Annotated in this window: 109 protein-coding genes and 2 tRNA genes (1 of these 111 only partly in view); 29 read left to right on the top strand and 82 right to left on the bottom strand. The window is 69.1% G+C overall.

Annotated elements, in window-relative coordinates:
* Positions 1 to 304, bottom strand: the start of a protein-coding gene (locus tag BM009_RS16940) for an iron-containing redox enzyme family protein (protein WP_093298001.1). 593 nt of this gene lie to the left of the window's left edge; 304 of the gene's 897 nt are visible here — the first part of the coding sequence; its start codon is at positions 302 to 304; the stop codon falls past the left edge of the window.
* 237 nt (positions 305 to 541) lie between these two features.
* Between BM009_RS16940 and BM009_RS16935 the strand changes: the two genes are divergently transcribed.
* The 3 genes from BM009_RS16935 to BM009_RS16925 all read left to right on the top strand — a co-directional run bounded on the left by BM009_RS16935 (position 542) and on the right by BM009_RS16925 (position 5,785).
* Positions 542 to 2,047, top strand: a complete 1,506-nt coding sequence (locus BM009_RS16935) for an acetyl-CoA hydrolase/transferase family protein (protein WP_093297999.1) — start codon at positions 542 to 544, stop codon at positions 2,045 to 2,047.
* A gap of 100 nt (positions 2,048 to 2,147) precedes the next feature.
* Complete coding sequence (locus BM009_RS16930; protein ID WP_217644215.1) at positions 2,148 to 3,422, top strand: GGDEF domain-containing protein; 1,275 nt, start codon at positions 2,148 to 2,150, stop codon at positions 3,420 to 3,422.
* 47 nt (positions 3,423 to 3,469) lie between these two features.
* Positions 3,470 to 5,785 (top strand): GH92 family glycosyl hydrolase, encoded by a 2,316-nt coding sequence (locus BM009_RS16925; protein ID WP_093297998.1) that lies wholly within the window; start codon positions 3,470 to 3,472, stop codon positions 5,783 to 5,785.
* Between the two features lie 190 nt (positions 5,786 to 5,975).
* Here the strand turns inward: BM009_RS16925 and murA are convergent, their stop codons facing one another.
* Positions 5,976 to 7,259: a UDP-N-acetylglucosamine 1-carboxyvinyltransferase gene (murA, locus tag BM009_RS16920; protein WP_093297996.1), complete on the bottom strand. Its 1,284-nt coding sequence runs from the start codon at positions 7,257 to 7,259 to the stop codon at positions 5,976 to 5,978.
* A gap of 151 nt (positions 7,260 to 7,410) precedes the next feature.
* Here murA and BM009_RS16915 point away from each other — a divergent pair, with 151 nt between their 5' ends.
* A complete protein-coding gene (locus BM009_RS16915; protein ID WP_093297995.1) occupies positions 7,411 to 8,118 on the top strand; it encodes a Crp/Fnr family transcriptional regulator in 708 nt (235 codons plus the stop codon).
* A gap of 159 nt (positions 8,119 to 8,277) precedes the next feature.
* Here the strand turns inward: BM009_RS16915 and clpS are convergent, their stop codons facing one another.
* From clpS to phaC, 3 genes are all read right to left on the bottom strand, one after another.
* Positions 8,278 to 8,610, bottom strand: a complete 333-nt coding sequence (clpS, locus tag BM009_RS16910) for an ATP-dependent Clp protease adapter ClpS (protein ID WP_064310916.1) — start codon at positions 8,608 to 8,610, stop codon at positions 8,278 to 8,280.
* A 167-nt stretch (positions 8,611 to 8,777) separates the two neighbouring features.
* On the bottom strand, positions 8,778 to 9,458 hold the full coding sequence (gene phaP, locus BM009_RS16905; RefSeq protein WP_254772334.1) for a phasin family protein: 681 nt from the start codon (positions 9,456 to 9,458) through the stop codon (positions 8,778 to 8,780).
* Positions 9,459 to 9,652: 194 nt separating this feature from the next.
* The gene (phaC, locus tag BM009_RS16900) at positions 9,653 to 11,389 is read right to left on the bottom strand and encodes a PHA/PHB synthase family protein (protein ID WP_093297992.1); all 1,737 of its coding nucleotides are present in this window, start codon (positions 11,387 to 11,389) and stop codon (positions 9,653 to 9,655) included.
* 130 nt (positions 11,390 to 11,519) lie between these two features.
* On the opposite strand from phaC, the gene BM009_RS16895 reads away from it, so the two are divergent.
* The gene (locus BM009_RS16895) at positions 11,520 to 12,728 is read left to right on the top strand and encodes an LL-diaminopimelate aminotransferase (RefSeq protein ID WP_093298197.1); all 1,209 of its coding nucleotides are present in this window, start codon (positions 11,520 to 11,522) and stop codon (positions 12,726 to 12,728) included.
* A gap of 218 nt (positions 12,729 to 12,946) precedes the next feature.
* Positions 12,947 to 13,369, top strand: coding sequence for an acyl-CoA thioesterase (locus BM009_RS16890; RefSeq protein WP_093297991.1), 423 nt, complete (start codon positions 12,947 to 12,949; stop codon positions 13,367 to 13,369).
* Here BM009_RS16890 and BM009_RS16885 read toward each other — a convergent pair.
* Together BM009_RS16885 and BM009_RS16880 are read right to left on the bottom strand one after the other, a co-directional pair.
* Positions 13,366 to 13,668 carry a hypothetical protein gene (locus tag BM009_RS16885; RefSeq protein WP_093297989.1) on the bottom strand — a complete coding sequence of 101 codons (303 nt, stop codon included), beginning with the start codon at positions 13,666 to 13,668 and terminating at the stop codon, positions 13,366 to 13,368. The two genes, BM009_RS16890 and BM009_RS16885, sit on opposite strands and share 4 nt — an antisense overlap.
* 69 nt (positions 13,669 to 13,737) lie before the next feature.
* Positions 13,738 to 14,187, bottom strand: a complete 450-nt coding sequence (locus BM009_RS16880; protein ID WP_254772333.1) for a winged helix-turn-helix transcriptional regulator — start codon at positions 14,185 to 14,187, stop codon at positions 13,738 to 13,740.
* Positions 14,188 to 14,355: 168 nt separating this feature from the next.
* Between BM009_RS16880 and BM009_RS16875 the strand changes: the two genes are divergently transcribed.
* The 4 genes from BM009_RS16875 (at position 14,356) to BM009_RS16860 (ending at position 21,177) form a co-directional block, all read left to right on the top strand.
* Complete coding sequence (locus BM009_RS16875) at positions 14,356 to 16,443, top strand: RelA/SpoT family protein (RefSeq protein ID WP_093297986.1); 2,088 nt, start codon at positions 14,356 to 14,358, stop codon at positions 16,441 to 16,443.
* 221 nt (positions 16,444 to 16,664) lie between these two features.
* Positions 16,665 to 18,470, top strand: coding sequence for a DUF885 domain-containing protein (locus BM009_RS16870; RefSeq protein WP_093297985.1), 1,806 nt, complete (start codon positions 16,665 to 16,667; stop codon positions 18,468 to 18,470).
* A gap of 315 nt (positions 18,471 to 18,785) precedes the next feature.
* Positions 18,786 to 20,102: an Nramp family divalent metal transporter gene (locus tag BM009_RS16865; RefSeq protein WP_093297983.1), complete on the top strand. Its 1,317-nt coding sequence runs from the start codon at positions 18,786 to 18,788 to the stop codon at positions 20,100 to 20,102.
* A gap of 49 nt (positions 20,103 to 20,151) precedes the next feature.
* Positions 20,152 to 21,177, top strand: coding sequence for a glycosyltransferase family 2 protein (locus tag BM009_RS16860; RefSeq protein ID WP_093297982.1), 1,026 nt, complete (start codon positions 20,152 to 20,154; stop codon positions 21,175 to 21,177).
* Between the two features lie 152 nt (positions 21,178 to 21,329).
* Here BM009_RS16860 and BM009_RS16855 read toward each other — a convergent pair whose 3' ends face one another.
* Together BM009_RS16855 and BM009_RS16850 are read right to left on the bottom strand one after the other, a co-directional pair.
* Positions 21,330 to 22,061, bottom strand: coding sequence for a class I SAM-dependent methyltransferase (locus tag BM009_RS16855; RefSeq protein WP_093297980.1), 732 nt, complete (start codon positions 22,059 to 22,061; stop codon positions 21,330 to 21,332).
* Positions 22,062 to 22,451, bottom strand: a complete 390-nt coding sequence (locus BM009_RS16850; RefSeq protein WP_254772332.1) for a GtrA family protein — start codon at positions 22,449 to 22,451, stop codon at positions 22,062 to 22,064. It lies immediately after the preceding gene.
* Between the two features lie 90 nt (positions 22,452 to 22,541).
* Between BM009_RS16850 and BM009_RS16845 the strand changes: the two genes are divergently transcribed.
* The 3 genes from BM009_RS16845 to BM009_RS16835 are packed head-to-tail and all read left to right on the top strand — an operon-like array spanning position 22,542 to position 26,573.
* Positions 22,542 to 24,347: a hypothetical protein gene (locus tag BM009_RS16845; RefSeq protein ID WP_093297978.1), complete on the top strand. Its 1,806-nt coding sequence runs from the start codon at positions 22,542 to 22,544 to the stop codon at positions 24,345 to 24,347.
* A 50-nt stretch (positions 24,348 to 24,397) separates the two neighbouring features.
* Positions 24,398 to 25,138 (top strand): 16S rRNA (uracil(1498)-N(3))-methyltransferase, encoded by a 741-nt coding sequence (locus BM009_RS16840; RefSeq protein ID WP_093297976.1) that lies wholly within the window; start codon positions 24,398 to 24,400, stop codon positions 25,136 to 25,138.
* A gap of 58 nt (positions 25,139 to 25,196) precedes the next feature.
* A complete protein-coding gene (locus BM009_RS16835) occupies positions 25,197 to 26,573 on the top strand; it encodes a glutamate--cysteine ligase (protein ID WP_093297975.1) in 1,377 nt (458 codons plus the stop codon).
* 162 nt (positions 26,574 to 26,735) lie between these two features.
* Here the strand turns inward: BM009_RS16835 and BM009_RS16830 are convergent, their stop codons facing one another.
* The 14 genes from BM009_RS16830 to tssA form a co-directional block, all read right to left on the bottom strand.
* Complete coding sequence (locus BM009_RS16830) at positions 26,736 to 27,173, bottom strand: hypothetical protein (protein WP_093297973.1); 438 nt, start codon at positions 27,171 to 27,173, stop codon at positions 26,736 to 26,738.
* A gap of 221 nt (positions 27,174 to 27,394) precedes the next feature.
* Positions 27,395 to 28,963: an aldehyde dehydrogenase (NADP(+)) gene (locus tag BM009_RS16825; protein ID WP_093297972.1), complete on the bottom strand. Its 1,569-nt coding sequence runs from the start codon at positions 28,961 to 28,963 to the stop codon at positions 27,395 to 27,397.
* 157 nt (positions 28,964 to 29,120) lie between these two features.
* On the bottom strand, positions 29,121 to 30,797 hold the full coding sequence (locus BM009_RS16820) for a serine/threonine-protein kinase (protein ID WP_175488090.1): 1,677 nt from the start codon (positions 30,795 to 30,797) through the stop codon (positions 29,121 to 29,123).
* 11 nt (positions 30,798 to 30,808) lie between these two features.
* Positions 30,809 to 33,436, bottom strand: coding sequence for a type VI secretion system ATPase TssH (gene tssH / locus BM009_RS16815; protein WP_093297969.1), 2,628 nt, complete (start codon positions 33,434 to 33,436; stop codon positions 30,809 to 30,811).
* Entirely contained in the window at positions 33,433 to 34,476 is a 1,044-nt protein-coding gene (tssG, locus tag BM009_RS16810; protein WP_093297967.1) for a type VI secretion system baseplate subunit TssG, read from the bottom strand. Before tssG ends, tssH begins: the two co-directional genes overlap by 4 nt.
* Positions 34,440 to 36,305: a type VI secretion system baseplate subunit TssF gene (gene tssF, locus BM009_RS16805; protein ID WP_093297966.1), complete on the bottom strand. Its 1,866-nt coding sequence runs from the start codon at positions 36,303 to 36,305 to the stop codon at positions 34,440 to 34,442. Before tssF ends, tssG begins: the two co-directional genes overlap by 37 nt.
* Positions 36,305 to 36,835 (bottom strand): type VI secretion system baseplate subunit TssE, encoded by a 531-nt coding sequence (gene tssE, locus BM009_RS16800; protein WP_093297964.1) that lies wholly within the window; start codon positions 36,833 to 36,835, stop codon positions 36,305 to 36,307. The genes tssF and tssE overlap by 1 nt, the downstream gene beginning before the upstream one ends.
* Complete coding sequence (locus tag BM009_RS16795; RefSeq protein ID WP_254772331.1) at positions 36,832 to 37,635, bottom strand: type VI secretion system accessory protein TagJ; 804 nt, start codon at positions 37,633 to 37,635, stop codon at positions 36,832 to 36,834. The genes tssE and BM009_RS16795 overlap by 4 nt, the downstream gene beginning before the upstream one ends.
* A gap of 33 nt (positions 37,636 to 37,668) precedes the next feature.
* The gene (locus BM009_RS16790; RefSeq protein ID WP_175488089.1) at positions 37,669 to 38,127 is read right to left on the bottom strand and encodes a hypothetical protein; all 459 of its coding nucleotides are present in this window, start codon (positions 38,125 to 38,127) and stop codon (positions 37,669 to 37,671) included.
* A gap of 61 nt (positions 38,128 to 38,188) precedes the next feature.
* Positions 38,189 to 38,680, bottom strand: a complete 492-nt coding sequence (locus BM009_RS16785; protein WP_139216664.1) for a hypothetical protein — start codon at positions 38,678 to 38,680, stop codon at positions 38,189 to 38,191.
* 24 nt (positions 38,681 to 38,704) lie between these two features.
* Positions 38,705 to 39,190, bottom strand: coding sequence for an Hcp family type VI secretion system effector (locus BM009_RS16780; protein WP_093297961.1), 486 nt, complete (start codon positions 39,188 to 39,190; stop codon positions 38,705 to 38,707).
* A gap of 56 nt (positions 39,191 to 39,246) precedes the next feature.
* Complete coding sequence (gene tssC / locus BM009_RS16775; RefSeq protein WP_093297960.1) at positions 39,247 to 40,740, bottom strand: type VI secretion system contractile sheath large subunit; 1,494 nt, start codon at positions 40,738 to 40,740, stop codon at positions 39,247 to 39,249.
* A gap of 28 nt (positions 40,741 to 40,768) precedes the next feature.
* Positions 40,769 to 41,311, bottom strand: coding sequence for a type VI secretion system contractile sheath small subunit (tssB, locus tag BM009_RS16770; RefSeq protein ID WP_093297959.1), 543 nt, complete (start codon positions 41,309 to 41,311; stop codon positions 40,769 to 40,771).
* A 322-nt stretch (positions 41,312 to 41,633) separates the two neighbouring features.
* The gene (tssA, locus tag BM009_RS16765; RefSeq protein ID WP_093297958.1) at positions 41,634 to 42,641 is read right to left on the bottom strand and encodes a type VI secretion system protein TssA; all 1,008 of its coding nucleotides are present in this window, start codon (positions 42,639 to 42,641) and stop codon (positions 41,634 to 41,636) included.
* A gap of 124 nt (positions 42,642 to 42,765) precedes the next feature.
* Between tssA and BM009_RS16760 the strand changes: the two genes are divergently transcribed.
* The 3 genes from BM009_RS16760 to tagH are packed head-to-tail and all read left to right on the top strand — an operon-like array spanning position 42,766 to position 46,549.
* Positions 42,766 to 44,694, top strand: coding sequence for a type VI secretion system Vgr family protein (locus tag BM009_RS16760; protein WP_254772330.1), 1,929 nt, complete (start codon positions 42,766 to 42,768; stop codon positions 44,692 to 44,694).
* Positions 44,691 to 45,236, top strand: a complete 546-nt coding sequence (locus tag BM009_RS16755; RefSeq protein WP_093297956.1) for a DUF6931 family protein — start codon at positions 44,691 to 44,693, stop codon at positions 45,234 to 45,236. Before BM009_RS16760 ends, BM009_RS16755 begins: the two co-directional genes overlap by 4 nt.
* Positions 45,233 to 46,549 (top strand): type VI secretion system-associated FHA domain protein TagH, encoded by a 1,317-nt coding sequence (gene tagH / locus BM009_RS16750; RefSeq protein WP_093297955.1) that lies wholly within the window; start codon positions 45,233 to 45,235, stop codon positions 46,547 to 46,549. Before BM009_RS16755 ends, tagH begins: the two co-directional genes overlap by 4 nt.
* Here tagH and BM009_RS16745 read toward each other — a convergent pair.
* The 9 genes from BM009_RS16745 to BM009_RS16705 form a co-directional block, all read right to left on the bottom strand.
* A complete protein-coding gene (locus tag BM009_RS16745; protein ID WP_093297953.1) occupies positions 46,546 to 47,289 on the bottom strand; it encodes a PP2C family protein-serine/threonine phosphatase in 744 nt (247 codons plus the stop codon). The two genes, tagH and BM009_RS16745, sit on opposite strands and share 4 nt — an antisense overlap.
* Entirely contained in the window at positions 47,286 to 47,753 is a 468-nt protein-coding gene (gene tagF / locus BM009_RS16740) for a type VI secretion system-associated protein TagF (RefSeq protein WP_093297951.1), read from the bottom strand. The genes BM009_RS16745 and tagF overlap by 4 nt, the downstream gene beginning before the upstream one ends.
* Complete coding sequence (gene tssM, locus BM009_RS16735; protein WP_093297949.1) at positions 47,750 to 51,130, bottom strand: type VI secretion system membrane subunit TssM; 3,381 nt, start codon at positions 51,128 to 51,130, stop codon at positions 47,750 to 47,752. The genes tagF and tssM overlap by 4 nt, the downstream gene beginning before the upstream one ends.
* Before the next feature lie 4 nt (positions 51,131 to 51,134).
* Positions 51,135 to 52,448, bottom strand: a complete 1,314-nt coding sequence (icmH, locus tag BM009_RS16730; protein WP_093297947.1) for a type IVB secretion system protein IcmH/DotU — start codon at positions 52,446 to 52,448, stop codon at positions 51,135 to 51,137.
* Entirely contained in the window at positions 52,445 to 53,788 is a 1,344-nt protein-coding gene (tssK, locus tag BM009_RS16725) for a type VI secretion system baseplate subunit TssK (RefSeq protein ID WP_254772329.1), read from the bottom strand. The genes icmH and tssK overlap by 4 nt, the downstream gene beginning before the upstream one ends.
* A 132-nt stretch (positions 53,789 to 53,920) precedes the next feature.
* Positions 53,921 to 56,326 carry a DAHL domain-containing protein gene (locus tag BM009_RS16720; RefSeq protein ID WP_093297944.1) on the bottom strand — a complete coding sequence of 802 codons (2,406 nt, stop codon included), beginning with the start codon at positions 56,324 to 56,326 and terminating at the stop codon, positions 53,921 to 53,923.
* Positions 56,323 to 57,273 (bottom strand): cytochrome-c peroxidase, encoded by a 951-nt coding sequence (locus tag BM009_RS16715; RefSeq protein WP_254772328.1) that lies wholly within the window; start codon positions 57,271 to 57,273, stop codon positions 56,323 to 56,325. Before BM009_RS16715 ends, BM009_RS16720 begins: the two co-directional genes overlap by 4 nt.
* Positions 57,270 to 58,019, bottom strand: coding sequence for a response regulator (locus tag BM009_RS16710; protein ID WP_093297942.1), 750 nt, complete (start codon positions 58,017 to 58,019; stop codon positions 57,270 to 57,272). Before BM009_RS16710 ends, BM009_RS16715 begins: the two co-directional genes overlap by 4 nt.
* A 470-nt stretch (positions 58,020 to 58,489) precedes the next feature.
* Positions 58,490 to 58,582, bottom strand: a tRNA-Ser gene (locus BM009_RS16705).
* Positions 58,583 to 58,744: 162 nt separating this feature from the next.
* On the opposite strand from BM009_RS16705, the gene BM009_RS16700 reads away from it, so the two are divergent.
* Positions 58,745 to 59,536: a DUF1134 domain-containing protein gene (locus tag BM009_RS16700; protein WP_093297940.1), complete on the top strand. Its 792-nt coding sequence runs from the start codon at positions 58,745 to 58,747 to the stop codon at positions 59,534 to 59,536.
* A gap of 43 nt (positions 59,537 to 59,579) precedes the next feature.
* On the opposite strand, the gene BM009_RS16695 is transcribed toward BM009_RS16700, so the two are convergent.
* Entirely contained in the window at positions 59,580 to 60,905 is a 1,326-nt protein-coding gene (locus BM009_RS16695; protein ID WP_093297938.1) for a dihydroorotase, read from the bottom strand.
* Between the two features lie 45 nt (positions 60,906 to 60,950).
* On the opposite strand from BM009_RS16695, the gene BM009_RS16690 reads away from it, so the two are divergent.
* On the top strand, positions 60,951 to 61,685 hold the full coding sequence (locus tag BM009_RS16690) for a CAF17-like 4Fe-4S cluster assembly/insertion protein YgfZ (protein ID WP_093297936.1): 735 nt from the start codon (positions 60,951 to 60,953) through the stop codon (positions 61,683 to 61,685).
* A gap of 7 nt (positions 61,686 to 61,692) precedes the next feature.
* Here BM009_RS16690 and BM009_RS16685 read toward each other — a convergent pair whose 3' ends face one another.
* From BM009_RS16685 to BM009_RS16575, 24 genes are all read right to left on the bottom strand, one after another.
* Entirely contained in the window at positions 61,693 to 62,115 is a 423-nt protein-coding gene (locus BM009_RS16685) for a GNAT family N-acetyltransferase (RefSeq protein ID WP_093297934.1), read from the bottom strand.
* Between the two features lie 146 nt (positions 62,116 to 62,261).
* The gene (locus BM009_RS16680; protein WP_093298191.1) at positions 62,262 to 63,401 is read right to left on the bottom strand and encodes an OmpA family protein; all 1,140 of its coding nucleotides are present in this window, start codon (positions 63,399 to 63,401) and stop codon (positions 62,262 to 62,264) included.
* Between the two features lie 108 nt (positions 63,402 to 63,509).
* Positions 63,510 to 64,013, bottom strand: coding sequence for a DUF2793 domain-containing protein (locus tag BM009_RS16675; RefSeq protein WP_093297933.1), 504 nt, complete (start codon positions 64,011 to 64,013; stop codon positions 63,510 to 63,512).
* Complete coding sequence (locus tag BM009_RS16670; protein ID WP_093297931.1) at positions 64,010 to 66,172, bottom strand: phage tail protein; 2,163 nt, start codon at positions 66,170 to 66,172, stop codon at positions 64,010 to 64,012. The genes BM009_RS16675 and BM009_RS16670 overlap by 4 nt, the downstream gene beginning before the upstream one ends.
* Positions 66,172 to 66,558 carry an NlpC/P60 family protein gene (locus BM009_RS16665; RefSeq protein WP_093297930.1) on the bottom strand — a complete coding sequence of 129 codons (387 nt, stop codon included), beginning with the start codon at positions 66,556 to 66,558 and terminating at the stop codon, positions 66,172 to 66,174. Before BM009_RS16665 ends, BM009_RS16670 begins: the two co-directional genes overlap by 1 nt.
* On the bottom strand, positions 66,555 to 67,361 hold the full coding sequence (locus tag BM009_RS16660) for a DUF2163 domain-containing protein (protein ID WP_093297929.1): 807 nt from the start codon (positions 67,359 to 67,361) through the stop codon (positions 66,555 to 66,557). The genes BM009_RS16665 and BM009_RS16660 overlap by 4 nt, the downstream gene beginning before the upstream one ends.
* A complete protein-coding gene (locus BM009_RS16655; RefSeq protein ID WP_093297927.1) occupies positions 67,358 to 69,616 on the bottom strand; it encodes a DUF2460 domain-containing protein in 2,259 nt (752 codons plus the stop codon). Before BM009_RS16655 ends, BM009_RS16660 begins: the two co-directional genes overlap by 4 nt.
* Complete coding sequence (locus tag BM009_RS16650; protein WP_093297926.1) at positions 69,616 to 70,176, bottom strand: tail tape measure protein; 561 nt, start codon at positions 70,174 to 70,176, stop codon at positions 69,616 to 69,618. Before BM009_RS16650 ends, BM009_RS16655 begins: the two co-directional genes overlap by 1 nt.
* The gene (locus BM009_RS16645; RefSeq protein WP_093297924.1) at positions 70,169 to 70,363 is read right to left on the bottom strand and encodes a phage tail assembly chaperone; all 195 of its coding nucleotides are present in this window, start codon (positions 70,361 to 70,363) and stop codon (positions 70,169 to 70,171) included. The genes BM009_RS16650 and BM009_RS16645 overlap by 8 nt, the downstream gene beginning before the upstream one ends.
* On the bottom strand, positions 70,360 to 70,674 hold the full coding sequence (locus BM009_RS16640) for a gene transfer agent family protein (RefSeq protein ID WP_093297923.1): 315 nt from the start codon (positions 70,672 to 70,674) through the stop codon (positions 70,360 to 70,362). Before BM009_RS16640 ends, BM009_RS16645 begins: the two co-directional genes overlap by 4 nt.
* Positions 70,671 to 71,078 carry a phage tail tube protein gene (locus tag BM009_RS16635; protein ID WP_093297921.1) on the bottom strand — a complete coding sequence of 136 codons (408 nt, stop codon included), beginning with the start codon at positions 71,076 to 71,078 and terminating at the stop codon, positions 70,671 to 70,673. The genes BM009_RS16640 and BM009_RS16635 overlap by 4 nt, the downstream gene beginning before the upstream one ends.
* A gap of 226 nt (positions 71,079 to 71,304) precedes the next feature.
* Complete coding sequence (locus BM009_RS16630) at positions 71,305 to 71,703, bottom strand: tail completion protein gp17 (protein ID WP_093297920.1); 399 nt, start codon at positions 71,701 to 71,703, stop codon at positions 71,305 to 71,307.
* A complete protein-coding gene (locus tag BM009_RS16625; protein WP_093297919.1) occupies positions 71,700 to 71,909 on the bottom strand; it encodes a hypothetical protein in 210 nt (69 codons plus the stop codon). The genes BM009_RS16630 and BM009_RS16625 overlap by 4 nt, the downstream gene beginning before the upstream one ends.
* Complete coding sequence (locus BM009_RS16620) at positions 71,894 to 72,460, bottom strand: head-tail connector protein (RefSeq protein WP_093297917.1); 567 nt, start codon at positions 72,458 to 72,460, stop codon at positions 71,894 to 71,896. Before BM009_RS16620 ends, BM009_RS16625 begins: the two co-directional genes overlap by 16 nt.
* Before the next feature lie 49 nt (positions 72,461 to 72,509).
* Positions 72,510 to 72,632 carry a hypothetical protein gene (locus BM009_RS23180; protein WP_302847370.1) on the bottom strand — a complete coding sequence of 41 codons (123 nt, stop codon included), beginning with the start codon at positions 72,630 to 72,632 and terminating at the stop codon, positions 72,510 to 72,512.
* An 11-nt stretch (positions 72,633 to 72,643) separates the two neighbouring features.
* Positions 72,644 to 73,864, bottom strand: a complete 1,221-nt coding sequence (locus tag BM009_RS16615; RefSeq protein WP_093297916.1) for a glycine-rich domain-containing protein — start codon at positions 73,862 to 73,864, stop codon at positions 72,644 to 72,646.
* Positions 73,865 to 74,003: 139 nt separating this feature from the next.
* The gene (locus BM009_RS16610) at positions 74,004 to 74,270 is read right to left on the bottom strand and encodes a spike base protein, RCAP_Rcc01079 family (RefSeq protein ID WP_093297914.1); all 267 of its coding nucleotides are present in this window, start codon (positions 74,268 to 74,270) and stop codon (positions 74,004 to 74,006) included.
* A 17-nt stretch (positions 74,271 to 74,287) separates the two neighbouring features.
* Entirely contained in the window at positions 74,288 to 75,313 is a 1,026-nt protein-coding gene (locus BM009_RS16605; protein ID WP_093297913.1) for a phage major capsid protein, read from the bottom strand.
* A gap of 33 nt (positions 75,314 to 75,346) precedes the next feature.
* Entirely contained in the window at positions 75,347 to 75,715 is a 369-nt protein-coding gene (locus tag BM009_RS16600) for an HK97 family phage prohead protease (RefSeq protein WP_093297911.1), read from the bottom strand.
* Positions 75,712 to 76,020: a DUF6127 family protein gene (locus BM009_RS16595; RefSeq protein WP_093297910.1), complete on the bottom strand. Its 309-nt coding sequence runs from the start codon at positions 76,018 to 76,020 to the stop codon at positions 75,712 to 75,714. The genes BM009_RS16600 and BM009_RS16595 overlap by 4 nt, the downstream gene beginning before the upstream one ends.
* Entirely contained in the window at positions 76,017 to 77,117 is a 1,101-nt protein-coding gene (locus tag BM009_RS16590; protein WP_093297908.1) for a phage portal protein, read from the bottom strand. The genes BM009_RS16595 and BM009_RS16590 overlap by 4 nt, the downstream gene beginning before the upstream one ends.
* The gene (locus BM009_RS16585) at positions 77,114 to 77,392 is read right to left on the bottom strand and encodes a hypothetical protein (RefSeq protein WP_093297907.1); all 279 of its coding nucleotides are present in this window, start codon (positions 77,390 to 77,392) and stop codon (positions 77,114 to 77,116) included. Before BM009_RS16585 ends, BM009_RS16590 begins: the two co-directional genes overlap by 4 nt.
* 437 nt (positions 77,393 to 77,829) lie before the next feature.
* Complete coding sequence (locus BM009_RS16580) at positions 77,830 to 79,140, bottom strand: DNA-packaging protein (RefSeq protein ID WP_093297905.1); 1,311 nt, start codon at positions 79,138 to 79,140, stop codon at positions 77,830 to 77,832.
* Positions 79,137 to 79,628 (bottom strand): hypothetical protein, encoded by a 492-nt coding sequence (locus tag BM009_RS16575; protein WP_139216663.1) that lies wholly within the window; start codon positions 79,626 to 79,628, stop codon positions 79,137 to 79,139. Before BM009_RS16575 ends, BM009_RS16580 begins: the two co-directional genes overlap by 4 nt.
* A gap of 292 nt (positions 79,629 to 79,920) precedes the next feature.
* On the opposite strand from BM009_RS16575, the gene BM009_RS23025 reads away from it, so the two are divergent.
* Entirely contained in the window at positions 79,921 to 80,721 is an 801-nt protein-coding gene (locus BM009_RS23025; RefSeq protein ID WP_093297903.1) for a PEPxxWA-CTERM sorting domain-containing protein, read from the top strand.
* Between the two features lie 27 nt (positions 80,722 to 80,748).
* On the opposite strand, the gene dapF is transcribed toward BM009_RS23025, so the two are convergent.
* Together dapF and BM009_RS16560 are read right to left on the bottom strand one after the other, a co-directional pair.
* On the bottom strand, positions 80,749 to 81,696 hold the full coding sequence (gene dapF, locus BM009_RS16565) for a diaminopimelate epimerase (RefSeq protein WP_175488088.1): 948 nt from the start codon (positions 81,694 to 81,696) through the stop codon (positions 80,749 to 80,751).
* Positions 81,697 to 81,705: 9 nt separating this feature from the next.
* Positions 81,706 to 82,380, bottom strand: coding sequence for a glutathione S-transferase family protein (locus BM009_RS16560; protein WP_093297900.1), 675 nt, complete (start codon positions 82,378 to 82,380; stop codon positions 81,706 to 81,708).
* Positions 82,381 to 82,480: 100 nt separating this feature from the next.
* Here BM009_RS16560 and BM009_RS16555 point away from each other — a divergent pair, with 100 nt between their 5' ends.
* The gene (locus tag BM009_RS16555) at positions 82,481 to 84,994 is read left to right on the top strand and encodes a DUF2339 domain-containing protein (RefSeq protein ID WP_093297899.1); all 2,514 of its coding nucleotides are present in this window, start codon (positions 82,481 to 82,483) and stop codon (positions 84,992 to 84,994) included.
* Here the strand turns inward: BM009_RS16555 and BM009_RS16550 are convergent.
* Positions 84,987 to 85,430, bottom strand: a complete 444-nt coding sequence (locus BM009_RS16550; protein WP_093297897.1) for a DUF6456 domain-containing protein — start codon at positions 85,428 to 85,430, stop codon at positions 84,987 to 84,989. The genes BM009_RS16555 and BM009_RS16550 overlap by 8 nt on opposite strands.
* Before the next feature lie 90 nt (positions 85,431 to 85,520).
* Between BM009_RS16550 and BM009_RS16545 the strand changes: the two genes are divergently transcribed.
* The 4 genes from BM009_RS16545 to epsC all read left to right on the top strand — a co-directional run bounded on the left by BM009_RS16545 (position 85,521) and on the right by epsC (position 88,901).
* A complete protein-coding gene (locus BM009_RS16545; protein WP_093297896.1) occupies positions 85,521 to 86,084 on the top strand; it encodes a helix-turn-helix domain-containing protein in 564 nt (187 codons plus the stop codon).
* Positions 86,085 to 86,153: 69 nt separating this feature from the next.
* Positions 86,154 to 86,522, top strand: coding sequence for a hypothetical protein (locus BM009_RS16540; RefSeq protein WP_093297894.1), 369 nt, complete (start codon positions 86,154 to 86,156; stop codon positions 86,520 to 86,522).
* A 125-nt stretch (positions 86,523 to 86,647) separates the two neighbouring features.
* Positions 86,648 to 87,946 carry a dicarboxylate/amino acid:cation symporter gene (locus BM009_RS16535; protein WP_093297893.1) on the top strand — a complete coding sequence of 433 codons (1,299 nt, stop codon included), beginning with the start codon at positions 86,648 to 86,650 and terminating at the stop codon, positions 87,944 to 87,946.
* 4 nt (positions 87,947 to 87,950) lie between these two features.
* Positions 87,951 to 88,901: a serine O-acetyltransferase EpsC gene (epsC, locus tag BM009_RS16530; RefSeq protein ID WP_093297891.1), complete on the top strand. Its 951-nt coding sequence runs from the start codon at positions 87,951 to 87,953 to the stop codon at positions 88,899 to 88,901.
* A gap of 9 nt (positions 88,902 to 88,910) precedes the next feature.
* Here epsC and BM009_RS16525 read toward each other — a convergent pair.
* The 8 genes from BM009_RS16525 to BM009_RS16490 form a co-directional block, all read right to left on the bottom strand.
* Positions 88,911 to 88,986 (bottom strand) — tRNA-Val (locus tag BM009_RS16525).
* Between the two features lie 61 nt (positions 88,987 to 89,047).
* Positions 89,048 to 89,998, bottom strand: a complete 951-nt coding sequence (locus BM009_RS16520) for a helix-turn-helix domain-containing protein (RefSeq protein WP_093297890.1) — start codon at positions 89,996 to 89,998, stop codon at positions 89,048 to 89,050.
* Positions 89,999 to 90,137: 139 nt separating this feature from the next.
* Positions 90,138 to 91,013 (bottom strand): hypothetical protein, encoded by an 876-nt coding sequence (locus BM009_RS16515; protein ID WP_139216662.1) that lies wholly within the window; start codon positions 91,011 to 91,013, stop codon positions 90,138 to 90,140.
* 12 nt (positions 91,014 to 91,025) lie between these two features.
* Positions 91,026 to 92,501 carry an NAD(P)(+) transhydrogenase (Re/Si-specific) subunit beta gene (locus tag BM009_RS16510; protein WP_093297887.1) on the bottom strand — a complete coding sequence of 492 codons (1,476 nt, stop codon included), beginning with the start codon at positions 92,499 to 92,501 and terminating at the stop codon, positions 91,026 to 91,028.
* A gap of 2 nt (positions 92,502 to 92,503) precedes the next feature.
* The gene (locus tag BM009_RS16505) at positions 92,504 to 92,797 is read right to left on the bottom strand and encodes a proton-translocating transhydrogenase family protein (protein ID WP_093297885.1); all 294 of its coding nucleotides are present in this window, start codon (positions 92,795 to 92,797) and stop codon (positions 92,504 to 92,506) included.
* Positions 92,797 to 93,171, bottom strand: coding sequence for an endonuclease domain-containing protein (locus tag BM009_RS16500; RefSeq protein WP_093297884.1), 375 nt, complete (start codon positions 93,169 to 93,171; stop codon positions 92,797 to 92,799). The genes BM009_RS16505 and BM009_RS16500 overlap by 1 nt, the downstream gene beginning before the upstream one ends.
* A 531-nt stretch (positions 93,172 to 93,702) precedes the next feature.
* Positions 93,703 to 94,824 carry an NAD(P) transhydrogenase subunit alpha gene (locus BM009_RS16495; RefSeq protein WP_093297882.1) on the bottom strand — a complete coding sequence of 374 codons (1,122 nt, stop codon included), beginning with the start codon at positions 94,822 to 94,824 and terminating at the stop codon, positions 93,703 to 93,705.
* 1 nt (position 94,825) lies between these two features.
* Positions 94,826 to 94,963, bottom strand: coding sequence for an aa3-type cytochrome c oxidase subunit IV (locus BM009_RS16490; RefSeq protein ID WP_093297881.1), 138 nt, complete (start codon positions 94,961 to 94,963; stop codon positions 94,826 to 94,828).
* 160 nt (positions 94,964 to 95,123) lie between these two features.
* Between BM009_RS16490 and BM009_RS16485 the strand changes: the two genes are divergently transcribed.
* Positions 95,124 to 96,551, top strand: a complete 1,428-nt coding sequence (locus BM009_RS16485) for a sigma-54-dependent transcriptional regulator (protein ID WP_093297879.1) — start codon at positions 95,124 to 95,126, stop codon at positions 96,549 to 96,551.
* On the opposite strand, the gene folP is transcribed toward BM009_RS16485, so the two are convergent.
* From folP to glmM, 8 genes are all read right to left on the bottom strand, one after another.
* Positions 96,536 to 97,633 carry a dihydropteroate synthase gene (gene folP, locus BM009_RS16480; protein ID WP_093297877.1) on the bottom strand — a complete coding sequence of 366 codons (1,098 nt, stop codon included), beginning with the start codon at positions 97,631 to 97,633 and terminating at the stop codon, positions 96,536 to 96,538. The two genes, BM009_RS16485 and folP, sit on opposite strands and share 16 nt — an antisense overlap.
* A gap of 221 nt (positions 97,634 to 97,854) precedes the next feature.
* A complete protein-coding gene (locus BM009_RS16475) occupies positions 97,855 to 98,985 on the bottom strand; it encodes a site-specific DNA-methyltransferase (RefSeq protein WP_093297876.1) in 1,131 nt (376 codons plus the stop codon).
* Positions 98,986 to 99,236: 251 nt separating this feature from the next.
* Positions 99,237 to 99,806, bottom strand: a complete 570-nt coding sequence (locus BM009_RS16470) for a hypothetical protein (protein ID WP_093297874.1) — start codon at positions 99,804 to 99,806, stop codon at positions 99,237 to 99,239.
* A gap of 217 nt (positions 99,807 to 100,023) precedes the next feature.
* Positions 100,024 to 100,650 (bottom strand): ribonuclease HII, encoded by a 627-nt coding sequence (locus BM009_RS16465; RefSeq protein ID WP_093297873.1) that lies wholly within the window; start codon positions 100,648 to 100,650, stop codon positions 100,024 to 100,026.
* On the bottom strand, positions 100,643 to 101,803 hold the full coding sequence (gene thiD / locus BM009_RS16460; RefSeq protein ID WP_093297872.1) for a bifunctional hydroxymethylpyrimidine kinase/phosphomethylpyrimidine kinase: 1,161 nt from the start codon (positions 101,801 to 101,803) through the stop codon (positions 100,643 to 100,645). The genes BM009_RS16465 and thiD overlap by 8 nt, the downstream gene beginning before the upstream one ends.
* 4 nt (positions 101,804 to 101,807) lie before the next feature.
* Complete coding sequence (locus tag BM009_RS16455) at positions 101,808 to 102,032, bottom strand: DUF1272 domain-containing protein (RefSeq protein ID WP_093297871.1); 225 nt, start codon at positions 102,030 to 102,032, stop codon at positions 101,808 to 101,810.
* Positions 102,033 to 102,075: 43 nt separating this feature from the next.
* Entirely contained in the window at positions 102,076 to 102,360 is a 285-nt protein-coding gene (locus BM009_RS16450; protein WP_093297870.1) for a hypothetical protein, read from the bottom strand.
* Positions 102,361 to 102,436: 76 nt separating this feature from the next.
* Positions 102,437 to 103,777: a phosphoglucosamine mutase gene (glmM, locus tag BM009_RS16445; RefSeq protein ID WP_093297868.1), complete on the bottom strand. Its 1,341-nt coding sequence runs from the start codon at positions 103,775 to 103,777 to the stop codon at positions 102,437 to 102,439.
* A 71-nt stretch (positions 103,778 to 103,848) separates the two neighbouring features.
* Between glmM and BM009_RS16440 the strand changes: the two genes are divergently transcribed.
* Positions 103,849 to 105,114, top strand: coding sequence for a dicarboxylate/amino acid:cation symporter (locus BM009_RS16440; protein WP_093297866.1), 1,266 nt, complete (start codon positions 103,849 to 103,851; stop codon positions 105,112 to 105,114).
* Positions 105,115 to 105,150: 36 nt separating this feature from the next.
* Here BM009_RS16440 and gorA read toward each other — a convergent pair whose 3' ends face one another.
* The 3 genes from gorA to pgi all read right to left on the bottom strand — a co-directional run bounded on the left by gorA (position 105,151) and on the right by pgi (position 108,513).
* Positions 105,151 to 106,497: a glutathione-disulfide reductase gene (gene gorA, locus BM009_RS16435; RefSeq protein WP_093297865.1), complete on the bottom strand. Its 1,347-nt coding sequence runs from the start codon at positions 106,495 to 106,497 to the stop codon at positions 105,151 to 105,153.
* Positions 106,498 to 106,714: 217 nt separating this feature from the next.
* Positions 106,715 to 107,020: an alkylphosphonate utilization protein gene (locus BM009_RS16430; protein ID WP_093297863.1), complete on the bottom strand. Its 306-nt coding sequence runs from the start codon at positions 107,018 to 107,020 to the stop codon at positions 106,715 to 106,717.
* Positions 107,017 to 108,513, bottom strand: coding sequence for a glucose-6-phosphate isomerase (pgi, locus tag BM009_RS16425; protein ID WP_093298189.1), 1,497 nt, complete (start codon positions 108,511 to 108,513; stop codon positions 107,017 to 107,019). Before pgi ends, BM009_RS16430 begins: the two co-directional genes overlap by 4 nt.
* Before the next feature lie 104 nt (positions 108,514 to 108,617).
* Between pgi and lepB the strand changes: the two genes are divergently transcribed.
* From lepB to era, 3 genes are all read left to right on the top strand, one after another.
* Entirely contained in the window at positions 108,618 to 109,481 is an 864-nt protein-coding gene (lepB, locus tag BM009_RS16420; RefSeq protein WP_175488086.1) for a signal peptidase I, read from the top strand.
* Positions 109,482 to 109,492: 11 nt separating this feature from the next.
* On the top strand, positions 109,493 to 110,149 hold the full coding sequence (gene rnc, locus BM009_RS16415; protein WP_254772345.1) for a ribonuclease III: 657 nt from the start codon (positions 109,493 to 109,495) through the stop codon (positions 110,147 to 110,149).
* A gap of 171 nt (positions 110,150 to 110,320) precedes the next feature.
* Complete coding sequence (era, locus tag BM009_RS16410) at positions 110,321 to 111,229, top strand: GTPase Era (protein WP_093297860.1); 909 nt, start codon at positions 110,321 to 110,323, stop codon at positions 111,227 to 111,229.
* A 66-nt stretch (positions 111,230 to 111,295) separates the two neighbouring features.
* Here era and BM009_RS16405 read toward each other — a convergent pair whose 3' ends face one another.
* The 3 genes from BM009_RS16405 to BM009_RS16400 form a co-directional block, all read right to left on the bottom strand.
* Positions 111,296 to 111,586: a UvrB/UvrC motif-containing protein gene (locus tag BM009_RS16405; RefSeq protein WP_254772344.1), complete on the bottom strand. Its 291-nt coding sequence runs from the start codon at positions 111,584 to 111,586 to the stop codon at positions 111,296 to 111,298.
* 22 nt (positions 111,587 to 111,608) lie between these two features.
* Positions 111,609 to 111,740 carry a hypothetical protein gene (locus BM009_RS23175; protein WP_302847369.1) on the bottom strand — a complete coding sequence of 44 codons (132 nt, stop codon included), beginning with the start codon at positions 111,738 to 111,740 and terminating at the stop codon, positions 111,609 to 111,611.
* A gap of 50 nt (positions 111,741 to 111,790) precedes the next feature.
* The coding region (locus tag BM009_RS16400; RefSeq protein ID WP_175488085.1) for a M48 family metallopeptidase at positions 111,791 to 112,257 on the bottom strand (467 nt) is incomplete at its 5' end.

Here is a 112,257-nt window from a genome sequence, read left to right as displayed (position 1 = left end):
AGGGGAAAAGCGGGTCGCCCTGCCCAGGACCGGTCGCCTTCAGCCCCTCGAACCAGTCGATAAAGCCTTCCACGTCGGTCGGCGCCGCAGCCGCCTCTTCGATCACCTCGGCACGCAGTTCCTCGAGGAACGCGCCCTGCAGCCGCTCCATGCGGACGTCGCGCTCGAACAGGCGCTGCCAGTCGTCGGACGGGAAGCCGGGTTCCAGCCGCTCCCGGTTCCAATGGGCGAGGCCGCGCTGGAAGCTGTCGGTCAGAAACTGCGAACGGATGCGTGGCGCGAAATCGCGCGCTAGCGTTGCCATGGGAAAACTCTCTCCTGCTTGGCCGCCTAAACCCCCGGGCGAAGGGGGGAGTTCCGGGCGATTCAACCAGATCAACCACTTGGCAGTCGTTGATCTGTCATGTTCGGCCAGAAGAACGCGGCTCTAGGTTGCGCATGCGCAAGGTGCATCCACCCAACCCAAGTAGGTAATTGCAACAATTGCACGCGGCTCGATAGGGCTGCATCGCCGCCAATGATGCAGACCCCGAGAGGATCCATGAGCCGAATTGCGTACCCGGGACTGGCCGCCAAGGTCACCACCGCCGAACACGCCGCCTCCTTCATCGCCGATGGCATGACGGTGGGGATGAGCGGCTTCACGGGCTCCGGCTATCCCAAGGCGGTGCCGATCGCGCTCGCCGCGCAGATCGAGGCGGAGCATGCCGCCGGCAAGCCGATGCGGCTGAAGGTGTGGACCGGCGCCTCCACCGGGCCGGAGCTCGATGGCGCCCTCGCCTGGGTCGACGGCATCTCGGCGCGCCTGCCCTATAATTCCGATCCGATCGCCCGCGAGAAGATCAACGCGGGCGAGATGGACTATGTCGACCTCCACCTCAGCCAGGTCGCCCCGCTCGCCTGGGAAGGGTTTCTCGGGCCGCTCGACGTCGCGGTGATCGAAGTCGCCGGCATCCGCGAGGACGGATCGCTGATTCCCTCCTCCTCGGTCGGCAACAACAAGACCTGGCTCGATGTCGCCAAGCGGGTGATCCTCGAGGTCAACAGCTGGCAGAACCCGGCGCTGGAGGGGATGCACGACATCTATTACGGCACCGCGCTGCCGCCCAACCGCGTGCCGATCCCGCTCACCGCGCCCGACCAGCGCATCGGCCAGCCGACGCTGCGCTGCGATCCGCACAAGGTGATCGCGGTGGTCGAAACCAACGCGCCCGATCGCAACCTGCCCTTCGCCGCACCGGACGCGAGCGCACTCGCCATCGCCCAGCACCTGATCGAGTTCTTCCGCCACGAAGTCGGCAAGGGCCGCCTGCCGCCCTCGCTGCTGCCGCTTCAATCGGGGGTGGGCAATATCGCCAATGCGGTGCTCGCAGGGCTGCTGACCGCGCCGTTCGAGAACCTCACCGCCTATACCGAGGTGCTGCAGGACGGGATGCTGGACCTGCTGGCGGCAGGCAAGCTCCGCATGGCGAGCTGCACCGCCTTCTCGCTGAGCCCCGGCGCGGCCGAGCGGCTCAACCAGGATCTCGACCGGTTCCGCGACCGGATCCTGCTGCGCTCGCAGGAGATCAGCAACCACCCCGAAGTGGTGCGCCGCCTCGGCTGCCTGGCGATGAACGGGATGATCGAGGCCGATCTGTACGGCAACGTCAATTCCACCCACATCATGGGTTCGCGCATCCAGAACGGCATCGGCGGATCGGGCGATTTCGCGCGCAACGCCTATATCTCGATCTTCATGTCGCCCTCCACCGCCAAGGGCGGGGCGATTTCGTCGATCGTGCCGCATGTCAGCCATGTCGATCACATCGCGCAGGACGTGCAGATCGTGGTGACCGAGCAGGGCCTTGCCGATCTGCGCGGACTCGCGCCGCGCAAGCGCGCCGAGCAGGTGATCGAGCGCTGCGCCCATCCGAGCTACAAGCCGATGCTGCGCGACTATTACGAGCGGGCGCTGGCCGGCAGCTATGGCAAGCAGACACCGATGCTGCCGGGCGAGGCGCTCGCCTGGCACCAGCGCTTCATCGATACGGGATCGATGCGGTAAAATTCCGTAGCGGCAGTTCCACGAGCAGCGCCCTTCTCGCGACCGCGCTATCGCAGCGGAAAATCGCGGCGATCCGCGTCGCGTGAAGGGGATTTCGCGCGTGGCTGCAGGCAACGCACCGCCCATTGAAGTCGATCCGCTGGAGCAATCGATCCGGCGGCGAGTGGTGCTGGCCACCATCGCCATCCTGCTGATGATGGTCGCGCATATCGTCGGGCCGCTCGTTCGCAGCGAAGATTCGAAGGTGGTCGATCTGTTGACGGAGTTCGGCAGCGCCATCACCGCGCTGTTCCTCCTGCTGCTCGGCACGCCGAAAATCCTGCGGGCACTTCGCGAACGGCGCGAGGATGCCGCCATCGCCCATGCAGAGCGGATGCAGGTCAACCATCTGTTCCGCATGACCGAGCTGCTGCAGAGTGCCAATGGCTATGGTGATGCCAATGCGGTCCTGGGCGCGACAATCGATTCGCTGCTCGAGGGCTTTGGCGGCGCGCTCTATGTCTTCAACAACTCCCGCGATCGGCTGGAGCTTTCAGCCACCTGGAACTGGCCGGAAAGCGACACGCTGCGGCCGATGCTGATGCCGTCGCAATGCTGGGCGCTGAAACGCGGCAAGGCCCATCTCAACGCCGACACGCAGGGCGCGCTTTGCTGCGAACACCATGTCGGTGCGGCGACGGTGCTGGAACTGCCGATGAGCGCGCATGGCGAAATTCGCGGCATGCTGAAGATCGGCACCGCCCGGCCCGATGCCGCGGCGCAGCTGGCGCGCATACAGCCCATCGCCACGGCGATCGCCGATGCGATGTCGCTCGCCATCTCGAACATCGCCTTGCGCGAGACGCTGCGGACCCAGGCACTGCGCGACCCGCTGACCGGCCTGTATAATCGCCGCTACATGGAGGATGCGCTGACTCGGCTGGCCGCGCTGGCCGAACGCACCGGCACCCACCTTTCGGCCATCATGATCGATCTCGATCACTTCAAGAAGCTCAACGATCAATTCGGCCATGCCGTGGGCGACACGGTGCTGCGCGAGGCGGCAAGGCAGATCGTGGGCGCGCTCCGCGTCTCCGATGTCGCTTGCCGCTATGGCGGCGAAGAACTGCTGGTGATCCTGCCCGAATGCAGCTTGAACGAAGCCAGGGCCAAGGCGGAGGTGCTGCGCGAGCGTATCGAGGCGCTGTCGGCCGTGCATGGCGCGGCGATCTCCGCCTCGCTGGGCGTCGCCTCCCTGCCCGAAAGCACGCGCACCATCGCGGACCTGCTGCCGATCGCCGACGCTGCGATGTATCAGGCCAAGGCGGCGGGACGAAATCGCGTCGTCGCGGCACCTGCGCAGGAATCGCCGATGTTACCCCTCGCCGCGGAGTGATCCCGGGCGGGCTTCCGTACGCAGCTTTGCTCGGTTAAGCCTTAAGAATGCAGGGGACCTTTCAGCGCGCCGCGCTCGCACTCGCCGCCACGTCGCTTCTCGCGGCGCCGCTCGCCGCCCAGACCGGCTATGAGCATGCCGATCCGCTGGTCGGCACCGGTGGCGAGGGCCACACCTTCCCCGGCGCGGTAGCGCCCTTCGGCATGGTGCAGCTGAGCCCCGATACCGATACCGGCTGCGCGATCCGCGAATGCTACGGCCATGCCGCGGGCTATCGTCATGGCGACCTGACCATCCAGGGCTTCTCGCTGACCCATTTCTCGGGCGCCGGCCATTCGGACCTGGGCGATTTCCTGATCGCGCCGGTTGCGGGCGACACCGTATCGCTAGAGCCTGGCGATCCCAAGAAGCCAGGCTCGGGCTATCGATCGCGCTTCGCCCATGCCGACGAAGTCGCGCGGCCGGGCTACTACGCCGTCACCCTGCAGGATCAGGGCGTCCGCGCCGAGATGACCGCAGGCACCCGTGTCGCGGTCGAGCGCTACGCCTTCCCGGCCGGCAAGGCCGCGCACCTCGTGCTCGACCTGCGCAGCTCGCTGTACAACTATCCCGGCAAGATCCTCTGGTCCTCGGTGCGCGTCCGCCCCGATGGGACGATCACCGGCGCCCGCGAGACGCGCGGCTGGGCGCCGGCCCGCAAGCTGTTCTTCGCGATCCGCCCCTCGGTCCCGCTCAAGGACCACGCCTTCGTCGATACCGAGGGCAAGGTGCCGTACCGCGGCTTCCAGGGACCCGGGCGCGGTGACGATGGCGTCGCCCAGCTGCAGGGCCGCTCGATCGTCGCGCGTCTCGACTTCGGCGTGCTCGATCGGCCGCTCGAACTCCGTGTCGCGCTGTCGAGCGTCGACGAGGATGCCGCGCTTGCCAATCTTGCCACCGAGGCCGGCGATTTCGACGCCGTCCACGCCCGCACCACCACCGCGTGGAAACAGGCGCTCGGCGCGATCGACGCGCAGGGCAGCGACACCGCGCTCCGCAACTTCTACTCGGCCTTTTACCACACGCTGATGGCGCCCAGCGTCTTCTCCGACGCCGACGGCCGCTATCGCGGGCCCGACGACCAGGTCCACCAGGCCGAGGGCTTCACCTTCCACTCGACCTTCTCGCTCTGGGATACCTTCCGCGCCGAGCATCCGCTGCTGCTGCTCGTCCAGCCCGAGGCGCGAAACCGCGACATCATCAAGTCGCTGATCGCCAGCCAGCAGAGCAGCCCCTTCGGCATCCTGCCGGTCTGGCAGTTCCAGGGGCGCGAGACCTGGACGATGATCGGCTATCACGCCGTGCCGGTGATCGCCGACGCGTACCTCAAGGGCCTGCGCGGCTTTGACGGCAAGGCGGCGCTCGACGCGATGGTCGCCAGCGCCACCTACGGCCCCTATGGCGGGCTCGACTGGTACCAGAAGCTTAGCTACGTGCCGATCGACAAGGAGCCGGAAGCCGCCTCCAAGACCGTCGAATATGCCTATGACGACTGGACCATCGCCCGCATGGCGCGCGCCATCGGCAAGGACGATCTCGCCGCGACGTTCGAGAAGCGCGCGGGCAACTGGCGCAACAGCTTCGACGTGAAGACCGGGTTCCTGCGCGCCCGCAAGAGCGACGGCGCCTATCGCACGCCGTTCGACCCCACCGCGATCAACTATGGCTCGGACTATACCGAGGGCAACGCCTGGCAATATTCGTGGTTCGTGCCGCAGGACCAGGCCGGGCTGTTCCGCCTGATGGGCGGCGACGCCGCGGTGGTACGCAAGCTCGACGCGATGTTCGATTTCGACAATTCCAAGATCGACTACAGCCATGCCGAGGACATTGCCGGGCTGATCGGCCAATACATCCATGGCAACGAGCCCAGCCACCATGTCGCCTATCTGTACAGCTATGCCGGCCAGCCCTGGCGGACGCAGGAGCGGCTGAAGCAGATCGTCGACAGCCAGTACAAGCCGACGCCCGATGGCCTCGCCGGCAACGACGATCTCGGCCAGATGTCGGCCTGGCTCGTGTTCACGATGCTCGGTTTCTATCCGGTGGCGCCGGGGTCGAACCAATATGTGCTGGGGCGGCCGTTTCTGGAGCGCGCGGCGTTGACGCTGCCCAACGGCAAGCGCTTCACGGTGTCTGCGCCGGGGCTGTCGGAGGCGAACCGCTATGTCGGCAGCGTGACGCTCAACGGCCGCAAGCTCGACCGGCAATATGTGACGCACGAGGAACTGATGCGCGGCGGCGAACTGCGCTTCGCAATGCAGGCAGCACCGAACCGGGCGGCGGTGCCGGTGGCCGGCCGGCCCTATTCGATGTCCCGCTGATCCTCTTGCGCCGAGAGGGGCGGCGCTTTCGCACCTCCCTCGTCATCCCCGCGAAGGCGGGGATCCATTGGCGCTGAAGGTGCGGTTCTTTCCCCCAGCGCCTAGGGCAATGGATTCCCGCTTTCGCGGGAATGACGATGATATTTGAGGCGAGGCCTGCCCTCCCCCGCGCGGGGAGAGGGTTTCGTCCTCAGCCGTCGCCCACGCGCTCGATATCCGCGCCCACCGCCTGCAGCTTCTCTTCCAGCCGCTCATAGCCGCGGTCGAGATGATAGACGCGGTTGACCTGCGTCTCGCCCTCCGCCGCCAAGCCGGCTAGGATCAGGCTCATCGAGGCGCGCAGGTCGGTCGCCATCACAGGGGCGCCGGTGAGCTTCTTCACCCCGCGCACGATCGCGGTGCGGCCATGCACCTCGATGTCCGCGCCCATCCGCGCCAGCTCGGGCACGTGCATGTAGCGGTTTTCGAAGATCGTCTCGGTGAGCGTGCTCGCCCCGTCCGCCTTGCACAGCATCGCCATGAACTGCGCCTGCATGTCCGTCGCGAAGCCCGGGAAGGGTGCGGTGTTGAGCGTCAGCGGGCGGATGCCGTTGTTGGCGGCGATGCGCACGCCGTTGGCGGTTTCCTCCACCGTGATGCCGGCCTCGACCAGCGCATCCAGCGTCGCGCGCATGTCCTCGGCCGAGGCGCCGACCAGTTCGACGTCGCCGCCGGTGATCGCCGCGGCGCAGGCGTAGCTGCCCGCCTCGATGCGATCGGGCATCACCGCATAGGTGGCGCCGTGCAGCCGGTCGCGGCCGTCGATTTCCAGCGTCTCGGTGCCGATGCCGCGGATCACCGCGCCCATCGCGACGAGCAGGTTGCACAGGTCGACGATCTCGGGCTCGCGCGCCGCATTCTCCAGCACCGTGGTGCCGCGCGCGGTCGCCGCTCCCATCAGCGCATTCTCGGTCGCGCCGACCGAGACCACCGGGAAGCGGAAGCGCCCGCCCGAGATACGGCCGCCGGGCGCAGTCGCCTTCACATAGCCGGCGCTGATCTCGATCTCGGCGCCCATCGCCTCCAGCGCCTTGAGGTGGAGGTCGATCGGGCGATTGCCGATCGCGCAACCGCCGGGCAGCGATACCGTCGCCTCGCCTTCGCGGGCGAGCAGCGGGCCAAGCACCAGGATCGAGGCGCGCATCTTGCGCACGATGTCATAGGGCGCGACCGTCGAGGTCAGCCGGCTGGCGCGCACCGAGAGCACCCGGCCGAATTCGTTGGGGCGCGTGCCCTCTACCGAGGTCGATGCACCAAGCTCATTCAGTAGATGTCCGAAGCTGTCGACATCTGCCAGACGTGGCAGGTTGCGCAGCGTGAGCGGCTCGTCGGTGAGCAGCGCGCACGGCATCAGGGTAAGGGCGGCGTTCTTCGCCCCGGAAATCGCGATCTTGCCGGCAAGTCGGTTGCCGCCACGGATGAGGATACGGTCCATGGCGAGCTTCTAGCCGCTCTGCGCGCCCGCGCAAGCGGTGGGCTGCTGGAGGGGCTTGATCGATTTTAATGCGCTGTTTCCGTTGCGCTGCTTTGCAGGAGGAGCCCGGGGGAAAGTGCAGAGCGTGTCATCCAGTTGTTTTGCCGATGTTTTGAGCGAGTTCATCGCGCTCACGCCAAGGGAGCGCGAGGCGCTGGATGCGCTCGAGCTGCGCCAGCGCCATGTCCGGCGCGGGGCGATTTTGCAGCGTGAGAACGAACCTTGCGGGGAATTGTTCATACTCCGCAAGGGGCTGATGATGAGCTATGTGCTGCTCGACGACGGCAGCCGGCAGATTCTCCGCTTCCTGTTCCCGGGCGACATGCTCGGCATCTCCTCGGCGATTTATCACGAGGCACCCGAGACACTCTGCGCCCTTTCGGACACGGTGGTATGCCCTTTCGACCGCGCGACGCTGTCCGGAATCATGCAGGAACATCCCCGGCTTTCGGCGATGATCCTAGTCTACAGCCAGATCGAGCGGGTGGCGCTCACCGATCGGCTCGCGGCACTGGGGCGCACCAGCGCCAAGGCGCGCGTGGCCGCGCTGCTGCTCGACCTGCGCAACCGGCTGCGCGCGACCGACAAGTCGATCGACCGCGCCTTCCCGCTCGGGCTGACCCAGGAGGAGATCGGCGACGCGACCGGCCTCACCGCGGTGCACGTCAACCGCATGCTCCGCCAGCTCGAAGAGGAGGGCATGATTGCCCGCGAGGGCGGCCGGGTGACGCTGCTCGATCGCGGCGCGCTGGCGGGGGCGGCGAACTACGTCAATCGCTACGAAGGGCTCGACCTGCGCTGGCTGCCGCCGGCGCGGTGAGACCGGGAAATCGGCTCCCCGCCCTTTCCACCCTGGTCGCGTCATTCCCGCGAAGGCGGGAATCCATTTGCCAGGACGCTGGGGGAAACAACCGACGATTCAGCGCCAATGGATCCCCGCCTTCGCGGGGATGACGGCTGAGGACGTAGGCGAAAGCGCCTATGCCTTCTCCAGCGTGCACTGCAGCGGGTGCTGGTTCTGCCGGGCGAAATCGATCACCTGCGAGACCTTGGTCTCGGCGACTTCGTAGCTGAACACCCCGCACACGCCCACGCCGCGCTGGTGGACGTGGAGCATCACCTGGGTCGCTTCCTCGATATTCATCCGGAAGAAGCGCTGCAGCACCAGTACGACGAATTCCATCGGGGTATAATCGTCGTTGAGCATCAGCACCCGATAGGGTGTCGGCTTCTTGGTGCGGGTGCGGGTGCGCGTGGCGATACCGACCGCGTTGTCGTTGCCGCGATCATCCTGGTCGCCGTCCTCGGCCATCCGAATCTGTGTTGTACGAAGCTCGACCATAGGCGTGGCAAAATATGTCGCACTGCCCCCAAGGGCAAGGCATGCCGAGGTACCTTTGGCATTTTGTCGCAATGAAAAAGGGGCGATCGCCGCAGCGACCGCCCCCAAATTCATTTATTCCGGATCGGCAGCGCCGATCAGGCGGTGGTCTTCACCTTCTCGACCGCAACCGCGAAGCGGTTCGAGATCGGCTGCGCGGCGTCGCCGGCGAGCTTGATCATCGCTTCGGTATGCTTCGAGGCTTCGGCGACATAGGCGTCGAAGGCGCCGCGCATGTAATCGCTCTGCAGCTTGAAGAAGTCGGTCGGCGACTTGACCGAAGCGAGGTTCTTCATCGCGGCAGTCGCGCTCTCGAACGAACGGCGGCTATAGTCGGCAGCTTCCTGGCCGAGATGCTCGAAGCCCTTGGCGGCGATGCGGCCCGACTCGACGAGCGCTTCGATATTGCCCTTGGCGAACTCGTTGGCTTCTTCGACCAGCTTGGTCGACTTCTCGACGGCGGCCTTGGCGCGCTCGTTCATGTCGGCGAAAGCGGTGTGGGCCTGGGTGGTCGCGTTTTCGTAGGTGGTAGCCATGATGGTCGTTTCCTTCGCGGTGCTGGTGGTGACCGCCGGCACGACGGTCTCTGCGGCTTCGATCACCGGTTCGGCCACGGCCTCGGCCGTTTCCGCGGGGGCGGCGATCGCTTCTTCAACGTCAGTCTTCACTTCCTGCGGTGCAGCGGTTTCGGCCGGCGCCGGTACCAGGGCCGCGGCCGGGACGATCGTCTCGGCGAGCGGAGGTACGGGCGGCGGCGTCACCGCGGCAGCTTCGGCCATAATCGCGGGCTTTGGAGCACCGCGGGCCGCCATTTTGGCGGCGGGTTTGGCCGTCGTCTTGGGTCCCTTGGACATGTGACTAGCTTCCCTGCCTATTGCTGCACCGCAGCATATAACGGGATGGCGTCAGATTTGCAAGACGTCATTGTGCACTGCACAAAAAGTTACAAATCGCTCAATTTGAGAACAATTTCTCAGCGCATCTTAACATAATCGCCTGGGGCTTCCGCAACCGCACAAAGGTTTCCGCTCCCTGGAATCCGCGCGCCGTTCACCGCAACTTTGGCACCGCTTACCGCGCGCAACCAGTCGAGCCAGTCGGGCCACCAGCTTCCGGCATGTTCCGTCGCATTTTCCAGGAACGAATCGAGCGACTCGGCAGGATCCTGATTGGTCCAGTATTGGTATTTTTTAGCAGACGGGGGGTTTATTACACCTGCGATATGGCCGGATCCCGCTAGCACGAACTTGTGCGGCCCGCGGAAATGTTCGGTCAACTTCCACACGCTTTTGGCCGGCGCGATGTGATCTTCGCGGCCGGCCTGGATGTAACTGGGCGTCGTCACCTTGGAAAGATCGACCGGGGTGCCGCCGATGCGCAGCGCGCCGGGCGCGATCAGCTTGTTGTCACGATAGAGGTCGGTCAGATAGCTAAGGTGCCAGGCCGCCGGCAGGTTGGTGACGTCCGAGTTCCAGTGAAGCAGGTCGAAGGGCGCATATTCCTGCCCCATCAGATAGTTGTTGGCGACATAGTTCCAGATCAGGTCGCGCCCGCGCAGCAGGTTGAAGGTCGCCGCCATGTAGCGCCCGTCGAGGAACCCCTCGGCACTGAGGCTGCGGATCATCGCCAGTTGGTCGTCATCGACGAACACGCGGAGATCGCCCGCCTCGGTGAAGTCGACCTGCGCGGTGAAGAAGGTCGCGCTCGCCACCTTCTCCGCCTGCTGGCGCGCGGCGAGCACCGCCAGCGTCGCCGCCAGGGTGGTGCCGGCGACGCAATAGCCGATGGTGTGGACGCTCTCGACGCCGAGCAGGTCGCGCACGGTGTCGATCGCGTCGATCTGGCCGCGCTCGACATAATCGTCCCACACCACATCCTTCATGCTCGCATCGGCCGAGCGCCAGGACACGACGAACACGGTGATCCCCTGCTCCACCGCCCAGCGGATGAAGCTCTTCTCCGGCGTCAGGTCGAGGATGTAGAAGCGGTTGATCCAGGGCGGGAAGATGATCAGCGGGGTCTCGAGCACCTCCTCGGTCGCCGGCGAATACTGGATCAATTCGTACAGCGGCGTACGCTTGACCACCTTGCCCGGCGTCATCGCCAGGTTGCGGCCCAGCTCGAACGCGCCCGCGGCGGTCTGCGTCATCTGTCCCTTGGCGATATCCTGCAGCATGTTCTGCAGTCCCTTGAGCAGGCTCTCGCCCTTGGTCTCGACGATCTTCTCGATCACCTGCGGGTTCGTCGCGGGGAAGTTGGTCGGGCTGATCGCATCGATGAAGCCCTGGGTCGCGAAGCGGATCTGGTCCTTCTGCCGACCATCGACATGCTCCAGCGCCTCGACATTCTTGAGCAGGTGATCGGCGATGACGAAATAGCTCTGCCGAAGGAAGTCGAACACCGGCTCCTCGCGCCATTGCGGCGCCTTGAAGCGCTTGTCGCGCGCCTGCTCGGGCGTTTCGACGAAGGGCTCGGCATGGGCGGGGTCGAGGAAACGCTGCCACAGCTGCATCGTGTCGGCCCAGAAATCGGCGCTGGCGCGCATCGCCGGCGTGGGATCGAGCAGCATCCCGAAGGGCGGCGCGGCCGGCACATGCTCCATCAGGTCCAGCCCGTGCTCCAGCATCATCTGCTGCGCCCGACCCAGCACCCAGGTCCAGTGCTGCAGGTCCTCTAGGCGCGGCAGGGTGGGCGTGAGCGTGTCGGGCATTTGGTCCTCTCCTTCGCCCCGCCTTAGCGCAGGCAATGCAATGCGTCATTCCCGACTTGGTTATTATGGCGTAGAACGACGGCACGACACAATTTTGTGTCGCATGCCAGAACCCTTGAAAGTCGAGGAAATGTCCGAAGAATTCTACCGCATCAAGCGCTTGCCCCCCTATGTCATCGCCGAAGTGAACGCGATGCGGGCGGCCGCGCGTGCGGGTGGAGAGGACATTATCGATCTCGGCATGGGCAACCCGGACCTGCCGCCGCCCGACCATGTGATCGAGAAATTGTGCGAAGTCGCCCGCAAGCCCGACGCGCATGGCTATTCGCAGTCCAAGGGCATTCCGGGCCTGCGCCGCGCCCAGGCCAATTATTATGGCCGCCGCTTCGGCGTGGAGCTCGATCCCGAGACCGAAGTGGTGGTGACGATGGGCTCGAAGGAGGGCCTCGCCAGCCTCGCCACCGCGATCACCGCGCCGGGCGACGTGGTGCTGGCGCCGAACCCGAGCTACCCGATCCATACCTTCGGCTTCATCATCGCCGGCGCGACGATCCGCGCGGTGCCGACCACGCCCGACGACGCCTATTTCGAGAGCCTCGAGCGCGCGATGAACTTCACCGTGCCGCGCCCGTCGATCCTCGTCGTCAACTATCCGTCGAACCCGACGGCGGAGACGGTCGATCTCGCCTTCTACGAGCGGCTGGTCGCCTGGGCGCGCGAGAACCAGGTGTGGATCCTCTCCGACCTCGCCTATTCGGAACTCTATTTCGACGGCAAGCCGACGCCGTCGATCCTGCAGGTCAAGGGCGCCAAGGACGTCGCGGTCGAGTTCACCTCGCTGAGCAAGACCTACTCCATGGCCGGCTGGCGGATCGGCTTCGCGGTGGGCAACAAGCAGCTGATCGCGGCGATGTCGCGGGTGAAGTCCTATCTCGACTATGGCGCCTTCACGCCGATCCAGGCGGCGGCCTGCGCCGCGCTGAGCGGGCCGCAGGACATCGTCGAGAAGAACCGCCTGCTGTACCACAAGCGCCGCGACGTGATGGTGGAGGCCTTTGCCCGCGCCGGCTGGGAGATCCCCTCCCCGCGCGCCTCGATGTTCGCCTGGGCGCCGCTGCCGCCAGCGCTGGCACATCTCGGCAGCCTGGAGTTCTCGAAGCAGCTGCTCACCCATGCCAAGGTCGCGGTGGCGCCGGGCGTCGGCTATGGCGAGAATGGCGAGGGCTTTGTCCGCATCGCGATGGTGGAAAACGAACAGCGCCTCCGCCAGGCCGCGCGCAATGTGAAGAAGTATCTGCAGTCGATGGGGGTCAACACGCCGGCCGCGAACGCGGGGTGATGCGCGCGGCGGAGGTTCTTCGCCCCCGCCTCGCCACCCCATCGTCATTCCCGCGAAGGCGGGAATCCATTGGGCTGACGCTTCGGCTCCATCTGTGAACGCACAGGCGAATGGATCCCCGCCTTCGCGGGGATGACGCTTAGTGTTCGGAGACGACACGCCCGCATGCGCACGCCGCACTTGCGAACCGCGCCCTGCCCGGGGCAAAGCCCGCCTCCATGTCCCGCCCCGGCTTCCCCTTCTCCACCCGCTTCCGCGTCCGCTATTCCGAGATCGACGGGCAGAAGATCGTCTTCAACTCGCGCTATCTCGAATATGCCGATGTCGGGCTCACCGAATTCTGGCGCTGGGCGGATCTCGCGGCGCTGGGCCCCGAATGGATGGAGGCGGAGTTCAACGTCGTCCGCGCGCAGGTCGAATACAAGCGCCCGTTCCGCTTCGACGATCTGGTCGAGGTGTTCGTCCGCGTCGAGCGGCTGGGCAACAGCAGCATGACGATGCGCGCCGACCTCTGCCATGCGGAGACCGGCGAACTCCATGCCGAGGTGGAACTGGTCAGCGTCCATCTCGACCTCGACACACGTCGCCCCAAGCCGATCCCGGATACGGTCCGCGCCGCGCTGCTCGCAATCGGCGGCTAGACGACGACGTCGGCAAAGGCGCCGCCCTGGGCCCTGCCCAGCTTGCGGCGCATCTCGTCTTCGATCTCCTTGCGGATCGCGGCCTGCTTTTCGGGGGCGAGCTGGTCGAACTGTTCCTGCGTCAGGTTATAGCGCTTGAGCACGGCTTCCTTGGTGCGCTCGGCCGGGCTCTTGCGGGCTTCACGGAGAAAGGCTTCGGCGGTCTCGTCGACAGGGCCGCTCGCGCTGCCATGGGTCGCGGCGGTCCCCGCCACGCCGCGCACGCCGTTGATCCCCACCGTCGAAATGCCGAACGTCATGCGCAAATTTCCCTGATGCACACGCCATTATAGAAGCATTTACGCTTCAGCGGCGGAGCGGCCCCAAGGTTACTCGGCCGCATGCGCCTCTTCGGCATCCTCCGGCAGCGCCCAGAGCAGGTCGCCCTTGCCCAGCACCCGCCCGTCCTGGGCCTGCACCGTCACCGGCGCGATCGGCTTGCCGTCCCGCGCGTCGACCAGGATCGGCGACGCGGGCACGCCGGTCTCCCAGCGCTCGCCCCATTGGCGCAGCGCCACCATCGTCGGCAGCAGCGCATGCCCCTTGTCGGTCAGGCGATACTCCACCTTGCGGCGATCGTCGGCGCAAGGGACCCGGGCGAGGATGCCATGCTCGACCAGCCGCGCCAGCCGGTTGGCGAGGATGTTGCGGGCGATGCCCAGTTCGCTCTGGAATTCCTCGAAGTGGCGCAGCCCGTTGAACGCCCCGCGCAGGATCAGGAACGACCAGCGCTCGCCCATCGCCTCCAGCGCGGCCGGCAGGCTGCATTCCCGCGCCATGGCCCGCAGCGTTTCTCGAACGGCTCCACCCATGCAGGCACCCTATCGCAAAAATGAGGGGTGGGAAACCGGCGCGGCGCAGCCCTTCGGCCACAGCGTTGCAGCTAAGCCGCGATTGCAGCTTCAAATCGGTTGCAAAAAGCGGGCCAGTGACGCCATCTAGCAGACGTGCTGCGTCAGTATGAACTTGTAGACCGGGTCCTTTCCTACGACCCCGAAGCCGATGAGGCATTGCTCAACCGGGCCTATGTCTTCTCGGTCAACGCCCATGGCACCCAGAAACGGGCCTCGGGCGACCCTTATTTCAGCCATCCGATCGAGGTGGCCGGCATCCTCACAGACCTGCATCTCGACGACGAGACGATCGCCACCGCGATCCTCCACGACACGATCGAGGACACGGTGGCGACGCCGGAGGAGATCCAGCGGCTGTTCGGGCCGAACGTCGCCCGCATGGTGGACGGCGTCACCAAGCTCTCCAAGATCGAGGCGCAGACCGAAAGCGAGCGCGCCGCCGAGAATCTCCGCAAGTTCCTGCTCGCGATGTCCGACGACATCCGCGTGCTGCTGGTGAAGCTCGCCGACCGGCTGCACAACATGCGCACGCTCCACTTCATCAAGAAGGAGGAGAAGCGCCGCCGCATCGCCCGCGAGACGATGGACATCTATGCCCCGCTCGCCGAGCGGATCGGGATGTACGAGTTCATGAAGGAGATGCAGACGCTCGCCTTCCGCCAGCTCGAACCCGAAGCCTATGAATCGATCACCAAGCGGCTGGAGAGCTTTCGCGTCGAAGGCGAGGACCGGGTGCTCAAGATCGCCTCGGGCCTGAAGCTGCTGCTGGGGCGCGGCGGCATCGAAGCGGACGTGACGGGGCGCGAGAAGCACCCCTATTCGATCTGGAAGAAGATGTCCGAGCGCCATGTGAGCCTCGAACAGCTGTCCGACATCATGGCGTTTCGCGCGATCGTCGATAGCGAGGAGGAGTGCTACCGCGCGCTCGGCGCGATCCACCGCCGCTGGCCGATGGTGCCGGGGCGGTTCAAGGATTACATCTCGACGCCGAAGCGCAACGGCTATCGCTCGCTCCACACCACGATTATGCATGCGGGCGACACCCGCATCGAAATCCAGATCCGCACGCGGGACATGCACGCCCAGGCCGAATTCGGCCTCGCCGCGCACTGGGCGTACAAGCAGAGCTCGGTCCGGCCGGACACGCAGGTCAGCTGGATCCGCGACCTGATCGAGATCCTGGAACATGCCGAGAGCCCGGAAGAGCTGCTCGAGCATACCCGCATGGCGATGTACCAGGATCGCATCTTCGCCTTCACTCCGAAGGGCGAGCTGATCCAGCTGCCCAAGGGCGCGACGCCGATCGACTTTGCCTATGCGGTGCACACCGATCTCGGCGACCAGTCCGTCGGCGCCAAGATCAACGGCAAGGTGGTGCCGCTACGCACCGAGATCGAGCAGGGCGACCAGGTGCAGATCCTTCGCTCCAAGGCGCAGGAACCGCAGCCCAACTGGCTCAACTTCGCGATCACCGGGAAGGCGCGCGCGGCGATCCGCCGCCACCTGCGCCACAAGGAGCGCGACGAGACGATCCGGCTGGGGCGCAAGCTCTACGAGGACATCGTCGCCCGCCTGCCCGTCGCACCCGGCGAAGGCGCGCTGGGCGAGGCGCTCAAGCGGCTGAAGCTGGCCGATGCGGAATCGCTGATGGAGGCGATCGCCCGCCGCAGCCTGACCGACCGGCAGGTGATGGAAGCGGTGATGCCCGGCTCGGCGAGCGGCGAGGACGACCAGCTGCCGCCGCAGCATCATGCGATCGACATCAAGGGCCTCACGCCGGGCGTGGCGTTCACCTATGCCGAGGATTGCTGCCCGGTGCCGGGCGACCGCATCCTGGGCGTGCGCAAGCCGGACCAGCCGATCATCGTCCACCGCATCGATTGCCCGAGCCTCGCCGATGTCGAAGAGGCCGACTGGGTGGACCTTACCTGGGGCGACAAGGCCGATGGCGGCGTCGCCGAGATCGCGGTGACGCTGAAGAACGAGCCCGGCGCGCTGGGCACGGTCGCGACGCTGATCGGTCAGCACAAGGCCAACATCCTCGGGCTGCGGCTGGATAACCGCGACACCACCTTCCACACCAACACGATCGACCTCGAAGTGCGCAACGCCGCACACCTGATGAAGCTGCTCGCGGCCCTGCGCGCCGCGGATGCAGTGAGCTCGGCCGAACGGGTTTGACCTGATCCGTATCCTCCCCCGCCAGGGGGAGGTGGCGCCGAAGGCGACGGAGGGGGAGGATGCACGCAGGCCGGAGAGGTTCTGGCATCCTCCCCCTCCGTCGCGCTTCGCGCGCCACCTCCCCCCGCCAGGGGGAGGATACACTCTGACCCGCACCGCAACGCTCTGGACCTCCCGGGAATCTCCGCTACCCTCCCCCACACCATAAAGGGGGAAAAGCCTTGGATCGTCGTACCTTCCTCGCGTCATCGAGCACGGCCGCCCTGGCCGTACTGCTCCCCGCCGCGGCCCGCGCCGCCATGGCCGGCACGCGCGATGCCGAGATCAATGCCGTCTACAACCAGATCGTCGCCGAACGCATCCAGCGTTCGCCGGAGTTCGCCACCTCGCTCGGCTTCGACAAGGGCCCCAACGCCGCGCTCAAGCACAAGCTGAGCGACGACAGCCCCGCCGCCAAGGCCCGCAACCTCGCCGATACCAAGGCAGCGATCGCCAAGATCGAGGCGTTCGAGCCCGCCAGCCTGTCCGAAGCCGCGCGGCTCGACCGCGAAGTGGTGCTCTACTCGCTGCGCAGCGCCACCGTCTCGCAGGACAAGTTCCAGATCGATTCGGTCGGCCGCCCCTTCCCGATCACCCAGCAGGGCGGCGCCTATTTCTCGACGCCGGACTTCCTCAACTCCAGCCACACCATCGTCACCCAGGACGATGCCGAGGCCTATCTGGATCGCCTCGATGCCTTCGCCCGCGTGCTCGACCAGGATACGGCGGACCAGAAGGAAGCCGCCGGCCGCGGGCTGGTCGCGCCGGTCTTCTGCCTCGAACTGACGCTCGCCCAGATGGCCAAGCTGCGCCAGCCCGATCCGGCTGCGAACACGCTCACCCAATCGCTGGTCCGTCGCGCCGCCGCCAAGCAGCTCCAGGGCGACTGGCAGGGCCGCGCCGCCAAGATCGTCGGCGACAAGGTCTATCCCGCACTTGACCGGCAATATGCGCTGATCAAGGAGCTTCACGCCAAGGGCCGCCCCTCGGCCGGACTATGGGACGTGCCGCGCGGCCAGGAAATCTATGCCGCCGCGCTGGAGCAATGGACCACGACCAGCTTCACCCCCGATCAGGTCCACAAGATGGGTCTGGAGCAGGTGGCGGAGATCAGCGCCAAGCTCGATGCGCTGCTGAAGGCGCAGGGCATGACCCAGGGCAGCGTCGGCGCGCGGCTGACCGCGCTCAACGAGCGTCCGGACCAGCTTTATCCCGATAGTGCGGAGGGCCGCGCTGCGCTGATCGCCGGGCTCAATGCCGGCATCCAGAACGTCGCCGCGCTGCTGCCCAAGGCGTTCCTCAACCCCAACAAGGCGCCGCTGGAGATCCGCGCGGTGCCGGTGGAGATCCAGGACGGCGCCTCGAACGGCTATTACACCCGTGCCGCGCTCGACGGCTCGCGCCCGGCGATCTACTGGATCAACCTCAAGAGCGTCGCCGACTGGCCGAAATATTCGCTGCCGGCGCTCACCTTCCATGAGGGCCTGCCGGGCCACCATCTCCAGATCAGCACCGCGCAGGCGGCCGAAGGCCCGCTGATCCGCAAGTTCGGCTTCTTCAGCGCCTATACCGAAGGCTGGGCGCTCTATGCCGAGCAGCTGGCCGACGAGCTCGGCGCCTATCACGGGCCCCTCGAGCGCGCCGGCTACCTCCAGTCCTTCCTGTTCCGCGCGGTGCGGCTGGTGGTCGATACCGGCATCCACACCCAGAAATGGACCCGCGACCAGGCGACCGATTACATCGTCCAGAACACCGGCTTCGCCCGGCCGCGCTCGCAGCGCGAAGTGGAGCGCTATTGCACGATGCCGGGCCAGGCCTGCGCCTATAAGCTCGGCCATATCGCCTGGACCCGGGCGCGCGCCAATGCCCAGAAGATCGCCGGGCAGAAGTTTGATCTCCAGCAATTCCATGAGGTTATCCGGCTGGGCGCGATGCCGCTCACCATGTTCGAACGGCTGGTGGAGGAACGCGCCAAGGCGATGGCCTAAGCTTTGCAAGGTCCTCCCCCGCAGGGGGAGGGCTGTCGCATTTGGCCCTCGTCCCCCTCACCCTTCCCACCGCCTGCGGCGGCGGGCCCCTTCCCTCTCCAACAGGGGGAGAGGGAGTTTCGATCCCCGCTCCCTCTCCCCCTGTGGGAGAGGGAGGGAGCGCCGAAGGCGCGGAAGGGTGAGGGGCACGAGCGGCGAAATGCGATAGCCCTACCTTCCAGGGCAGGATCTTCCCGCCTGCGCCCCAGTATGGTTGCGGCGACCGGAACCGGTCGCCACAAGGGCGGTTGCCTTTCCCGTGTCCGTGAGCCCCCCATGTTCAACCTGCCCCGCACCGCCACCGCGCCCTTCTGTCCCTCCGAGGTCCGCGGCAGCGTGAGCGTGCCCGCCGGCCTGTCGCCGCTGGCCAAGCTGCTGCGCTATATGGGGCCGGGGCTGCTGGTCTCGGTCGGCTATATCGATCCCGGCAACTGGGCGACCGATATCGAGGCGGGCTCGCGCTACGGCTATGGCCTGTTGTTCGTCATCCTCGCGTCGAGCGCGGCGGCGATGGTGCTGCAATCGCTCTGCGCGCGGCTCGGAATCGCGACGGGGCGCGACCTCGCCCGGCTGGTGCGCGACCGCTATTCGCCGGGGGTCGCCAAATTCCTCTGGGTGTTCGCCGAACTGGCGATCATCGCCACCGACGTCGCCGAAGTGCTGGGCAGCGCGCTGGCCTTCCAGCTGCTGCTCGGCATTCCCTTGTGGATCGGCGTGCTGATCACCGCGTTGGACGTGGTGATCGTGCTCAGCCTCAAGGGCCAGGGCTTCCGGCAGATGGAAGCGATCATGCTCGGGCTGGTCGGCACCGTTGCCGCCTGCTTCGTCGTCCAGCTGTTCCTGTCCCCGCCGGACGGCGCAGCGGTGCTGGCGGGCATGGTGCCCGATCCCGCCCGGCTCGCCGACCCGCATGCGCTGTACCTCGCCATCGGCATCCTCGGTGCGACGGTGATGCCGCACAATCTCTATCTGCACAGCTCGGTGGTGCAGACCCGCGTTTCGGGCACCGACGAACCCGCCAAGCGCGAGGCGGTGCGCTATGCGCAGTTCGACATCATCGCCGCGCTGCTCGCCGCCACCTTCGTCAACGCTGCGATCCTGATCGTCGCGGCCTCGGCCTTCAACGCGAATGGCAACACCGGCGTGCGCGAGATCGAGGATGCCTATCGCCTGCTCACCCCCGCCACCGGCGCCGCGATCGCCGCGCCGCTGTTCGGCATCGCGCTGCTCGCTTCGGGGCAGAGCGCGACCTTTACCGGCACCATTGCGGGGCAGGTGATCCTGGAAGGCTTTCTCGACCTCAAGATCCCCTGCTGGGTCCGCCGGCTGATCACCCGAGGCCTCGCGCTGATCCCGGCGCTGGCGGGCGTGCTTCTGCTGGGCGACGGCGCGGTCGGACGGCTGCTGGTGCTGACCCAGGTGGTGCTCTCCGCCGGGTTGCCCTTCGCGATGGCGCCGCTGCTGCTGCTCACCGCCGATCGCACGTTGATGGGCCGGTTCGCCAGCCCGGTCTGGCTGCAGGCGATCGGCTGGCTGCTGTTCGCAGGGATCACCGGCGCCAATGTGTGGCTCGTTACGAGCCTGTTCGCCTGATGCGCGCCCGCTCGACGGGCCGTTCCGGCAGCGCTACAGAGCGCGCGTCATGAAACGTCCCCAGCTTTCCGTCGTCGTCCCCTGCTACAACGAAGAAGCATGTCTCGACATGCTCCACGGCCGCGTCAGCGCCGCCGCGCGTGCGGCAGTCGGCGAGTCCTACGAGATCGTCTTCGTCAACGACGGGTCGCGCGACCGCAGCTGGGAGGTGATGCAGCGCCTGTCCGCCGCGGACCCGCACCTCGTCGCGATCAACCTGTCGCGCAACCATGGCCACCAGCTCGCGCTCACCGCGGGACTCGACCTGTGCGCCGGCGAGCAGATCCTGATCATCGACGCCGATCTGCAGGACCCGCCCGAGCTGCTGACCGAGATGCGCGCCACCATGGCCGCGCAGGGCGCCGACGTGGTCTATGCCGTCCGCCGCAAGCGCGAGGGCGAGAGCCTGTTCAAGAAGGCGACCGCGGCGATCTTCTACCGCATGCTGGATCGGATCACCGACACGCCGATCCCGCTCGATACCGGCGACTTCCGCCTGATGAGCCGCCGTGCGCTCGATGCGCTGCTGTCGCTGCCCGAGCAGGCGCGCTTCATCCGCGGCATGGTCGCGTGGATCGGCTTCCGCCAGGTGCCCTTCGTCTATGACCGGCACGAGCGGCACGCGGGCGAGACCAAATATCCGCTGGGCAAGATGATCCGCTTCGCGCTCGACGCGATCACCGGCTTCTCGACCGCGCCCTTGCGCTTCGCCAGCCATGTCGGCCTGCTGCTCACCGGCGCGTCGGTGCTGCTGATCCTCTACATCCTGATCGCCTGGGCGATGGGCCATGCGATCCAGGGCTGGACCTCGACCATGCTGGTTGTCGTCGTGATCGGCGCGGTGCAGATGTTCGTGCTGGGAATGATCGGCGAGTATCTCGGCCGGCTGTATGTCGAATCGAAGCGGCGGCCGCTGTACCTGATCGCCGATGTCGCCGGGCCGGTGCAGGCGCATGCCTCGCTGGGCTACCGCCAGCAGGATTCGGGGACGATCAGCGTGTCACCCCAGGCGCGGCACAACGACGCGGCGGAGTGAAGCCTTCTAGATCCTCCCCCGGAGGGGGAGGGGGACCACCGCCAAAGGCGGTGGTGGAGGGGTGTTCCCGCTGAAACAGTGTCCTATCGCACCAGCGTCGACACCCCTCCGTCGCGCTGCGCGCGCCACCTCCCCTTTCAGGGGAGGATTGATTATTGCTTCGGTTCGGCGATCACGATGATCGACAGCCCCGGCGGCATCGGCAGCCGGCCGAGCAGGTGTCGCTCCAGCCCGAAGATCGTCTCGAACGCCTTGTTGAGCACGGCCGGCGGCGGCGAATCGTCGCTGTCGTCCTTGCCCATCAGCTTGCCCGCAAAGCGCGCCGCCACCGCTACCGGAAACAGCAGCGAGTTGAACCAGCGCAGCTTGCGCCACTTCAGCCCCGCCTTCTCCAGCGACGCGAGCAGCGTGGCCTTGGAATAGCGGCGCTTGTGGTGGTTCACCACATCGTGCGCGCTCCACATCCACTGGTGGGCGGGCACCGTGATCAGGATCTTGCCGCCGGGCTTGAGCACGCTGGCCATCGCCTTGAGCGCCGCCACATCGTCCTCGATATGCTCGACCACGTCGAGCACCGCGATCAGGTCGTAGCTGGCGGGTTCGACCCCCGTCAGTTCGGGCAGCGGCGAGGCGCCGACCGGCTTGCCCAGCCGCGCGCTGGCGATGTCCCGCGCCGCCGGATCGATCTCGATCGCGTCGACCTCGCCGAACGCGCCGAGCATCGGCAGATTGTGCCCGGTGCCGCAGCCGATCTCGAGGATCTTGGCATCCTTCGGCACCGCCCCGTAGCGGGCGAGATAGTCGGCGAGGATGTCGCGGCGGGCGCGGTACCACCAATGGGTGGAGTCATGCGCCGCCATGCGGTCGTAAACGATACGGTCCATTCAGCCGAAAACCCACAAGCGATTGAGTGCGAAAGTCGCGAAAGGCGTGACGAGCACCGCCGGCACCAGCGGCCACCAGGTGGGCCCATGGACCCAGGGGCCGGTGAGCAGCCAGGTGAAGCCGGCATTGAGCACCATGCCCGTCGCCTGCACGACGAAGAATTTCAGCTTCAGCGCCGCATTTTCCTCGGCGCCGTGCCCTTGGAAGCTCCAGCGGCTGTGCATGAAATAGCCGAACACCACCGCGACCAGGAAGCCCGCCACGGAAGCGGCCACCGGATGGATGACATAGGTGGCGAGCGGCCAGTAGACGGCGGCATAGACCACCGTCGAGAGCCCGCCGACGATGACGAAGCGGATCAGCTGGCCCAGCACCCCGCTGGCCCGCAATGCTTCCACTCTTCGTAGTACCGCCGTCATCTCGCTTGCCCTCAGACCGGGGCTCGCCCTAATGCGCGGCAGCATCCGAGGAAAGCGATTTTGACGCCCAACATTCAGCGGCTTTTCCGCCTTCGAGACGAAATCGACCGCCACTGGCTGCTCTGGACGCTGGTCGCCTGGGCGTGCGTGACCGTCTGGTTCGTCACCCAGCGCCAGGGCAATATCTACTGGCTGACGCTGGGCGATACCGACGACAATATGCGGCTGATGCAGGTCCGCGCGCTGCTGGCGGGCCAGGGCTGGTACGATCTGCGCCAGTACCGGATGGACCCGGCGCTGGGCGGGTTCGACATCCACTGGTCGCGGATCGTCGACCTGCCGATCGCCGGGCTGATCCTGCTGCTCAAGCCGTTCGTCGGCATGGCGACGGCGGAGAAATGGGCGTGCGGCGTGGCACCGCTGCTGCCGCTGTCGATCACCATGGCCGGGCTCGCGCTGACCGTACGACGTCTGGTGTCTAATTTCGCCTGGCCGATCGCGCTGGTGCTGCTGGTGAGCGTCTGCACCACGACGCTGCCGATGTACGCGCCGCTGCGCATCGACCATCATGGCTGGCAGCTCGCCGCGCTGGCGATGACCGTCGCCGGCATCGCTGATCCCCGCGGCGCGCGCGGCGGCGCCACGGTCGGGCTGGCCAGCGCCTTCTCGCTCTCGATCGGGCTGGAGCTGCTGCCCTTCTGCGCCATGGCGGGGGCAATCCTCGCGCTACGCTGGGTATGGGACGCGGCCGAGCGGCCCCGGCTGATGGTCTATGGGCTCACTTTGGGCGGCGGCTCGGCGATCGGCTTCGCGGCCTTTGCGTCCACCGCCAACCAGGCGATGCGCTGCGACGCGCTGACCCCGGTATGGCTGAGCGTGCTGGTCGCGGCGGGCGCGCTGCTGGTGGCGCTGACGCTCGCCAACCCCGCGTCGCGCTGGGTGCGGCTGGCACTGGCGGTGATCGCCGGCGGGCTGATCGTGGCGGGCTTCGTCCACTTCTTCCCGCAATGCCTCGGACGGCCCGAGCAGGTCTCGGACGAGCTGTACAAGACCTGGCTCTCCAACGTGCGCGAGGCGCGGCCGATCTACCGCCACCCGGCCGATGTCGCCGTTCCGGTCGCGATCGTCGCGGGCCTTGGGCTGCTCGGCGCGCTGCTTGCGGTGTGGAACGCGCGGCGCAGCCCCAAGCTCGTCGGCTGGGTCGCGGTCGCATTGTTCACCGCCTTCGCCGCCGCGATGCTGCTCTGGCAGATGCGCGCGGCGCCGGGCGCCCAGCTGCTCGCCGTGCCCGGAATCACCGCGCTGATCTGGATCCTGGTGCCGCTGGCCGTCCAGCGCGGGCCGCTGTGGGTGCGGATCGGCGTGGCGGTGCTTGCCTTTGTCGGCGTCGGCGTGGTCGCCAGCGGGGTGAAGATGCCCTGGGCCAACAAGACCGCATCCAAACCGGGCAGCGACAAGGTGCGCCAGGCGAACATCGCCTGCACCCGCACCTCGCAGCTGCGCACGCTGAACGCTATCCCCGCCGCGACGATGTTCACCCAGGTCGATCTCGGGCCCCGGCTGATCGTGGTGACGCATCACAATGCCGTCGCCGGGCCCTATCACCGCAACGGCCAGGCGATCCTCGACGTCCACCATGCCTTTACCGGCCCGGCCGACGGCTTCCGCCCGATCGCGGCGCGGCACAAGGCGGCCTATCTGCTGCTCTGCCCGAACATGGCGGAGACGACCGTCTACCGTTCGCACAACCCGGTCGGCTTCTACGCCCAGCTCGCCAAGGGGCAGGTGCCGGACTGGCTGGAGCCGGTGCAGCTCCCCGATGGCTCGCCCTACAAGCTGTGGAAGATCCGCTACCAGGGGCAGTGACCCCGCGCCCGGATGGACGAATGGGGCATGGCGCGGCTACAGCAGCGACCATGCCCGCAACCCCCGCCTGGCCGCCGCAATCCGCCCCCCGCCTCTTTGTCGAAGGCCCGCTTGAACCCGGCCTGCGCCGGATCGATGGCCCGCAGGCGCATTACCTGGGTTCGGTGATGCGGATGAAGCCGGGCGAAGCGGTGAAGCTGTTCGACGGCACGAGCGGCGAATGGCTCGGCATCGCCCGCGACGTCGGCAAGCGCGACCTGACGCTGGAGATCACCGAGCAGCTCCGCTCGCACGAGGCGGTGCCGGACCTGTGGCTCTGCGCCGCGCCGATCAAGAAAGGGCGCATCGACTGGGTGGCGGAAAAGGCCTGCGAGCTCGGGGTGGCCCGCCTGATGCCCGTGCTCACGCGCCGCACCGTGGTCGACCGGCTCAACCTCGATCGCCTGCGCAGCCACATGATCGAGGCGGCCGAGCAATGCGGCCGCACCGCGCTGCCCGAGCTGGTCGAGCCGGTGAAGCTGCCCGCGCTGCTCTGCGACTGGCCGGCGGAGCGCGCGCTGTTCTTCGCCGACGAGACCGGCGGCGTACCGGCGCTGGAGGCGATGCGCGCGCGTCCCGGCCCGGCCGCGATCCTCGTCGGCCCCGAGGGCGGATTCGATGCCGAGGAACGCGAAGCGATTCGCGCCGTTCCACAGGCGGTCGGCATCGCGCTCGGCCCCCGCATCCTGCGCGCGGAGACGGCCGCCGCCGCCGCCGTCACGCTGTGGATGGGTGCGGCGGGCGACTGGTAAACCGAACGGTACAAAAATCCGCTGGCGTGGTTTCGTCGGCATCGCTAAGGGCGCGAAAATGAGCACCAAGACCGTTTCGACCAAGACCGCGGCGGTCATCGAGGATCGCGCCCAGCTGGTGGAATATTTCGCCAAGGGCGAGAAGCCGGCGGAGCGCTGGCGCATCGGCACCGAGCACGAAAAGTTCGTCTACTGGATGGACGGCAGCCACCGCGCGCCGAGCTATGAAGAGCGCGGCGGCATCCACGCGCTGCTGATCGGCCTCACCGAATTCGGCTGGAAGCCGATCTACGAGGGCGAGCATGTCATCGCGCTCTCCGGCCCCGACGGCGCGATCAGCCTGGAGCCCGCCGGCCAGTTCGAGCTTTCGGGCGCGCCGCTGGAAAACCTTCATGACACCTGCGCCGAAACCGGCCGCCACCTCAAGCAGGTGAAGGCGGTGGGCGACCGGCTGGGCATCGGCTTCCTCGGCATGGGCATGTGGCCGGACAAGACCCGCGCCGAGCTGCCGATCATGCCCAAGGGCCGCTACGAGATCATGCTGCGCCATATGCCGCGCGTCGGCACGATGGGCCTCGACATGATGCTGCGCACCTGCACGATCCAGGTGAACCTGGACTATGCCAGCGAAGCCGACATGGCGAAGAAGTTCCGCGTCGGCCTGGCGCTGCAGCCGCTCGCGACCGCCTTGTTCGCCAATTCGCCCTTCACCGAGGGCAAGCCCAACGGCTTCCTGTCCTATCGCAGCCATATCTGGTCGGACACCGATCCGGCGCGCACCGGTATGCTGCCCTTCGTGTTCGAGGACGGCTTCGGCTATGAGCGCTATGCCGATTATGCGCTCGATGTGCCGATGTACTTCGTCTACCGCGACGGCAAATATATCAACGCGGCGGGCCTCAGCTTCCGCGACTTCCTCAAGGGCGAGCTGTCGGTGGTGCCCGGCGAGCTGCCGACGATCGACGATTGGGCCGACCATCTCTCCACCGCCTTCCCCGAAGTGCGGATGAAGCAGTTCCTCGAAATGCGCGGCGCCGATGGCGGCCGCTGGGGCCGCATCTGCGCGCTGCCGGCCTTGTGGGTGGGCCTGCTCTACGACCAGGGGGCGCTGGATGCGGCGTGGGATCTGGTGAAGGGCTGGTCGATGGAAGGCCGCGAGGCGCTGCGCAGCGCGGTGCCCAAGCTGGCGCTGGATGCGCCCCTACCCGGCGGCGGCAAGCTGGCGGACATCGCTGGCGAGGTGCTGGAGATCGCCGGCGCGGGGCTCAAGGCGCGCGCCCGGCTGAACGGCTCGGGCGACAACGAATCCGGCTTCCTCGATCCGCTGCGCGAGATCGTGCGCACCGGCAAGGTGCCCGCGCAGGTGCTGCTCGATCGCTACCATGGCGACTGGCAGGGGGACATCACCCGGGTCTATGGCGAGGCGAAGTTCTAAGGGCCATTGATCTCCCCCGCCAGGGGGAGGTGTCAGGCGCAGCCTGACGGAGGAGGAGGAGCGCGACGGCGGATTGGTCGCCAACCTCCCCCTCCGTCGCCTTCGGCGCCACCTCCCCCTGGCGGGGAAGGATAACGCCTAGCGGCCCTCGACTGCCGAATTTTATCCGAGGAACTGCACCAGGTTCTTGATGTCCTTGCGCAGCACGAGCTTGCCGCCATAGGCCTTGATGATCGACGCAGCGCGCCCGGCAGGATCCTGGATATCCGGGTCGGGTAGCTGGTACTTCGTCTCCGACGCGACGATACCATTTTGGTAGATCTGTGCGACGACACGGCCGTCCACTTCGATGTTGCCCCATACCTTCGACACATCGTTGTCGGCGATGCCCGTGAACGCGCGCGCCTGTTCGTCCAGCTTGCCAAACGTGGCCATTGCGTCGACGATCGACTGCGGTGGCGTTGTCGCCTTCAGGGTAGAAAGCGGGATAACCTTTGCGTCTTCCGGGATGCGAAACCCCGGCGTTGCAGCCTGCTTCTCCCGCGTGGCTCCGACAGTAGCGATGAACGAACCGATATCGTTGCGCACCGAACCAACCATCCAAATCCCCCTCGCTCATCGCACAGCCGCCCCGCCGATCTGGCAAGATCGCCGACTATACTCATGAGGATTATAGAAGAATGGAGGGTGGTGAGCGGCGCCCGCGGCATCTTGGATGCAAAATACGGTAATATGCGGCCGCAGTAGGGTGACCCGCATTGCGCCGGTGACCACCCACTCCCCCTCCCGCTTGCGGGAGGGGGAGTTCAGAGGAACAGCCGTCAGACGGTCGGCTTGCCGTCCACGCGCGCCGGCACGCCGGCACCGTCGCGCACGTCGGCCGGGAGCAAGGCTTCCGGCAGGTCCTGGTACGACACCGGACGCAGATAGCGGTCGATCGCCAGCGTGCCCACCGAGGTGCTGCGACCGTCCGAAGTCGACGGGAACGGCCCCCCATGGACCATCGCGTCCGTCACTTCGACGCCGGTCGGCCAGCCATTGGCGAGGATGCGGCCGGCCAGGCGCTCCAGCGACGGCAGCAGCTCCTGCGCGATGGCGATATCGGCGTCGTCCATGTGCAGCGTGGTGGTCAGCTGGCCCTCGATCAGCGACACCACCTGCTTCAGCTCCTCGACGCTGGCGCAGCGCACCAGCAGCGAGGTCGCGCCGAAGATTTCCTCGGCATGGCTCGGATCGGCGATGAAGTCCGCACCCTTCATCGTGAACAGCGCACCGCGACCACAGGTCGGGCCCTGCGCTTCGACGCCCTGCGCGATCTGCTGGACGGTCGAAACGCCCGAGAGCTTGGCGACGCCGCTCTCATAGGCCTTGTGGATGTTCGGCGTCAGCATCACCTGCGCCGGCGCGCCCATCATCGCTTCGCTGGCGGCGCTAAGGAAACGCTCCAGCGCCGGGCCTTCCAGCGCCAGCACCAGGCCGGGGTTGGTGCAGAACTGGCCCGCGCCCATCGTCACCGAGGCGACATAGCCCTTGCCCAGCGCCTCGGCGCGGGCTTCCAGCGCCGCCGGCAGCAGGAAGACGGGGTTGATGCTGCTCATCTCGGCATAGACGGGGATCGGCACCGGGCGGCTCTGCGCGATGCGGACCAGCGCCAGGCCACCGCCGCGCGAGCCGGTGAAGCCCACCGCCTTGATCCGCGGATCGCTGACCAGCGCGCTGCCCAGCTCGTTCGCCGTGCCGGCGACCATCGAGAACACGCCTTCCGGCATGCCGGTCTTCTCCGCCGCGCGGGTGATCGCGCTGGCTACCAGCTCGGCCGTGCCCGGGTGCGCCGGATGGCCCTTCACCACCACCGGGCAGCCGGCGGCGAGCGCCGAGGCGGTGTCGCCGCCGGCGGTCGAGAAGGCGAGCGGGAAGTTCGATGCGCCGAACACCGCGACTGGGCCCAGCGGCACCATGCGCAGGCGCAGCTCCGGCTTGGGCAGCGGCGCGCGGTCGGGGATCGCATGGTCGATGCGGACGCGGAGATAATCGCCCAGGCGCAGTTCCTTGGCGAACAGGCGCAGCTGGCCGGCGGTGCGGCCGCGCTCGCCCTGGAGGCGGGCCTGGGGCAGGCCGCTTTCCTGCATCGCGCGCTCGATCAGTTCGTCGCCCAGCGCCTCGATTTCCTCGGCGATGGCTTCGAGGAACTTGGCGCGCTCCTCGCGCGACAGGCTCGAATAGGGCAGGAACGCGGCCTCGGCGGCGGCGCAGGCGGCGTCGACATCTTCCAGCGTCGCCGTGCTGAAGCTGGGTTCGATCTCGCTGCCGGTGGCGGCGGCAACGGCGCGGAAGCCGGCGTCGCGGGCGACGCGCTTCGATGCGATGAACAATTCTCCGGTCAGCGCCATGATGAGCTCTCTCTCCGATCGACGAGGATGATTCTGAAACTGGGCGTTAGCGGTAACAGGCCGCATGCGCGACTTAGGGGCCGCGCGGGCGCGGTTCAACCACGGAGTGGCGCACGCGTCAAATGTCGGAGTAAGCTTCTATGCCGATCGCGCGCGCTCAGCCGCAGCGGCGATCGGCATAGAGCGCTTGCCACTGCCGCCCGCGCAGTTCCTCGATCCGCGCGCCGTTGCGGCGCAGCGCGGTCTTGTCGAAAAGGCCGTTCTTCACCTGGCACTGGTTGAAGAACACCGTCAGCGCGCAGGCCGCCTTGCTGGTATAGCCGATCAGCTTCCAGTCGCCCGTATAGCGATAGCAGGCGCCCACCCCGCTGCTCTGCCAATGATGGCTGCGTTCGAGCTTCTGCAGGTCGACGAGCTTGCCCTCCGCATCCTCGGCGGGCTTGCGCGCGAGTGCCTCTGCCGGTGGCGCCTCGGGCGACGGCTTGGCGGCCGGGAGCGCGGCAGGGGTCGGCGCCGGGGTTGGCGTCGCTGTGGGCACCGGCAGCGGAGCGACCACGGTGGCAGGCGCCGCCGTTTTCACGCTGGGGCCTGGCGATCCCGCCGGCGCGGGACGCGGAACGGCAGGCGCCTGGGTGGCGATGCGCGCCACCGCCTTTGGTGGCGGCGGGGCAGCGGGCGGATGCGAGGCGGGCGCGGCGACCAGCCACCATGCGCCCCCGGCGATCGGCAGCGCCGCGAGTGCCCATGTCGCCTTGCCCCGCCCCCGCTTCGTCGCAGGTGCGGGTTTGGGAGCGGCGGCCGGTCGCTTCTGGGCGACCGCGACGGCGGGCGCGAACACGGTCTCCGGTGCAGGCGGCGCAGCGGGCGCCGGGGCGGGTACGGGCGAGGCTCCGGCCGCATCCTCCTCCGGCAGCACGAGCGTGTCGAGGAACGCCAGCACCTCCGCCATCGAGCGGATCCGCTCGGCGGGGTTCGGCGCGAGCATCTTGCGGAACAGCGGCACCAGGGTCGGCGGCACCCCGTCCCAGTCGGGCAGCTGGCGGCGGCGCTCGACGGCGTCGGCCAGGGTGTTGCCCATCGCCGGCGCCTTGCCGCGCGCGAAGGCGAGCAGCACCAGCGCGGTGCTGTACACGTCGGTCCAGGGGCCGACCTCGCGACCATAGTCGCCGAACTGCTCGGGCGCGACATAGCCGAGCTTGCCGGCAAAGCCGTCGCCGACGACGGTCTCGCCGCCGATGTCGAGGCTCTTGGCGATCCCGAAATCGATGATCTTCGCCCGCGCGATCGCGCCGCCGGGCAGCAGCACATTGTCCGGCGACATGTCGCGGTGGACGGCGCCGTGCTCGTGCGCGGCCTGCAGCCCCGCCGCGAGCCGCCGCGCCAGCGTCGCGATCGCGGCCGCCGCGGGGTGCACGCCGCCGAGATGCGTCGACAGCGGCTCGCCGTCGATGAAGTCGGTGACGATATAGTAGAGGTCGAGCGTCGGATCGCGGGCCAGCACGCGGTACTGCACGATCGCCGGATGCGCGATCTGGGTGAGCACACGCGCTTCCTTGCGGAACATCGCGATGATCTTGTCTTCCTGCGCCAAGTGGCTGCGGATCGCCTTGATCGCGACGCGCTCATCGCTCTCGACGTTGATGCCCTCGAACACCTCGCCCATGCCGCCGCGCGCGATGAAGCGATCGACCCGGTAGATGCCGTTGAGCACGTCCCCGGGCGCGAGGCTGGCACCGCGACGGGCGCCACCGCCGCCGCCCGGCAGCGAGCCGCCCGCGCTGGGCTCGATCGCGACGACGGTGCGGCCGTCGCCGGGCTGGTCTTTGTCGGGCATCGCCTCGCTACTCATTCGGCCGCCAGCGCGGGGGCTTCGGCCGCCGCGCCGTCGAAACGGTAGGTGAAGCCGTCGCCATCGACGCCGACATGGATCGCCGTCACCGCCGCCCCCGCGATCTGCCGCTCGATCAGCCCCAGCGAGAGATCGGGGAGCAGCGTGTTGGTGAGGATCGCGTCGATCATGCGACCGCCCGAGGCGACTTCCTCGCAGCGCGACACGATCAAGTCGATCGTCGCCGGCGCCACGACCAGCATCGCGCCGTGATGCTCCGCAACCCGGCGGACGATGCGATCGAGCTGGAGCCTGACGATCTGCCGCAGCATCGCTGGCGACAGCGGCAGATAGGGCAGCACGCTCAACCGGCCGAGCAAGGCCGGCGGGAACACCTGGAGCAGCGCCGGGCGCAGCGCCCCGGCGAGCGCCTCGGGCACCGGCGCGGTTTCCTCGTCCTCGCAGAGGCTGGCGATCAGATCGGTGCCGACATTCGAGGTGAGCAGGATCAGCGTGTTGCGGAAGTCGATGTACCGGCCCTCGGCATCTTCCATATAGCCCTTGTCGAACACTTGGAAGAACATCTCGTGGACGTCCGGATGCGCCTTCTCGATCTCGTCGAGCAGCACCACCGAATAGGGCCGCCGCCGCACCGCTTCGGTGAGCACCCCGCCCTGGCCATAGCCGACATAGCCCGCGGGCGCGCCCTTCAGCGTCGAGACGCTGTGCGACTCCTGGAACTCGCTCATGTTGATCGTGATCAGGCTGTCGTCGCCCGAATAGAGGAGTTCGGCGAGCGCATGCGCGGTCTCGGTCTTGCCGACGCCCGAGGGACCGCAGAGCAGGAAGACGCCGACGGGCTTGTCCGGATTGTCGAGCCGCGCGCGGCTGGTGCGCAGCCGCTGGGCGATCGCCGCCATCGCATGGTCCTGCCCGATCACGCGGCGCTGGAGCCGCGTCTCCATCTCCAGGACCGCGGTGAGCTCGTCCTGCACCATCCGCCCGACCGGGATGCCGGTCCAATCGGCGACCACCGCGGCGACCATCTCCTCGGTCACCTCGCCATGCACCATCGCCCGGTCGCCGCGCGCGGCATCGGCGGCGGCGAGCGCAGCATCGAGCGAGGCATCGTCCCCGCCCGCCAACGCAGCACGCGCCTCGGCAACGGCGGCGACCGCCCTGCGCTCGCCCGCCCATTGCTGCTCGAGCGCGGCGAAGGTCGCGCGGGCCTCTGTTAGCGCCTGTTCGAGCGGTGCGATCCGCCCGGCATCGGCATAGCGCCCGGCGGCCTCGCGCTCGGCGATGCCCAGCTCGACCTCGAGCAATTCGATGCGGCGGCGCGCATCCTCGACGGGCGCAGGCGTGGCATGCTGGGAGACCGCGACGCGGGCGCTGGCCGTGTCTAGCAGGCTCACCGCTTTGTCGGGCAGCTGCCGCGCCGGAATGTAGCGCTGCGACAGCCGCACCGCCGCCGCAACCGCTTCGTCGAGCACCACCACGCGGTGATGTTCCTCCATCAGCGGCTTGACCGAGCGCAGCATCGCGATCGCCGTCTCGGTATCGGGCTCGCCGACCGCGATCGGCTGGAAGCGCCGGGTGAGCGCCGGGTCCTTTTCGAAATACTGGCGATACTCGGCCCAGGTGGTCGCGGCGATCGTCCGCAGCTGCCCGCGGGCGAGCGCTGGCTTGAGCAGGTTGGCGGCGTCGCCGGTGCCGGCCTGGCCGCCCGCGCCGATCAGCGTGTGCGCCTCGTCGATGAACAGGATGATCGGCTTGGGCGAGGCCTCGACCTCGTCGATCACCGCGCGCAGCCTTTTCTCGAACTCGCCCTTCACCCCGGCACCGGCCTGGAGCAGCCCGATGTCGAGCGCGTGGAGGGTCACCTCGGCGAGCGCGGGCGGCACGTCGCCATCGGCGATGCGGCGCGCCAGCCCCTCAACGATCGCGGTCTTGCCCACGCCCGCCTCGCCGGTGAGGATCGGGTTGTTCTGGCGGCGGCGCAGCAGGATGTCGATCGCCTGCCGGATCTCGGCATCGCGCCCGACGATCCGGTCGATCGCGCCGGCACGGGCGCGCTCTGTGAGGTCGACCGCATAGCGGGCCAGTGCGCCTTCCCCCGTGGCCGGGGCCGGCGTCTCGGCAGCGACCACCGGTTCGGCACCCGCCGCCTCGGTCGAATGGCGGACGATGTCGGCGAAGTCGGCGCCCAGCCGCTCGGCGGAAAGCTTGCGCCATTCGGCCGAGGTGGCGTGAAGCAGCCCGCGCAACGTGGGCGTCTTGAGCATGGCGAGCAGCAGGTGCCCGCTGCGCACGCGCGGTGCGGCGAACATCAGCGAGGCGAACAGCCAGCCCTTCTCGATCGTTTCCTCGATCTGCGGCGCGAAGTCCGAGATCGCGCTGGCGCCGCGCGGCAGCCGGTCCAGCGCCTCGGCAAGGTCGCCCGCCAGCCTTGCATCGTCAATCGCGAAGGCGCTGCGGATCGCGGCGACATCGTTGCCGGCATCCTGCACCAGCACGTGCAGCCAGTGGACCAGCTCGACATAAGGATTGCCGCGCATCCGGCAGAAGCCGGTCGCGGTCTCGATCGCCTTGAGGGCGGTGGGGTTTAGGCGTCCGAACAGCGCCGACCGGCTGATCTCCGTCACGTGATGGTCTCCTTGGAAAGGGTGCGGGCAAGCCGCCGGGCGCTGGGGCCGAGCCGGGCATCGGCGCGGATGCCGCCGGGCGCGGCGTGTCCGGTCCAGCCGCTCCAGCCGAGCCGTGCGCCACCGCCCAGCCGCGCCGGGCGGATCGCCTCGGACGCGACCGCAAGTTCGACGTCCCATTCGAGATGCGGCGGCGCGAAGGCATCGAGTGCCGCGACCAGCAGCGCATAGCGCTGCCCGCCGGGCAGGAAGGCGGCATGCTCGCGGGGATCGCGAATGGTGAGTTCGACGCGGAAGGCATCCTGCCAGGTCCGCACCCGGCCGCCCGCCATCGCATCCTGCCCCAGCCCCGCGCACCGCCCGCCGAGCCGCGTGCCGTCTTCGGGCTCGACCTCGCGCCACCGCGGCACGAATTCCCGGATGCACACCGGCACGCGGAGCAGATCGGCAAGCGCGTCCTGCAGCCCCGCCGGGCTGCGCGGCGAGACGAACAGCGCGGCATGCCGCAGCCGCGCGGCCGGCGGGAAGGCGCTGTCCGCGCGCCCGCCGTCCTGCGCGCCGGTGAGCGCGGCAATGCGATCGGCGAAGCGGTCGTCGGCCGGGCGATCGGCACTCGCCGCCGGGCTGGTCGACGCCCAGGCGCGGTAGAAAAGCTGCAGCATCCGCCCGGAAAGGACGTCGAGAAAGCCGCCATAGGGCTGGGTGCGCGAATAGCGCTGCTCATAGGCGGCGAACTCGCTCAGGTGGAGCGGCAACGGACCCATCGGCCCGGTGAGCCCCAGCCATTGCCCGGCGACGGTCGCGCGGCCGTCTTCCATCCGGATGTCGTCGAGTGTCGCGGCAGGGAATGCCAGCGACGGGGTGTGCTTGAGCGTGGCGATGTCCTGCGCGGGCAGCTTGGCCTCGCCGATCCGCGGCAGGCCCGGCGCACGCGCCTCCGCCCCGCGCAGCAGCGCGAGCGGACCCAGCCGGCGCAGCTGCTGCGCGGCGCGGGCGAAATAGCTCAGATGGTCGGACGGCGGCCGATGCGCGCGGGCCATTGCGCCAACCTCCCTTGCTGGAGGGTCTCGAACACCGTTTCGGTGAAGCTGTTGACCGCGGCGAACTCGCTGAGGAAGCGCTCCAGCACCGCACCGAAGACGAACATGCGGCCATTCTCGAACGCCGCTTCGTTGAGCGTGATGCGCAGTTGCTGCCCGCGCACGAAGCCGGGCTGCGCCTCGCCGGGCACGCGGCGCGAGACAGGGCGCGCGGTGACCGAGCAGACGCCGTCGACCTGGCGCCGCAGCGCCGGATCGTCGACCCGGCCGTAGAGCGCGAGGTGGCTGCGCAGCACGTCGGGGCTGCCGTCGGGATCGCTGGCGAAGCCGGTGTAATTGGGGGTGAGATGGCTCACTACCCGCCACGCTGCATCGCCGATGCCGAGCGGCGGCCGCGGCGGGGTCGGCGCGCGCAGCATCGTGATCGCGCGCACCGGCAGACCGTCTGCCGATAGCGCTGCGCCGGTGCCGCGCACCAGCTCGGGCAGCTCGCGATTAGTGACGAGCGCCCGCACCGAAAGCTCGCCGATCTCCTCGATCCGATCGGGCCGCCCGGGCGCGGTGAGGCTGATCCAGGTCTCGGTGCCGGTATAGTCGTTGCGGCGCCGTGCACGCTGCTCGCGCGTCGAGAGCCGGCGGTAGCGCAGCCGCGGCACGTAGAAGATCGCGTCGCTCCAATCATAGAGCAGCCCGGAGAAATCGTGCAGCGGCAGCACCGGCTGGACATCGTCCGCCTCGCGGCCATGCGCCTTCACGTCGAGCAGCCGCCAGACCTCGTAGTTGAGCGGGCGGGTGCGATCGGCGATCACCTGATGCTCATGCTCGAACCCGCGCAGCGGCACGCGATCGAGCTGCTTCTCGAACAGGTTGATCGCCGGCGCCGCGAACAGCCGGAAATTGGCCGAGGACAGCGCGCCGGCGAGCACCGGCGCGGCACGACGCAACAGGATGACAACGTCGCACGTCTCGCCGTCGCAGGCCGCAAAGGCGGCGCGGAGCCCTTCCAGCCGCGCGAACAGGAAGCGCTCGGGGCAGGCGAAATATTCGCCGAGCAGCCGATAGCCGCGATGCGAGCGCCGGTCGTGCGGCAGCAGGGCGTGGTCCTCGTCGAAGCCGTGCTGCGCCGGCACCGGCAGGCGCACGCCACCGGCCGCGCCGGACTCCGGCGCGCGGGCGACGACGGCAACCGCATCGCCGATCAGCTGGCGGTACAGCTCGCCCGGGACGCTGCCGGTACCGTCGAGATAGAGCGGCAGATCGTCGACCGGCAGATCGGCCAGGCGCATGCCCTCGGTGGTGCCCAGCCGCAGGCGGATGCCGGCTTCGATCGTCTCCCCGGTCCCCGCCGCGGTGAGGAACGGCGCGACCGCCGCGCGCGAGCCCAGATATTCCGCCTCGACCACGCGCAGCGGCCAGAGCGTCACCGCATGGCCGGTGACGAACTGGACGGGGGAGTTGTCCCGATCGGCGGCGAGCGCCCGCAGCCGCGTGCCGCGCGGCACGGCGACGCCTTCGGCCAGCGCCCCGTCCCCGGCATGCGGCTCGAACCCGGCGATGCAGATCGACGGAGTCGGCGCGAGATAATGCGGCTGCACCACCTGCAGCAGATGCTGGGTAAAATCGGGGAACTGGTCCTGCAGCTTGAGCTGGACGCGCGCCGCGAGGAAGGCCACGCCTTCCAGCAGCCGCTCGACATGCGGATCGACTTCGCCCGAGGCGTCGAGCCCCAGCCGGCCGGCGACGGTCGGGTGCTCCTCGCCGAACGCGCGCGCGGTTTCGCGCAGATAGACGAGCTCGTCGTTATAGGCGTGGAGGAGGCGCGGATCCATCACTGCTCCCGGAAGGCGACCGCGCCGGTTTCGATCTCGACGTCCGAGCGGAACTCGACCGGCAGCGCGGCGACGGCACTCACCAGATCGCCGCGGATCACGAAGCCGACGCTGCTGGCGCGGGTGCGACCGGGATCGACCGCGACCTCGAGGCTGCCGCGCGCCACCCGCGGCTCGAAGCGGGCAACCGCCTCGCGCATCTCGCGCGCGCGGGACTGCACGCCCGGGCGGGTGAGCAGGCTGCCGGTCAGGTCGGCAAGGCCGTAGTTGAGGACCGAACTCGCCACTTCGGGCGCCGCCGAGAGATCCTCGGCCGAGGCGAGCGAGATGGTGTTGAGCAGCCAGTTTAGCTCGCGCAGCACCGTCGTGCGCAGCGCCGCCTCGTTGAACCGCTCGATGCGCGGCACCGTGTAGAAGCGCAGCGAGGTGCGATCCATCCCGCGCACCTCGACCGATTCGTCGCGCAAGCCATCGAGCTCGAGATCGGCGACCAGCTTGTCGAACAGCGTCGGGTTGATCCGCTGCGTCATGACCGGGGATCGAAGCGGATGCGGCGAAAGCCGAGGATGCCGATGTCGGTGCCGTCGCTGGTGGTCCAGAGATGCTGGCCGAGGCCGTGCACGGCGTCGCCCGTCTCGCGCCATTCGGTACGTCGGGCGAGCCGCAGGGCGCCTTCCTCCTGCGTTTCGGTGCCGGGATAGCGCACCGGCAGCAACGCGGCGATCCCCGCGCCGCCCTGCAGGCGGATCTCGACGGGGAGCCATACCAGATCGCGCAGGTCGACGGGCCCCTCGCTGGTGATCTCCGCGACCGCCGCGAACGGAATCAGCCCCCAACGGCCCGCCACCACCGCCTCGAACATCGGCCCGAAGCGGCTGTCCGCGTCGAACAGATAGTCGAAGCGGTGGCCGTCGACCTCGCCCGGCGTATCCGGGCTCCCGTCGAGGGCGTGCTGACGCAGCAACCCTGCGTCGGGGCCTACTGCGGCGAGCGCATCGACAAAGACCTCCGCCCAGCTATCGCTCTGGACGAGCAGCGGCGCGCGTTCCTCGCCCGCCATCGCCGCCGCGCGCAGCGGCTCTGCCTCAATCGCCTGACCATAGGCGACCGACAGCATCTGCGCCTCGGGCGACAGCTGCGCCAGGGCGCGAAGATGCGTTCGCGCGCGCTCCCACGCCCCCTCGATGCACAGGATCTGGCACAGGAACATCCTAACCCGTTGGTCCCCCGGCGCCTGGCGCACGGCTTCGATCAGCGCGCGGCACGCTCCCTGAAGGTCGCCAGCGGCAAGCTGCGCGTTGATGCTCTCTTCATATGTGGCGGCCATCATCGACTTTCCTTTCGACGTCGCATCGAACCAGGATCAATCCACGGGCCTGGGGCCCTGCGCATCGCGGTCGCGGGCATAGGCGGAGCGCAGCATTCGGCCTTGCTTGTTCCGGGTTCCGCCGTTGCATTCGGAGCATGAGATTTCGAGGTTCCAAGGTCCTTCGACCCGCCGGGAGAGGCGCGCGCCGGGGTGAATCGGCTGCAGATATCCGATGCCGTCACCCTGCTGCTCCGCTTCTTCGAACAGGCCCCGCAGCTCCGGGTCGCTACTTCTTCCCGCTGACTGCGTGACGATATGATCGCCTTCGATCGCAGCCGATACCAAGTTGCTATTCTTGCACCAGAAGCACGTGAACAAGATAACGTTCTTCTCTCGAACATATTCGAAGTCGCCGTTACGATACGCGCGATTGATCACGTGCGCCTTGTAACTATTGCCCGGCCAATCGGGTACATCACAACGATTTCCCTTCCGGTCCGTTCGAATAGGCATGACTGGTCTCCGTAAGTACCTACCGCGAAAGTCTAGACGACATGCCAGGTTTCCAGCGCCGCTATTCGTCGGGCAGGAAATAGGCCATGACCCATTCCAGCTCGCTCCTGATCCGCGGGTCCGCGATGCGCGTGGCGCGTGCGGCGTAGTTGGTGGCTGGCGGCGCATCGCGCGATCGGACGATATCCGGCGTCTGGTCGAGCCGCAGCGTCGAGGGCCCCGTATAGCCCGCAAGCACCAGGGGAGCAGGCGGCGGGCCGGCGCCTTCCGGACGCGGCCCCATTACCGGGGTACCGAGCCGCATATAGGTGGTTCCACCGCCACCCCGGCCCTGCCCGCCGTCGCTATAGGCAATCATCGTCACCGCCGCGCGGATATCGCCTTCGGGCCGATCGGGGCTCCCCCGCCGTACGGTCCGTTGCCCGTCGATCGAGATGTGGAGATGCGGGTGCGACGCCGTACCGTTCCCGTTGTAGTAGAGGCTGCCCGAGCTCCACACCCAGCCGCGCGCACGGAACCGCGCCTTGATGTCGTCGGAATACAAGAACGCCATCGGCTGCGTCGCGGCCGGCATCGATCAGGCGCTCGTGTTCTTCAGGATGTCCCACTTGAACTCGGGCGCGCCGCCGGCGGCGCCGTCCTTGGTCTGCTCCTTGTAGGTCATGTGCATCTTCTCGAAGTTGAGCGAGACCATCTCCGTGGTGCGCTCGTCGCCGCTGCTGCCGCCGTGCTGGATGTTGGAGACGAGCACTTCCTCCATCTCGATCGTCAGATATTCGAGCGGGCTCGTGCCGCCGGCCTTGCGCATGGTGAGCGTCGCCTTGGTGACGTGCTTGCCCTGCGCGCAGCTGAGCATCAGCGGCATCGAGGCGAGGTCGACGAACTTGGTGATGGTGATGTCCTGGAAATTGGCTTTGCCGGTGCCGGCGCCCCCGCCCATATGCGCGGTGCCGACATTGCTCATGCCCCAGTTCCAGCCGATCACGTCGATCTCGTCATTGTGGACGGCGTCCTTGGACTCGCCTTTGATGCCTTCGAGCTTCAGGAAAATATCGACAGCCATGATTCACCCTTGGTTGGTTTGAAGCGGTAGAGAGGGAGGTTGGGCGGACCCGCGGCTCAGTTGCCGGACCTGGGCAGCCGCGAGACCATGCTCAGCGACACGTCCATGCCCTCGAGCTGGTAATGCGGGATCATGCGGAACAGCCCGCGATAATAGCCGGGGTTCTCGGGGTCCGGGATCACTTCGACCGAGGCCTGCTTCAGCGGCTTGCGGGCCTTGGTGTCCTCGGTCGAGAAGTCGGGCTGGACGTCGACATATTGCATGATCCAGCTCTGCAGATCGCGCTCGAGCACCGGCGCCTCGCGGCTGCTGCCCACCCAGTCGCGCACCATGCACTTCAGGTAATGCGCGAAGCGGCAGCTGGCGAAGATGTAGGGCAGCCGTGCCGAGAGATTGGCGCTCGCCGTCGCGTCCGGATCCTCATAGGCCTTGGGCGCGTGGAGCGTCTGCGCGCCGATGAAGGTCGCGTGGTCGGTGTTCTTGCGGTGGACCAGCGCCATCAGCCCGGCCTTGGACAGCTCCGCCTCGCGCCGGTCCGAAATCGCGATCTCGGTCGGGCACTTCACGTCGAGCCCACCCTCGTCGGTGGGGAACAGCGCAGTCGGCAGATCCTCGACCGTGCCGCCCGATTCCACGCCGCGGATGCGGGTGCACCAGCCATAGGTCTTGAACGCCTCGGTGATCCGCACGCCCAGCGCATAGGCGGCGTTGAGCCACAGATAATTGTCGTGATCGCCCTCGACCTCTTCCTCGAAGGCGAACTCCTCGACGGGATCGGTATTCGCGCCGTAGAGCGGGCGGCCCAGGAAGCGCGGCAGCGTCAGCGCCATGTAGCGGCTGTCGTTCGAGGCACGGAACGAGCGCCAGGCCATGTAATCGGTGGCGTCGAACTGCTTGGCGATGTCGCGCGGATTGGCGAGCTCGCGCCAGCTGTCCATGCCGATCAGCGCCGGCCCCGCCGCGGCGAGGAACGGCGCGTGCGCCGCCGCGCCGATCTTGGCGAGGCCCTTCATCACTTCGATGTCGGGGCCGCTATGATCGAACTGATAGTCGCAGACGATCGCGCCATAAGGCTGGCCGCCCAGCTGGCCGAACTCGGCCTCGTAGATGCGCTTGAACAGCGGGCTCTGGTCCCAGGCTGCGTCGCGATACTGGCGCAGCTGCCGGCGCGTCTCCTCCTTGGAGACATTGAGCACGCGGATCTTGAGATCCTTGCCGGTCGAGGTGTTGCCGACGAGATACCACAGCCCGCGCCACGCCGATTCCAGCTGCTGGAACTCTGGATGGTGCAGGATCGCGTTGACCTGCTCGCTGAGCTTGCGATCGATCGCCGCCTTGAGCGCGTCGACCGTCATGTAGACGTCCTCGCCGATCACCGCGGCGTCGGCGAGCGCCTGCTCGGCGAGCGTCTTCACCGCTTCCTCGATGCGCGCGCGCTTGGTGTCCGAGCCGGGCTTGAACTCGCGCTGGAGCAGCATCGCGAACTCGTCCGCGGCGCCGTCTTCCGTCAGCTGGACGCGATCGTCCTGCTGCGTTGCTTGCTGGGCCATATCTGCCTCCTGGTTCCGGGATCTGCGCTTATGCGGCCGCGTCGCCGTCGGCCGCCGTCTCGGCCGGTTCGGCATGCGCCGCGCGGCTGGCGGCGAGCGAGCGCATCAGCTCGGGGTCCTTCAGGACCTTGTCGAGCAGCTCCTGCGCGCCGGCCTTGCCGTCCATGTAGAGCATCAGGTCGTTGAGCTGCTCGCGCGCCTCGAGCAGCTTCGCCAGCGCCGGCACGCCGCGGGCGATCTGGCCGGGGCTGAAATCCTCGAGCGTCTTGAACGTCAGATCGACACCCAGCCGACCCTCGCCGGTCAGCGTGTTCTCGACCGTGAAGGCGGCGCGGGGCGCGATGCGCTCCATGCGCTCCTCGAAATTGTCCATGTCGAATTCGACGAAGTCACGCTGGTCGTGCGGCTTCTTCTCGACCAGCGACTTGCCGGAAAGATCGGACATCACGCCCATCACGAACGGGATCTCGATCTTCTGGCGCGAGCCATAGGTCTCGACCTCATATTCGATATGGACGCGCGGCGCCCTGTTCTCCTTGATGAAGCGCTGACCGCCTCTTGCCGAAACCATAGCCACCTCGTGCGTTTGCGATTGCGCGGGGGGACCGGTTGGGCTCCCGCCGTGCGACGCCTGCCGAGTAGCGGGCGGACGGCTTCAGCCGGATTTCAGAAGCCGGCAGCGAAGCTACGATGGAAATAAGCGGCTCTGGACCCACGAGAAAAGCGGCACCCTCGGCCCCCGCAATATTTCAGGCGCAACGCAATCCTCCTACCGCCCGGCACCCGGCCGCGCCTATTTCGGCGGGGACAGCTTCACACAGCAACGGGAACCGCAGCACATGGCAGCGCCGCTCGCCGCCCGACATCGCCATGCCGCAAACGCGCGCGCCGCCTTACTGGCCGCGCATGCGCAGAATGGCCTGCGCATCGACGAGCGCAGTGGGTGCGATGTCCTCGAGCACCGTCATGAAATCGAGCCCGATCCAGCCCCGCGCCCGCTCGACCAGCATCGGCACCGGGCTCGACGGTTCGTGCCGGCGGTAATAATCGAGCACCAGATCGAGCACCCGGGCCACATCCTCCCGGTTCCGCACGGTGCCGCCCACCGGCTGCATGCCGCCCTGCTCCACGTCGGCACCGGCAACGCCCTCTTCGCTCGGCATGTCGATCTCCGCGTCGACCGGCGCAGGCACGAAGCTGCGCAGCGCGATCTTTTGCGTGGAAAGCGCCCCGTACAATGCGGAAAAGTCGGTCGCGTTGCGGGCGCCGGCATTGGCCATCAGTTGCTCGTCGATGCCGTGGACGGCCGCCTCGATCCGCTCGATCGCCGCCGCGCCCGCGGTCATCGCCTCGCGGATCTCGGGCTCGGCGAGCATCGCCCGGAACATGCCATAGCCTTGCTCGCCGTCGCCGCCGCGGTGGAAACGCGCGACATCCTCGCCGGTGATTCGACCCAGCCGCGCGTGATCGGCGTAGACGACGCGCCGCAGCGGGCCCGCGAACGCCGGCACCGAGGCGAGCGCATCGAGCGCGCTCTTGCGTGCCTCGACACCATAGTCGTCAAGCCGCGGGTGCATCACCTCCCAATAACGGTCGAGCAGGCCGGCGACGAACGCCACGCCCAGCTCGACCTGGTCGAGCCTGCCCGACTCCGCCGCGGCACGGCTGAAATACACCGCGAGCCAGAGATCCTTGGTGCGCGTGGAGAGCGTCGCGATGGTGTCGAGCAGCTGCCGCCAGTCGGTGTCGGCGCGCTGCTCGACGATGCCCGAGGCGTCGATCGAGACCGACGCGTCGAATGCCTGCTCGATCGCGTGACGCTGGGGATCATAAGCGAGATCGGGGCCGGCGGGATCCTCGTCGGAGACGGGCGCCAGCAGCGTGTCGAGGGCGATGGCCATGTCGGGAGCATCCTTGATCGGGGAACCGCCGGGGCCCGGCGGGCGGCGCCGGCCTAAGCGCGTGGCCGGAGCCGATCAATCAACGACATGATGACAACAGTAACAGAATGGAAAGCACCACAGCATGAAGCGCCAGGCCGAAATGACGCTCGACGTGGGCTCGCCGCTCAAGCTGGTGCGCTTCGCCTCGCACGAACGACTGAGCAGCTTGTTCACGATCACCGCCGAGATCGTCGTGCGCGACAAGGTGGATTTCCTGCCGCGGCTCGGCAATGCTGCCAAGATCGAGCTCTTCGAGCTGGATGCGCATGTGCGCTACTTCCACGCGCAGCTCGCCGAAGCGCATTTCCTGCACGAGGAGGACCAGGGCTATCACTACAGGCTGGCACTGCGGCCCTGGCTGCACCTGCTGGACCATAATGTCGCCTATCGCGTGTTCGAGGAGCGCAGCGTCGTCGATATCCTCAAGGCGGTGCTGGAGCCTTATAGCCGCCACGTCGATTTCGGCGGGCTGACCGGCAGCTATCGGCCCTGGAAATATTGCACCCAGTATCGCGAGAGCGACTTCGCCTTCGTCTCGCGGCTGATGGAGCGCGAGGGGATCTATTATTATTTCCGCCACGAGGCGGGCGAGCATGTGCTGGTGCTGTGCGACTCCCCCTCGGCGCACAAGCCGGCACCCGGCTATGCCACGGTCAAGCTGCGCCCCGACTGGTCGGGCGGCAGCGGCGGCCTCGCCGAAGCGCTGTGGGACTGGCACGAGCATGTCCGCAGCGGCGGCGAGCGGCGCTACCTGCTGCAGAGCTTCGATTACGAGGCAAGCACGGTGCGCGAGGGCGAGAAGCAGGGGCCCACGCGCAACAAGGCGGACAGCCAGGAGGTGCATCGCTACACCGGCGATTTCGTCGAACCCGCGCTGGCGCAGCATTGGGCGGAGGTGGCGCTGCAGGCGGCGCGGGCCGGACAGCGTGTCTATACCGGCACCGGCGATGCGATCGGGCTCGCCTGCGGCGGGCGGTTCACGCTCGATTCGCAGGACGCCTTCGATCGTGGGGCCGAGTTCGTCGTCACCGCGCTCGACATGGCGATCGAGGCCGAACCCTATCGCACCGGTGCCGACGCGACGCCGCGCCGCGTCTCGATCGAGGCAGTTCCCGGCGACACGCCCTGGCGCGCGTCCGCAGTCACGCCCGCACCGATTGCCGGGCCCGAAACCGCGATCGTGGTCGCCGGCGGCGCCGATGACAGCAATGTCGATCCGCAGGGTCGCGTGCGGGTGCGCTTCCTGTGGAAGCGGTCGTCGGAGGGGGAGGAGAAGGCGCGCTCCTGCTGGCTGCGCGTCTCCTATCCCTCCGCAGGTGCCGGGTTCGGCCATGTCGCGCTGCCGCGTACGGGCGAAGAGGTGATCGTCGACTTTCTCGACGGCAACCCCGATCGCCCGATCCTCACCGGCCGCGTCTACAATTCGGAACACGTGCCGGCCTATGCGCTGCCCGAGCACCGCACGCGGTCGCTCTACCGCTCGCAGACGATCGGCGCGAGCGGCAGCTATGCCGGTGCGGAAGGCGGCGCGCCGGGCGGGCGCGGCTATAACGAGCTGCATTTCGAGGACAAGGGCGGGGCCGAGCAGGTCTATCTCCGCGCCCAGCGCGACCGCCTCGCCGAGGTGATGCTCGACGACGAACTGCGCGTACGGCGCGACCGCAAGACGCGGGTGGGGCGGGACCGCACGACCGAGGTGCACGGCGACGACAGCGTGTCGGTCGAGACCGGCAATCACAGCCTCGACGTCGCGCGCGGCGGCGCCGACATCACGGCAGCCCGGGAGATCAAGCTTACGGTGGGGCTCAACACCATCGTCATGAACGAAGCGGCGATCACCCTGCGCGTCGGCATGAACAGCGTCATGATCACCCAGGGGGGGATCGTGCTCAACGGCCTGACCATCACCGGCAACACGACGGGGGCACTGACGCTCAACAGCCTCGGCACCGCCACCGTCACGGCTGCGGGACTGCTGACCCTGATCGGCGGATCGCTGGTGATCCTGTGAGCTGGCCGCGCACCATCTGGGCGCAGGCCCGCCAGATCAACGCGCTGCTGCGCTGGCCGGCGCTGCCGGGCGACGACGCGCCGCCCGAACATTTTTTCGAGCGGCTTCGCGCCGAGGGCAAGGCCGCCGAAGCGGCGCTGTTCCTCGGCCAAGCGCTGCCGCGGTTCGAGGCGGTGTTCTGGGCGGCACAGGTGGCCGCGCCGGTCGCGACCCCCGAAGACGCCGCGGCAATGGCGACGGTGCAGGCGTGGCTCGCCGATCCCGCAGAGCCCCAGCGCCGCGCCGCCGGGGCGGCGGCCCTGCACGGTCGGCCGGCGGCCGCCGCGACCCTGGCCGCCAGCGCGGTGTTCCATTCGGGCGGCTCGATCGCGCCGCCCGACCAGCCGCCCGCGCCACCACCGCGTGCGGTCGCCGGCACGCTGGCCGCCGTCGCCGTGCTCGCCGCGGTCGCCACCGCCTGCCGGGATCACCGCGCCGCGCTCGACCATGCCCTCGACCTCGGAACGGCCCTCGCGCGACGCGAGGCGGAGACCACCCCATGACGCTGACTCTTACCCTCCAGCCGGGCACGTCGCCCGTGCCCGACCAGCCCGCCCCGCTGCACCTGGACGGGCATGGCGCGCTGATCGGCCGCTCGCCCCATGCCGACTGGCACCTGCCCGACCCGCGCCACCACATCTCGTCGCGCCACTGCGAGATCGGCTATCGCGACGGCGCCTATCTGCTCATCGACCTGAGCACCAACGGCACCTTCGTCAACGATTCCGCCGAGCGGCTGACGGCGCCGCATGTGCTGCGCGACGGCGACCGGATCGCGATCGGCGACTATCGGATCGCGGTATCACTCCCCGCCGAGGCGAGCGCCGGCACGCAAATCGAGATGGCGGCCCCGGCACCGGCAGGGTCGCCCTGGGGCAGCTGGGACCCGCCCTCGCCGCCCGCCACACCCTCGGGCTGGGACGAGCTCCCTGCCGCGCCACCGCCCGACTCCGGCATCTGGGCAGTGCCCGAGCCGCAGCGCGCGCCGTCCGACTGGGCCAGCGCGCCGCGGGAAGGCACCCAGCCGTCCGCACCCGACCTTTGGGGGCAGCTCGCCGCCGAGAGTGCGATCGACTGGTCGCGCGGCGATTTCGCCGCCGCCGAGGCGTGGAGCGCCGCGCAGCAGCCGGCGCCCTTGGCGCTGCCGCTGCAGCCGGAGGACGCCGCGTCTGCCGCGCAGGCTGGCGCCGTCGAAGCCCGTCCCGCCCCCCTGCCTGCCGCCATCGACGACGACGGTTGGGCGGCGTTCCTCCGCGCCTCGGGGGTGCCTGCGGATCGGCTGCGCAGCCGCCCGGCCGAGGCGCTGGCCGCCGCCGGCGCGATGCTGCGGCAGATGGTCAGCGGCCTGATCCTGATGGTCGACGCCCGCGCCCGCGCCAAGGCGCAGCTCGGCACGCCGGCGACGAGCCTCGAGCTGGAAGGCAACAACCCGATCAAGTTCGTGCGCTCGCCCGAACGCGCCCTGCTCCAGCTGCTCGACGCGCCCGAGCCCGGCTTCATGGATGCCGCCCGCGCGGTGGAGGATGCCTATCAGGATCTCCAGGCGCACCAGATGGCGACGCTGTCGGCGATGCGCGGCGCGCTCAGCCAGACGCTGGCGCAGTTCGCTCCCGACGCGATCCGTGCCCGGCAGCCCGAGCCGGCAGGCCTTGCCCGCTGGTCCCGCCAGGCCCGCGAAGCTGCGCTGTGGCGCGCCTATGTCCGCGATTTCGAAGGCGTGGTGCGCGGTGCCGACGAGGCGTTCATGGACCGCTTCGCCAAGGAATTCCGCACCGCCTATGAGGAGCAGATCGCCGCGATGCGCGGGCGCCTCTAGCCGATCAAGGTGGTCGAATCGCAGCCGATCACGACCACGGTGACATTGTCCGGCGCGCCGCGGGCCAGGGCCAGTGCGACGAGCGCGTCGGCGGCGCGGCGCGGATGCTCGGTGGCGAGCGTCTGCGCGATTTCGGCATCGTTGACGATGCGCGTCAGCCCGTCGCTGCATAGCAGGAACACATCCCCCGCCAGCACCACCTCGTCACGCATGTCGACATTGAGCCGCGGCTCCACCCCGACGGCGCGCGCAAGGACATGCGCCATCGGATGCTGCTCCGCCTCGTCGCGGGTGAGGAGCCCGCGCGCGACCAGCTGCTCGACCTGAGAATGGTCGGTGGTGAGCTGATCGAGCACCCCCTCGCGCAGGCGATAGACGCGGCTGTCCCCCACCCACATCACCCGCGCCCGCCCCTCGCGGGCGAGCAGCAGCGCGACGGTGGAGCCGATCGTCGCCCCCTTCGCGCCGGTGGCGGCATAGATTCGCGCGTTGACGGCGAGCAGCGCGGCGCGCGCGGCGGCGGCGGCCTCCTCGAACGTCTCTGGCAGCGGCGCGGCTTCGAGCGCGGCGGCGATGGTCGAGGACGCCCATTGGCCATGCGCATGCCCGCCCATGCCATCGGCGACCAGCCACAGCCCGTCGCGCAACCGCGCCGCCCAGCTATCCTCGTTCACCCGGCGCACGCAGCCGACATCGCTGCGCGCGCCCTGTTCGAAGCGAAGCCGCGTCGCGATCGTCATCGGCCGATCCAGTCGTGCCGCCAGTCGGTCATCTGCGGCGCAGGCGCGGCGGGATCGGCGACGCGCGCCGCGCAGGCCGGGAGGAATGCGTCCAGGTCGAGCGCGGGCGCGAAGGCAGTGTCCATCACGTCCGCCATCGCCGCGGCCAAGCCCGCAAGGAACAGGGGTGCCGGGGTGCCGATGCCCTTGCGTCCCAGCACCAGCGGGAAGCGGCGGCCATGGCTGTCGCACGCGGGCGCGATGCAGCCTGCCTGCCAGCTTCCGTCCGCCAGCGACAGGCCGAAGCGCCACGGTGGAGTGGCGTCGAACGCCGTCTCGAAGCCATTGCCGAGCCGCGCGGCACCCTCTGCCATCACCGCGCAGCACCAGGCGTCCCAGTGCAGGCGTTCGGCCGACGGGAGGCCGCGACTGGTGAACTCGCCGCGCGACGGCAGCTTGCCGAACAGGAAGGCCGTGCCGCTCATAGCCGCTCGGGGCAACGGAAGGCGAAGGGACCGCCGCGGCCGAACGGGCTTTCGCTGCCCGGCAGCGCCATGGTCAGGCTCGTGGCCTGCGCACCCTCGCCGAAGCCGAGCCGGAGCGTCGACGGTCCCGCATTCGCCACCCGCGCGCGATCGACCAGGCGGAACAGCGCCCAGCTGCCGCGCGTCTCGATGGTCGAGAGGATGCGCGGATCGGCCGATAGCTGCAGGCTCGCGCTCGGCAGGGCGCTCGCCGACCACAGCACCGGCTTGGGATCGCGCGTGGCGGCATCGAAGCGATAGCTGGCGCCCCCGGCGGCGAATTGCACCGCACGCACCTCGGGCCCAAGCTGCGCCAGGCCGACATTGACCGCGATCCCGCCGGCGAGCAGCGCGCGGATCGCCGCCGCCTTCTGGAACTGGGCGGCGCTGCTCGCGGCGAAGCTCGCGGCGACCGGGTCCCCCGACTTCCAACGCCAGACCGGCCCGGACAGGTCGAGCAAGGCCAGCAATCGCTGCTGCACGAATCGGTCGAGCGTGCCGCCCATGGCGAAGACCTGCTGCACCTCGGCCAGCGGAGCATCCTGGGTGGCACCGGCCGCGAAGGGATAGCGGCCCCGCGTTGCCGCCAGGCAGGCGGGCAGCACGTCGCGCGCATATTCCGCGCCCAGCGCCGTCTGCGCCGACCGCGCCGCGGCGCTGGCACCGCTGCGGGTCGCCTGTCGCGCGAAGTCCTGGAGCTGCGGGGGTGCCGAGGCGCCGCTGGTCGTCAGGTCGCCGAGCGCTACCGCCAGCTGCCCCTGCGCCGCGTCGCTGCCGAGCGAGGCACCCGCCACGCTCGTCGCCGACCGTGCCGAGGCCGCCTTGCGCACCCCGTCCACCAGCGCATCCACCGGCGCGGGTCCCGAGCCCTCGCCGGCGTAGCGGGCGAGATCGGCGAAATGCGCGGTGATCGTGCCGCCGGCATCACCCGCCTGTCCGCCCTCGCTGCCCAGCCGGGTGTTGCGGGCGACATCCTGGAGCAGCACCTTGAGCGGCGACGGGGTGCGGGTGAACGCGCCCAACGCGGCCGGGCTGCCGAAATAATCGGCCGGCTGGACCTGGGCGAGCAGCCCGTCCCAGGCGGCGATCGCGTCGCGGGCATAGGCAGCGGCGACCGCCGCCCGCAGCGCCGGCACCTGCGCGCGGATCGACTGCCGCGCCGCATCGGGCCCCAGCACCCACAGGCTGTTGCCGAGCTCGGCCTGCACGTCGGCGAGCCCCGGGCGATAGGCCTTGGCATAGCCCTCGCGCGTGAAGAACCACGGCACCTGCGCCTCGAGCAGCGCACCGCCACCCCGGAACGCCTGCGCGTCGCCGCTGGCGAGCACGCCGCCAGGCTGCCAGTCTGGCCGGCCGCTGGCCGCCGCGCGCGTCCGCAGCTCGGCATAGGCGCGATCGGCGAGCGACAGCGTCTGCACCGCGGCGCGGGTCGAGGCGACCAGCGCGCCGTCGAGCGGCGCACGCCGGTTCGGCCAGACGCGGCCGAGATCGGGATCGGCGAGCAGCGCATCGAGGTGCCGGGCGAGATCGGCGCGGAGATCGGCACGGTCGTCGCCGGCGAGCGGGCCGGTACGCCAGTCGGCGATCGCCCAGGCGCGCACCGCCCGCGAGTCGAGCGGACCCTGGCCGCCGAGCATCAGATAGACCTTGAGCGGCTCGTAGAGCGCCGCCGGCGTCGCCGCATCGGCGCGCAGCACCTGCTGGAGCCGGAGCAGCAGCCGGGGCAGCAGGATGCGCTGCAGCCCTTCGAGATAGGCGCCCCGCGCGGTCATGGCATGGCCCGACTGGAACAGCCCCAGCCGCATTCGCCACGACGGATCGCCCTGCGCCTGGTCGGCGAAGCCGCGCGGCAGCGCACGCAGCCGGTCGAGCACCGGCAGCACCTGTTCGAGATCGGGATCGCTGGCGCGAACCTCGACCAGGTCGATTCCCGATGTGCCGATCTGGCCGGAAATCGACTGCGCCTGCGTGGCGAGATCGGCCTGCAGCGCCTTGTTGCGCGCGAAGCTGCCTGCCCAGAGCGCGCTCATCGCCACGACCAGCAGCACCATGCCCCCGAATACGCCCGCCAGCACCGCGCGCCGCCGCCGCTGCACGGCGGGGGCCGACCGGACCAGGCCGGCTTCGGGGATCACTACCTCAGTGAGCAGCCGGTTGAGGAAATAGGCGCGGCCCTGCCCTTCGCGCGCGGGCGACTGCGGCGCATCATACACCGCCGCCATCGCGCTCAGCACGCGATCGAGCGTCGCGCCTTCCTGCACGCCGCTGGCGAAATAGAAGCCGCGGAAGTCGCCCGCGCCGTCGCCATCGGCGAGAAACGCGCCCTCGACCAGATAGACCAGCCGCTGGCGCAGCGAGGCCATCTGCGCTGGGAAAGCGAGGATGCGGGCGCGACGCGCGGCGTCTGGCTCTTGATGCAAGCGGCGCGGCAGCCGCTGCCACAGCGCCTGCACCACGCGGTCGAACTCCGCCGCGACCTCGGGCCCATCGGGCAGGCTGCCGGACTCCAGCGTGGCGCCGAGCACGGCGCGTCGGCCCTCGGCGCTGAGGTCTCCGAAAAAGTCGGTGAAGCCCGCCAGCAGATCCGCCTTGGGCAGCAGCAGATAGACCGGCACGTCCACCTGCAGCGTGCGGCGCAGCTCCGCCAGCCGCTGGCGGATTGCCGCCGCGTGCGCGTCCAGCGTGGCGCGGTCCGCACTGCCCAGCATGTCGGTGGCCAGCGCGACGAGGATGCCGTTGATCGGCTGGAGCGGCCGGTGGCGGCGCAGCAGGTCGAGGAAACCCCGCCAGCCCGCCGCATCGGTGCCAGCCTCGGCATCCTGCGTGGTGTAGCGCCCGGCGGTATCCACCAGCACGGCCTCGTCCGCAAACCAGAAGTCGAGGTTGCGCGTGCCGCCCACGCCCTTCAGCGCGCGCTTTGCCCAGGGGAAGCGCAGCCCGGACTGGACCAGTGCCGTCGTCTTGCCCGCACCCGGCGGGCCGATGATGACGTACCAGGGCCGGTCGTAGAGATAGGCGCGCCGCGATCCCGACAGCGACTTCAGCTCGGCCAGCGCCTCGCGCATCCGCGCGGCGAGCGTGCGCGTTTCCTCGGCCCCCTCTTCCGCGTCGGTCGCCGCCAGCCCCTCGGCCAGGCCATCGGCCGCGCGCTTGCCGCGCCACCAGCGCCGCAGCACCGCAAGCCCGAAGCAGAGCGCGACCAGACCGACCAGCGCGAGCCGGATCCAGGTCGCGCGGAACAGCGGGAACAGCGTCGGCAGGCCGAACAGCACGATCAGCGCGAGGACCGCCGCCGCGGACGCGCTCACCGCCATCCAATTGCGCATCAGCTTCTGCATGGTCTTATCCGTTCCGCGCGATCACGATTTCGACGCGCCGGTTCTGCGCCTTGCCTTCGGGCGTGGCGTTGGGCGCGATCGGCTGGGTCGCGCCGAAGCCCTGCGCCTGCACCCGCGCCGGATCGGCGAGCCGCGCTCGCAGGATCGCCGCGACCGTTTCCGCCCGCGCCTTCGACAGCGCGACATTATCGGGGAAGGTCAGGCTCGCGACGGGATCGCTGTCGGCATGGCCCTCCACCCGGATCTGGCCCTTCTCGCCGGCCACGGCCTCGGCAATCTTCTCGAACAGCGCCTGCCGGCCCGGCGCGAGCTGGTCCGAGCCCGAGCGGAACAGGGTGCCGACGGTGGTGCGCACCCGCACGCTGTTGGGGTCCTGCTCGACCACGACCAGCTTCCGCGCGATCGCGTCGGCGAGGAACGCCTGGAGCCGCTGCTGTTGCGCCCCCACCGGCACCGCGACGGGGGCCGCCGCGCGCGAAAGGCGCAGGGGCTGCTCGGGGTTGAGCGCGAGCAGCGCGGTCATTGCCGGCTGGCCAGTCTGGATCAGCACCAGCCGGAAGGCGAGCACGACCAGCAGCAGCACGCCGAGCGCGATGCTCGCCGCCAGCCCGATCGGCGCCCAGAAGCCGATCCGCCCCCGCGCCGTCGGCGTGCCGCGCCAATGCGGCACCAGCTCGGTCTCCGATAGCCCGCGCGCGGCGGGGATCGCGGCATAGGCGCTCGCCAGGATCGCGCTGCGCTGGCCGCGCTCGTCGTGCGCGACCCGATAGCGTCCCTCGAACCCTGCGGCGAGGCAGGCATGGTAGAGCTCGATCAGCTCGGCATGCGCCGCCGGTTGCGCCAGCATCTCGCGCAGCAAGGCCCAGAAACGGTCGCCGCCGATATTCTCGCCGAAGCCGCGCACCACCATGCTCCGCCGCGCCCATTCGGCGCCGTCAGCGGCCTGGCCGGGCAGGTTCTGGGCAATGTCGTCGACCGTCGCATAGACGGCGTAGCGCGCCCGGCGCTGGGTCTCGGCGTCATGGCCGCCGCCCGCGATCGCCGCATCGAACCGCTGTGCGGCGGCGGAGGCGCGGCGGTGCAGCGACGGCAGGTCGAGCGCGATCCGGCCCGAGCGCGCCGACGCGATCAGCGCGAGCAGCGGCGCGGCGGCCACGACGATCGGATTGTGCGCGCGCACCGCGACCGGCGGCTCGGGGAAATCCTCGTCGGCCGGGGGCGGCGCCGCCTGCGTCTCGGCAAGCCGCGCACGCGCCTGCTGCAGCGGCGTCGGCTGGAAGACGGTGTGGCCGTCGCTTCCCAGAGCGTCGTCGTTCATCGCGGTGCCTTCTTCACGCACCAGAGCTCGAGCCGCAGCTCGGGCCAGTCGCCGGCGACGTGCAGCCCCAGCGCGGGCGCGGCGGCGAGCGCCGGCCAATCGGCTGCCGAGCGGTCGAGCTCGAAATAGACATGCCCCGGCAGCGCGCGGATCTGCGGGGGCGGGGTCGGCGTGTGGCGCAGCGGGATGCCGGCCAGCGCCGAATCGACGATCTGCCGCATCTTCTGCACCGGCCCGATCTTGGCGACCGAGGGGAAGCGCGCGCGCAGATCCTCCAGCGACATGCGCGCCGAGGCGACCAGATAGAAATAGCCGGTCTGGAACAGCGCCGGATCGGTGATCCGCGCGGTATAGGCCCCCGGCCCCGCCTGGACGAGCGGCAGCTGGACCGCGGCGCGATCATAGACCGCCGACAGCGCCGCCTGGATCGCCTCGACCACCGGCTCGAACGTCTCGCGCAGGTGGAGATGGTCATAGGCCGGGAAGGGCGGCGGCTGGCGTTCGGGCCGGGTGAGCGTCGCCAGTTCGCCGGCCATGCCGAGCAGCGCCTCGTACAGCCGCTCGGGATGCACCATCGGCAGGCCGGCCAGATGCGCGAGCTGCGGGCGCCAGCGGTTGAGCGCCTGGAGCAGCAGGAAATTGGCGATGCTCTCGGCCCCCGCCTCCGCCGCCTCGACCGCGCGCAGGGCGAGTTCCTCCACCCGCTGCCCCGCCCGGCCCAATATGTCGGCGAGGAAGCCGGCAAGCCGCGGGCTCGCGCGCAGGTCGAGCGCAGGTGGAATGTGGCGCTCGTCGAACTGGATCGCGCCGTTCCGCACCTCGCGCACCCGCGCCAGCTCGAGCGTGACGCGGCCATAGGTCTGGTCGCGGGTGATGCCGAAGCGCAGATTTGGACGCGCCATCTCGATCGGTTCGCTCGCCCGCTCTTCGGAAAACACGTCGGCGACATCGCGGGTGTCGACCAGATAGCGCGCGCCCTCGGCGCCGGCGGCATCGACGTCGCGGAACGCCACCGCGCCGGGCTGGTGCGCCGGTAGCGTCAGCTGGATGCCGGCGTCGCGCGCATCGGCGGGGATGTCGATCGGCGGCGGCGGCGGCAACGTGCCGGGGATGGCGAACTGCAGTCCGTCGGGCAGCACGCCCGAGAGCTTCTCGATCGCGAACTTGCCGAGCGCGGCGAGATCCTGGTTGATCACCAGCTCGGTCACGCCCCAGCGATAGGGTCCCGCATGCCGCACACTGCCGGCGAACTGCGCGTCGAGATGGCGCTCCAGCTGCTGGAAATGCTGCTGGCGAAGGAACAGCCCCTCGCGCCAGGCGACGCGGCCGTCAGCGGACAAGGTGCGCGCTTCCGCGGCGGCAGCAGAAATTCCCGGCTCGAAACACATCCACTCCCAACTACAGGTGGCGACCGTCGCGCCGGCTGTGCCCGAAAGACGGTTTCACCCGCATGTCGGATCGGGTGGGGGCGGTTACGGCTGTAGTGTTGGCGCGACGGTAAGCGGCTGCAGCGCGGCGGCGAGCGCGCCCGGATCGAGCGGTGCGGCGAGCGGCACCGGCGCGAACGCCTGCCCGCTTGCCGGCCGCATCAGGAGCAGCACGCCAGGGTGCAGGCCCGCCGGCCCTGCCGGCAGGAAATGACGTACCGCGTCCGACGCGTCGACCAGCAGCACCGCATCGGCACCCGCCCGATCCGCCTGCGCGCCGATGTCCGCGCGCGCGGGATCGACGCTCACCGGTTCGTACCCGAGCTGCGCCACCAGATCCTCGACCGCATCGCGCATCGCCTCTGGCGCGACCACCAGCACGCACTCGCCATTGCCCGATAGCGGCGGCGCCGCCTGCTGCACCGGTACGGGCAACTGCGCCCGCATCGCCGGCAGCCAGATATGGAAGCTGCTGCCTTGACCGCGTTCGCTGCAGACGTCGATCGTTCCGCCATGTGCCTGGACGATCTCCCACGCCGTCGAAAGGCCCAGCCCGGTGCCACCCTGCCGCCCGGTGAAGAAGGGCTCGAAGAGCCGCGACTGGGCGCCGGCGGCGATGCCGCATCCGCGATCCGCGATCGTGACCACCGCATAGTCGCCCGCCTCCAGGCTGCCATGGCTGAACGTGCGCGGCCTGCATTCGGTACGCAAGCCGAGCGTCACGTCGACATGCGGGTCTGCCGGCGATGCGTGAAAGGCGTTGTTGCAGACGTTCATGAACACCTGCTGGAGCTGCGCGGCATTGCCCTGCACTTCGCGCGCCGCGGGCCAATCCTGCGCGACGAAGCTGATCGTCCCCCGCCCCGCCGCCTGCACGAGCCGCACCGTCTCCTCCACCAAGGCCTGCAGCGCCAGCGGCCTGTATTCGGCATCATGCCCCCGCCCGAAGGCGAGGATCTCATCGACCAGCTCACGGGCACGATCGACCGCCTGGCGGATTTCCGACAGGTCCTCCCGCACCACCTGGTTGCGGCCGGCATGGATCTCGGCGATCTCGCTGAAGCCGCCGATCGCGCCGATGATGTTGTTGAAGTTGTGCGCGACGCCGCTCGCCACCGCGCCGATCGCCTCCATCCGCCGCGCGCGGGCCAGCCGCAGCTCGAGCTGGAGGCGGGCGCGCTCCAGCCCGTCGCGTCGCAGCGCCTGCAGGATCGCCGCCTGCGCCATGCGAAGTCCGGCGATCACGTCGGACCGGCCGCGATCGGTATCGTGGCGCTCGAAGCCGAGCAGCGCCGGCACCGGCGTGTGCGCCCGGATCAGCAGGAGCGACGTCGTGCCGCGCGCCAGCAGCATCGCGCCCAGCGCGGTGTCCGCGCCGTGCGGCAGCGCGAGATGGAGCACGTCCTCCTCCCACAGCGGCGTGTCCTGCGCGGCGGCCGCTACGCGCGCGGGCCAGCCATCGCTCAACCGGCCATCGCTGCTCCAGATATAGGCACGACCGACCTGATAGCCCTGCAGGACGAGATAGGCATCGGTGGCGCCGGCATGGGCGGCAAGTCGCTGCAGCGCATCCCCGATCCGCTGCTCGAGCTGTTCCGACGAGACTTCGAGCAGCAGGCTGGCGACGGTGGCGCTCAGTCGCTCATTCTCGCGGCGGCGTCGCCGCTCCCGCGACTGCACGCGAAGCGCAGCAAGCAGGGCGAGCCACAGGATCCCCGCCGCGGCGCCGGCGGCGAGCAGCCCCAGAAAGGCCCGCTGGTGCCGCGCTTCGATGCGCCGCTGGTGCTCGACGATCAGCCGGCGAACGGTCTCCAGGTCCCCGTCGCGACCGCCCTCGCGCACCGCATCGAGGATCGCGTCGACGCGCGGCAACAGCGCGATCAGCAGGCGGCCATGGGCAATCAGCTGGCCTTCGAGGTCACTGTGCGCCCCCGCCACGCGCGCCAGCGCCATCTGCGCCGCCGCCACCGCCGCCGGGCTGGTATCGAGCGTCAGCCGAAGGAAACGGGCCGAGACCGTGCCGGCCCGGGGCGAATCCTGCAGCAGGTTGCACAGCGCCGTGACCCGGGCGAGCGAGTTTTGCAGCAGCGCATTCTCGCTCTTGAACTCCTCGGCCATTCCCTCGGCCGCCCGCGTGTGATCACCGAGTCGCGATACGGCGCGACGCAGCGGCGCGTCGTCGCCCGCGAGATCGGCAAGCCGCGCGATGCTGGCGTCCGCGCTTGCCAGATCCTGGTTGATCATGTCGTAGTTGCGCAGCAACCCGATCCGCGCGCTCAGCATGTCGCGGGTGAGCGAGCGGTCGGCAAAGGCGTAGCGCTCGATCGACCGGTTCGCCTCCACCGCCCAGCCATCGCCCATCGTCCGCATTCGCGCCGCCGCCCCGAACAGCAGCACCGCCGCCAGCGCAGTCGTCGCGGCCGCGGCGCGCAGCATGGCGGCCGACTTCACTTGCCGCGGCTCGGCAGCGGCGGCCGAACGGGCTTGCCCTGATAATTGCCGGTGAGGGTGCCGAGAAAGGCAACGATATCGTCGACCTCCTGCGGCGACAGCGCGAGGTCGAGCTGCGCCCGCCCCATCGCGCGCACCGCGTGTCGCAGCGTGGGTGCACTACCGTCGTGAAAATAGGGCGCGCTTGCCGCCACGTTGCGCAGGCTGGGTACCCGCACCAGCACGGGGTCCTGCGAACCGATCGGATGGAAGACGCCGTGGCGCTGCATCAGGTTGCCGCCGACATTGACGCCCTGATGGCAGGAGACGCACCCCAGCGCCTTGAAGCGGGCATAGCCGCGCCGCTCCTGCGCGGACAGCGCCCGGTCGTCCCCGGCAAGCCAGCGATCGAACCGCGCACCTGGCGTGACCAGGCTGCGTTGATAGGCCGCCAGCGCATCGACCAGCGCGGCCTCGTCGATCGGCCGCCCGTACACCGCCTGGAACCGCGCGGCCATCGCCGGATCGCGCCCCAGTCGCGCCACCGCCACCCCGTTGGCCGCCCCCATCAGCGCAGGATCGTCGAGCACCTGCGCGGTAAACCGCTCAAAGGTCTCGCGCCGCCCGCGCCAGTTGAAGCGATAGTTGAGCGCCGCGTTGAACACGGTCAGCGTGTTCATCCGCAAGGCGCCGCCATCCTGGGCGGCATCGGAGTTGCGGCCGCTGGCGCCGCTGGTGCCGAGGTCGTGGCACGAATTGCAGCTCACCGTCTGGCGCTGCGACAGTCGCGGATCGCGGAACAGCAACGCACCCAGCGCCAGCTTGGCCGGCGCGATCGCCGGCGCCGGCGGCAGCGGCGTGATCGGCTCGTCGCGCGAGCGCCATTGCACCGCCAGCGCTGCCCCCGCGCACAGCAGCGCGGCACCGGCAAGGGCTGCGCGGATGGATGCGGGCAGCCTTCGCCTCACACGGTCCGCACGTCGGCATCGAAGACATAGCCGACGCCGCGCTCGGTGCGGATCAGCCGGGGCGCGTCGGCGTCGCGCTCCAGCTTGCGCCGCAGCCGGAGGATCTGCACGTCGATGCTGCGGTCGTACACGTCCTCATGCACGCGCGTCGCCTGCAGCAGACGTTCGCGCGTAAGCGGCCGCCGCGGCGCCGCGACGAACGCGCTGAGCAGCGCGAACTCGCCCTTGGTGAGCGGCACCGTCTCCCCCGTCGGGCTCTTGAGCCGACGCGAGCGCTGGCTGAACACCCAGCCGGCAAATTCGAAGCTCTGCTCCGATTGCCGCGCCGGCTGGAGCCGGTCCATCGTCCGCCGGCGCAGCACCGAGCGGACGCGGGCCAGCATCTCGCGCATTCCGAACGGCTTGGTCAGATAGTCATCGGCGCCGAGTTCGAGGCCGATCACCCGATCCACCTCCTCGCGGCGATGCCCGGTGATCAGGATCACCGGCACCACACTCTTGGCGCGCACTTCGCGGAGCAGGTCGAGCCCGTCCTGATCGCCGAGATTTAGGTCGAGCAGGATGACTTCGGGCTCACGGCCGGCAAGCGCGCGCACGACCCCCTCGCGCCCGGAGACCGCGGTCGCCTGCATGTTGTTCTCGCCCAGATAGGATACGAGCATGCGCTGCATGGCGGGATCATCGTCGACGACGAGGACCCGCGGCGTGCCCGGGACAATGGTGTCCCCAAAAACCTCCGCGTTCATCCTGCCAGGTCCGCCACGACGAGCCGCCGCTCGACGGCAAGGCACAAAAAACTCAGCTTCATACCAATACTCTACCAGAACAGGCGCCGGCTCCACGGAGGTATTTCGATACCGTCTGCTCAAGCCACGCGAGGTTCGAAAAACTGAACAGCTTCGTGCGCGGCCTTGGGACAGGCGCCGTCGAGCCGATTCCGTGGCCGGCTAACGCTTTTTCTTTACCAACGCAGGCCTGCAAGGACAGCAGCTTCCGCAAAAGCTTTGGTTGCGACCGTAACGCAATATCGGAGGAACCCGCTCGCGGTGCAACATAGACCCGGGGATAACTAGACATGGCCTGCGCCCGTGGCGGCCATGCGCACGCCGAACGCACATGCCGAGTTCGCGACGAACGGACGGGCGTGCGCAAGGGCGACCCTGCGCGAGAAAGTGATGCGCGTGCAGCTTGGTCGCAATTTCCAGGCGGGAGCGCCTGGCGGAGACGGAGGGATTCGAACCCTCGGTACCAGTAATCCCGGTACGGCGGTTTAGCAAACCGCTGGTTTCAGCCACTCACCCACGTCTCCGGATGCGCTGAGGTCGAGCCCTATAACGAGCCCTTCGCCCGCAATCAACGGGGATAACCACATGGACGCGAAATCGAGTCGATCAGGCGCCCATTCATTGCCGCGACAGCCCCGCGCGCCTAGGATGGCGGCCGCAAAAGCAGCAGGGTTCGGGAAATTTTGATGATGCGATCGGGTTGGTTCACGCTTCTGGCACTTGCCGTCACCGGGCTGGGCAGCGTGCCCGCCGCCGCCCAGATGACGACGATCGACCCCAATACCGCGATCGATTCGGACCTGAAGTCGCCGCCGCAGCGGCAACAGCCGCAGCAAAGCGCACCGCCGCCCGCGACGACGCAGATGCAGGAATCCTATCCCCCGGCGGACACCGCGCCGCCGCCGGTCGACAGCCCGCCGCCGCCGGTACAGACCGCACCGGCAAGCCCCGTGGCCGCCGATCCCTCGGCAACCACGGCGCGCCAGGCGGCGACCGACACGTTCGAGAAGGACGATCTGCTCGCCGCGGCCGAGGGCACGTTCGGCAAGGGCGCCTCGGGCCTCGCCAAGCTGCTCGAGGACATCCTCAAGGACCAGGGCAAGCCCAACGCCTATATCGCCGGCAGCGAGGCCTCGGGCGCGATCGGCGTCGGTCTGCGCTACGGCAAGGGGCAGATGTTCCACAAGGTGGAGGGGCAGCGCCCGATCTACTGGACCGGCCCGTCGATCGGCTTCGACCTGGGCGGCGACGCCAACAAGGTGTTCGTGCTGGTGTACAACCTCTACGACAGCCAGGAAATCTACAAGCGCTTCCCGCAGGGCGAGGGCCATGCCTATCTGGTCGGCGGCTTCTCGGCCTCGTATCTCCGCCGCGGCGACGTGGTGCTGATCCCGGTGCGGCTGGGCGTCGGCTGGCGGCTGGGCGTCAATGCCGGCTATATGAAGTTCAGCGAAAAGCAGCGCTGGCTGCCTTTCTGATCGGATGCAGGGCGGGGCCGCACGCGCAGCCCCGCCCCCGCGCTCAGCCGAATTCGACGGCTTCGAACTTCACCGGCTCGCCGATCGCCTGGTTGGCGAGCTGGCCTTCCCACATCACCCGGTTGCCGCGGATGATCGTGCCGACCGGGCGGCCGGTGAGCTCCATCCCCGTGAACGGCGACCAGCCGCAGCGCGAGGCGAGCCAGGCTTCGTCCACCGTCCAGCGCGCCTTGAGGTCGACGACGGTGAAATCGGCGTCATAGCCCGGCACGATCCGTCCCTTGCCGACCAGCCCGAAGATCCGCTGCGGACCGGCGCTGGTCAGGTCGATCAGCCGCTGCAGCGTCAGGCGGCCTTCCGCGACATGGTTGAGCATCAGCGGCAGCAGCGTCTGCACGCCCGGCATGCCGCTGGGGCTGTCGGGATAAGCCTTGGCCTTTTCCTCGCGGGTGTGCGGCGCGTGGTCCGAGCCGAGCACGTCGGGCACGCCCTGGCGCAGCCAGTGCCACAGGCCGTCGCGATGCGCGCGCGATCGGATCGGCGGGTTCATCTGCGCATAGGTGCCGATCGTGGGATAGGCCTCCTCGCCCGCCAGCGTCAGGTGCTGGGGCGTGACTTCGCAGGTCGCGATGTCCTTGTTCTGGCCGAGCAGTTCCAGCTCCGCGGGCGTGGTGACGTGGAGGACGTGGATCCGCCGCCGCGCCGCACGCGCCAGCCGCAGGATGCGGCGGGTGGCGAGGATCGCGCTCTCGTCGTCGCGCCACACCGGATGCGAGGAAGGGTCGCCGGGCACGCGCTCGCCGAGCCGTTCCTGCATGCGGAACTCGTCCTCGGCATGGATCGCCACGCGACGATGCCCCGAGGCGAGCACGCGCGCGAGATTGGCGTCGTCGGACACCAGCAGGTCGCCGGTCGAGGCGCCCATGAAGATCTTCACGCCCGCCGTGCCGGGCATCCGCTCCAGCTCCGCCAGATGCTCGGCATTGTTGTTGGTCGCGCCGACATAGAAGGCGTGGTCGCACCACATGCGGTGGTACGCGCGGCTGAGCTTGTCGGCCACTGCCGCCTCGCTGTCGGTATTGGGCTTGGTGTTCGGCATCTCGAACACTGCGGTAACGCCGCCGAGCACCGCCGAGCGGCTGCCGCTCTCCAGGTCTTCCTTATATTCCAGCCCGGGCTCGCGGAAATGGACCTGGCTGTCGATCACACCGGGCAGCACGTCCAGCCCGGTACAGTCGATCGTCTCGCCCGCATCGCCGACATCGCCGATCGCGACGATCTTGCCGCCGGACACGCCGACATCGACCTCCGCCGGTCCGCTCGGGAGATGCACGCGGCCGCCGCGCAGCTTGAGTTCGACATTCGCCATGGCTTGCCTCTTTCGTCAGCGTTTGCCGCGTCCTACCTGTTCGGCATGGACGATACCAGCACCTGGCTCGACGATCGCGCGCTGCTGCGCCTCACCGGCGACGATGTTCGCGGCTTTCTGCAGGGCCTGTTGCCGCAGGACCTGGCCAGCGTCACGCCGCAGACGCCACAATGGGCCGGGCTGCTCACCCCCCAGGGCAAGGCGCTGTTCGATTTCCTCCTCTGGGCGGAGGGCGATGCGATCCTGATCGACTGCGAGGCGAGCGCACGCGACGCCATCGCCCGACGGCTGACCATGTACCGCCTGCGCCGCGCGATCACGATCGAGCCGATCGAGGGCGGCGTGCATTGGTCGCCGTCGCCGCTACCCGGCGCGGTTCCCGATCCGCGGCTGGCGGCGCTCGGCTATCGCTGGCTCGGCGATGCGGCGGGCGAGAGCGCGGCGCACGCCTGGCGGGCACATCGCTTGTCGCTGGGGGTCACCGAAGGCGCCGACGAACTGGGCAGCGACAAGACGCTATGGCTCGAATGCAATGCCCAGGAACTGCACGGCGTCAGCTACACCAAGGGCTGCTACGTCGGCCAGGAGAACACCGCGCGGATGCACTATCGCGCCAAGGTGAACCGCCGACTGGTCGTGGCGCCGCTCGGCGAAGCGGGCGATCGCACCCGCGCTGTCTACCCCGATCTCGGCAAGATGGTGGAGTTCCGCCGCGTCGAAGCGCTGGGCGATGCGGCCCTCCCCGACTGGCTGCGCGCCGCGCTGGCGGCAGAGGGCTGAACGCCGCTCAACCGAGGCGCTTCTGCAGGAAGAGGCGCTGATGGCCGGGCGGGAAATCGTCGATCGTCCCGAAGACGGTGAAGCCCAGCTTCTCGTAAAAGCCGCGCGCCTGAAAGGAGAAGGTGTCGAGCCAGATGCCGACACAGCCATGCGCGCGTGCGATCGCTTCGGCCTGTTCCATTAGCGCGGTGCCATGATCCGCGCCGCGATGGCCTTCGGGGACCGCGAGATACTCGACGAACAGCCAGTCATAGGCGCATTCCCCCCATAGCCCGCCGACCCGCTCGCCTTGTTCGTTCGTCAGCACGATGGCGACGGGCTTGTAGCGCAGATCGCCTGCGCGGGCGATGTTGTAGGCGCGCAGCGGCGCCAGGATCGCATCGCGATCCGCATCGCTGGGCATTTCGGGGATGTGCAGCTGGAGCGTCATCCACCGACCCTGTCGCGGCCGGGGCCGATCCGCAAGCCTCCCGCCGATGGCGCGCCCACCGCGCCCGGGGCAAGCACACAAAAAGAAAGGGAGACCGGTTGCCCGATCTCCCCTCCTTGCTTCCATCCCTTGCGGGAAGGCGGCAATTACATGCCCGAACCCGGACCGTAGGTGATTTCCACGCGACGGTTCTGGAGTTCGCGAACGCCGTCGGCGGTCGGAACGCGCGGGTTGCTCTCGCCGAAGCCCTGGGCCTGCATGGCGGCGTCGGGGATACCCTTGCCACCCATGTAGCTGCGGACCGTGTCGGCGCGACGCTGCGACAGACCAACGTTGTAGCTCGCCGAACCCGAACGGTCGGTGTAGCCGGCGATGACAACCTTGGTGTTGCTGCAATCGGCATAGTTGCTGATCGCATTGTCCAGGATGCTCGCTGCTTCCGGCGTGATGTCCGACTTGTTCCAGTCGAAGAACACGATGTACGGCCCAGGCGTGCAGACCTTGGCTTCCGGAGCCGGGGGCGGCGGAGGCGGCGGAGCCGGCTCAGCAACCGGCGGCGGCGGCGGCGGCGGCGGCGGAGCGACGGGCTCTTCCGGCGCACCGAAGTTGTAGGTCAGGCCGACCAGAAGGCTGTGCGAACGGAAGCGGCCCTTCCACTGGTTGCCGCCGATGTCGATCAGCTTGACATCGGGCGCGTTGAAGAAGCGATACTTCAGCGACACGTCGACATTTTTGTTGATCGGCGCACGGACGCCGGCCAGCGCCTGCCATGCGAACACGGTGTCCGAATCGTCCAGCGTGCTGGCGTTGCCGCTGACGAACAGATTGTTCTTCACGCGCGACACACCCGCACCGCCGCCGACAAAGCCCTGCAGGCCGTTGTCGTCGCCGAAGTCGAGCAGGCCATTGACCATGAACGACAGTGCCGAGGTCTTGCTGCCGGTGTTCTCGTACGAACCCGCCGGGAAGGTGGCGGCAGTGCCGGCACCGGTCACGATCGGAACGCCGACCGCGGTGCGGATCGAGTCACCCGAGACACGGCGATAGCTGACTTCCGCTTCCGCACGGAACGGACCGAAGTCATAGCCGATGGTACCACCGACATCCCAGCCGGCATGGTTGTTGTTCTGCGTCACAGCATCCTGGCTGGCGCCGACGTCGAAGTGAATATCCTCGACGAGCATCGCGCCGCCTTCAACACCCACATACCACGCGTCGTCGCGGGCAAAGGCGGGCGTGCTGAGCGCGGTCGTGGCGAGCGCCAAAGTGACGGCAAGCTTCCGCATCATAATCCCCTTTCATGGTCGTCCTTACGGACAGGCCAAACTCACTACTCAAACCAAAGTTTCGGCGCAAGCGCACAAACCCGCGGACTGTTGCACAAACGTCACATGTTAATCGACACCGATCAACCCGTGTTGGCGCAACATTTGCACGACCGCAGAGATCGCCCTCCTCGCCTCTGCGTCAACCGTCGTGCCACCCGTCGGTTCCGCCACATTCGGCTGCCGCGGCCCAACTACTTGGCGCCCTTCGATAAAAAGTCTTCCATAGGTACGCCCTTGGTACCATTCTCCGCCGCTGTAGAGCGCCAGCGCCTGATCCGCCGCGACCCATGCGCGCATGCCATCGCGCGGCGTCAAAAATCGCCAGCCGCCTTCGGTCCAACCTGTTAGCTTGCGTGCCTGCCCGGCCCAGGCACCTTGCGGTGCAGCACCGATAATCCAGCATTGGCCGATGGTTGGCGCCGTGGGCGGCACATTCACCAACGCCGCGACCACGGCCGCCTGCGCCGCGATGTCGAGCAGCGCCAGGGCTTCGTTGTGGAACATCTCCTTCTGCGCCTGCCCGGGTTCGAGCAGCGGCAGCGCCAGGCGCGGCGTCGGCGAAACGGTCATTGGTCGTCTCCAAGGCTGGGAAGCGAAAGCTGGGCGGCGGGCGACAGGCCGTGCGTGCCGATCTGGCGGACCGCCAGCGTGAGCGGCAGCGCGCGGTCGGCGGCGGAAAGCGTCAGCCCGGGGGTATCCAGCGTCAGCAGGCTCCGCTCGGCGCCGCGCACGATCTCCACCTGATACCGTTCGCTCTCTTCGCCGAGCGGCACGTCGACGCCGTCGCGCCAAGCCCAGCCGACGCGGCTGCGCCGGGCCCAGCCGATCTGCGTGACGTCCCCCTCCCGCAGCGCGCGGAGCTGCACCGGTGAGGGCGGCAGCAGCGAAATGCCGGTCGCGGGGGCGGTGACGGCCGGCGCATCGACCGGGTCATCAGAGCCCTGCGCGAGCAACTGGACGGTGCCGCCGATCGCGACGCGGAGATCGAGCGGCTTCAGCGTGTCGCGCGTTACCAGCACGAAGCGGTCGCCCGCACGCTGGGTGCCGATCGCCGCCTCGGTCCCGCGTCGCCCGCGCCAGAGTTGGGACAGGCGCCAGCGGGTCCCGCCAAGGCTTTCCGCCTGGCCGAACTGGAGCAGTTCGTCGCCCAGCATCGCGAGGTTGGCGCCGGCGTCGAGCGCTGCCGGGTCCGCATTGCCCAGCGCCATGTCGGCACGGGCGAGGTCCACCTCGGCATAGCCCGCGCCGTCTATCAGCGCCGCGCGCGCCGCGCCCGGCGGTACAAGCACCGTGCCGAGGATCGCCGGATAGGCGGTGTCCCCCGCCGGCGCCCAGCTCGCGCCGCCATCGCTGCTCGCGAGCAGCGCCGCGCGGCGCCAGCCGCTGCCGGTGCCTGTCGCCGCGACCACCAGGTTCGGAGTCGTTGCCGCCACCTCGTCGAGCGGCGGCAGTTCGAAGGGCTGCAGGATCGTGCGGCCGCGTTGCGCGTCGGGTGCTGCGACTGCCCGGCCCGGGCTCGCCGCGCCCGCCAGCGGCGCCTCGGCGATCGGCACGCATTCGAGCTTCACCACCATGTTCTCGAGCGACCAGCGATCCACCCGCCACTGGCCGGGTGCCCCGTCGATGGTGATGCGCGCGCCCGGGGCGAGCGTCAGCGCCTCCCAGCCGACCGTCAGCGTGCGCCGCTCCCGCGCCAGATCGGTCCGCGCCAGCGCACCTGCCGCCATCGCCTTGGCCGATCCGGCGTCGAGCACGGCGGGCAGGTCGATCCGCGTCTCCCGCGTGCCGGTGCCCTGGCGCGAGGCCTGTTGCACGCCGGCCTGATAGTCGCGCGCCGGATCATAATAGCCGATGCTCAGCCGCCGTGGCGCGGCATCGGCGGCGGCGATCGCGCGGATCCCACGGCCGGTGGGCTCGGCGTCGGCGCCCACCCCGCTATCGGCCATCGCCCGCGCCGCGCCGGTGCCGGTCTGCAGAGTCAGCGCGTTGCCGTCACTCTGCACCCAGGCACCCGTCGCCGCGCATAGCGCATCCAGCGTGGTCCGCAGCGAGTCCTGCGCAGAGAAGCCGGCGAGCGGCGTGGCAAGGCCCTCCGCCGCCACGCCGAGCGCCTGGGCGACGCTGGCGGCCGCCACCGGTTCGGCATCGGCGATCACCTCGAAGCTCAGCTGGGGGATGCGGTTGCCGAAGGTGGCGAGTTCCAGGTCCTCGAACACCGCATAGGCGATGCCGCGATGCGCAGGCACCGTGCCCGCACCCTCGATCGAGGCGATCAGCGGGTCGACCGGCTGGTCCTCGGCACCGGTATAGAAGCGGTAGCCGGTGCGCACCTTGAAGTCCCCGGCCGCGCCGCGCAGCAGCTGGCCATCGGCCCAGATCCGCCCCACGTCGAGGATCGGCCGCGTCGACAGCGCCACGGCGAAGGATGCGGTGTAGCTATAAGAAGTGGTCGACGGCCGACCCTTGCCGCCGCCCTCGGTAGCGCGATGCTCGATCAGGTCGGTCGCCCAGATCACGCTGCCCGCCACTCGGATCGTCCCGAACAGCTGCGGGACCGCGGTGCCGTAGCTCGACGTCTGTACGCGCAGATCGGCGAGCCGCGGACCCTCGCGCGGGCCTTGCTTGAACAGCAGCTGGCGATCGATCGCACCGCCGATCAGGCCCCCCAGGCTCGCCCCGAAGGGCCCGCCGATCAGCCCGCCCGCCACCGTCAGCACCACCGTCGCCATCAGCCTTCCTCCTCCAGACGCCAGCAGCTCAGCACCGGCCAGGGCACGGGGCCGGGCCGTTCGACCACCCGGCGCGCGATCGCGTCGGCATGGATGATTCCGTCCTCGCAGCGGATCGCGAGGTGCAACTGGCCGGGCGCGCTGCGGCAAAGCAGCAGGTCGCCCGGGCGCGGATCCGCGACCTCGACCAACCCCGCCGCACGCAGCTGCGCCGCGGTGCCTGCCGCATCGCCGGTCCGCAGCCGATACGTCGCCGGCGCGTCGCGTCCGAGCGCGACCACCGCCAGCCCGACGCAGTCGAGCCCGGTTGCAACATCGCGGCCGTGCAGTCGAAAGGGCGCGCCCAGCGCCGTCCGCGCTGCCGCGACCACCGCCGCGCCGCTCATGCGCTCGGATACCGGGTGAGCAGGTCGGTGCCCGGCAGGAAGGGCTCGCCGCGGAAATTGGCGGCGTTGGCGAAGCGGCCCGAGCAGGTCTCGAACCGGCCGTCGCAACCCTCGATCAGCTCGACCAGCGCCCCCACCCCGCCGAAGCGCGGCGGGCGGCGAAGGGTGATGCGGTTGCCCTCGGAGGCGGCGATCGCGTCCTCCAGCCCGCCATTGGCCCCGCCGAACCAGCGCAGCCGGCCATTGCCATAGGCGTTGGCGCTGGGTTCGGCGGCATCCAGCGTCACCACCGCATCGGCCACCGCCGTCACCCGGGCGAAGCGCCGCCGCCCGGCCATCGCCACCCGGCACCGGGCGTCGCCCAGCTCGGCGCGGCAATCGGGCGAGGTGGCCTCGGCGACCGGCGCGTCGAAGGCGGCGGTGAGCCCGCGCAGCTCGGCGGTGATCGCGCCGTCGCGCGTCTCGATCGCGCCGATCGTGCCCTCGCCCAGCGCCACCGTCTCGCCCGGCGCGGTCCAGTCGGTGGCGAACAGCGCGACGCGGGCGAAATTCCAGCGGCCCGCGAGCAGGTCCGTCTCCGAAATGGCGTCGCCGGAGAGCATGCCGTGCACGTCCATGCTGTCCGCCTCCAGCGTCGCGCTGCGCTCGACCGCGCTGGGGGTCATCCCCGGCGCCGCGCGGTAGAGCACGCCGTCGATCAGCAGGTCGCGATCATGCGCGGTGAGGCCGATCGTCACCCCGTCGCGCCGCTCGATCCGCCAGCACAGGGTGACGGTGGTGAGCGTGCCGTCGAGCCAGCTCATTCGCGGATCTCCACCAGCGGGACCGAGGCGGCAGCACCGGCGAGGAAGGTCGCGCGGCTGACGCGCAGCTGGTCCTCGGCGAAGCGCACCGGCACGTCGAACAGGAAGGAAGCGGTGAGCTTCACCCCCGCGGCAGGCGCGACGTCGAGCGTCACCACCCCGCCCGCGCCCAGGGTGAAGGCCGAGGTCGCCGCGCCGTTGAGCTTGAGCGCCACCGTGCCCGCGACCGGCCGGGTGATCCGGCGGACCGTGTCGCCATAGGTCTTGATGAGCTGGAACCGCGCGGTCTGGCCGTCGCCGGTGCCGACCGGCTGGTCCTTCGCATCATAATCGAACGGATCGCGCAGCCGGAACCCGCGCGCCGGGCCCATCCGCGCCCGGTAGAACGCCAGCAACGCCGCGATGTCGCCCTCGGAGCGAACCCCGGGCCCGACATCGTAGCGCGTGCGCGCCTGTGCCCAGGCGGCGTTGCGCCGCTCGGCGCCGCCCGCGCTGGTGACGATCGCGGTGGAGAGTTCGGGCACAACCTCCGCCTCGCGACCGAGCGCGATCGGGAAGGACACGTCGTCGAAGGGCGTCACATCCGCCTCCTGGTCGAAATGAGTGAAACCGTCGCGCGCCACCTGCGGCAGCGCCCAGACGAAGGTCGCGGCGACCCCGCGGGTTCGGCCCCGCTCGGCGGCATCCGCAATCGCGCGCCACTGGAGCCGGTCCTCGGCGCGCAGCACGAAGCCGGCGAGATAATGCTGCCGCGCCGCCGGATAGCCGAGCCGCGCCTGCGCCGCCGCGACCGCGCGCTCGGACGCCGCCGCATTGCCCGCCGCCGCCCAGTCATAATCCTCGAGCTGGAGCACATCGAAGGCGGGCGAGGCCCAGCCGACCGGCATGTTGGCGCGCTTCGCCTCCGGCATCGCCGGATCGAGCACGGTCGGCAGATAGGTGAGCAGCAAGACCTGCGCGCCCGGCGCCGCGGCCTTCACCGCATCGCGCAGCGCCATTGTCGAGGCGGCGAGCAGCGCTCCGGCCGCATCGAGCACCGCCGTGTTCACCGCACCCTTCAGATTCTGCGGCGCCGGATTGCCCAGCGCCGCCTGCGCCGCCGCATCGTGAATGCACAGCCGGCCATCGGCCATCACCCACCACCAGGGCTCGCCGATCTGGAACTTCACCACCAGCCCCGCGCCTTGCGCAATGCCGACGAACGCCAGCGCCACCGCGCGCAGATAGGCCATCGCCCCGCCATGCGCGGGCGAGAGCAGCGTCGAGGGCGGGCTCCACCCGGTCAGCGCCGGGCTGCCATCGGCGGCGCGCTGCTTCCAGTCGCCCCAGCAATGCTGGTCGAGCAGCTCGTAGCTCAGCGACCAGATCACGCCGTAGCCGAGCGCCTTGGCCCGCGCCGCAAAATCGGCATGCCAAGCCGCGCAGGCCCGGTTGAGCGGCCCCCCGGCCAAGCTCGCATAGAAGCCGCCCGAGGCAGGCTCGAGCCGGAAGTAATGGCTCATGCCGACATAATGGAGAATGTCGCCGCGATAGCCGAGCTGCAGGATCGATCGCAGCAGCCGCGCCGGCGTCTGGTTATAGCCGTCGTCATAGCCGGTCGCGATCGACAGGCCGTGTTCGGGCACCACCACGTCGCCGATCGTCAGCACCGATCCCGGCCCGTCGCAGGCGATGCCGGTCAGCTCGACCCAGCCCTCGGCAGCCGCCGCCAGCGGCGTCGTGTCCCCCGCAACATAGCCCGGCGGCACCAGCGAGACGAACATCCGGTCGATATCGCCGGCCCAGACCGGATCCGCCTCGCCCGGCAGCAGGAAGCCGCCCGCGACGTGCGTGAAGTCGATCGTCACCTCGGCATCGCCCGGCGTGCCGCTGGCATAGTTCCACAGCCGCACATACCAGGATCGCGGCGCGCCCTGTTCATCGCGCCCCTCGATCGTCAGCACCGGGCCGTTGACCGCATCGAGCGCGATCACCCCCGACGAGCGCCAGCGGAACCGCAGCCGGCAGCCGCGGAAATCGCGCGCGGTCGCATAGGCGAGCAGCGGATGGTCCCAGCGGTCTTCCGCCTCCCAGATCAGCCCGGCGAGATCGCCGCGCCGCTGGAAGACGAGGTCGACGCGCAGCGCATCCGGCGCCGTCGTGACCACGCTCGCCATCATCGGCCGGGGAAAGTTGACCGTCCAATAGACGGGATCGAACCGGCTGATCACGCCCGTCGCCTGGTCGCGCCGCCGCGCGGCGAGCCACCAGCCCATCAGTCGAGCCCCGCCAGCGCCGAGCGCACCGCCCGCGCCACCTGCCGGCTCGATTGCGCCAGCGCCCTGGGCGCGGCATCGGCGGCGGCATTGACGATGATCGACACCCGCACGTCGCGCCCGCCGCCCTGCCCGCTGCTGGGCGCCACTTGGCCGGCGCTGGTCGGCACGAACAGCTCGGGCCCGCGCTCGCCGACCCAATAGGGCCGACCGGGGCTTACCGGCCCGCCGGTCGCGCGGCCAGGCAGCCCCAGCAGCCCCCCGAGCAGCGACAGCACGCCGCCCGCGCTCTCGCCGCCGCGGCTCGACGGCAAGCTGACGCCCATCGCCGACTTGGCGATCTCCTCCAGCGCGCGGATCGCGATCTTGGCGAGATCGTCGAAGCCGAGCTTGCCGGTCTGCACCGCGCGCAGCAGCGTCGTCTCGATCGTCTTGCCCGCCCGGTCGACGCCGGTGGCCAGCGGGCCTTCGAGGGTGCCGCGCATCGCATCGACATCGCGCGCGAAGCCGGCGGTATCGGCCCGCACCGACACCACAAGCCGTTCGATTTCCTCATCCATCGGGAAATTGCTCCTGCAATCTTGCGATCAGGTCCGCGCTCGGCGGCTCCCCCGCCTCGGGGGCCGCCGCCGTCAGCAGCGTGGCGAGTTCGGCAGGTGTCGCCCGCCAGAACCGATCGGGGCTCCAGCCGAAGGCAAGGCCCGCCAGCCCCGCCAGCCGCCCGGCGGCCTCGGCGAAGGTCGTCATCGTCCTGCGAGGATCTGGCCGATCAGCGTCTTGAGCGCGGGCGTCGCCGCCACCAGCCCGGCCTCGGCCACGCCCTCGGAAAACACCTCGCGCGTTAGCCCCTCGGGGGCCGCCTTGAGGCAATGCCAGAACAGGGCGACCATCTCGCCCAGCGCCAGCCGCCCGGCGGCGGCGCGCTCTACCAGCGCGAACAGCGGTCCCAGCTCGGCCTCGGCGGCGACCAGCGCCTCGAAGCTCGGCCGCAGCACGAGCGGCACGCCGCCCACCCGCAGGGTCGCCTCGCCGCGCACCGGATTGGCCGCGCCGGTCATGCGCTCACCACCGGGCCGGAGCTTTCCAGGCTCAGCGTGTAGCTGCGCTCGCCATTGAAATCGCCGGCATAGTCGAGCCGGGTGACGAGGAACTTGCCGGTCATCGTCTCGCCGCTCTCGAAGCTCAGCCGATAATCGTCCAGCGCGCCCGACAGCGCATTGGCCTTCACCCGCACCTCCGCGGTCGATCCGGTGAACACGCCCGCCGCGGACACGCTCACCGATCGCACCCCGGCGCCGGACAGCAGCTCGCGCCAGCCGCCCGAATCCTTGCTGGTGATCGCCACCGCCTCGCCATTCACCGAAAGCTGCGTCGTCCGCAGCCCCGCCACGGTGGCGTAGACCACCGGCGTCGCGCCATTGCCCACCTTGAGCAGGAAGGCGCTGCCTTTTTCCGCTGCCATATTGCTTCTCCTGTTGGTTGTTTTTTGGTGGGGGTGGCCCCCTCCACCACGCCGCTCGCGCGGCGCGGTCCCCCTCCCCCGCTTCGCGGGAGAGGAAACCCTTGTGCGGAGAGCGTTTCCTCTCCCGGTTGGGCCGGCGCGCTATGACCGCCCCAGAAAAGAGCGTTTCCTCTCCCGCGAAGCGGGGGAGGGGGACCGCCGCCGAAGGCGGTGGTGGAGGGGGCCCTCACGCGCCCCGCAGCATCCGCACGCGGTGCTCGACCACCGCCGTCACCCCGCTGCCCTCGTCCACCACCCGCGTGCGGAGCAGCACCCGGCTGACGATCCGCCAGCCGCCGCCCAGCGCCGAGGGCATCGCCGCGAGCGCCGCCTCGACGTCCGCCGCCAGCGCCCGCACCCGCTGCCGCGAGGCCCCGGCGTCGCGCACCAGCACAGAGGTGCGTACCTCGCGGCCGTCCTGGTCCTTGGTGCTCCAGTCGGTGAGCATCGGCTCGTCGAGCAGCAGATAGGGTCGCACCGCCCGCTGCGGCGGCGCGTCGAACACGCCGTTGACCGGGGTGGACAAGGCGCCCGTGGCGGTGAGCGCCGTGCGCATCGCCGCGGTGATCGCTTCCTGCGGGCTCATCGCAACAACCCTCCCAGCCAGCGCAGCGCCGGATCGGCGAGCCAGCGCCGCAACAGTCCCCGCCCCGACAGCGTCACCGCGCTGCCCTCGACCGCCACCGATACGCCCGGCACCGCTTCGCGAACGCGCTCGGCCAATCGCCCGGCCGCATCGGTGGCCGCAGCGCGACCCGCGCTTTCGGCCCGCGCCTTCATCTGCTCCAGCATTGCCGCCGTGCCCCCGCCATCAGCTGCAGCCGCCGCCACGGCCGCCAGAATGCCACCACCGCCGCGGGCGGCACCGAGGCGTCGCCGCGCGCTTCGAGCAGATGCGCCGCGAGCAGCACCACGCCCTGGGCGAGCGGCGGCGGCAGGTTCTCCCAGCCCGGCACGGTGCCCGCCACGAAGGTCACCCGCACCCGCGTCGGCGCGGTCGTCGAAGCCAGACGCACCCAGCCCTCGCCGCGCGCGTCCAGATCGATGGTGTAGGCCGCCACCGGCAGCGCGGTCGCCGTGCCGGCAGCATCGACCGTCTCGACCGCGCCGATCGCGGTCACCGGCGCCACCGGCAGCCGCTGCCAATCGGGCGCGCGGCTGAGCCAGGCCTGCCATTGCCGCGCGATCCAGGCGGTGCCGGTAAAGGCCTCGCCCAACGCCAGCGCGGTCTGGACCGCGGCGGTGACGGCGGCATCGTCGGTGCCGTTCGCCATGCGCAGATAGTCCTTCACCGCCGCGCACGCGCTCGCGATCGCCGCCGCCGGAAAGGGCGGTGCGTCCATGGTTCTTCTCCCTCTGTTGATTGCCGCCGCGCGTTGCTGCGGCGCGTGCTCAGGCGGAGGCTTCCGCCTCGGCCTCCAGCGTCCGGTTCTCGCCCGGATCATACGGGGACGTGCCGTCCCACTCGATCCGGTTGACCACCGCGCCCGCCTCGATCACCCGATAGACTGCCATCGTCCCGCTCCTCAGCTGAAGGTCCAGGTGACGCGGACCTCGCCGCGCCCGCCAGCGCCGCCCGCGCCGGGGGAGAAGCCGGTGTCGCAGGCGCCGCCCCCGCCGCCGCCGCCGCCGGGGGCACCGCCGGCACCGCCAGCGCTGCCGTTGCCGGTCAGGTTGCCGGAAAAGCCGCCCCCGCCGCCCGCGCCGCCGGAATGCAGGGCCGGATCGGCAGCGGCGCCCGCCCCGCCGGCAGGCACCGTCGCCGTTCCTGCCGTTCCGCCCGAGAGCGGCGCGGCGGCATGGCTCGATCCCGCGCCGCCGGCCGCAGCGCCGCGCGCGACGTTGCTCGCATCGATGCTCGCCCCTGCGGCCCCGCCGCCGGTCGCGCCACTGCCGCCCAGCCCGGCGGTGGCGCTCGAGGCGCTTGCCCCGCCGCCGCCGAGCGTGCCGAACGTGCCGACGGGCAGCGCAGCACCGCCCGATGCATTCGCTGCCTGGCCGGCACCGCCGCCATTGCCGCCATCGGCACGGATCAGCGCGCCCAGCAGGCTCGCGCCGCCACCGCCACCGGCGACGCCGTTGGAGGCGGCGGTGCCCGGCGAGGGACCGCCGCTGCCGCCGGCGCCTACCGTCACCGATTCGGTCGCGCCATGCGCCGCGGCGGCGAAGCGCAGCTGCTGCACCATGCCGCCGCCCCCGCCCCCGCCGCCGGTGCGGATCGAGGCGCTGGCGCCGCACCGGCCGGAGCCGCCGCCGCCCCCGCCGCCGATCGCCATCACCTCCAGCGTGGTTGCCAGCGGCGGCCGGGTGCTGGTGGCGGAGCTGGCATAGACGATCCGCAGCGGCGCGATCCGCCAGTCGAACGCCTCCCACGCGCCCTTCCACCAGACGAACCACACCGCATCGCCCTGCGCCGACAGCCAGGCAAGATCGCTTGCCGAGGCATTGCGCACCGTCACCCGGTTGCTGCTCGCATCGCCCTTGTGGACGCGGAGGAAATCGCCGTCGCGCACAGCGCTCGCCGGCAGGGTGATGGCGAAGCCGCCGCCGCTCGCATCGGCGCGGATCGAGCTGCCGCAATCGTCGCTCGACGCCGTATAGGCGGCGGTCTTCTCGATCTTGGGCAGCCGTGCGGCGCCGTCATAGAGTTCGTCGAAATTGGCGTTCGCCTTGATCCAGGCGGCACGCTCGGTATCGCCGGTCCCGTCGTTTGCGGCGGACCCGACATTGATGCTCTGCTTGGCCATGCTCAGCTCCTGTCGGTGCTGCGCAGCGTGGAATCCACGGTGCTGGTGGTGCGGTCGACCCGCGTCGAGAGCCCGGCCCCCGCCGGCGGGGGCACGCGTCTGCGCGCCACCGCCGGGATGGACAGCGAAAGCCCGTCCATCAGTAGAGCGCCAGCATATCGGCGGCGCTGGTGCCGGTCGCCCGCACATAGCGTGCGCGGAACGGCAGGATCGTGCCGTTCGCGACGTTCTTCCACACCGTGTCGACGCTGCCGTTCACCCCGCGCATCGTCACCGTGCCGCCGGTGCCGACATAGAGCGCCTTGGGGATGTCGGTCAGCGCCACGGTGTCGCTCGGCACCACCGCAATCGCCGAGGTCGCCGGGGCCGCGACATGATCGGCCCGGTTCGCGAAACTGTCTGCCATGTTGCGTTCCTCCCGGCTCAGTTCGCGGCGAACTTGAGGAGCTTGATCGCCTCCGAATTGCTCACCATGCCGCCCAGCCGCTTGGTCGCGTAGAAATGGACGAAGGGCTTGTTCGAATAGGGATCGCGCAGCAGCTGGGTGTCGCCGCGCTCGGCGATCAGATAGCCGGCGTGGAAATTGCCGAACGCGACCGAGAAGGCGTTGGCGGCGATGTCCGGCATGTCCTCGGCCTCGACCACCGGATAGCCGAGCAAGGTCGCCGGCTGGCCCGCGGCGATGCCGGGCTGCCACAGCATCTGGCCGTCGCTGGTCTTGAACTTGCGGATCCGCGCCAGCGTCGCCGAGTTCATCACCCAGCTCGCCCCCTGGCGATAGGGCGCCCGCAGCGCCTGGACGAGGTCGATCAGCTTTTCCTCCGGGTTCGCCGCAAAGGCGCCCGCCGCACCGGTGGCGAGATATTGCAGCGTACCGAAGGCGCGCGTCGCATCGGCCGCGGTCGAGGTCGGCACCGCGAGGAAGCCCTTGGGCTGGTTGGTGCCGCTACCGTTGACGAACGCCGTACCCTCCGACTGCGCGAACTCCCGGGCGATCTCGCCTGCCAGCCAGCTTTCCACGTCGAACATCGCATCATCGAGCATCGCCTGGCTCGCCGCCGGATTGGCGTAGAGCTCGCCGAAGGGTGGTGCGACTTCGTTGAAGACCGGCGTCGCGGTGATCGGACGCGCCGCGGTCTCGGACGCCCAGCCGCTGTCGAAGCCGCCGCTCGCGACCAGCTTGCGATAGCCGCTGCTGCCCACCTTCACCACATTGGCGATGCTGCGGATCGGCGAGATCGCCTGCAGCGTCACGTCGATCTGCGCATCGATCTCGCGCGGTACCGCATAGCCGCCCTCCGCGCCGCTATTGCCCGACAGCGCCTTGGTCTCCACACCGCCGCGCAGATAGCCGTCGAACGCCGCGCTCGCTGCCGGCCGGCCCCCGGCCAGCATCGGCCGCACCGGCGGCAGCGTCACCTGTTCGAAGCTCGATTCCATCGCATCCATGGTCTTCTCCCGCTCAAGAAAGATTGAAAAAACTCAGCCGACCGCGTGCACCCGCGCGAGCGGCTGCATCGGTTCGGCCACCAGGCTCACCTCGATCAGCTTGAGCGCCGTCAGCTCGCGCACCCGCCCGCGCCGGGCGGCGGCCACGCGGTAGCCGAAGGACAGCCCCGCGACGGCGCCCTCGGCGACCAGCGCCGCCAGCCGCGGATCCTCGACCCGACCGATCACCCGCAGCCCGCGCGCATCCTCGCCGACCGCCTCGATCGTGCCGACCGGCGCACCGCGATGCTGCCAGAGCAGAGGCACCGGCCCGACGGCGCCGAACGCCCCCGGTCGCACCACGTCGCCGCCGCGATCCTCGCGATCGAACACCGCGGCATAGCCGGCGAAGCGCACGCTCATTTGAGCCAGCCCGGAAAGCCCAGCCGCATCGCCAGCAGCACCAGCACCAGCGCCGCGACCGTGCGGCCCAGCCATTGCATCACCGCCTTGATCATCGACTTCTTGGCATCGCGCCACGCGCTCAGCAGCTCGCGCAGCTCGGCCATGTCCTTGGCCGCGCCCGTATCCTCCAGCCCCAGCCGGGCCAGCGCGCGGGTCGCGCCCGCCGTCCCGGCTTCTTCGGCAATGGCGCGGAGCGTGGTCAGTTCGGCGCCTTCGTCCTCGGCCTGCGCGATCAGCTGGCCCAGCATCGTCCCATCGGTCATGGCAACCCCACCATCTTGCGTTTCTCTTCGCTCGTCAGGAAATCGGCGCCCGCAACCTGCCGCCAGAGCAGCTCGCGCTCCTCGGCCAGCGCCGTCACCCGATCGAGATCGACTGCGAGCGCGGCGCCCGGAAACCAGGCGCCCAGCCCCTGGACCAGCCCGCCGAGCAGATGCTCGGCCATCGGCAGGATCGCGAGCCGCCACAGCGCGCGATTGGCCTCGCGGTAATTGGCGTAGGCGGCGTCGCCGGGCAGCCCGAGCAGCATCGGCGGCACCCCGAAGGCCAGCGCGATCTCGCGCGCCGCCGCCGCCTTGAGGCCGACGAAATCCATGTCGGCGGGGGTCAGGCTCATCGCCTGCCATTTGAGGCCGCCTTCGAGCAGCATCGGCCGCCCGGCATTGGCGGCGCCGGCGAACCCGGCCTCCATTTCGTCCTTCAGGCGCGCGAACTGGTCGGGCGCCAGCGCCGAACCGTCGCCCGGATCATAGACCAGCGCCCCGCTCGGCCGCGCGGCATTGTCGAGCAGCGCCTTGTTCCACCGCGTCGCCGCATTGTGGATCGCGATCGCGCCCGCCGCCGCATCCAGGCAGCCCAGGCCATAATGGTCGTCGGCCGGATGGAAGGCGCGCAGATGCAGGATCTGCGGCCGCCCGCCATCGTCCGCCGCCAACCGGGTGACATGCTCGCCGACCCGGTAGCGATAGGCGACCGGCCAGCCGGCAGCATCGGGCTCCACCGTCACCCGCTCGGGGCGCAGCGCATAGAGCGTGTGCAGCGTGCCGGCCTCGTCGGTGAGCAGCTGGACATAGGCATTGCCGTGGAGCAGCAGCTGCGCCGCCAGCGTCTCGAGCAGCCGCTGCCCGCCCGAAGGTGCTGCGACCAGCGCGAGCAGCGCCGGATCGCTGCCGGTCAGCGGTGCGCCGCCGACGCCCTCCGCCACCATCCGCACCGCGCGCTGCGCCACCGGGTTCTGGCAATAGCCCTCACGCAGCTGCACCTCGTAGCTGCGCGGCCAGTCGCCGACGCTGCTCCAGCCGCCGCGCGCCAGCGCCGGCCGCTGCCCGTCGCGCGCGGCCTTCCGCCCGAACCACTTCATCGCGCCAGCTCCGCGACGCTGAGCTTGTCGTCCTGATCCAGGTCGCGCGCCCAATAGGCGGCGGTGAGGCTGGCGCGCATCCCGTCCCAGAAGCCGCCGGTCAGCTTCTCAGGGGGAAATACCTTGGCGACCAGCGCCTGCACCTCGGCGGCATCGAGCATGCCGTCGCCGTCGCGATCGTTCACCGCCACGGTCACGCCCGCGCCCACGGCAAGTCCGGTCTGCGCATTGAGCGCGCACGCGCCCGTCAGCAGGGCGAGCAGCCCTGCAGCCATGCAGTTTCGCATTGCGTTTCTCCTGTCGCCTGAAAAGCCCCTCCCCTTCAGGGGAGGGGTTGGGGTGGGGCTGTGTCTCGCAGAGACCAACCGACGTTCTGGAATCCCTCCACCCCCAACCCCTCCTCCAAGGAGGAGGGGCTTAGAAATGCCATGCCCAAGATCCTCCCTCTGGCGGGGGGAGGATCAAGCGGCCACACCACCCGCAGCACCGCCTTTCCGCGCCGGACTCGCTTGTGGAGAGCCCCCTTCACCCTTCGCTGACGCGCATGGCCCCCTTCCCCGCTCCGGGGAGGATCGGAAAGCTGTGTGCCCTTAGCCCCTCCCCTTCAGGGGAGGGGTTGGGGTGGGGCTGTGCCTCGCAGAGACCAACAACCGTTCTGGAATCCCTCCACCCCAACCCCTCCTCCCAGGAGGAGGGGCTTAGTGACGCGTTCTCACACCGTCCGCACCTTCGCTTGCCCGCGGCGGCCCAGCATCAGCTCGGTCACCGCCCAGACCAGCGCATCCGCCCGGTCCGGCGAACGGCCCGGCCCTTCATACCCACCGCTCGCCTGCAGCCCGGCCAGTTCCGCCTCCAGCGCCGCGAACACGCCCGCATGCCACACCAGCCCGCGCTCGTAGAGCAGCGCCACCGGCTCGGCGCGGGCGGACTTGCCGCGGCTGGCATGGACCAGTCGCAGCGGCAGCGCGCTGTCCGCCGCCTGCAGCACGCTGGCCACCATCGCGCCGCCCTGGTTCTTCTCCGCCACCACGCATTCGGCCTCGAACCGCGCGGCGCAGTCCGCCACCGCCGCCGCCCAGCCCTCGGGACTGAGCCCCGCGACGCTCGCATCGGCAAGCACATAGCCCTGCTTGTCCGCTCCCAGGCCGACCGCGACGATCCCGCAGGCATCGCCCTCGGTCCCCGCCGGTGGATCGACGCCGACCACCACGCGCACCAGCGGGACCTCGACCGCACGCCGCTGCCGCTCGATCAGCGCGCCCGGCCATAGCGCGCCCGCGACATCGTCGATCATCTCGCCGTCAAGCTCCTGCCGCCCCAGCCGCGTGCCGGCATATTCGGCGAACATCGCCTCGACGAAGCTGCGCGGCAGATGGATATTGTCCCGCGTCCGCCCCCGGGTCTCGTGCAGGTCGGGCGGCGGGATCGCCATCACCCGGCGCATCAGCTTCACCGGGCGCGGCGTCGTGGTCACCACCACCCGCGGCTTCTCGCCGCGGCGCATCCCCATCATCAGATTGTCCCAGGTCGCGTCGGCCCTGCTCGCCGACCATTTGGCCAGCTCGTCCGCCCAGGCGAAATCATGCTCCGGCCCGCGCAGTTTCTCCGGCGCCTCGGCCGAATAGACGAGCGCGCGGGCGCCCGATCCGAACACCAGCTCGCCCGCACTCGAACGCCAGTCGAGCATCTCGCCCTCCAGCCCCAGTGCAAGCAACCCGGAGGGCCCCTCCACCATCACCCGCCGCGCATCCTCGATCGTCGCGCCGACCAGCGCGATCCGCGCACCGGGCACGTCGCGCGCCATCTGGCTCACCCATTCGGCGCCCGCCCGCGTCTTGCCGAAGCCGCGCCCGGCGCGGATCAACCACACGCGCCAGTCGGTGTCGGGCCAGAACTGGCCTTTGAGCGCCCAGCGTTCCCACCATTCGTTGAACGCGCGGATCTCGCTGTCCGACATGCGCTCCAGCATCCGGTCGCGCTCCTTGCGCGGCAGCAGCGCGAGCCGCTCGAGCGGATCGCTCATTTGCCCTGCTCTGCCTTGAGCCGCTTCTCCAGCGCATCCAGCCGCTTGGCGAGTGCCGCCTGCACTTCCTCGCGGCTGATGCGGTGGATCTCGCCGCCCGGCCGTTTGCGCCGCCCCTCCACGGTCGGGCGGTGGGCGCGCAACAGGCTGAGCGCGAGGTCGGGATCCAGCGGCTCCTCCGGCGCGTCGCCGCCGCCGAATTCGACATCGTTTATACCCGCACCGGCACGGCGCAGCAGCCGTTCCTCCAGCCGGTCATAGCCCATCAGCAGCGCCTGGCGCCAAAGCTCGGCGAACTCCGGATCGCGCCGGCGGAGATGGTAGACGCTCGATCGCGACATGCCCGCCTCCGCGCAGGCGATATGGACGTTGCAGGTTACCGCCAGCGTATCGAGGAAGGTCTGCCGCTTCTTGCTCGTCCAGCCGGACGCCTTCACGTTTTGCATCTGCCGCCGCCGCTGGTTGCCTGCCGAAATCGTCAGTCCCACCCGCTCTCTCCCGAACATGCAAACGGGCCGCAGCACCAAGGTGCCCGGCCCGTTCAGCGGAGCCGCCCCCGGCGACTCGCAATTCTTCAGCGTTCCTGTTTTGTGCCACAAGAGCGTGACGATGTCAAGTTATTTTAGCCCATTTGGTTATCTGGACAGCTTCGCGCCAGCGTCGTCCTGGCGGAACCTCATCTACCTGCAATAAGCTGCTGATATTCAAACGTTAACCACATTGCCTCCTAGTCATGTTCCGCTACGGTCGCGTTCTCGAACGTCAAAACAGGTGGGAACCATGATACGAACTGCGCTGATTGCTGCCGCGCTGCTGCTCGGCACGAGTGCCGAAGCGACGCCGTACAAGATCACGATGAACGCGTATTACGACACGCTCTACACGCCGGGGACGCCGAAAAGCGGCACCATGTCCTTCCAGGCAATCATCAACGACCCGCAGGTCGTCACCACCACCTCTACCGGAGACTGGGGCCTCGATATCGTCTCCTCCGAGACGCGCTTCGCCGCGATGTTCGACACGAAGGTCGACGGGGTCACCGCTGCGAAGTCCTTCATGGACCTGACCTTGGGCTGGTCCACGATCCCCAATCTCGACTTCGGATATCCCAGCTACGAGAAGGTCCTTCAGGTCAGCTTCAACACCTTGTCGCTGCCATCGACGGTGCAGATGGCCAAGCCCACGATCACGGATCTCTGCAACACCGGATATCAACCCTATGGCGCTTGCACGCTCGGGCCGATCACGGCGACGACGCGGCCGGACGTCGCGGGGGCGCTGTTCCTCGACACCTACGCGCCGTTGGACGGCAGCAAGAAGAACATCCTCGATTTCTCGCTCGGCAACGACGGCAGCTATCTTGGCTATAACGAAGCCGAGGTGAGCTGGCAGGCAACGCCGCCAGCAGGCTATACCGGCGATGATCCCTGGCCCGACCACAAGATTGTGTACCAGTTCACCCTGGGCAGCTTCACCATCTCCCCGGTGCCCGAGCCGGCGAGCTGGGCGATCCTGATCACCGGCTTCGGCATGGTCGGCGCGGCGATTCGCCGCAAGACGCGGGTTGTCGCCCGCGCCTGAAAGGTGGGGCTGGGCGCTTCTGGGCGCTCAGCCCGCCAGCCCGGCGACCATCGCCTCCCAGGCCGCGCGCTCCTCGCCGCGATCGCGCAGCATCTCCACCGCGCCCAGCGTGCCGGCGGCGAAATCCACTTCCACCGCCCGCTCCGCCTCGAACGTGGCGTTGCCGCTGAGCATCACCCGCGTGTCCGCCTCGGCCTGGCCGCGGACCATGCCGCCGCGGTTGAATACCTCGATCGGGGCGCCGAAGGGCACCCGGCCGGTGAGCGCGGCGCTCAGCACCGAGGCGGCCATGGCGCTGCCGCAGCTGTCGGTCAGCCCCACGCCGCGCTCGAAGGTGCGGACGAACAGGCGGGTGGGCCCGCGCAGCTCGACGAACGACACGTTGGCGCGTGCCGGGAGCAGCGCCGGGCGGCTTTCGCACCATTCCCCAAGTGCCACCAGCTCGGCCTCGTCGACCTGGTCGACAAAGGTCACCAGATGCGGGTTGGGCATCGCCACGGCGGTGAAGGCGCGCGGGTCCGGCAGGCCGTCAATGGGGGCATCGAGCACCTGCTCGGGCGCGCCGACCAGCCCGACATCGGCGGCGCGGGTCGAGTTGGGACCGACCAGCGTGCGGATCGTCGCAACGCCGGGGGCGATCTCCGGATCGCGCGCGACGCTGGCCGAGCTGGTCTTGAGCTTCACCTGCGCGGCGTCCAGCCCCAGCAGATCGAAGCCCAGCCGCGCGGTGCAGCGCAGGCCGTTGAGGCAGGTCTCGGCCTCGGAGCCGTCCGAATTCCACATCCGCATGCCGAAGGCGTGGGTATCGTCGCCCGGCACCAGCGCGAGCAGGCCGTCACCGCCCACCGGCCCGGCGCGATCGGCGAGCAGGCGGGCGAGCGTCGCCCAGTCGGGCTCGGACAGCGTCAACGCACGCGCGTCGATCAGCGGGAAGTCGTTGCCCGAGCCGTGGCACTTGGTGAAGGGGATGCGCATGCCGCCCATTTAGGCGGCGACAGTCGCCTTGGCTACTGCGCCGCCCATCGCCTCCACCTGCGCCTTGTCGCGGGCGAGGATCGCGGCGAAGCTCGGCCGAGCGTGGATCGCATCGACATAGGCGGCGGTGCGGGGGTAGCGGGCGGCATCGACGCACACGCCGATGCAGCCGAGCGTGGCGAGCGGGCTGGTGATGGCGATGTCCGCCAGGGTCAGCCGGTCCTCCACCAGGAAGCCGCTGTCGGGGATGGCCTTCTCCAGATAGGCGAAGATCGGCGGCAGCTGCTCGTTCTCGGCCTGGTCCGCCGCCGTATGGTCGCACGGCAGCTGCATTACCCGCGGCTTCACGAACCGATTCCCGAAAATAGCCCCACCCGCCGCCATCATGATGGTGTCGGCCAGTTCGTCGAACCAGATGGTGCAGGCGCGGGCCTCGGGCGCCAGCGGGATCAGATTGGGCTCGGGATATTTGGCTTCGAGATAGGTGACGATCGCGGACGAATCGGCGATGGTGAAGTCGCCGTCGCGAAAGCCGGGGATCTTGCCGAACGGGCTGATCGCGCGAAATTCGGGATCGGGGCTGCCGGGCCCCGCGAATTTCAGCTGCAGTTCCAAGCCCTTCTCCGCCCCGAACACCATGCATTTGCGCACGTACGGGGACAATGTCGAACCATAGACGATCATCGGCGTTCCTCTCCTTGATGGCGTGCAGCATAGCCGATTTTGCGCCGTGTTGCGCGCCCCGTGCGCGACATCGCCGCCCGAACGTGCGAAGTCCGGCGCGATGACCGCCTATGCCTTCCTGCTGCTCGTCGTTGCCGCCGCGACCGCCTTCGCCGTGTTGAAGCGGCGGATCGACCGGCTAGAGCGCGACCTGCAGACGCTGGAGGTGCGGCTCGCGCGGCTCGACGGCCGCGAGCAGGCACCGCCCCCGGCCACACGGCCGGCGGCAAGCGTGCGAACCGCCGAGCCCCAGGGCTCGCGCATACCCGCGGACGAGACCGAAGACGGAACCGCCATCCCGCCGGTGCACACACCCGCGCCGGTCAAGGCACCGCCGCCGCAGGCACCCCGCCCGGCCTTCACCCTGCCCCGCCTCAGCTTCGAGACATTGGTCGGCGGCCGCCTGCCGATCTGGATCGGCGGCGTCGCGCTGGTGCTCGCCGGCTTCTTCCTGGTGCGCTATTCGATCGAGCAGGGCCTGCTCGGCCCCGCTGCGCGCACTTTCATCGCCGCGCTGTTCGGCCTCGCGCTGGTCGCGGCGAGCGAAGCCGTGCGCCGCCTGCCCGCCACCCGCGACGATGCCCGGCTGGGCCAGGTGTTCGCCGGGGCGGGCATCGCCAGCCTCTACGGCACGCTCTACATGGCCGCCGCGCTCTACCATCTGATCGCGCCGCTCACCGCCTTCGGTGCCGTGGTGCTCGTGACGCTGGGCGCAATGGGGCTGTCGCTGCGCCACGGCCCGCCGACCGCGATCATGGCGCTGGCGGGCGGCTTCCTTGCGCCCCTGGTCGCCGGGTTCAACGCCGCGGGAATCGCGCCGCTGCTCGTCTATCTCGGGCTGTTCGTCGCCGCCTTGTTCGGGCTGGCGGTGCATCGCCGCTGGGGTTGGCTGGCGCTGGCGGCGAGCGTCGCGGGACTGGGCTGGACCCAGTTCCTGATCGCCGTGCTCGACGGGCACGGCAATCTCTCCGCAATCGGGCTCTACACCATGCTGCTCGCCGGCGGCGCGAGTGCCGCGCTGCCCGCCGCGGGGCTGCGCAACCGCTGGCTGCGACTGGCGCCGCTGCTGGTGGGGCTGCTGCAGCTGGTGGCGATCGCGCCGGGGCTAGATTTCGGGCCACTCGCCTGGAGCTTCTACCTCGTCCTCGCCGCGGCGACGCTGGTGCTTGCCTGGCGCGACCCGGTCTATCTGCCTGGCGCCCTCGCCGCGATGGCATTGCTGCTCGCGCTGGAGAGCCTGGGCCTCACCGCCGTGCATCACGGCAGCACGCCGGCGGGCGCGCTGGTCGCGGCGCTGCTCTTCACGGGCGCGGGGCAGGCGCTGGCCGCACGCGGGCGGCAATGGATCGCGCTCGCGCTGCTGGGCGCCGCGGGACCGGTGCTGGTGGCGCATATACTGGCCCCAACGCTGCTGCCCCCACTCGGCTGGGGCCTGCTCGAACTCGCCGCCGCGCTCGCCTGCGCGCGGCTCGCCTGGATGCTGCGCAGCGAAGCCGACGACCCCGCACTCATCGCCGCGACGCTGGCGAGCGCGGTGCTGCTGACCGTCGCGCTGGCCCAGCCGCTGCCACAGGGCTGGCTGTCGCTGCCGCTCGCGTTGGTGCTGGGTGGGCTCGCCGTCTGGGCGCGGCAGGTGCGCGCGCCGAGCCTGTTCGCGCTGCCGATCCTGTGGCTGCTCGCCGCACTCGTCGCCGCGGCGCTGCCCCTGCTCGACAACGCGTCGGCGATCTTCGCCTCGCTGACCGGCGACCGCCTGCCGTACAACGAACTGCCCGCCTTTGCCGATCTGCTGCGCGTCCTTGCGCTGCCGATCGCGGCGGCGCTGGCCTTCCTTTTCACCGATCCGCGCGCCTTCGGCCGCGCCCGCCGCGCCGCCGCGATCCTCGCAGGCACGAGCGCCGTGCTGCTGCTCTACACGCTCGCCAAGCAGCCGCTGGCGATCGCGACGCCCGAGCGCTTCCTCGCCTGGGGCTTTGTCGAGCGTGCGCTGTTCACCCAAGCTGCGCTCGCCGCCGGATGGGCGCTGCTCCGCGCCGGGCGACTGCCGGGGCTGGCCAAGGCGTTGCTGCTGCTCGGCCTCGTCCGGCTGGTCTGGTTCGATCTGCTCCTACTCAACCCCGCCTTCGTCGCGCAGCAAGCGGGCCCGCTGCTCGCCGCGCATCTCGCCCTCGCCGCCTTCTGGTGCTGGACGCTGCCGCGGCTGCGCGTGCCCGCCGCGCTGCTCAGCATCGCCGCCGCACTGGCCGCGATCCGATGGGCGGCGCACGGCACGCTGCTCACCGGACCGATCGGCAGCCTGGAAAATGGCGGCTATTCCGCCGCGCTGCTCCTCCTCGCGCTTGCCTGGCTGTGGCGCGGCATCGCGGCGGGGCGGCACGATTTGCGGCTTGCCGGGCTGGGGCTGCTGACCCTCACCACCTGCAAGGTGTTCCTGGTCGACGCCGCCGCGCTGGACGGGCTGCTGCGCATCCTTTCCTTCCTCGGGCTCGGCGTGGCGCTGATCGCGATCGGCTGGGCCTATAGCCGCTTCCTCGCCCGCCCTGCCGCGACACCGGAGGCGCCGCCGGTTACCTGAGCCGGTAATGGTCCGCGACGCGGTCGAGCGCGAGGCACAGCACCAGCTTGCCCGCGCGGCTCGGCCAGCCCAGCCCCTTTTCGGCGGCACTCAGCCCCTCGCCCGCGCAGACCACGCGCCACAGGATGTCGGAGAGGCCGCCGCCCACCACCGCGATCGCCGCATCGAAGCGACGCTTGGCCGCGATCTGCGCCAGCGTGGGGTCGAGCGGCTCGGGTGCCGATCGCCGCCCGCCCTCGCGCGGTGCCGGATCCCAGCGCATCGTCACGCTCGGCCCCAGCGACGCCGTCTCGTAATCGCCGCGCAGCCGCTCGCCCGCCTCATATTGCCGCGCATCGACATGGCCGCGCGCGCGCAGCCAGTCGAGCGGCGACTCGCCCAGATTCACCGTCACGCTGCGGCCCTTGCCCGTCGACCGCTCCACCAGTTCGCGCATCCTGCGATCTCCTTTTGTTCCAATTCGATCCTCTTGCCATCGCGGCGCATCTGTAGGAAAGAGGAAAACCGATTTGGTTAGGAGCAGGCCATGATCACTGCGATACGCGAAGTCCGCCGGGCCAAGGGGCTGACGCTCGACGACGTCGCCCGCCGCTGCAAGCCGCCGACAACCGCGCAGACGATCGGCCGACTCGAAACCGGTACCCGCACGGTCTCGGTTGCCTGGCTCAACCGGATCGCCGCCGCACTGGAGGTGGATGCCGCCGATCTGGTCCAGCTTCCCGATCGCCCCGACGTGCCTGTGGCCGCGATCCTGGAGGCCGACGGTGCCCATGCCCCGCGCCGCCCCGCCACGCTGGTCCCGCCCCGCCCCGAGGCCGGCACCATCGCCGTCGCCGTGGAGGCGAGCATCGGCGACTATCGCAGCGGCGACGCGATCTGGTGCGAGCGCCTCGCCCCCGCCGAATTCGGCCGCGCGCTCAACCGCGACGTGCTGGTGCCGCGCCCCGCCGGCCGCTTCCTGTTCGGCCGGCTGATCGGCCGCGACGGCACCCGGCTGCAGCTGCTGCCCCCCGGCGCGGGCGGTCGCCAGCAGGTGGTGACCGACCCCGCCTGGATCGCCGTCGCGGTGCGGCTGGTGCGCACGCTATAGGCATTGTTACGCCCTTGCTCGCTGCACCTGTTGGGCGCAACATGCTGCGCAACAGGAGGGAAGAAGACCATGAAGAAACTGGCTCTCATTGCATCCGCAGCGTTCCTCGCCGCGGCTGGCCCCGCGCTGGCCGACGACTGGGATTTCATGCTCACCAACGCCACCGGCAAGCTGATCACCAAGATCGAAGTGTCTCCCGCCGGGGGCGGCGCCTGGGTCGACAACAAGGTCGATGCCGAGCTCAACAAGGACGGCAAGGTCAAGCCCGGCGGCCGGACCACGGTGCATTTCGAAAAGGCGGCGAGCGCCTGCAAGTTCGACGTGCGCGCCACCTTCGAGGACAAGACCAACGCGGTCTGGCCGAACATCAACCTGTGCGACAACAGCTATGTCACCGTCGCCTTCACCGGCGACAAGCCGACGTTCAAGGCGAATTGAGCGATCCGCCGGGCGGCCCGCTGCGGTCGCCCGGCCCCAAGCCCGCCGCGTCGGGCTGATAGCAAATCTTTGTTCTCCTACTTAGCGGATAGGATATCGTGGCAGGCCGAAAGGAGCCGCCACGCATGGCCAATGCCGTCCCCGCCCGTATCCGCCCCCATTTCGCCCTGCAGGTGCTGCTCGGCATGGCCGCCGGCCTGGCTTTGGGCTTCGCCGTCCGCGCGACCGGGCAGGCGGGACTCGGCGAGGTGCTCCACACCACCGGCCAGATCTTCGTCCAGCTGCTCAAGGCGCTGGTGCCGCCCTTGGTGTTCACCGCGATCATCGCCTCGATCGCGGCGCTGCGCGACCTCGACAATGCCGCGCGGCTGGTCGCCCGCACGCTGTTCTGGTTCGCCACGACTGCGCTGATCGCGGTGCTGATCGGCATCGCGCTCGGGCTGCTGCTCCAGCCCGGCCTCCATGCCGGTGTCGCGGCGAGCGCGGCCAAGGCGCCGTCGAGCACCGGCAGCTGGCTCGATTTCCTGAAAGGCATCGTCCCCGCCAATTTCCTCGGCCTCACCGCGTCGACGACGCTCAAGGAGGGCGGCGCGACCACCGGCCTGTCGTTCAACGTCCTCCAGATCATCGTCGCGGCGATCGCGATCGGCGCGGCGGCAGTGCGCGTCGGCGAGGCGGGCAGCGCCTTCCTCCAGTTCAACGCCTCGGCGCTCGCCATCTTCCGCCGGCTGCTGCGCTGGGTGATCGCGCTGACGCCGATCGGCACCGCCGCGCTGATCGGCGATGCGGTGGTCCGCTATGGCTGGGACGCGCTGTCGGCACTCGGCGCCTTTGCGGCGGCGGTCTATATCGGCCTCGCGCTGGTGCTGCTGGTCGTCTACCCGGCCCTGCTCCTGGCCAACGGCCTCAACCCGCTGCGCTTCTTTGCCACCGCCTGGCCGGCGATCCAGCTCGGCTTCGTCTCGCGCTCCTCGGTCGGCACGCTGCCGGTGACCGAGGAGGTGGTCGAGCGGCTGGGCGTGCCCGCCGCCTATGCCGCCTTCGCGGTGCCGCTGGGCGCCACCACCAAGATGGACGGCTGCGCGGCGATCTACCCCGCCGTCTCGGCGATCTTCGTCGCGCAGTTCTTCGGCGTGCCGCTGCACCTGGCCGACTATGGCCTGATCGCCTTCGTCGCGGTGGTCGGCTCGGCCGCGACCGCGGGGCTCACCGGCGCAACGGTGATGCTCACCCTCACCTTGTCGACACTCGGTCTGCCGCTCGAGGGCGCGGGGCTGCTGCTCGCGATCGACCCGATCCTCGACATGGGCCGCACCGCGGTGAACGTCGCGGGCCAGGCGCTGGTGCCGACCATCGTCGCGCGCCGGAGCGGCCTGCTCGCCCCCGACGCGCTCGGCGCGCCGGCCCGTGTCGCCACGGCCTGAACCCATGGTGTCCGACCACGGCTTCGCGGGCGAGATCGCCGATGCAGTCTCGGCGCTCAACAGCGTCCGCTCGGCCTGGCGCGCGCGCCGCGCCGAGCATCGCGGCCTCTCCCGCTTCCCCGCGCCCGCCGAGCTTGCCCGCTTCGTCGAGCATGTCGCCGCCGCGCTCTTCCCCACCCGGCTCGGCGGTTTTCGCGGCGGCATCGCGCGCGAGGATGATTTCGTCGCCGAGCAGCTCGCCCGCGCCTTCGCCATCCTGCGCGAACAGCTCGCCGCCGAGTTCGACTATTGGCAGCTGCACAGCGCCACCCCGTTCGACAGCGACCAGCCCGACCTGCTCGTCCGCCTGTTCGCCGCCGCGCTGCCCGAGATCCGCACCCTGCTCGACGCCGATGTCGACGCGGCCTTCGTCGGCGACCCCGCGGCGCGCAGCGTCGACGAGATCCTGATCAGCTATCCCGGCGCGCTGGCGATCCTCCATTATCGCATCGCCCACCAGCTGCACGGGCTGGGCGCGGTGATCGTCGCGCGGATCCTGTCCGAGCTCGCCAATGCCCGCACCGGCATCGACATCCACCCGGCCGCGACGATCGGGCCGAGCTTCTTCATCGACCATGGCACCGGCGTGGTGATTGGCGAGACGACGATCATCGGCCGCAACGTGCGCCTGTACCAGCATGTCACGCTCGGCGCGCGCAGTCCGCTGGGGCTGGCGCCAGCGGGGCCGCGCAGCCTTTATGCCCGCCATCCGATCATCGAGGACGACGTGATCATCTATGCCGGTGCCACGATCCTCGGCCGGGTGACGATCGGCCGCGGCAGCACGATCGGCGGCAATGTCTGGCTGCTCGACGACGTGCCGCCGCACAGCGTGCTGGTGCAGCCCGCCGCGGTACCACTGCATGGCGACGCGCAGAGCAACCTGACGGCGCGTCTGGCCGAGCATCGCGACTGAGGGAGAAAATGGTGGGCGGTGACGGGCTCGAACCGCCGACCCTCTCGGTGTAAACGAGATGCTCTACCAACTGAGCTAACCGCCCGCGCGCGCCGATGGCGTCCGCGTTGGACGCCGATGCCAAAGCCGCGCGCGAAGGGCAAGCCTCAAACGAGCGAAAGTCCCGCCCGCTTCACCGCCGCGATATAGCGCTCCATCCCCCGCCGCGCCGATTCGCTGAGCGCGATGTACGCCCGCCGGCGGTCGCTGGGATCGGCCTTGCGGTCGAACAGCCCGGCCTCGTTGAGCGTGCCGATCCAGCGCAGCGCCGTCGTCGGCGGCACGGCTGCTGCGATGCACAGGCTGGAGACCGAGATCTGGCGATGCTCGAGTTCCGCCGCATACAGGTCGAGCAGCATGTCCCAGGCGGGATCGGCGAACAGGTCGCCTTCGAAATAGTCCGCCCGCATCCGCCGCGCGCGGATCACCCGGCGGATTTCCGCCGCGTCGGTCTCGACGGTGTCGTCGGCGCTGTCCATCCGGAAGGCCGTCGATTCGTTGCGTACGCCGGCGGGGCGTTCGAGCACTTCGCTGCGGGTGAGGCGTGACAGCGAATCGGCGATGCGCGCCACTTCCTCGTGGAAGCGCCGCATCCGCGTCGCTTCCTGGTCGCGCATGCCGTCGTGCAGCCGCGCCACCGGCTCGCGGCGGACGGAGAACACCGCGCCGAGCCGGTCCATATCGCTCGGCGCGCATTGCAGCACCGCCGATTCGGGCAGCAATCCCACCGCAATGTCGATCTGGTCGGGCGTGACGGTGGCGATCAGCGGCACGCAGCGCGCTTCGGCCATCGCGCCCAGGCGAACCAGCAGCGGCTCGAGCAGGGCCGGCGCCACTCCCTCCGCCTCCAGCAGCAGCAGCTGCGCGCCGTCGAGCAGCGTCTCGGCGTGCAGGGCCGTCGCAGCGTCGACCGGCAAGCGGGCCCGCAAGCCCGCCGCCGTCACGATGCGCGCCGCCGCCGCCTCCCCCGCCCGCGACCCCGCGACGATCTGCGCGACATCGACGGTGATGTCATACGTTATGCTTGCGAGCCCCCCGGCCCCTTCTGCCTCGTACATGTCTGCCCCCATGGTTCGACATCTGTTCCCCAACAAATGCCGTATCGCTCCGAAATGGCGGAGTCTGGTTTACTCCAGATCGGAGCGGTTTGGCAGAGCGCGTGGGCAGTTTCTCCGAAGTGGAGCAAAGAGCTTGGAACTATCCGCGCGATCGTCGCAAATCCTCGATCTGGCCGTCCTGCAATCCTAGCATGGTCCGCGCCGCGCTGGCCAGAGTCGCGGTCATCAGAACGAAGCCCAGCGCGACCAGCGCAAGCATGCCGGATACCAGCAGCACCTGCGCGGCGGCGGGCAAGTTCTTGGCGGCGAGCACGAGCATCAGCACCATTTCCATCACCGCCTGGGCATTGGCGCCGGTCTGTACCAGCGTGCCGAGGATCGGCAGGAAGAAGGCGGCGAGCAGCGCCAGCCCGGCCAGCGCGAGCAGGATCGCCAGCGCGGCGAACGCACCGAAGATCGACCAGAAATGGCCGCGCGACTGCGCCCAGGCCTCGTCGACGGTGATCGTCTCGTAGAGATAGGTGAGCGGCAGCGCGATCGAGAGCCGCACCTGGACGAAGATCAGCCCCGCCATTTCGGCCAGCAGCAGCGCGACGCCTATCCAGCCAGTCGCGGCCGCAGGGACCAGCCAGCCGAGCAGCCCCAGCAGCAAGCCGTTGGCCAGTGTCAGCAGGAAGGTCGCGACCATGGTGGCGATCGTCAGCAGCATCAGCAGCGCGAACACGCGGAGTTCGTTGGCGCCGAGCCGCAGATAGCAGGCGCCGCGCTTATAGGGGTGCAGCGTCGCGCGGGTCGCCGCGGTGATCAGCACCGCGACGAGGGCGAGGACCAGCCCCTGGCTGAGCAGCCCCGCACCGATCGCACCCACGACGCTCTCCGGATCGGCGGGGGCGATCAGGATCCGCAGCAGCCCGATCGCGAAGATGCCGACGAGATAGAGGATCGCCCACACCAGCACCGAAAGCGGATGCCGCCGCAACAGGCGGAACGCGCCGCCCAATATCGATCCGACCACCCCGACCCCCGATCAGTCCAGCGACTTGACGATTTCCTCGACCATTTTCTTGGCGTCGGCGAGCAACATCATCGTATTATCGCGATAAAACAACTCGTTATCCACACCGGCATAGCCGACGCCGCCCATGCTGCGCTTGATGAACAGCACCGTCTTGGCCTTCTCCACGTCGAGCACCGGCATGCCGTAGATCGGCGAGGACTTGTCGGTCTTGGCAGCCGGGTTGGTCACGTCATTGGCGCCGATGACGAAGGCGACGTCGGTCTGGGCGAACTCGGAATTGATGTCCTCCAGTTCGAACACCTCGTCATAGGGGACGTTGGCCTCGGCGAGCAGCACGTTCATATGCCCCGGCATGCGCCCCGCGACCGGGTGGATCGCATATTTCACCCGGACGCCGTGCGCCTTCAGCTTGTCGCCCATCTCGCGCAGCACATGCTGGGCCTGTGCCACCGCCATGCCATAGCCGGGGACGATGATCACCTGCTCGGCCTGGCTCATCAGGAAGGCCGCGTCCTCGGCGCTCCCACGCTTCCACGGCCGGTCGACCGCCGCCGCGCCGCTTGCCCCCCCGCCGGCATCGCCGCCGAAGCCGCCGGCGATCACGCTGAGGAAGCTGCGGTTCATCGCGCGGCACATGATGTAGCTGAGGATCGCGCCCGAGCTGCCGACCAGCGCGCCGGTGATGATCATTGCCGAATTGTGCAGCGTGAAGCCCATCGCCGCCGCCGCCCAGCCCGAATAGCTGTTGAGCATCGACACCACCACCGGCATGTCCGCCCCGCCGATCGGAATGATCAGCAGGAAGCCGATGGCGAAGCTGAGCGCGGTCACCGTCCAGAAGATCCAGGGGCTCTGGTCCTGGGTGAAGTAGGCGATCAGGCCGAGGATCGCGGCGAGCACGGCCAGGTTGATCACGTGGCGGCCGGGCAGCAGGATCGGCTTGCCGCCCATATTGCCGTTGAGCTTGAGGAAGGCGATCACCGATCCCGAGAAGGTGATCGCGCCGATCGCGACGCCCAGCCCCATCTCGATGCGGCTCTGGAGGAAGATCACGCCGTCGCTGGCGATGCCGAACGCGCCGGGATTGAGGAAGGCGGCGCCGGCGACCAGCACCGCGGCGAGGCCGACCAGCGAGTGGAAGGCGGCAACGAGCTGGGGCATCGCGGTCATCGCGATCCGGCGCGCGGTGACGATGCCGATCGCCGCGCCGATGCCGATCGCGGCGAGCAGCTCGACCAGCGTGAGCGTGTCGAGCACCGGGGTGCCGTAATTCTCGCAGATCGCCCCCGTGGGACAAGGCGGCGCGATGCGCGGGACATGGGTGACCAATGTGGTCACCACCGCGATCGTCATGCCGATCATGCCGGCGCGATTGCCCCGCTGGCTGGTGGCGGGGCTCGACAGGCCGCGGAGTGCCAGGATGAAGCAGACACCGGCGACGAGATAGGCCAGCGCCGCCCAGGGATTTTGCGCGATGCTCTCCATGCTCAGCGAACCTTCTTCTTGTACATGGCGAGCATCCGCGCGGTGACCGCGAACCCTCCGAAGATGTTGATGCTGGCGAGCACCACCGCGAGCAGGCCGAGCCATTTCGAGGTCTCGCCCGCGCCCCCCAGGCTACCGGCCGCGGCGGCGATCAGCGCGCCGACGATGATGACCGAGGAAATGGCATTGGTCACCGCCATCAGCGGCGTGTGCAGCGCCGGCGTGACCGACCAGACGACATAATAGCCGACGAAGCAGGCCAGCACGAAAACCGAGAGGATCGAGATGAAGTCCATCAGGCGTTTCCTTGATCCCCGAGCCGGGCTTCGGCTCGAGCGACAATCCCACGGACGACCGCATCGCAATCGTCCAGTACGTCCCGCGCGGGCACACGCAACACATCCAGCCCCCGCATCGTAAACCAGCGATCGCGTGCCGCATCGCATAGCGGCCGATCGCCAAACCCATGTGCCGCCCCGTCCACCTCGACGATCATCCGGGCGGCGTGGCAGTAGAAATCCGCGACATAGGGGCCGGAGGGATGCTGCTTGCGGAACTTCAGCCCGGCCGGTCGATCCTTCAGCGCCACCCAGAGAAGGACTTCGGGCAAGGACAGTTCCTTCCGCGCATGCTTCGCGCGACGATGGCTGTCCGGCGCCCCCTGCAACACCCTTCAGATCCTCCCCTGCAAGGGGAGGGGGACCGCGCCGAAGGCGTGGTGGAGGGGTGTCCCCGCTGCAACGGAAGGTCCACGCCCCCAGCGGCGACACCCCTCCGTCGCGCTGGCGCGCGCCACCTCCCCTTCCAGGGGAGGATTGGTCGGGGCAACCGACGAAGACTGCCCCCAAGCGCCCTGCAACACCCCCAAGATCCTCCCCTGAAAGGGGAGGGGGACCGCGCCGAAGGCGTGGTGGAGGGGTGTCCCCGCTGCAACGGAAGGTCCGCGCCCCCGGCGCCGACACCCCTCCGTCGCGCTGGCGCGCGCCACCTCCCCTTCCAGGGGAGGATTGGTCGGGGCAACCGACGAAGACTGCACCCAGGCCCCCTGCAACACCGCCCAGATCCTCCCCTGCAAGGAGGGGGACCGCGCCGAAGGCGTGGTGGAGGGGTGTCCCCGCTGCAATCGAGGACCCACGCCCCCAGCGGCGACACCCCTCCGTCGCGCTGGCGCGCGCCACCTCCCCTTGCAGGGGAGGATTGCTCACGACAACAGCCTCTCGTGCACCACCTTGCCGCCCTGCGTCACCCGCACGGCGGTGCCGATCTCCTCGTCGAGCACCGGCTTGCCGGCATCCTTGTCCCAGAAGGCCGAGAGGAAGTTGAACAGGTTGCGCGCGAACAAAGCCGAGCTGTCCGCCGCCAGCCGGCTCGGCACGTTGCGATGGCCGACGATCTTCACGCCGTGGCGCTCAACCACCTCGCCGACCACCGAGCCTTCGACATTGCCGCCTTGCTCCACCGCCAGATCGACGATCACGCTGCCCGGGCGCATCGTCGCGACCTGTGCATCGCTGATCAGCCGCGGCGCCGCCCGGCCGGGAATCAGTGCGGTGGTGATGACGATGTCCTGCTTGGCGATGTGCGACGAGACCAGCTCGGCCTGCGCGGCCTTGTAGGCGTCGCTCATCTCGGTCGCGTAGCCGCCCCTGCCCTCGCCTTCGATCCCGGCGACATTCTCGACGAAGATCGGCTTGGCACCGAGCGACAGGATCTGCTCCTTGGTCGCCGAGCGGACGTCCGTGGCCGAGACCTGCGCGCCCAGCCGCCGCGCGGTGGCGATCGCCTGGAGGCCGGCGACGCCGACGCCCATCACGAACACTTTGGCGGCGCTCACCGTGCCGGCCGCGGTCATCATCATCGGGAAGGCGCGGTCGTACTCGGCAGCGGCGTCGAGCACCGCCTTGTAGCCGGCGAGGTTCGACTGGGAGGAGAGGATGTCCATCGATTGCGCGCGGGTGATGCGCGGCATCAGCTCCATCGCCAGCGCCTCGAGGCCCAGTGCCGCGTAACGGTCGATTCGGGCGCGCTCGCCGAACGGATTGAGCCCGGCGACCAGCCACGCGCCCTGCTTCAGGCCGGCGAGGCTGTCGGGGTCCGGCCCCTGCACCGCCAGCACGATATCGGCATCGGCGAGCACCTCGCTGCGCGATCCGATCGTCGCGCCCGCCTCGCGAAAGGCGGCGTCGCCGTAGGAGGCAGCAAGTCCCGCCTCGGACTCGACCGCGACCGAAGCCTTCAAATTAATGAATTTCTTGACGGTTTCGGGCGTAGCCGCGACACGTCGTTCGGCAATCGCCGCTTCCTTGAGTACTGCGATCTTCACGTCAGCGGGCGATCAGGAAGACGACGAACGCAGCGATGAGGAATACCGCCACCGTGCCCCACTTCATCAAAGCCGTGAAACCATTGAAGGTTTCGACATGCGATTGGATCTCGCCGGCATTTTCACCTGTTTCAGCCATTGATGCGCTCCTCTCCTAGGTGCTCGATGTCTTATACCGCTGCTTCGGCGCCCCTCAACCCCGCCGCCCAAAGAACTGTTTCGGCCCTGCTTAAGCCGAACTTTACGCATCTGGTCTAACCGATGCGGCTCGAAACGGGACATTTGGGACTGGAGTCGGCATGACGCGCAACGGGCAACGTCTTCTGTTGCTGATCGATTCGGAACCGGCGCAGCGACGCCTGGTCGCCGCGATCGCCTCGCGCCGCGGATGGCGGACGATCTTCGCCGACGATGCGGAGAGCGCGCTGGCGTCGCTCGGCACGCCCGATGGCCTCGCGGTCGACGCGATCCTGCTCGACCATCCCGCCTCGGATGCCGATGCCGCGATCCTGATCGCCGAGCTGCGTGCGCGCAGGCCACACATGCCTATTCTGGTGCTAGCCGCCAACGGCTCGGTTGCCGCCGCCGTGGGCGCGATGCGCGCCGGCGCCAGCGACTTCCTGGTCAAGCCGATCGCTTCGGAGCGGCTGCTCGCGGCGCTGGAGGCCGCCATGGGCGGCAACAGCGCCGGCGAACTGCGCCCGCTCACCGAGAAACTCACCGCCAATCTTGGCTTCGCCGAAATAGTCGGCTCGGCGCCGCAATTCCGCGCCGCCCTCGCAGTCGCTGCGAAAGCCGCCCGTGCCCGTGTGCCGGTGCTGATCGAAGGCGAGAGCGGCGTCGGCAAGCATGTCGTGGCGGAGGCGATTCACGGCGCCTCGCCGCGTGCGCGCAAGGAGCTCGTCGTCGTCAATTGCGGGTCGATCCCCGCCAACCAGGTCGAATCGGAGCTGTTCGGCCATGAGGAAGGCGCCTTTACCGGCGCGTTCGAGCGCAAGGTCGGTCGGCTCCAGGATGCCGATGGCAGCACGATCTTCCTCGACGAAGTCAGCGAGATGCCGCTCGAGGCGCAGGTCAAATTGCTGCGCATGCTGCAGACCGGCGAGATCCAGCCGCTCGGTGCGCGTCACCCACGTGAAGTCGATGTCCGCGTGGTCGCCGCCAGCAACGTGCCGCTGCTCGCCGAGGTGGAAGCGGGGCGCTTCCGCGAAGACCTCTATTACCGGCTCAATGTCGTCCAGGTGACGATCCCCCCCTTGCGCGAGCGCGCCGGCGACATCCCGGCGCTTGTCCGCCACCTGCTCGCCCGGATCGCCGAACAGCCGGGCCTGCGCCAGCTCGGCATCAGCGAAGACGCGCTGCAGCTGCTCACCGCCTATGACTGGCCGGGCAATGTCCGCCAGCTGCAGAACGCGCTGTTCCGCGCGGCCGTGCTGTGCGACGAGGAAGGGCTGACCCGCGACGACTTCCCGCAGATTGCCCAGATCGCGCTGGGCAAGCCGATGTCGGCCGGGCCGGTGGCGAGCAACTCGGGCATGGGCGGCATCACGCTGTTCCGCCCCGACGGCAATCTGCGCCCGCTAGACGAGATCGAGGCGGACGTGATCCGGCTTGCGATCGGCCATTATCGCGGGCGGATGACCGAGGTCGCCCGCCGCCTGGGCATCGGCCGCTCGACGCTATACCGCAAGCTAGGCGAGCTGGGGATCGATCAGACCGCGGCGTGAGGCGCGGTGAGCGCGGCGTCCTGCATGCCGCGCCACACCCGCAGCGCCTGGACGCTTTCGAACACGTCGTGGACGCGCAGCAACTGCACGCCCAAGCCTGCGCCCTTCAGCGCCAGCGCCAGCGATCCGCCCAGCCGCTGCTCGGCCGGTGCTTCGTTGGCGAGCGCGCCGACGATCCGCTTGCGGCTGGCACCCAGCAGGATCGGGCAGCCGATCCCATGGAACAGCGCCAGCCCGTTCATCAACGCGAGATTATCTGCCAGCGTCTTGCCGAAGCCGATGCCGGGATCGATGACGATCTTCGCGCGGTCCACACCTGCAGCGACCGCCGCCTCGACGCGGGCCTCCAGCCAGTCATAGACTTCGATCAGCACGTCGCCATAGGCGCCCTTCCCCTTCGCGCCATGCTTGGGGTCGGCGGCATGCATCAGCACCACTGGGCAGCCCGCGCGTGCCACCACCTCCAGCGCGCGGCCGTCGTAGAGCAGCGCGGACACGTCGTTGACGATGTGTCCGCCCGCCGCAAGCGCCGCCTCCATCACACCTGCCTTGCGCGTATCGATCGAGATCGCGGCACCGCTCGCCGCCAGCCGCTCGATCACCGGCACGACGCGGGCAATCTCGTCGCCTTCCCACACCGTTTCCGCGCCGGGGCGGGTGGACTCGCCGCCGACGTCGAGGATCGCCGCGCCCGCGATGCTCATGTCAACGCCGGACTGCGCGGCGGCAGCGGGATCGCCGAGATGCTTCCCGCCGTCGGAGAAGCTGTCGGGGGTCATGTTGAGGATCGCCATCACCTGCGGCTGGTCGAACCGCAGCGTGCGGGGGCCGAGGGTGAGCGGCGCGCGGGGGGCGGTGATGCGCGCGGCGATGGGGGCCAGGCGGGGATCGGCCTCGGCCTCGGCGATGGAGATGGTGCGCTGTAGGGTGCACCGACCGTTCTGCACGGCGATCAGTTCATAGGCGGAGAACCACAACAGCCCACCGGCCAGCCGAGCAACCTGGCCGTCGCGGCCGACGGGCGTGTCGACGAACTGGATTGGGCGGAGGTACAGGCGCGCGGCGGGCGGAAGATCGGGCATGCGGCCGTGCTACCGGGCCTGGCACTGCGAGGGAAGCCATGCGCCCCTCTCCCCATCGGGGAGAGGGTGGGCCCCGCCGCCGTCAGGGGGTGGGAGGGAGAGGGGCAATGCGAGGCGATGCTCGCGCGGCTGCTACACAGCCGCTCACCCTCTCCAAGCTGCGCTAGGCGGCAAGCCGCCAAGCTTCGCTATCCTCTCCCTCAAGGGAGACGAGACACAGATTATGGCTGCGTCGCGAGCAGGTAGGTCTGGCGCAGCGCGTCGATCGGCTTGAGGCCGCTCTGGTCCTCGTAATGCCAGAAGGTCCAGCCGTTGCAGCTCGGCGCGCCCTGCAGCGTGGCACCGAGCTTGTGGATCGACCCGGCCTGCCCCTCGCAGCTGAGCGAGCCGTCCGCGCCCACCGTCGCCCGCCAGCGCGCCTTGTGGTCGCTGAGCACGGTGCCGGGCGCGAGATAGCCATTCTCGACCAGCTGGCCGAACGCCACGCGCGGCGCCGCCTTGGGGGCCTGCATCGTCTGCAGCGCGCTCTCGTCGAGCGGCAGCGCCGCGGCGATGCGCTCCAGCGCCGCTTCCACGTACACGCCCTCGCGATCGATGCCGATCCAGCGGCGGCCGAGGCGCTTGGCCACCGCGCCGGTGGTGCCGGTGCCGAAGAAGGGATCGAGCACCACGTCGCCCGGCTTGGTGCAGGCGAGCAGCACGCGGTACAGCAGCGCCTCGGGCTTCTGCGTCGGGTGGACCTTGGTGCCGTTCTTCTTCAGCCGCTCCTGCCCGCTGCAGATCGGGAATTCCCAGTCGCTGCGCATCTGCAGTTCGTCGTTGAGCGTCTTCATCGAGCGATAGTTGAAGGTGTAGCGCGATTTCTCGCCCTTTGACGCCCAGATCAGCGTCTCGTGCGCGTTGGTGAACCGCGTGCCCTTGAAGTTGGGCATCGGGTTGGCCTTGCGCCAGATAATGTCGTTGAGGATCCAGAAGCCCAGGTCCTGGATCGCCGAGCCCACTTTGAAGATGTTGTGATAGCTGCCGATCACCCAGATCGTGCCGTCGTCCTTCAGGATGCGGCGCGCCTGCGCCAGCCATTCGCGAGTGAACTTGTCATAGGCGGCCAGGCTGTCGAACTTGTCCCACTCGTCGGTCACCGCGTCGACATGGCTGCCGTCGGGCCGGTTGAGATCGCCGCCCAGCTGCAGATTGTACGGCGGATCGGCGAAGATCATGTCGATCGACTTGTCGGGCAGCCCGCGCATCGCCTCGATGCAATCCTGGCGCAGGATCGTGTCCAGCGGCAGCACGGCCGGCGCCTGCTTCGCGACGCGCACACCCGCCCTTTTGACCTTCTCCAGCACGCCCATGAATCATTGCCCCTTCGCTCAAAAGGCACCCCTATTCGGGGCCGAGCGACTCCTCCGTCAAGAGGGGGGATCGCCGGGTGGTGACCCGAAGCAGGTGCTTGGCCCGGCGGAACATTTCGGCACCCGCCATATCTTGAGTCAAGAAGTTATCCACAGGCCCAAGCGCTGGTGGGTGTGGCCGAAAAGACTCAGTTGCGGGCCCACGAAAATTTTCCCGGCCTGTGGATAAGCTGGAACGTTCCGCAAACGATTCAGCCGATCGCAATCGCCTCGCCGCCGCCCGCGACGCTCGCCGCGAGCCGCGCGCGGGCTTGGGTGAACAGCCCCATTTCGTACAGCGCCTGCGCCTCGCGACCGAACCATTCGGCTTCGCCGCCGAATCGGATGCGGGCCGCCACGCACAGCGCCACGCGAACTTCCCAGGAGGTGCCTGCTGCCAGGATCGCGGCCCGAACCGCCTTGCGGCTGGCGCGGGCGCCCAGCATGTCGGAGGGCAGCCGCAGCGCCAGCGCACGCTCGCGCCACGGTACGATCTCGCCGAGATCGGCGTAATCGCTGGCCAGCACGGGGTCGCGCAGTGTCTCGAGGAAGGCGACATGCAGCGGGTGCGTGGGATCGGTCAGCGCGGCACCGTCGTCGAAGCGGAAGCGGATTGCCCCCAGCCCGCGCGATTCGGCATAGCGCACCATTGCTGCCATCTCGTGAAAGCTCGCCGCGCCGATGATCGCCTCGCGGAGCAGCTCGGCCAGCACCGGGTCGTAGCGCGTCGCCGGCTGAAACCCGCCGGTCGTCCCCCGTATCAAGCTGCCCAGATATGCCATGCCCGCTCCTCCCGCTGCTATCCCAACATCATAGGACAGCGGCGGGGCAAGCGGGTGCACTAGGCAAAATTTGCCGGGTCTACCCGCATTTTCATTGTCATCCCCGCGAAGGCGGCGATCCATTGGCGCTGAAGTCGCGGTTCTTTCCTCCAGCCTCGAGGGCAATGGATTCCCGCCTCCGCGGGAATGACGATGGGTGTAGTGGGCAAGCGCGGCGCTATTCCGCCGCGATCGGTCCGAAATCGAGATGCGCCTGCGCGACCGGCGCGAAGCTGCGGCGGTGGTGCGGCGTGGGCCCCAGCGCGCGCAGCGCCTCCTGGTGCGCCTTGCCACCATAGCCCTTGTTCGACGCCCAGCCATAGCCGGGGAACTGCGCGTCCAGCTCGATCATCATACAGTCGCGCCGGTGCTTGGCGACAATCGAGGCCGCCGCGATCGACAGGCACAGCGCGTCGCCGCTCACCACCGCCTCGCTGCGATGATCCCATTTCGGACAGCGATTGCCGTCGACCAGCACGAAGGCGGGGGGGAAACCCAGAGACTCCACCGCGCGCGACATCGCCAGCATCGTCGCCCAGAGGATGTTGAGCCGGTCGATTTCCTCGACGCTGGCGATCCCCACCCCCACCTTGGCGCAGGCGAGCAGTTCCTCGCACAGCCGCGCCCGCTTGGCGGCGGTCAGCGCCTTGGAATCGTTGATGCCCTCGGGAATGCAGTCCGGGTCCAGCACCACGGCCGCTGCGACCACGGGGCCGGCCAGCGGGCCGCGCCCAGCCTCGTCCACCCCAGCGACCGGGCCGGCATGGAGCTGGAAATAACGGGTCTCGTACAAAAGGTCAGGCATCGTCCTCGATCCGCCATGGCGGAAAGCGGCGCATCTCGCCAGCCTGATAGAGACGAACCGCATTGCCGGCAGGATCGCGCAACCGCGCTTCGCGCCAGCCCCACTTCTCGTCCCTGGGCTCCTGCTCGAAGCGGAAGCCCTGCTGCTGCAGATAGGCGACCGTCACGTCGAGGTCGCCGCATTCGAAATAGACCACCGGCGCGGTATAGGCCTCGTCGGTCGCGATCGAGAAAGTGGCGCCGCCCTCGGTCTCGAACCGGGCATAGCGGGGCGAGGCCCGCACCACCTGCCGCAGTCCGAGCAGGCGGTAGAAGCGTTCGCTCGCCGCCAGATCCTGCGCCGGCACCGTCACCTGGTTCAGCATCGGCTCGAAGAAGCTCATGTTGAGGTCGAGCCGCACCGCCTGCTGCGCCATCGGGCCATGGCCGCGGCCCAGCCCCTCGGCCTCGCGCATCGCGATCCGCACGAAGCGGCGCGCGCGGCCCACCGCCTCGGGCAGGTCCCATTCGCAGGCAAGGCCGCAGGCGATCGCCGACGCCAGCGTGCAGCCGGTGCCATGGTCGTTCTCGGTATCGATCTTGGGGTCGCGCCACTCGATCTGCGGCGGGTCCTCGGGATCCGACGAGTAGAGCGTATCGACCACCTCGGGCCCCGTGCCGTGCCCGCCCTTCACCAGCACCGCGCAGCGATGCGCCGCCACGATCTCCTGCGGATCGCGGCCGAGCGCCTCCAACTCCGGCAGATTGGGGGTGATCACCGTCGCCCGGTCCATCAGCCGCTCAAACGCGGCAACAGTCGCCTCGTCCGCCAGCCGGGCACCGCTGGTCGAGATCATCACCGGATCGAACACCACGGGAACGCCGGGCAGTTCGGCCAGCCGCTCGGCCACCGCGAGCGCGGTGCGGGCAGAGCCGATCATGCCGATCTTTACCGCGTCGACGCCGATATCGCGCACGACGGAGTCGATCTGCGCGATCACCATGTCGGTCGGCACCGGATGGACCGCCTGCACGCCCACCGTGTTCTGCGCGGTGATCGCGGTGATCGCGGTCATGGCATGGCCGCCGAGCATGGTCACGGTCTTGATGTCCGCCTGGATCCCGGCGCCGCCGCCGGAATCCGAGCCTGCGATGATCAGCACGCGTGCGGCCATGGCCCTATTCCTTGTGCTTGCGCTCGGTGGATGCCGGATGTCGCTTCAACGCGTCGCCGACGCGGGCGGGGCGATCGAGCAATTCGCCGCCGCAATTGGGGCAGCGTTCGTCCATGTCGTCGGCGCAGTCGGCGCAGAAGGTGCATTCGAACGAGCAGATGAACGCACCGCCGGCATCGGCGGGGAGGTCGACGCCGCAGCGTTCGCAATCAGGCCGCATTTCCAGCATCGGGCAACCTTCTAGTCACCTTGCGGCGGGAGGCAAGCGCCGCTCAGCGCGGCGGGTTGAAGGCGACGATCAGCACCGCGATCAGCAGCGCCCCAAGGCCGCACAGAAAGGCCTTGTCCGCGATGTCCTCGGTCCGCGTCGCCTCGGGCGCGCGGATCGCGAGATAGGAGAGCAGGCAGCTAATGGCGAAGAACAGGCACGCGCCCATGGCCACCTCGTCCGCAATCGTCTGATCGGCGACCTTGGTGAGCTTGAGGCCGGTGATGATGAGCAGCGCGATGCCGAGCAGGTTCGACGCGGCGCCCAGGATGTGAGGAGAGCGATCCATGACGAGCCTTGTCCCAGGCGAGAGCTGAACGCGGGTGAAACGGCGTACCGACGGGCAATCGAACCGGCCGGCGGGATCACCCCGCCGCTACGCGCACCGCATCACACACACGGTCGACCACCGCTTCCACCTGCGCCTTATCGTCGCCTTCGGCCATGACGCGGATCACCGGCTCGGTGCCCGAGGCACGGATCACCAGTCGCCCGCGGCCCTTGAGCTCGGCCTCGGCGGCGGCGATCACGTCCTGAACGCGCGGATCGTCGAGCGGCTTGCCACCGGCGAAGCGGACGTTCTTGAGCAGCTGCGGCAGCGGTTCGAAGCGGTGCAGAACCTCGCTCGCCGGCGCGCCGGCGCGGACGATCTCGGCCAGTACCTGCAGCGCGGCGACAAGCCCGTCGCCGGTGGTCGCATAGTCGGAGAGGATGATGTGCCCGCTCTGCTCGCCGCCGACATTGTAGCCGGAGCCGCGCATCTTCTCGAGCACATAGCGGTCGCCCACCTTGGTGCGCACCAGCCCTAGGCCCTGTGCAGAGAGGTGCCGCTCCAGCCCGAGGTTCGACATCACGGTCGCGACCAGCCCGCCCCCGGCGAGCTTGCCCTGCCGCGCCCAGCCGGTGGCGATCAGCGCCATCAGCTGGTCGCCGTCGATCACCGTACCGGTCTCGTCGACGACGATCAGCCGGTCGGCATCACCGTCGAGCGCAATGCCCAGCGCCGCGCCCGAGCCGACTACCGTCTCGCTCAGCACCTGCGGCGCAGTTGAACCGACGCCGTCGTTGATGTTCTTGCCGTTGGGCGACACGCCGATCGAGACGACATTCGCGCCCAGTTCCCAAAGCGCGGATGGCGCCACCTGATAGGCCGCGCCATTGGCGCAGTCGACGACCACCTTGAGGCCATCGAGCGTCAGGTCCGAGGGGAAGGTGGACTTGGCGAAGTGGATGTAACGGCCGCGCGCATCCTCGACGCGGCGGGCGCGGCCGATATCGGCAGACGCCGCCAGCGGCACCTCGCCGTCGATCAGCGCTTCGATCGCTTCCTCGTCGGCGTCGGAGAGCTTGAACCCATCGGGCCCGAACAGCTTGATGCCGTTGTCGGCATAAGGGTTGTGGCTTGCCGAGATCATCACGCCCAGGTCGGCGCGCATCGAATGGGTGAGCATCGCCACCGCGGGCGTCGGCATCGGGCCGACCAGCACCACGTCCATGCCGACGCTGGTGAAGCCGGCAACCATCGCATTTTCCAGCATATAGCCGGAAAGTCGGGTGTCCTTGCCGATCACGACGCGGTGGCGGTGGTCGCCGCGGCGGAAATGCGCGCCGGCGGCCATGCCCACCTTCATCGCCATCGCAGCGGTCATCGGAGAGAGGTTGGTGGCGCCGCGAATGCCGTCGGTGCCGAAATATTTTCTTGCCATGTGGTTCGTTCTCGCGCCCTTGTGGCGTTGTGTGCGTGCTGTGATAGCGGCGAAAACTCCAAAGGGCGAGCATGTCGCAACCTACTCGTATTCTTCTTTCCCTGCTGGCCGGGCTCGCGGTGGGCGCCGCGCTGGCGGCTTTCTCCCCGCAATGGGGCCTGACGATCGCCGGCTGGGCGCAACCGGTCGGACAGGCATGGCTCAACGGCCTGCAGATGACGATCGTGCCGCTGGTCGTCGCGCTGCTGATCACCGGCGTGACCGCGACGGCCGAGGCCGCTGCTGCCGGTCGGCTAGCCGGGAGGGCAATCGCGCTCTATGTCGCGCTCCTGTTCTGCTCGGCGCTGCTTGCCGCAGTGCTGACGCCGCTATTCCTCAAGATCGCGCCCTTGCCCCAGGAATCGGCCGCCAGCCTGCGCGCCGCCCTGACCGGCGCCGAGAAGATCGGCCCGGTGCCGCCGCTCGGCGAATTCCTCGCCGCGATCATTCCTGCCAACATCGTCAAGGCGGCGGCGGAAAACGCGTTCCTGTCGCTGATCATCTTCTCGCTGGTGTTCGCCTTCGCGATCACCCGCGTCGCAGCGGAATCGCGCGCGCTGCTCACCAACTTCTTCGTCGCGGTGCGGGACGTGATGCTGGTGGTGATCGACTGGGTGCTGTGGATCGGCCCGGTCGGAGTGTTCGCACTGGCGCTGGTCGTCGGCGCCAAGGCGGGCACGGGCGCGTTCGGCGCGCTGCTCCACTATATCCTGATCGTCTCGGCGGTCGGCCTGGTCGTGACGCTGTTCGCCTATCCGGCGGCGGTGCTCGGCGGGCGCATCGGCCTCGGCCGGATGTTCCGCGCGGCACTGCCCAGCCAGGCGGTGGCGCTGAGCACACAGTCGTCGCTGGCAACGCTGCCGGTGATGATCGAGGGTGCCGAGGAGGTCGGCGTACCGGTCGCCGTCTCGGGCGTGACCATGCCGCTTGCCGTCGCGATCTTCCGCTCGACCGGCCCGGCGATGAACTTCGCCGTTGCCATCTATGTCGCGGAATGGTTCGGCGTGCCGCTGCATCCGACCACGTTGCTGGTCGGCGCGGTCGTTGCGATGCTGACATCTCTGGGCTCGGTCAGCCTGCCGGGCACGGTGAGCTATGTCAGCGCGATCTCGCCGGTCGCGGCGACGATCGGCGCACCGATCACGCCGCTGGGCTTGCTGGTCGCGGTGGAGACGCTGCCGGACATCATGCGCACGGTCGGCAACGTCACCTGGGACCTCGCCACGACGATCTGGCTGTCGCGCAAGGCAGGTGCGCAGCAGGGCTCGGGCGACGCGATCCTGCGCCACGAGGCCTGACGGGGCAGCGCCTCCCCTCGGGGAGGCCCGCCTTCCTTACTTCAGCAGCACCAGTTCCTCGGCCATGGTCGGGTGCAGCGCCACGGTCGCGTCGAACGCGTCCTTGGTCAGCCCGGCCTTCACCGCCACCGCAGCCGCCTGGAGGATTTCCGGCGCATCCGGGCCGATCATGTGCAGGCCGACGACCTTGCTGGTCACACCGTCACAGATCATCTTGTAGAGCGACCGCTCGTGGCGCCCGGCGAGCACATTCTTCATCGCGCGGAAATCCGAGGTGTAGACCTTCACCGATCCCAGACTGTTGCGCGCCTCGCCCTCGGTCATGCCGACCGACGCGATCGGCGGGTGGCTGAACACCGCGCTGGGGATGCAGTGATAATCGACCTGGTGCGGCTTGCCGCCGAACAGCGTGTCGGCAAAGGCCTGGCCCTCGCGGATCGCCACCGGCGTCAGCTGCACGCGATCGGTCACGTCGCCTACGGCATAGATGCTCTCGACCGTGCTACGATTGTCGGCATCGACCTTCACCGCGCCGCGCCCGTTGAGTTCGACACCTACCGTCTCCAACCCCAGTCCCTTGGTGTTGGGCACGCGGCCGGTGGCGAACAGCACGCAATCGACCTCGATCGGATCATGCCCGCTCATCGAGACGAGCAGGCTGCCATCCGCCTGCTTCTCGATCTTCTCGAACTCGGCGAAGAAGCGGAACTCGATGCCCTTGATCATCGAGATCTGGAGCAGCCGGTCGCGGACCTGCGCATCATAGCCGCGCAGGATCACGTCGGTGCGGTTGACCAGCGTCACCTTCGATCCGAACTCGTTGAAGATCCCGGCGAACTCGTTGGCGATATAGCCGCCGCCAGCGATCAGCACGCGCTTGGGCAGCGTCTCCAGGTGGAACACCTCGTTGGAGGTGATGCCGTGCTCGCTGCCGGGGAAGCTCGGCACATGCGGATGCGCGCCGGTGGCGATCAGGATGGTCTTGGCGCTGACCACCTTGCCGCTCGCCAGCGTCACCTCGTTAGGGCCGGTGATGGTGGCGCGCTCGTGGAAGATCTCGACGCCGTTATTCTCCAACCCCTGGGTGTAGAGGCCGTTGAGCCGGTCGACATCGGCGAGGACGTTGTCGCGCAGCGTCGGCCAGTGGAAATGGCAGTCGGGCACCTCCCAGCCGAAGCGACGCGCGTCCTTCAGGTCCTCGGCGAAATGCGCACCGAAGATCAGCAGCTTCTTCGGCACGCAGCCGCGGATCACGCAGGTGCCGCCGACGCGATACTCCTCCGCCACCGCGACCTTGGCGCCGTACGCCGCCGACATGCGCGAGGCGCGCGTCCCGCCGGAGCCTGCGCCGATCACGAACAGGTCGAAGTCATAGTCGGACATGGGTCACTCCGGAGATGCGCCGGCGCGGGAGGCCGGAAGAAAGGGTCGCAGGGGAAGATAGGGTGCCGACGGCGAATACAAGGGCGCCCCGGCATCAACCTATACCATTGTCATCCCCGCGAAGGCGGGGATCCATTGGCCTGTGAGGCCGCAGCAGTAATCGCGACGTCCTGGCAAATGGATCCCCACCTTCGCGGGGATGACGGCTTGAGGAGGCTCACCGCTTGCGGACGAACTCTGCGCGCAGGACCAGGCCCTTGATGCCGTCGAACTTGCAGTCGATTTCCTGCGCATCGCCGGTCAGGCGGATCGACTTGATCAGCGTGCCACGCTTCAGCGTCTGGCCGGCGCCCTTCACGGTCAGGTCCTTGATCAGCGTTACGTGATCGCCATCCTGCAGGATGTTGCCGACTGAGTCGCGGACTTCCACCGCGTCCGCCGCATCGGCCTTGGCCGCAGCCTCGGCGGCGGGGATCCACTCCCCGCTCGCCTCGTCGTACACATATTCGTCTTCGCCGCTCACGCGCCGAACGCCCGCTGGATCAAGTCGTTGGTGGAGGGGTCGAAATCGAGCCCGCCCTTGTCGGCCGCCTTGGCCATTTCCTTGCCCAGCTCGACACCGAACTGGTCGAACGGATTGATGCCGAGCAGCACCGCGTTCACGAACACGCGGTGCTCGTAGAAGGCGATCAGCGCGCCCAGCGTGCGCGGATCGACGGCGTCGAGCAGCAACGTCGACGACGGCCGGTCACCCGGATAGCTGCGCGCGGGGTCTTCATGTCCCTTGCCGGCCATCAACGCGGCCCCTTGCGCGAACATGTTGAGCAGCAGCTGGCGGTGATGCTCCGGCGCAAGCGCGTCGCCCGCCTCGATAACGCCGACGAACTCGAGCGGCACCAGATGCGTGCCCTGGTGGAGCAGCTGGAACACCGCATGCTGCGCATCGGTGCCGACGCCGCCCCAGGTGATCGCCGAGGTCGGGTAGGTCACCACCTCGCCCTCAGCCGTGACGCGCTTGCCGTTCGATTCCATCTCCAGCTGCTGGAGATAGCTCGGCAGCAGCCGCAGCCGCTCGTCATAGGCGAAGGTGGCGCGGGTCTCGCAGCCGCGCGCCTGGGTGTAATAAAGGTCTGCGAACGCAGCGAGCGCAGGGGCGTTCTGCGCGAGATCGGTGAGGCGGAAATGGCGGTCCATCTCGGCCGCGCCTTCGAGCAGTTCCTCGAACGCGTCCCAGCCCAGCGCCAGCGCCGCCGGGAAACCGATCGACGACCAGAGCGAATAGCGCCCGCCGACGCTCTCGAAGAAGGGCAGCACGCGGGTTTCGTCGACGCCCCATTCCACGGCCTTGTCCGGCGAGGCGGTGAGCGCCACCACCTGGCCATAGGGATCCTCGACGCCGCCCTCGGCCATCCACGCGAGCGCGCTCTGGGCGTTGAGCATCGTCTCGGTGGTGGTGAAGGTCTTGCTGGCGATCACCAGCAGCGTCGCCTGCGGATCGAACGCGTCCATCGCGTCCTCCAGCGAAACCCCGTCGACATTCGAGACGATCGCCACGTCGTAGCGGTCCATGTCGCGGCCCAGCGCATCGACCAGCAGGTCCGGGCCCAGCGCGGAGCCGCCGATGCCGATGTGGAGGATGTGGCGGATCGGCCCCAGCGCCTCGGCTTCGATCGCGTCGATCAGCGCGCGCATCCGCGCATGCTGGCTGCGGGCGCGGGCGACGCTATCAGGCGCGCCTTCATAGCGCTCGGCGGTATGCTCGGCCGCGCGGCCCTCGGTCACATTGACCACCTCGCCCGCGAACAGCGCATCGCGCTTGCCCGCGAAGTCCATCTGCTGCGCCAGCGCCGCGAAGGCGGAGACGGCGTCGGCGGTCAGGTGGGTCTTGGACCAGTCGAAATGGATGCCGGCGACATCGACGCTCAGCCGCGACAGCCGATCGGCATCGGCGGCGAACAGGTCGGTCAGCTTGGTCTGGGGAAGGGCTTGGATCGGCGTCCAGTCGGGCAAGGCCATGTTCATCTCCTTGGTGGCAGGGCTCCCCTATCGTCCCGCACCGGCCCATTCCAGCCTCATTCCGCCGCTTGACCTCCCCGCCGCGCCCTAGCAGAGCAGTGCCCATGGAAACGCCCGCCTCCACCGAACCCGTCGCCTCGCGCCCCGAAAACGTGCAAGCGCCTGTCGCAAAGCCGGAAAAGCCGAAGTCGGAGTGGCGGGACCTCGCCACCTTCCTGCTCAAGCTGGCGCTGATCGTGTTCGTGGTGCGCAGCTTCATCTTCTCGCCGTTCAGCATCCCGAGCGAGTCGATGCTGCCGCGGCTGCTGATCGGCGACTATCTGTTCATCACCAAGTGGAACTATGGCTACTCCAAGCACTCGCTGCCGTGGAGCCTGCCGCTGATCCCGGGCCGCATCCTGCCGCGCAACCCGGCCCGCGGCGACGTGGTGGTGTTCAAGGCGCCGAACCATGGAGGCGAGGACTGGATCAAGCGGGTCATCGGCCTGCCGGGCGACACGATCGAGATGGTCAACGGTCAGGTGATCCTGAACGGCAAGCCGGTGCCCAAGCAGCGCATCGCCGATTTCGTGCTGCCGATCACGCCGAACTTCACCCATTGCCCGACGCAGTTCCAGACGGCGGATGCCAAGGGTGCGCCGATCTGCCGCATCCCGCAGTTCCGCGAGACGCTGCCGAACGGCAAGCAGTATAACGTGCTCGACCAGGACAATCTGCCGCAGGACAACACCCAGGTGTTCACCGTCCCCGCCGGCCATGTGTTCCTGATGGGCGACAATCGCGACAACTCCACCGACAGCCGCTTCCAGCAGCCGCCCTATGGCTCGGGCATCGGCTTCGTGCCCATCGAGAATATCGAGGGCAAGGCGGTCGTGAACTTCTGGTCGACCGATGGCGGCGCCAACTGGCTGCTGCCCTGGACCTGGTTCACTGCGGCGCGGTGGAGCCGGATCGGAGAAGGCTTCTGAGCGTGCCCGATCTGGGCGGCTGGGTCGCAAAGACCTTCGGCCGCCCCGCCAAAGACCTGCCGAGTTTCCAGCGCGCGCTGACCCATGGCAGCCAGGCTGCCGGCAATTACCAGCGGCTCGAATTTCTCGGCGACCGGGTGTTGGGGCTGATCGTCGCCGAATGGCTGTTCGAGCGGTTTCCCGAAGAGCCCGAAGGCGCGCTCTCCCGCCGGCTCAATTCGCTGGTGACCGGCCCGGTCTGCGCCGATGTCGCGCGCGAGCTCGGCGTGGTGCCGCATCTCCGCCTCGGCAAGCAGGCCCGCGACGACGGCGCGGCGGACAGCGACAATGTGCTGGGCGACGTCATGGAGGCGCTGATCGGTGCCTTCTACCGCGAGGACGGGCTCGATGCGGCGCGCGCCTTCGTGCGCAAGGCCTGGGGCAACCGGATCGACGAACACGCCAAGGCCCCCAAGCATCCCAAGTCGGCGCTCCAGGAATGGGCCGCCGCGCGCAACCGCCGCCCGCCGGAATATGAGATCGTCGACCGCTCAGGCCCGAACCACGCGCCGCGCTTCACGGTGAAGGTGTCGATCGGCAAGCTCGCCGAAGCCAGCGCCGAGGGCAGCAACAAGCAGGAAGCCGAAACTGCCGCGGCGGCAGCGCTGCTGGCGAAGCTGGGCGGCTGAACCATCTTAAGCCCCTCCTCCTTGGAGGAGGGGTTGGGGTGGAGGGATTCCAGAACCTCAGTTGGTCTCTGTGAGACACTGCCCCACCCCACCCCCCCTTGAAGGGGAGGGGCTTAGTTTGCGCTTACTCCCCCTCGCCCCCATCCCCATTCCCCAGTACAACCGGAACCCATGACCGAACCCACCACCCAACAATCCTGCGGCGTCGTCGCGATCCTCGGCGCCCCGAATGCCGGCAAGTCGACGCTGGTCAACGCCCTGGTCGGCCAGAAGGTCGCGATCGTCAGCCCCAAGGCGCAGACCACCCGCGCCCGCGTGATGGGCATCGCCATCGAAGGCGACACTCAGATCATCCTGGTCGACACCCCCGGCATCTTCGAGCCGGAGCGCCGGCTGGACCGCGCCATGGTCGCCGCCGCCTGGGACGGCACCGACGGCGCCGATCTCGTCGCGCTGGTCGTCGACGGCAAGGGCGGCATCGGCCCCAAGGTCCATGCGGTGATCGACAGCCTGCGCGGCCGCAACGGGCGCAAGATCCTGATCCTCAACAAGGTCGACATCGCCGACAAACCCCGCCTGCTCGGCCATGCCGCCAAGCTCAACGAGGCGCTGGCGTTCGACGAGACCTATTTCGTCTCGGCCCAGACCGGCGACGGCGTGCCCGAGCTCAAGGCCGCGCTCGCCGGCGCGATGCCGCAGGGCGAGTGGCACTTCCCCGAGGACCAGGTCTCGGACGCCACCGACCGCATGCTGGCGGCCGAAGTGACCCGCGAGCAGCTATACCTGCAGCTCCACGCCGAACTGCCCTATGCCAGCGCGATCGAGACCGAGAAATATAGCGAGCGCGAGGACGGATCGGTCGAGATCCACCAGCAGATCCTCGTCGCGCGCGACACCCAGCGCGCGATCGTGCTCGGCAAGGGCGGCCAGCGGCTCAAGGAAATCGGCAGCCGCGCCCGCGCCGAGCTCGCGAAGCTGCTCGGGGTGCCGGTGCACCTGTACCTGCACGTCAAGGTCAATCCGAAGTGGGAAGAGGACCGCGGCCTCTACCGCGAGATCGGGCTCGACTGGGTCGATTGACGGCCTGAGCAGGGCTACCGGGGCACCCCTGCTTCGGGCTCGGCAGCACATGCCCCGGCATGTGACTCAGGATCTGGGGGTCCGGCCACGTCTGGAGCGCCCGGCCGTCATCGGATCTGGCTTGGGCGGGGGGCGCCATCCCGCGGGGGGATTTACCTTCTGCTGGCTCGTACCCAAGCCCATCGCGCCCGGCTCCTGCCGCTTCAGTCCCGCGAAGTCGGCTGATTCTGCCTCCACCGCGGTAGCGCCTCCGCGCATGGCGCTGATCATGTCCCGGCACCTGCTCGCCGTCTCGAAATCGAGCGCGGCGACCGCCTCGTCCATCTGCTGCTGTAGAATTTCGATTGTTAGGGTCACCCGGCCTGAACGCCCGATGGCATTAATCGGGTGCACGGAGACCGCCCGCCGCTTCCTCGGCGACAATGCGCCTTAGAACACGCTCGTCGCCGCTCATCTTCACGATGATTTCGCTGGTCGCAGACCGCCGCAGCTTCTCGGCGAACGCCTCCATTGCACTATGTCTGGCAGCGCAGATCGGTGCGATCAGTGTCGGTGCGTGCTTTACCGTGCACCGTCCCCACGATCGGCGGGATGGCTGCGTTTCCATTCCATGGCACGGCGGATCCGCCTCGCGATACTGGGATGGTCGTAAAAGAGCGTCTCTTCGACAGGACTCGGCGCACTGGCGCGGAAATCGACCGTTCGGATCAGCGCCTTGGCCATGCCGTCCGGTTCGTTCGCAAGCTGCAGGCCATAGGCATCCGCATCCACCTCCACCCATCGTTCCGTCGACACGATGATCGGCGTCGTCAGCAGCGTGAAGGTGATGAACACCAGATGCGCGAGCGGTATCGCGGCGGGATTCTGGACCAGGGGTGACTGACGATCCCGGCTCCGCGGCACGGCCCCCAGCATGCGGTCGACAAGCCACAATCCGGCCCCCGCCAACACCGCGACGACCGCGGCCAGGATCAGCAGGTGATTGTGCTTATAGTGCCCGATCTCGTGCGCGACGACGGCGCGGATCT

Source organism: Sphingomonas sp. NFR04, assembly GCF_900114095.1.
Classification (GTDB): Bacteria; Pseudomonadota; Alphaproteobacteria; order Sphingomonadales; family Sphingomonadaceae; genus Sphingomonas.
This window is presented reverse-complemented; position numbering and strand designations above follow the sequence as displayed.

Bases quoted from the DNA above. Each gene is read 5' to 3' on its own strand.
- BM009_RS16865 (WP_093297983.1), top strand. From the start codon at position 18,786: ATGTTCAACCTGCCCCGCACCGCCACCGCGCCCTTCTGTCCCTCCGAG.
- BM009_RS16660 (WP_093297929.1), bottom strand. From the start codon at position 67,361: ATGAGCTGGCTCGACGGCACGCTCACCACCGTCACCCTGTGCTGGCGG.
- BM009_RS16655 (WP_093297927.1), bottom strand. From the start codon at position 69,616: ATGGGCTGGTGGCTCGCCGCGCGGCGGCGCGACCAGGCGACGGGCGTG.
- BM009_RS16475 (WP_093297876.1), bottom strand. From the start codon at position 98,985: ATGGGCGTGCTGGAGAAGGTCAAAAGGGCGGGTGTGCGCGTCGCGAAG.
- BM009_RS16440 (WP_093297866.1), top strand. From the start codon at position 103,849: ATGTCGCAACCTACTCGTATTCTTCTTTCCCTGCTGGCCGGGCTCGCG.
- BM009_RS16560 (WP_093297900.1), bottom strand. From the start codon at position 82,380: ATGATCGTCTATGGTTCGACATTGTCCCCGTACGTGCGCAAATGCATG.
- BM009_RS16700 (WP_093297940.1), top strand. From the start codon at position 58,745: ATGATGCGATCGGGTTGGTTCACGCTTCTGGCACTTGCCGTCACCGGG.
- BM009_RS16485 (WP_093297879.1), top strand. From the start codon at position 95,124: ATGACGCGCAACGGGCAACGTCTTCTGTTGCTGATCGATTCGGAACCG.
- BM009_RS16835 (WP_093297975.1), top strand. From the start codon at position 25,197: ATGAGCACCAAGACCGTTTCGACCAAGACCGCGGCGGTCATCGAGGAT.
- BM009_RS16935 (WP_093297999.1), top strand. From the start codon at position 542: ATGAGCCGAATTGCGTACCCGGGACTGGCCGCCAAGGTCACCACCGCC.
- BM009_RS16510 (WP_093297887.1), bottom strand. From the start codon at position 92,501: ATGGAGAGCATCGCGCAAAATCCCTGGGCGGCGCTGGCCTATCTCGTC.
- folP (WP_093297877.1), bottom strand. From the start codon at position 97,633: ATGCCCGATCTTCCGCCCGCCGCGCGCCTGTACCTCCGCCCAATCCAG.
- tssG (WP_093297967.1), bottom strand. From the start codon at position 34,476: ATGGCCCGCGCGCATCGGCCGCCGTCCGACCATCTGAGCTATTTCGCC.
- BM009_RS16790 (WP_175488089.1), bottom strand. From the start codon at position 38,127: ATGCCTATTCGAACGGACCGGAAGGGAAATCGTTGTGATGTACCCGAT.
- BM009_RS16675 (WP_093297933.1), bottom strand. From the start codon at position 64,013: ATGACCGTTTCGCCGACGCCGCGCCTGGCGCTGCCGCTGCTCGAACCC.
- BM009_RS16825 (WP_093297972.1), bottom strand. From the start codon at position 28,963: ATGGCGCTGACCGGAGAATTGTTCATCGCATCGAAGCGCGTCGCCCGC.
- BM009_RS16885 (WP_093297989.1), bottom strand. From the start codon at position 13,668: ATGACGTTCGGCATTTCGACGGTGGGGATCAACGGCGTGCGCGGCGTG.
- BM009_RS16590 (WP_093297908.1), bottom strand. From the start codon at position 77,117: ATGAAGTGGTTCGGGCGGAAGGCCGCGCGCGACGGGCAGCGGCCGGCG.
- BM009_RS16540 (WP_093297894.1), top strand. From the start codon at position 86,154: ATGAAGAAACTGGCTCTCATTGCATCCGCAGCGTTCCTCGCCGCGGCT.
- BM009_RS16555 (WP_093297899.1), top strand. From the start codon at position 82,481: ATGACCGCCTATGCCTTCCTGCTGCTCGTCGTTGCCGCCGCGACCGCC.
- BM009_RS16615 (WP_093297916.1), bottom strand. From the start codon at position 73,864: ATGGCCAAGCAGAGCATCAATGTCGGGTCCGCCGCAAACGACGGGACC.
- tssA (WP_093297958.1), bottom strand. From the start codon at position 42,641: ATGGCCATCGCCCTCGACACGCTGCTGGCGCCCGTCTCCGACGAGGAT.
- BM009_RS16625 (WP_093297919.1), bottom strand. From the start codon at position 71,909: ATGCTGGAGCAGATGAAGGCGCGGGCCGAAAGCGCGGGTCGCGCTGCG.
- BM009_RS16610 (WP_093297914.1), bottom strand. From the start codon at position 74,270: ATGGCAGACAGTTTCGCGAACCGGGCCGATCATGTCGCGGCCCCGGCG.
- epsC (WP_093297891.1), top strand. From the start codon at position 87,951: ATGGTGTCCGACCACGGCTTCGCGGGCGAGATCGCCGATGCAGTCTCG.
- murA (WP_093297996.1), bottom strand. From the start codon at position 7,259: ATGGACCGTATCCTCATCCGTGGCGGCAACCGACTTGCCGGCAAGATC.
- BM009_RS16710 (WP_093297942.1), bottom strand. From the start codon at position 58,019: ATGAACGCGGAGGTTTTTGGGGACACCATTGTCCCGGGCACGCCGCGG.
- BM009_RS16465 (WP_093297873.1), bottom strand. From the start codon at position 100,650: ATGCCTGACCTTTTGTACGAGACCCGTTATTTCCAGCTCCATGCCGGC.
- BM009_RS16680 (WP_093298191.1), bottom strand. From the start codon at position 63,401: ATGCGGAAGCTTGCCGTCACTTTGGCGCTCGCCACGACCGCGCTCAGC.
- BM009_RS16695 (WP_093297938.1), bottom strand. From the start codon at position 60,905: ATGGCGAATGTCGAACTCAAGCTGCGCGGCGGCCGCGTGCATCTCCCG.
- lepB (WP_175488086.1), top strand. From the start codon at position 108,618: ATGGAAACGCCCGCCTCCACCGAACCCGTCGCCTCGCGCCCCGAAAAC.
- icmH (WP_093297947.1), bottom strand. From the start codon at position 52,448: ATGAACGACGACGCTCTGGGAAGCGACGGCCACACCGTCTTCCAGCCG.
- BM009_RS16535 (WP_093297893.1), top strand. From the start codon at position 86,648: ATGGCCAATGCCGTCCCCGCCCGTATCCGCCCCCATTTCGCCCTGCAG.
- BM009_RS16450 (WP_093297870.1), bottom strand. From the start codon at position 102,360: ATGGATCGCTCTCCTCACATCCTGGGCGCCGCGTCGAACCTGCTCGGC.
- BM009_RS16820 (WP_175488090.1), bottom strand. From the start codon at position 30,797: ATGCCCGACAAAGACCAGCCCGGCGACGGCCGCACCGTCGTCGCGATC.
- clpS (WP_064310916.1), bottom strand. From the start codon at position 8,610: ATGGCCGAGGACGGCGACCAGGATGATCGCGGCAACGACAACGCGGTC.
- phaC (WP_093297992.1), bottom strand. From the start codon at position 11,389: ATGCCCGACACGCTCACGCCCACCCTGCCGCGCCTAGAGGACCTGCAG.
- BM009_RS16490 (WP_093297881.1), bottom strand. From the start codon at position 94,963: ATGGCTGAAACAGGTGAAAATGCCGGCGAGATCCAATCGCATGTCGAA.
- BM009_RS16600 (WP_093297911.1), bottom strand. From the start codon at position 75,715: ATGAGCGTGCGCTTCGCCGGCTATGCCGCGGTGTTCGATCGCGAGGAT.
- BM009_RS16665 (WP_093297930.1), bottom strand. From the start codon at position 66,558: ATGAGCGGCGCGGCGGTGGTCGCGGCAGCGCGGACGGCGCTGGGCGCG.
- BM009_RS16645 (WP_093297924.1), bottom strand. From the start codon at position 70,363: ATGACGACCTTCGCCGAGGCCGCCGGGCGGCTGGCGGGGCTGGCGGGC.
- BM009_RS16520 (WP_093297890.1), bottom strand. From the start codon at position 89,998: ATGTACGAGGCAGAAGGGGCCGGGGGGCTCGCAAGCATAACGTATGAC.
- BM009_RS16745 (WP_093297953.1), bottom strand. From the start codon at position 47,289: ATGACGATCGCGACGCGGCTTCGCTTCGAACAGGGCGCGCGCAGCGAT.
- BM009_RS16640 (WP_093297923.1), bottom strand. From the start codon at position 70,674: ATGACCGGCGCGGCCAATCCGGTGCGCGGCGAGGCGACCCTGCGGGTG.
- BM009_RS23180 (WP_302847370.1), bottom strand. From the start codon at position 72,632: ATGGCAGTCTATCGGGTGATCGAGGCGGGCGCGGTGGTCAACCGGATC.
- tssE (WP_093297964.1), bottom strand. From the start codon at position 36,835: ATGACGCAGCGGATCAACCCGACGCTGTTCGACAAGCTGGTCGCCGAT.
- BM009_RS16585 (WP_093297907.1), bottom strand. From the start codon at position 77,392: ATGGCTGCAGGGCTGCTCGCCCTGCTGACGGGCGCGTGCGCGCTCAAT.
- BM009_RS16880 (WP_254772333.1), bottom strand. From the start codon at position 14,187: ATGGCGCGGGAATGCAGCCTGCCGGCCGCGCTGGAGGCGATGGGCGAG.
- BM009_RS16685 (WP_093297934.1), bottom strand. From the start codon at position 62,115: ATGACGCTCCAGCTGCACATCCCCGAAATGCCCAGCGATGCGGATCGC.
- BM009_RS16925 (WP_093297998.1), top strand. From the start codon at position 3,470: ATGCAGGGGACCTTTCAGCGCGCCGCGCTCGCACTCGCCGCCACGTCG.
- BM009_RS16690 (WP_093297936.1), top strand. From the start codon at position 60,951: ATGGACGATACCAGCACCTGGCTCGACGATCGCGCGCTGCTGCGCCTC.
- BM009_RS16785 (WP_139216664.1), bottom strand. From the start codon at position 38,680: ATGGCGTTCTTGTATTCCGACGACATCAAGGCGCGGTTCCGTGCGCGC.
- BM009_RS16605 (WP_093297913.1), bottom strand. From the start codon at position 75,313: ATGGATGCGATGGAATCGAGCTTCGAACAGGTGACGCTGCCGCCGGTG.
- pgi (WP_093298189.1), bottom strand. From the start codon at position 108,513: ATGGCCTTGCCCGACTGGACGCCGATCCAAGCCCTTCCCCAGACCAAG.
- tagH (WP_093297955.1), top strand. From the start codon at position 45,233: ATGACGCTGACTCTTACCCTCCAGCCGGGCACGTCGCCCGTGCCCGAC.
- tssB (WP_093297959.1), bottom strand. From the start codon at position 41,311: ATGGTTTCGGCAAGAGGCGGTCAGCGCTTCATCAAGGAGAACAGGGCG.
- BM009_RS16895 (WP_093298197.1), top strand. From the start codon at position 11,520: ATGTCCGAAGAATTCTACCGCATCAAGCGCTTGCCCCCCTATGTCATC.
- BM009_RS16890 (WP_093297991.1), top strand. From the start codon at position 12,947: ATGTCCCGCCCCGGCTTCCCCTTCTCCACCCGCTTCCGCGTCCGCTAT.
- BM009_RS16635 (WP_093297921.1), bottom strand. From the start codon at position 71,078: ATGGCAGCGGAAAAAGGCAGCGCCTTCCTGCTCAAGGTGGGCAATGGC.
- BM009_RS16580 (WP_093297905.1), bottom strand. From the start codon at position 79,140: ATGAGCGATCCGCTCGAGCGGCTCGCGCTGCTGCCGCGCAAGGAGCGC.
- BM009_RS23175 (WP_302847369.1), bottom strand. From the start codon at position 111,740: ATGGAGGCGTTCGCCGAGAAGCTGCGGCGGTCTGCGACCAGCGAAATC.
- BM009_RS16455 (WP_093297871.1), bottom strand. From the start codon at position 102,032: ATGCTGGAAATGCGGCCTGATTGCGAACGCTGCGGCGTCGACCTCCCC.
- BM009_RS16840 (WP_093297976.1), top strand. From the start codon at position 24,398: ATGCCCGCAACCCCCGCCTGGCCGCCGCAATCCGCCCCCCGCCTCTTT.
- BM009_RS16595 (WP_093297910.1), bottom strand. From the start codon at position 76,020: ATGACCGATGGGACGATGCTGGGCCAGCTGATCGCGCAGGCCGAGGAC.
- BM009_RS16860 (WP_093297982.1), top strand. From the start codon at position 20,152: ATGAAACGTCCCCAGCTTTCCGTCGTCGTCCCCTGCTACAACGAAGAA.
- tagF (WP_093297951.1), bottom strand. From the start codon at position 47,753: ATGAGCGGCACGGCCTTCCTGTTCGGCAAGCTGCCGTCGCGCGGCGAG.
- tssM (WP_093297949.1), bottom strand. From the start codon at position 51,130: ATGCAGAAGCTGATGCGCAATTGGATGGCGGTGAGCGCGTCCGCGGCG.
- BM009_RS16550 (WP_093297897.1), bottom strand. From the start codon at position 85,430: ATGCGCGAACTGGTGGAGCGGTCGACGGGCAAGGGCCGCAGCGTGACG.
- BM009_RS16630 (WP_093297920.1), bottom strand. From the start codon at position 71,703: ATGAGCCCGCAGGAAGCGATCACCGCGGCGATGCGCACGGCGCTCACC.
- BM009_RS16670 (WP_093297931.1), bottom strand. From the start codon at position 66,172: ATGGCGACGGTGGTGCTGACGGTGGCGGGCGGGCTGATCGGCGGGCCC.
- BM009_RS16470 (WP_093297874.1), bottom strand. From the start codon at position 99,806: ATGGCATATCTGGGCAGCTTGATACGGGGGACGACCGGCGGGTTTCAG.
- BM009_RS23025 (WP_093297903.1), top strand. From the start codon at position 79,921: ATGATACGAACTGCGCTGATTGCTGCCGCGCTGCTGCTCGGCACGAGT.
- BM009_RS16780 (WP_093297961.1), bottom strand. From the start codon at position 39,190: ATGGCTGTCGATATTTTCCTGAAGCTCGAAGGCATCAAAGGCGAGTCC.
- BM009_RS16830 (WP_093297973.1), bottom strand. From the start codon at position 27,173: ATGGTTGGTTCGGTGCGCAACGATATCGGTTCGTTCATCGCTACTGTC.
- BM009_RS16505 (WP_093297885.1), bottom strand. From the start codon at position 92,797: ATGGACTTCATCTCGATCCTCTCGGTTTTCGTGCTGGCCTGCTTCGTC.
- tssC (WP_093297960.1), bottom strand. From the start codon at position 40,740: ATGGCCCAGCAAGCAACGCAGCAGGACGATCGCGTCCAGCTGACGGAA.
- BM009_RS16650 (WP_093297926.1), bottom strand. From the start codon at position 70,176: ATGGATGAGGAAATCGAACGGCTTGTGGTGTCGGTGCGGGCCGATACC.
- phaP (WP_254772334.1), bottom strand. From the start codon at position 9,458: ATGGCCGAAGCTGCCGCGGTGACGCCGCCGCCCGTACCTCCGCTCGCC.
- glmM (WP_093297868.1), bottom strand. From the start codon at position 103,777: ATGGCAAGAAAATATTTCGGCACCGACGGCATTCGCGGCGCCACCAAC.
- dapF (WP_175488088.1), bottom strand. From the start codon at position 81,696: ATGCGCATCCCCTTCACCAAGTGCCACGGCTCGGGCAACGACTTCCCG.
- BM009_RS16760 (WP_254772330.1), top strand. From the start codon at position 42,766: ATGAAGCGCCAGGCCGAAATGACGCTCGACGTGGGCTCGCCGCTCAAG.
- gorA (WP_093297865.1), bottom strand. From the start codon at position 106,497: ATGTCCGACTATGACTTCGACCTGTTCGTGATCGGCGCAGGCTCCGGC.
- era (WP_093297860.1), top strand. From the start codon at position 110,321: ATGACCGAACCCACCACCCAACAATCCTGCGGCGTCGTCGCGATCCTC.
- BM009_RS16620 (WP_093297917.1), bottom strand. From the start codon at position 72,460: ATGGACGCACCGCCCTTTCCGGCGGCGGCGATCGCGAGCGCGTGCGCG.
- thiD (WP_093297872.1), bottom strand. From the start codon at position 101,803: ATGGCCGCACGCGTGCTGATCATCGCAGGCTCGGATTCCGGCGGCGGC.
- tssF (WP_093297966.1), bottom strand. From the start codon at position 36,305: ATGGATCCGCGCCTCCTCCACGCCTATAACGACGAGCTCGTCTATCTG.
- BM009_RS16855 (WP_093297980.1), bottom strand. From the start codon at position 22,061: ATGGACCGTATCGTTTACGACCGCATGGCGGCGCATGACTCCACCCAT.
- BM009_RS16545 (WP_093297896.1), top strand. From the start codon at position 85,521: ATGATCACTGCGATACGCGAAGTCCGCCGGGCCAAGGGGCTGACGCTC.
- BM009_RS16795 (WP_254772331.1), bottom strand. From the start codon at position 37,635: ATGATGGCCGCCACATATGAAGAGAGCATCAACGCGCAGCTTGCCGCT.